An 82,721-nucleotide genomic window follows, 5' to 3' on the forward strand; every position below is an offset into this window, starting at 1 on the left:
AGAGCGCCTGATAAGGAACCGCCCGACGTTATCTTTCGTGATGCGAACTTCGAGGTGTTTTTCGTTCTGGACGAAGGCCGTCGGCTAAATGACGAATGGCGCGCCGAGCTGGAACGGCGGCGCAAGGCTTTCAGCCTCCGTGAGCTTGTACGCCGCGAACAAAAACCGCGCCGCATCAGCGCACGCCAGCTGCAGGAAAAATTGGCCCCGACCTTGATGAAAAAGGCCCGCAACTATCAGGAACGCCACCTGGATGTAGGCCAGCTGGATATGGTCGCCTACGCCGATCTCAAGCGCTCGGTGCCGGACTTCAACAGCCACTTCCCTGCCCCCAGCGAATACTTGAGACTAGGTTGGCGCTCACTCTCACTGGTCGGGCCGAACTATGCCCGCGTCCTCTTTGCCAACACCTCAGCTCCCGAGTTCCTGCGCAGTAACCTGGGCCGCACCATCCTCTTCGATATCGGCATTGGCCTATAGCCAACCGAACAGCGCACAAGTTTTCGCCTGCCGCAATGAGCCCGCGCTTTGACTAAGGACTGTTGTGACAACAAGTTCCATGCAGTTTTCCCGCCTTAGAACGCAGTATTACTGCAAATTGACTATAACTATTGCAGACCAAAGACTAACCCTGATGTCCGTAAGCGCATTGGCCTGTCCAACCAGTGGCGGCTAGAATGGCCGCATTACGGACCAAGATCAGCCCTGATCAACAGCCCTGTTGCTTAACCAGCCGAGGTAAGCATGTCCAGCCGCCTGAATCCTGAAGACCTGCAACGTGTCGAACAGTATCTCAGCGCTCCCCAGCATCAGGTACAACGTCAGCCGTTCAAAGTCTGGCGACTCTTATCAGTCATCCTGTTTGTGGTCATTGCCCTCGGTCTGCTTAGCCGGCTAATTGCATGGTTGGTTCTATGAGCAGCCATTCGCTCACACGGTACGCCCCGCTTTTGAATTTCCATTACCTTGCGAGCACATCCCATGAGCCACAAAATCGTAATCGTCGGCGGTGGCGCCGGCGGCCTGGAGTTAGCTACCCGTCTGGGTAAGACACTGGGCAAGCGCAACAAAGCCTCGATCACCTTGGTCGACGCCAACCTGACCCATATCTGGAAGCCACTGCTGCACGAAGTAGCCGCAGGCTCTTTGAACTCCAACGTCGACGAACTGAACTACGTGGCACAGGCCAAGTGGAATCACTTCGAATTCCAGCTGGGCCGCCTCTGCGGCTTGGATCGCAGCAGCAAGCGCATTCAGCTGGAAGCCACCCTGGACGAGAATGGCCTGGAGCTGATGCCTGCCCGCGAGCTGAGCTACGACACCCTGGTGATTGCGGTTGGCAGCACTACAAATGACTTCGGCACCGCCGGTGCAGCAGAGCACTGCCTGTTCCTCGATACCCGCGAGCAGGCCGAACGCTTCCATCGGCAACTGCTGAATCACTACCTGCGCGCCCACGCCGAGGAAGACGCCTCCAACGAGCGAATCAGCGTTGCTATTGTTGGTGCCGGGGCAACAGGTGTGGAGTTGGCTGCCGAGCTCAACCACGCGGCTCGCGAACTTGCCGCCTACGGCCTGAACAAGATCAGCCCGGAGAATATGCACATCACCCTGATCGAAGCAGGCCCCCGCGTGCTGCCAGCCCTGCCTGAACGGATCAGCAAACCCGTGCACAAAACCCTAGAGAAGCTTGGCGTGACAGTTCTGACCGGCGCAGCCGTCAGCCAGGTAACCGCGGATGCCTTGCACACCAAAGATGGCAAGATTATCCCTGCCAGCCTCAAGGTCTGGGCCGCGGGCATTCGTGCGCCACAGTTCCTCAACCAACTTGGCGGCCTGGAAAGCAACCGCATCAATCAGCTGCTGGTGCGCCAAACCCTGCAGACCACACAAGACGATGATATCTACGCACTAGGCGACTGCGCCGCCTGCCCAATGCCTGGCACGGATGGTCGCAACGTCCCACCGCGCGCCCAGGCCGCTCACCAACAAGCCACACTGATTGCCAAATCTTTGAAGGCACGCCTGGAAGGTAAAACCACGCTGCCGGTCTATCAGTACCGCGATTACGGATCACTGATTTCCCTGTCTACCTTCTCCGCCGTGGGTAATTTGATGGGGAATCTGGCCGGCAAACTGGGCGGCAGCGTCATGCTCGAAGGCTGGCTGGCGCGGATGTTCTATGTGTCGCTGTACCGGATGCATCAAATCGCCCTGTACGGCACCACCCGCACCCTGTTGATGATGCTTGGTGATCGCATTGGCCGCAGCACAGAACCCCGTCTGAAACTGCACTAAAGCACCGGGGCAGGTAGATAAGCTTATCCACCTGCCCTATTTCTCAGTTCAATAACGTAGCGAAAGCAGCTTTAAGCGAGACTCAATAGTTTGATAAAAATCACAGGCAATAAAAAACCCGCTCTAGGCGGGTTTTTTACTTTCAAGCAAGCTTGAAATGGTGGGTCGTGTAGGACTCGAACCTACGACCAATTGGTTAAAAGCCAACTGCTCTACCAACTGAGCTAACGACCCTAAAATGGTCGGGGTAGGGGGATTCGAACTCCCGACATCCTGCTCCCAAAGCAGGCGCGCTACCGGACTGCGCTATACCCCGAAAGAAAGTTGGCTCCGCGACCTGGACTCGAACCAGGGACCCAATGATTAACAGTCATTTGCTCTACCGACTGAGCTATCGCGGAACTTTGTAACTTTCGCCTCTCAGCAGAACCGTTTGTTTGTAACGTTTGCTGCGTTGAGGCGCGCCATTTTACGGTTATTCGAACCAGTGTCAACCCCCTAAATTGCTTTTAGAACAATTATTTGCAGAACAGGGCCGACTTTTTATCTCTGATGGGGCGAAGAGCCATCCAAGCCCCGTATTTCGGGAATTCGCACGCCATCTCCATTCCTCTTCTCACAACCCAAATCGGGAAAAAACAGGGAAGACATCATCCGAAATGGCGAAAATTTTTTCGCTGAAATGAAAATTTTTTCGTCGCACCCGCAAAAAATAGCTTGGTGTTCAATGAATTGGATATGCACGGCGACAAAAAGGCTAACCGACATACAGGGACATCGTGCTCCCCGGACTCCGCCTGTAGATATTCCAGGCTACGGGGCAACTCTATAGACAGGAAACAAAAAGCCCCAGTCAGACAATGCTGAGCCGGGGCTTGGAGGGAAACGTCCTCAGATCGTTAGGCAAAGACGATCTCGTCGCCTTCAACAGTACCTTTGACGGTAGCGCCTGGAACGAACTTACCGGCCAAGATCTGTTGCGCCAGTGGGTTCTCGATCCAGCGCTGCACAGCTCGCTTCAACGGACGCGCGCCGTATACCGGGTCGTAACCTACTGCGATCAGCTTATCCATCGCCTCATCAGTCAACTCCAGAGCCAACTCACGCTCGGCCAAGCGCTGACGCAGGCGGCTGAGCTGAATCTTCGCAATGCCAGCAATCTGATCGCGGGCCAGCGGTTCGAAGATCACCACTTCGTCGATCCGGTTGATGAACTCCGGTCGGAAGTGACTGCTGACTGCATCCATTACCGCTGCGCGTTGTGCTTCGCGGTCATCGACCAGCTCCTGGATCTGTGCTGAGCCCAAGTTAGAGGTCATCACCACCACAGTGTTCTTGAAGTCCACCGTACGGCCCTGACTATCGGTCAGACGGCCATCTTCCAGCACTTGCAGCAGCACGTTGAACACATCCGGGTGCGCCTTCTCCACTTCATCCATAAGAATGACGGAGTAAGGCTTGCGGCGCACCGCTTCAGTCAGGTAACCGCCCTCTTCATAGCCGACATATCCGGGCGGCGCACCAATCAGGCGAGCCACCGAGTGTTTCTCCATAAACTCGGACATATCAATGCGCACCAGCGCCTCTTCAGTATCAAAGAGGAACTCAGCCAACGCCTTGCACAGCTCAGTTTTACCCACGCCGGTTGGACCTAAGAAGAGGAACGAGCCGCTCGGACGATTCGGGTCAGACAGCCCTGCACGGGAACGGCGCACTGCGTTGGCTACGGCCACCACCGCTTCGTTCTGGCCGATCACACGCTGATGCAGCAAGCCTTCCATATTCAGCAGCTTTTCACGCTCGCCTTCCATCATTTTGCTGACAGGAATTCCCGTCCACTTGGAAACGACTTCGGCGATTTCCTCTTCAGTGACCTTATTGCGCAGCAGCTGGTTCTCCGGTTTGCCGTGCTGATCCACCATCTGCAAGCTACGCTCCAGATCCGGGATGATGCCGTATTGCAACTCGGCCATGCGGCTCAGGTCACCCTTACGACGGGCATTTTCCAGCTCTGTGCGGGCCTGTTCGATTTTCTGCTGAATCTGAGCGGAGCCTTGTAGCTCAGCCTTCTCAGACTTCCAGATTTCTTCCAGGTCGGCGTACTCACGCTCCAGACGCTCAATGTCTTCATTGAGTTTTTCCAGGCGCTTAATGGTCGCCTCGTCGTCCTCTTTCTTCAGCGCTTGTGCTTCCACTTTCAGCTGAATCAGACGGCGCTCCAGGCGATCCAGCTCTTCCGGCTTGGAGTCGATTTCCATGCGGATGCGGCTGGCGGCTTCGTCGATCAGGTCGATGGCTTTGTCCGGCAGCTGGCGGTCAGTGATGTAACGGTGCGACAACTTCGCCGCAGCGATAATCGCGCCATCGGTAATAGCCACTTTGTGGTGCACTTCGTAGCGTTCTTTCAGGCCACGCAGGATGGCGATGGTGTCTTCTTCGCTAGGCTCGTCCACCAGGACTTTCTGGAAGCGGCGCTCAAGGGCGGCATCTTTCTCGATGTACTGACGATATTCGTCCAGCGTGGTAGCGCCAACGCAGTGCAACTCACCACGAGCCAGCGATGGCTTGAGCATGTTGCCTGCATCCATCGCGCCCTCGCCTTTACCGGCGCCGACCATGGTGTGCAGCTCGTCGATAAACAGGATGATGCGGCCTTCCTGCTTAGACAGTTCATTGAGGACCGCCTTCAGGCGCTCTTCAAACTCACCCCGGAATTTGGCACCGGCAATCAGTGCGCCCATATCAAGGGAGAGCAGGCGCTTGTCTTTCAGGCTGTCCGGCACCTCACCATTGATAATGCGCTGGGCCAGGCCTTCGGCAATCGCAGTCTTACCCACGCCAGGCTCACCGATCAGCACGGGGTTGTTTTTGGTACGGCGCTGCAGAACCTGAATGGTACGGCGGATTTCATCGTCACGGCCGATCACCGGATCGAGCTTGCCCTCTTCGGCACGCTTGGTCAGGTCGACGGTGTACTTATCCAGCGCCTGACGGCTTTCTTCGGCGTTCGGATCGTTTACCGCTTCGCCGCCACGCAGGTTGTTAACTGCGTTTTCCAGCGCCTTGCGGCTTACACCCTGAGCCAAAAGCAGTTTGCCCAAGCGGGTGTTTTCGTCCATGGCAGCCAGCAGCACCAGCTCACTGGAGATGAATTGGTCACCTTTCTGTTGAGAAAGGCGGTCCGCTTGATTAAGCAGGCGCGCCAAGTCTTGGGACAAGTTAACGTCCCCAGACGGATTTTGCAGTTTTCCCAGCTGATCCAGCTCTTTGCTCAATGACTGGCGCAAGGCATTTACATCAAAACCGACCTGCATCAGCAGCGGTCGGATCGAACCGCCCTGTTGATCCAGCAGGGCCTGCATCAAGTGCAGAGGCTCAATGGCAGAGTGATCCATGCCCACGGCTAAAGATTGGGCATCTGAGAGGGCAAGCTGTAACTTGCTGGTTAAACGGTCAATACGCATAAAAAATCATCCCTCCGGGTGTATGCAGGCCGGCACAGTGAATCGCGCCATAAACAGAAAACCTGCTTGATACAGAGTAGATGAGGCCGTTTGTGTAGGTTTCAAGGCGGGCGTTATTGATCTGGATCAGCTACCCGCCTTTCGGCTTCAAGCCACTTAACCAGCCAGCCAGATCAGACTGGCAAAACGCCCGGTTTGCGCAGAACGTCGGTAGGAATAGAAGCGCGGGTCATTAAAGGTACACAAACCACCGCCATAAACAGCTTCAACACCGCAAGCTGCCAGGCGAATGCGGGCCAGCTGATAGATGTCTGCCATAAATTTGCCCGTATTATGGCTGGGGGCAAACGCTGCCTGCGCTTGCTCGTGCTGGGCGACAAAGGCATCCCGAACCTCTGCACCCACTTCGAAAGCCTCGGGACCAATGGCAGGGCCAAGCCAAACTAATACGTTCTCAGCCGGCACGGCTAAGGCATCCAGAGTCGCCTCGAGCACACCGCCAGCAAGCCCACGCCAGCCCGCATGGGCAGCTGCCACGCGCGTACCGGCGCGATCACAGAACAGGACTGGCAAGCAATCAGCCGTCATCACTGTGCAGGCAATACCCGCCGTAGCACTCCAACTGGCGTCGGCCTCATCCACTTGCCATGGATTGGCCTCCACCACTTGCGTACCGTGCACCTGCTGCAACCACGCGGGTTTACAACCCAGCATGCTGAGCAGACGCTCACGGTTCTTGCGCACACTGACCGGATCATCACCAACGTGATCCCCCAGATTGAGCCCTTCATAGGGGGCAACGCTAACGCCGCCACTGCGCGTAGTGACACAGCTTTTGACTCGTCCGGGGGCGGGCCATTGGGGCGTTAGCCAGTCATGCATGAGTATTTATCCGATAAAAGCTTCACGATCCTGACGCAATAACGTCAGCAACCACTCAAAGTCATCCGGCAGAGGAGACTGCCACTTCATGCGTTGACCGGTGGTTGGGTGCTCAAGTTCCAGAAATCGTGCATGCAATGCCTGACGCGGAAACTCTTTGAGGGTTTGCACCATGCTCGGGTTAGCAGCCGGAGGAATACGGAAACGCCCGGCGTAGACAGGATCGCCCACCAGCGGATAGCCGATATGGCTCATGTGCACGCGAATCTGGTGAGTACGCCCAGTTTCCAGTTTGACCCGCGCATGGGTGTGCGAGCGGAAGCGCTCCAAAACCCGGTAATGACTGACAGCAGGCTTACCGCCATCCGTTACAGCCATGCGTTGGCGCTGGGAAGAGCTACGGCCAATCGGCGCATCAATCTTCCCACCGGAGGTAATCACGCCCACCACAATGCATTCGTAGATTCGGCTGACTGTGCGCTTTTGCAGCTGATCGACCAACCGAGTCTGGGCCTCGATGGTCTTGGCAACCACCATCAGGCCGGTGGTGTCTTTGTCCAGACGATGGACAATACCTGCACGGGGCACATTAATAATGTCCGGCACATGGTGCAGCAGAGCATTAAGCAACGTGCCATCTGCATGTCCAGCTGCTGGATGAACAACGAGCCCGGCTGGTTTGTCGATCACCAGAATCTGATCATCTTCATAAACAATGTTCAGCTCGATGTCCTGCGCAACCCACTCGCCCTGTGCTTCTTGCTCAGCATTGAGAGCCAGCACAGAACCGCTGTGAACGATATCCCGCGGGCGCAGTACAGCACCGTCAACGGTCAGCAAGCCCTCTTTAATCCAGGCAGACAAGCGCGAACGAGAGTGCTCCGCAAACAGCATTGCGGCGACTTGGTCGAGACGCTGCCCACCCATTTCGGAGGGGACTTCAGCGCTCATTTGAATAATCTGCTTATTAATAGAGGACATGCTCGATAAAGGCGGGACGTGTAGCCTTTGGTTTCGGCCACAGGCTTGTGGTTAAATACGGCGTCTTTGCCCCAGATACGCTGGGGGCGCTAATCATAACAGGACGGCTCCGCTCAAGACAGCCGCCGTCACAGGGACGCAAGCCACCATGCAAGTGAAACACCTGCTGCTGATCGCAATAATCGCCCTAACCGCCGCGTGCTCTTCGAAAGAACCGGCTGTCGACGAAAACTTGAGCGAAGCTGAACTGTACCAGCAGGCTCAAACCGATCTGGACAACAACAGCTACACCAGCGCGGTATCCAAACTGAAAGCGCTGGAGTCGCGCTATCCGTTCGGCCGCTATGCAGAGCAGGCCCAGCTTGAGCTGATCTACGCCTATTACAAGAACGCAGAGCCTGAAGCAGCGCGCTCTGCTGCTGACCGTTTTATACGCTTGCACCCGCAGCACGCTAACGTGGACTACGCCTACTACCTCAAAGGCCTGGCCTCGTTCGATCAGGATCGCGGCTTGGTGGCCCGTTTCCTACCGTTGGACATGACCAAGCGCGACCCGGGCGCAGCCCGCGACTCCTATAACGAGTTTGCTCAACTGGTCAGCCGCTACCCGCACAGCCGTTACGCCCCGGACGCCAAGCAACGCATGATCTACCTGCGTAACCTGCTGGCGGCTTACGAAGTGCATGTTGCTCACTACTATCTGATGCGCAAAGCTTATGTTGCCGCCGCCAACCGCGGCCGTTACGTGGTAGAAAACTTCCAGGAAACCCCAGCTGTGGGCGACGGTCTGGCCGTCATGGTCGAGGCCTATCAGCGCCTGACACTGGACGACTTGGCTGCAACCAGCCTGGAAACCCTGAAGCTCAATTACCCTGATCACCCGAGCCTGAAAGACGGCCAGTTTGTACCGCGCGAGTCCGATACAGATGACCGCTCTTGGCTGGCTAAAGCTACTCTGGGCCTGATCGAGACTGACGCGCCACTGCCACCGGGCGAAACCCGCGCCAGCCAAGACGTAATCCGCCAGTACGAAGATGCTGAAGATCAGATCCCAGCCGAACTGAAGAACCCTGCTGAAGAAGATAAGCAGGACCGTTCCTGGTTCAGCTACCTGACCTTCGGTCTGTTTGACTAAGCGCAGGACGCCGTTTTAGTAAGGGAGGCTTTCGGCCTCCCTTTTTTATTCGCATACACCGACAACCACAGCGAATACAGTACTGTTCTGTTTTTGGCGGGTTGATAGACTGTTTGCAGTTTGCTTATTAAGAGGATCGCGACTTGTTTCGCTTGTTATTCTGGATTGCCGTTATTTTTGCTGCCTTCTGGCTGTGGCGCCGCTTCAACCGTCCTGCGGTCAGCAAAGCACAGGAAAAGCCCAGCGAGGCCAATCCACAGCCGATGGTTCGCTGTGAACAGTGCGGCATCCATGTGCCCCGACAAAATGCCCTGAGCAAAGACAGCCAGTGGTTCTGCAGTCAGGCCCATCTTGAGCAAGGCCACAGCGGCAGTGAGCAATAATCTGTCCCTGAACCAGGAGCAAAGCTGGCGCGTTCTGCGCCTTTATCATATTTACCGGGTCGGGATCGGTATGATCCTGGCTCTTCTGGTTTCCAGCAATCTGGATACCGAGCTGCTAGAAATGGCTCACCCAACGCTATTTCGCAATGGCAGCTGGTTCTATCTGATCCTCAATATTCTCATCATCGCACTGGTACAGCGTCCCAAGCAGCTGGCGCAGATTTTCACCATTGCCCTGACAGATATCCTACTGCTCACCGGCCTGTTCTATAGCGCGGGCGGAGTGCCCAGCGGTATCGGCAGCTTGCTGATCGTATCCGTTGCAATCTGCAACATCCTGCTCAGCGGCCGCATAGGCCTGCTGATTGCGGCAGTTGCCAGCATCGGCATGGTCTATCTGACCTTCTACCTCAGCCTTGAACGGCCAGCCGCAGCGGCGCACTATGTGCAGGTCGGCGCACTGGGGGCACTGTGTTTTGTCACCGCCCTCTTCGTACAGCGCCTGACACTACGACTGCAGGCGAGCGAAAGCCTGGCCGAACAGCGCGCCGCCGATGTCGCCAGCCTGGAAACTCTCAACGCTTTGATTCTGCAGCGCATGCGCACTGGGATTCTGGTTATTGACGAGAATCACCGCATCCTGCTGGCCAACCATGGCGCTGAACACCTACTTGGCAAGACCGAGTTGGAAGGCAAGCTGCTCGATACCGCCTGCACACACTTGGTCAACCGCATGAAACAGTGGCTGCTCAACCCCAGCCTGCGACCTGGGAGCATTCAGCCCTCGGGAAATGGCCATTTGATCCAGCCCAGCTTCACTCCACTGCAACGCGGGCAGAAAACCCACACCCTGATCTTTCTCGACGACGTCTCTCAGATCACCCAGCAAGCCCAGCAGCTTAAGCTGGCCTCTCTGGGACGGCTGACCGCAGGTATCGCCCATGAGATCCGCAATCCGCTCGGCGCGATTAGTCATGCGGCCCAGTTGCTGCAGGAGTCCGATGACTTGCAAGGCGCGGACCGCCGCCTGGCACAAATCATCCACGACCATACACTGCGCATGGATCTGGTGATCGAGAACGTTCTGCAGCTTTCCCGTCGCCGCCAGGCAGAGCCGCAACTGCTCGACCTGAAATACTGGCTGCATCGCTTTGCCAGCGAATACCGCAGTAATGCCGGCCCGGACCAGGAGTTGCACCTGAATGTCACTGGCGGCAGCATTCAGACCCGCATGGACCCCAACCAGCTCACCCAAGTCTTGAATAATCTGGTCGGCAACGGCATGCGCTACAGCAGTAAAAACAACAGTATTGGCCAGGTTTGGCTGGAGCTTTACCGGGATGAAGAAAGCGATCTGCCGGTACTGGAAATTCTCGATAATGGCCCAGGTATCGCCCCGGAACAGGCCTCACATCTGTTCGAGCCCTTTTTCACCACCGAAAGCAAAGGCACAGGCCTTGGCCTGTATATTTCCCGCGAACTGTGCGAGAGCAATCAGGCCCGCCTTGACTATAAACAACGCGACCGCGGCGGCAGCTGCTTCCGTATAACCTTTGCCCACCCACGCAAACTGAGCTGACCATGACCCGCCAGAGAGCCCTGATCGTTGATGACGAGCCCGATATCCGCGAACTTCTGGAAATCACTCTCGGCCGCATGAAGCTGGACACACGCAGCGCCCGCAACGTCAAAGAAGCGCGAGAGTGGCTGGCACGCGAGCCCTTCGACCTGTGCCTGACCGACATGCGCCTGCCGGACGGGACTGGACTTGAACTGGTTCAACATATTCAGCAACGCCATCCACAAGTACCTGTGGCGATGATCACCGCCTATGGCAGCCTGGATACCGCGGTGAACGCGCTTAAAGCGGGCGCTTTCGACTTTCTGACCAAGCCGGTTGACCTTGGCCGCCTGCGCGAGCTGGTCGGAGCTGCATTACGCCTGGGCAGCAGTGAAACCCAGGAAGCACCGGTGGACAGCCGTCTGCTGGGCGAGTCGCCGCCGATGAAGGCCATGCGCAAGCAAATCCTCAAGCTTGCGCGCAGCCAAGCGCCGGTCTATATCAGCGGCGAGTCCGGCAGTGGTAAGGAACTAGTCGCCCGCCTTATCCACGAACAAGGCCCACGCAGTGAACAGCCGTTTATTCCGGTGAACTGCGGCGCAATTCCCTCCGAACTGATGGAAAGCGAATTCTTCGGCTACAAGAAGGGCAGTTTTACCGGCGCAGTCGAAGACAAGATCGGCCTGTTTCAAGCAGCCAATGGCGGCACTCTCTTCCTCGACGAAGTAGCTGACTTGCCACTGGCCATGCAAGTCAAACTGCTGCGGGTGATTCAGGAGAAAGCAGTGCGCGCGGTGGGTGGCCAGCAAGAGAGTATCGTCGACGTGCGTATTCTCTGCGCAACCCATAAAGACTTAGCCGGAGAAGTCGCCGCAGGGCGCTTCCGTCAGGACTTGTACTACCGGCTGAACGTCATCGAACTGCGCGTTCCGCCTTTACGTGAGCGCCGCGAAGACATCCCGATGCTGGCCGACATCATGCTCAAGCGCCTCGCCGAAAGCAGCGACATGCCCCCCGCCAAACTGGATGCCGACGCGCTGGAGAAGCTTAAAAACTACCGCTTCCCTGGCAACGTGCGCGAGCTGGAAAACATGCTGGAACGGGCCTACACCCTCTGCGATAACGACCGCATCACCGCCGCCGACCTAAGCCTGACAGAGAGCTGCCTGCCAACCGATAACAGCCAGACCAGCCTCTCGCAGATCGACAATCTGGAAGACTATCTGGAAGACATCGAACGCAAGCTGATCATGCAAGCGCTGGAAGAAACACGCTGGAACCGGACGGCGGCGGCACAACGCCTTGGGCTTAGCTTCCGTTCGATGCGCTACCGCCTGAAAAAACTGGGCATCGACTGACGCCCAGCGCTGACCGGATTAGATACGGCCGCTCGGCGCATAAGGGGCCGGATCAATAATCGGCTCATTCCCCAACATTAGATCCACCAATAGCTGACAGGAAGCTGGGGCCAACACCAGCCCGTTGCGGAAGTGCCCACAGTTCAGCCACAACCCCTCATACCCCGGCACTGGACCAATGTAAGGAATGCCCTCAGGTGAGCCTGGACGAAGGCCAGCCCAGTGCCCAACTACTTCAGCATTGACCAGCTCGGGCAGCAGCTCCAGAGCCGATGCTTTGAGGCTATCCAGCGCCTCAGCACTTGGGGTTTTGTCAAAGCCTGCGTATTCCAGCGTACTACCCACCAAGATATGGCCATCGCGACGCGGAATGGCGTAACGCCCCTTAGCCAGAACCATGCGCGGCAGGAAGTCCTCAGCGCACTTAAACAGAATCATCTGACCTTTGACCGGTTCAACCTGCAGATTAAGCCCCAGCGTAGCCAGCAGCTCGCCGCTCCAGGCTCCGGCGGTCAGGACAACCCGATCGGCCTGCAGCTCGCCCTGCGTAGTCCGAACACCCGTGACGCGCCCCTGCTCAGTCAGAAAGCCAACGACCGGGCACTGCTCCAAAATTTGCACGTTACTCATGGATGCCAAGGCGGCGCGCAGTGATTTGACCAAGCGCGGATTGCGCACATTGGCCACCCCGGGCATATAGATTGCCCGCTCATATCCCGGCCCAAGTGGCGGAACAGCGCGATACACCTCAGCCATATCAACCTGATGCAACGCCCTGCCCTGCTGCTGAGCCCAAGCCAACGCATCAGCCTCATCATCCAAGTCCAGCCAGTACAGACCTGTCTCATAGACCTGTGGGTCGACCTGCGTACGCTCAAGCAACTCCTGCCCGAGGCGTGGATAAAAGTCCTGCGACCAATGTGCCAGTGCCGTAACCGCCGCACTGTAACGCCATGGGTACAACGGCGAAACAATCCCACCACCGGCCCAGGAGGATTCGCAGCCAACGGTTTGACGATCCACAACAGCAACGCTCTGCCCCTGGGCAGCAAGCTTGTAGGCAGTGAGTAAGCCGATGGCTCCGCCACCTACAACCAGCACATTCAACACAACAATTACTCCAAAACACGGAACGTTCAGGTCATGCTCGAAATACACTTTTCTTCGAACACGTCATGCAAAAGACAGAGTCATAACAACCGGCAAAAAGGCATAAGCCTGCTGGAAGCAGTCGTGGCGATTTGTGTAATAGGCATCATATTGGCTGCTGCCGTGCCAGCGTTGGGCTCATGGAACGCACAGCAGCGGATGAGAAGCCTGCATAGCGGCCTTCATCGTCAGATAAATCTCGCCCGCTACCACGCCATGGTTCAACAAAAACGAGTCACCTTATGCCCATTATCAGTGAGCGGCAGTTGTAAAAAAGACTGGAGTGAATCCATCAGCGTATTTATTGATACCAACGGAAACCGACATCTGGACTCAGATGAAGAACTGCTGAATACGATGTCGGTTCCGCAAAGTATAAAACTTCACTGGAGAGGTATGTCGCCTAATAATTCAATGCACTTTACCCCTCTAGGCATCACGTTGCTGAGTAACGGCACAATGAGCCTCTGTTCACTCAGACCCGACACACGAAACATGAGCCTAACTCTTAACCCTCAGGGCAGGGCAACACACTTTTCTCGCCCCGCTAACTGCCCGCCAAATTGACCATCGGCTCACAGCAGATACGACCACTCAGCAGTACGAAAGAACCAGATATCCTGATTCCACTTGTCCAACAATAAGCCCCCAGCAATGCTTAGTAGCAATCTGCCGGGACTGCGCATAAAAAATGAAGCCTAAACAATCAGGATTTACCGTAATTGAGCTGTTGATCACCTTGGCATTGATGGCCATCTTGCTGGGTATTGCCGTGCCTGCGGTTCGCGACTTTATCGTCAAGCAACGGGTCAGCTCAGCCACCAACAGCTTGATGATGAGCTTGGTGTTTGCACGTAGCGAAGCCGTGAAACTCAATCGTGACATCCGGGTTATACCGGCAACGACTGCAGCTAACGGCTGGAACAACGGCTGGTGCTTGGGCCCCGTTACTATTGGCAATAATTGCAACCATGCGGATGTTATTCGCGTCTTCAGCGCCAACAATGACGTGCAAATATCCAGCAATACCGGCAGCAGCCCGAAGATTGACTTCCGTCGCGATGGCACCGCTAACCATCCAACCGATACAGCACTGAAAATCACTGCTGATGGCCTCCCGGCAAACTCGGAGTCAGCCCGCTGCATTAGTGTCAGCTCACAAGGCCGTCCTGAAGTGCGACACATCTTGCCCGCAGCCAACTGCAATTAAACAGGACCTGAATATGTCGCTGATGCTTAACAGAGAACAGGGAGCCTCATTGATTGAGGTAATGGTTGCTCTTTTGATCTTTACAGTAGGCTTGTTGGGTCTGGCAGCCATGCAGCTGACGTCCCTGCAAAGTGTGGCTGACAGCGGCCAGCGCTCTCAATCGGTGTGGCTCCTGCAGGACTTTGTTGAGCGTATGAGAGCCAACCCGGCTGGCACACCTGCACAGTACGCAGCTGCGGCCAACTGCGCCGCCTTGCCCAACCCGATGTGTGCGGACTACTTCAACCCAAACACCAATACCAAAGTCAACGGTAGCCAGTGCAGTGCGACTCAGATGGCGGCATTCGATGTCTGGGAAGCACGCTGTAGCTATACAGGCGTGGCCAACTTCAACCCTAACGATGCACGCTTCAATAGCCGGGACTACATCACCGTACCCGCTCAAGGTGCGCTTATTGATACAACGGTTGTTGGTGGGGATCTTGTGCTGAGTATCAATTGGGCCAACCGCAGCGCCACAACGACTACCGATATAAACAATAACAGAGTGCTAAGTGCCACCAGTGATGGCAGCACCAGCGATGTAAGGATCCTGCGATGAAAAAGCCCAGCCTGGCGCCAAGTAAGCAGCGCGGTCTTTCCATAGTTGAACTGCTAGTAGCCACAGTCATCGGGCTGTTATTAATGACAGGCGTGCTTCAGGTTTTCTTTGCCTCCAAGCAGACCTACTCCAGCAATGAAGCAGCATCACGGCTACAGGAAAACGGACGCTTCGCTTTGGAGTTTATTGCTCAGAATGTGCGTATGGCCGGTTATTTAGAGGCGGCCAACTTCAAGAAAAGCCCTCCGATGGCGATTGCTGGTTCAAATTGCGGTATTAGCGGCATGTGCAGCACCCAAGGAACCGGTAGCGGCTCCGACACACTGAGTGTGGGCTTACAGCCACGCCTGATGGACGGTGTACGCCGCGACTGCCGAGGCAACCCGCTAACAGGCGCAAATGCAAACACAGAAACAATTCTGAATCACTTTGAAGTCATTACTCCTGCTGCTGACCCAGCCAAGCCCAATGAAATCCCAACAGGATCATTGACCTGTAAGTCTTGGAATCTCAGCCAATCCGCTTGGGTAAACAACGCCACCGCTTTAGCTCTGGTCGAAGGGATTGATGCATTGCAGGTGCAATACGGGATTGGTACGGGCACAACAGAGGATGGTGTCCGTCAGTATGTCTCAGCGGACCGCGTCACCAATTGGAATAACGTAGTCGCAGTACGCGTTGCAGTACTGGCCAACTCTGTAACACCTACATCTCCTCGCACACCTGTGCGCCCTTATATCTTGTTAGATGCAGCCCCCTTTATCCCTCGGGATGATGGACGTGCACGACAAGTCTTCACCACAACTATCAATTTGCGTAACACGAATTAAGGCTAGCCACTATGACTTACTCAGCGCATAAGCAGCAGGCCGGGGCGACCTTAATTGTGGCCCTAGTGTTCTTGGTGGTTCTAACCATTGCGGGCATTACAGCGATGCAGTTCTCTACCATGGAGGAACGCATGGCAAGCAACTCCCAATTCCGCAATGAAATGTTTCAGGCGAGCCAAAGCACCCTTGAGGCCAACTTTGCAGCAATCAATGCCAATGCCGCTGGCAGGGCTCTCTTACTGCAAGCTTCTAATGCCGGTAGTTTCAGTAGCGGAAGTGGGAACTACCCACAACGACTGTCTAACGATCAACTGGCGCAGCTCGGCCTCCCAACATCAGCAAGCCGTGCTGTAAATGCCCTTGAAGCTCCCATCAACCCTGGATTCAGTGTGCTGCGCAACACACATCCAGGAGGCAAGTGTGAGAGCGTCGCACTTGATGCCTCTAGCCTGGAGAAGTTTGAGTGCGTTGGGTACGAACTTCACGTACGCGAAGAGTTGGCTAACGGAGCTTACTCCGATCAGTCCTTGGGGCTGCGTTTTATGAATATCAAGTCAGGTAACTAGGGGAGTCGAACATGAACAACCTCATTAAACAGCTCCTCGTGCTGAGCACTCTGTTTCTTCCCCCTCATGTCCAAGCTCAAGAACCTATTGAGGACAATAGTTTGATCTTGGAAAAAGCCAGCGTCACCATTCGCATGATGAACAACAACCCTTATGCCGAGTTACGCCTCTGTGAGGGTTGCCCACTACGGCTGCTGCCCTTCACTCGTGACGCGCAGATCTACCTCAAAGGTCAACGCCAAACCAAGCTCGTCCTGAGCGACGGTCAAGTTCTGCTTGGGACAGTTTTTGTGCAAAGCAAGCCGGTCGACTCGATCAGCGAAATCGTAGCCCTTTGACAGGAAGTACTTGCATGAAAACTCGCTCATTTTTGATTATCGCCGCAAGTTTCTTGTACACCAGCCTTGGGCTGCAGAGTGCTCTGGGCGATGACACGGAAATCTATGTCAGCCGACAGCTCCCAGAGGATCAGCAGGTACGCCCAAACCTCCTGTTCATCATCGACAACTCAGGCTCAATGGATGCAGCAGTAGCAGGCACCACCTGCCCAACAGCCGATCGCAATATCCGTAATCGATGTGTCCGCAGCAACAATACATACCGCAAGACCCGTATGCAGGTGGTGAAAGACGTTACTAACGAGTTGATTGACGAGCTTCAGCTCAGTAACGACGTTAATATTGGCCTCATGCACTTCGACTTCAGTAGCCGTGACAATGGCGGTATGGTCGCGATCCCTGTTGGGCGAGTCGGCAACGTCGCTACCTCGTTTAAGAGTGAACTGAACAGTTTGTATGCTGGTACCAATACGCCTCTGTCTGAAACCTATTACGAGGCGGCCATGTACATGAAGGGCTTGGCCCCAAAGTTTGGTAACAACACCGTGGCGGTCTATGAAGATGGCAATAGCTATCGATCCGTCAATAAACCCAGCGTGGCTGGCTCTAAAAACGGCAGTAATTACCTAAGCCCCATCCAATACTCCTGCCAAAAGAGCAACATCATCCTATTAACTGACGGAGCCCCTACACAGGACACCTCCGCAAACAGCGACATTAAAAAACTTGTCAGTGTGTCAGGAGCAGCTAATACCTTGCACCCTGGCAGCACTTGCGGCGACAGCAACGGCGAGTGCATGCCCCACCTCGCAGAGCATCTTGCCAATCAAGATATCAGTACAAGCCAACCCGGCAAGCAAACCGTCAATACATACACAATCGGCTTTGCGACCAACCAGACTCTTTTGCAAAACACTGCCACCGCAGGCAACGGGCGCTATTTCACCACCGATAACACATCGGGCCTTGTGGATGCACTCAAGTCCATTCTGGTTGAAATCCTTGCTGAGAACACCACCTTCGCCAACCCTAGTGTTGCCGTGAGCGCCTACAACAACTTGGGCTACCGCAACGATATGTATTACGCGCTGTTCCGCCCGGCTGAGGGCGCACGCTGGGTTGGCAACGTTAAGCGGTACAAACTAATCACTGACAAAAGCAATAACGCCGTTATTGTTGATAAGAATGGATTACCTGCTGTAGATGACAGCACAGGTTTCTTTAAGGACTCCGCTTCCAGCTACTGGTCTAACCTTGACGGTAAAGACGTCGGTAAAGGTGGTGTGGGTGGGGTACTGCCGGAGGCCAACAACCGTAATATCTACACATGGACCAAAGCCGACAGAAGCCCGACCGCCTCTGCGGGTGTAACGGGCAGCGCATCGATAACAGACTCAGCTAACCTGCTGAGCACTGCCAACAGTGCACTTACAAACGCACTCATGGGCGTGGCCAGTGACACGGATAAAACAGCCGCTATCACGTGGGGACGCGGCCTGGATCCAGCGACCAATCAGCACCGCAGGCAGGTGGCTGATGTACTTCACAACGAACCTCGTCTGGTCGCCTATGCCACAGATGAAGACCTGGAGCGTTTAGAAGCGATCAACGCAGGTGGCTCACAAGTAACACCTGAACAGCTATATATGTTCTTTGGAACCAACGAAGGCTTTATCCATGCAGTTGATCCCAAAACCGGCATAGAGAAATTCGCCTTTATTCCCAAAGAACTTCTGCCGAACTTGAGTGCTTATCACAAAAACGCCAAGGGGAGCGATGCTAAGCGATACGGCATGGATGGCCAGTTCAACCTGTGGACTGAATACGGCCCTGTCAATACCAACACCAAAAGTCGCGCACTCACTAAAAGCATCCTCTATGCAGGAATGCGCCGTGGTGGCCGCAACTACTATGCGCTGGACGTTCTGAACATTAATGCACCTGCTCTTAAGTGGGTCATTAAGGGAGGTACAACCCCTGGGTATGAAAAACTGGGGCAGACTTGGTCTACGCCAAAACTAGCGAATGTGAAAGTCAACGGCACAACGACCAAAGTCCTCATCTTTACTGGTGGCTACGACCCTCAGCAGGACATCGACAGCCCGAACACCCCTCTTGCAAGAGATACCTACGGCAACAGCCTGTACATTGTTAATGCTGAGACAGGTCAGTTGATCTGGCGAGCAGGCCACAACACTGAGGCGGGAGCGAACCTCCAACTGGAAACACTCACGCATAGCATGCCTGCCGACCCTTTGGTGATCGATATCGACAGCGATGGCCTAACCGACATCATCTACGCAGTTGACAGTCGTGCGCAGATTTTCCGTTTCGATATCAATAACGCTAACTCTGGCGTGAGCAATCTGGCCACTGGGGGGCGGATCGCCAACCTCGGCGGTAGTGATGCCCTCAATAACCGCCGTTTCTTTAACTCGCCGGACGTAGCGTTAGTACGTGACCGGGGAGAAGACCCGTACCTGGCAATCTCCATCGGTTCAGGCTATCGCGCGCACCCACTTAACGAAGACACCATCGACCGTTTCTATGTACTGAAGGATAAAAACGTCTACACCAAACCTGCACAGTACACATCTATCACAGAAAACGACTTGGTCGATGCGTCCAGCGTTAACTTAACCGACGCCGAGGCAGCGCGGGTTCTTGCAGAGATTGCAACTAAGGAAGCCCAGATCACAACGCTTAACAATAACGTTAACGATGCCAGAGATAGGTTTGCTGAGTTCAAGGACAGCTCAGGCTTTACTGACAAATACAATGCGATGCTCCAAGCCAACACCAATGCCAATGATCGCCAAGCGGCCATGGATCTGATATTGGCGGAGAATCCATTTGTTACAGCACACGCTCCAGAATCCAGCCAGCAAAGCCAGCTACAGGACGGACTGCTGTCCGCCCAGACTGCCTTGGCAGCGCTAAAACAGGCAACCGATGCCGCCGTCGACGACAAGGAGACACTCACTAACCAGACTAATCAGCTGGCTTCCATCTACGAGAGCATAGTTAACCTGCAAGACAGGCTGAGTCAGAGTTATCAAAGTGTGCTGAACGCTGAGGCGGCTCTCACCGAAGCAAGAGCAACAGGGGCGGATGATGATACTCAGCGAGCACTCACTGAAGGGCTTGAAAGCGCCAGAGAGGCCTACCAGACCAGTTCTGACGCAATCTCTCGCTTGCAACTGAATGAAGGCAATGTAGATCCCTCTATCAACCTGCAAAGCTTATTGAGCAACATCAACCAGTCACTATCGAATAATGATCTGGCAGCCATGCAGGTTGCTCTCGACTCATTAACTAGCCTAAGTGGCAGCGACGGCTCTCTCAGCCGTACAGTAGATGATCTGCTGGGCCGTGACGAGGTCGCCAAAGCCGCTGTGTTGACGCAAGCAGCTGAGAACGACGCAAATAACGTCAGCGTACTGAACGGACTTGAAGCTCAGCGCCTGGCCTTTGCAGGAGAAGCCTCCGCGGCACAAGCAGAAGCGAATGCTATTGCCAATCAGCCTTACGGTGGCTCGACACTCCTGACAGCTGCACAACTGCAGGCCGCCAAGCAAATCTACGGTGAAGACATCACCCTTTTCGAGGCCTATCAGTACCTCATCGACACAGCCCAAGCCAACACGCTGGACCCATCTAATGGCCTGCCAGCATTGAGAGCAGCCATTAACAGCCTCTATGCACAGCTGACGCCAGGTAACAGTTATGTGCCGAACCATGAGCGTCTGAAGCAGAGCTCTGGTTGGTTCTTGCGCCTACCAAAAGGTGAAAAGGTTCTCTCATCCCCACTCATCTTCCGTGGCGCAGTATTCTTCAGTACATTCAGCCCCCGCGGAGAAACCGTTACCACCTGCGGTCCGGACGTCGGACGCGGTCGCAGCTATGTACTCAACCTGACAGACGCCAGCGGTATTCTGACCCAAAGCGGCACATTGATCCGCAGCTACGCACTGGTTCGTTCGGGCATCCCACCGTCGCCAGCCGTAGTTTTCCGCGACAATGCCCCGCCAGCTGTAATCGTGGGCACAGAGATTCTGGGTGATAAACCGAAGTGCACAGGCGAAAACTGCCCGACAAACCAATTGGAGTGCACGGGCCCTGTAGGCTATTGCGATAAAACCATGAAGAACGTGAATAAAACTTACTGGAGAGAAAACTAATGCGCCGTCAGCAGGGCTTTACCCTGATTGAGTTGATGATCGTTATCGTAATCATCGGAATAGTGGCTGCCATTGCGTATCCTAACTACCAGCAGTTTCTTCTCAAGTCAGGACGCTCGGATGGCCACGCAAAGCTTACGCAGGTGATGCAGGCTCAAGAGCGGTATTACTCGCAAAATCAAACCTACACAACGAACCTTGGGGCAGCTCCTAATGGATTGGCGTTCCCTGGCATCGCAGCTAACGCTGCGGTACCAAGTGATGAGGGCCGCTACAACATTACTGCACAAGCCTGTGGCGCAGGTATTGCACTCGCCCGCTGCGTTGCATTGACCGCTACGGCAGCTGGCCCCCAGACTGCTGATGCCGAATGTGGGAACCTCACCCTCAATAGCCAAGGCATCAAGGGCAGAAGCGGTACAGCAGCCCTTACAGCCTGCTGGTAAGCTGCCAGAAACTAAAAAGCCCCGGTACTGCAAATACCGGGGCTTTTTGCTTTAGGAAACCTTAGAGCTGCTTCACCCTCAACTCTTTCGGCATCGAGAAGGTAATATTCTCAGGTCGCCCTGCCAGCTCTTCGGCGTTACTGGCGCCCCAGCTTACTAGCTGCTGGATAACCCCTTGAACCAACACCTCGGGCGCGGACGCTCCTGCTGTGATACCTACGTTGGCCGCTGAGGCGAACCAACTCTGATCCATGTCTTCAGCGCCATCAATCAGATACGCCGGGGTGCCCATGCGCTCAGCCAGCTCGCGCAGGCGGTTGGAGTTAGAGCTGTTAGGGCTACCAACGACCAAGAGCACATCGCATTCAGAAGCCAGTTGCTTGACCGCATCCTGACGATTTTGTGTCGCATAGCAGATGTCGTCCTTACGCGGGCCGCCAATGGCCGGGAAGCGGGCACGCAGCGCGTCGATTACCTTGCTGGTGTCGTCCATAGACAACGTCGTTTGCGTGACGAAAGCCAGTTGCTCAGGGTTATTCACCTGCAACTCTGCTACATCTTGTTCATCTTCAACCAAGTAGATCGCGCCGCCATTGGAGGCGTCGTACTGCCCCATGGTGCCTTCCACTTCAGGGTGTCCTTCATGGCCGATCAGGATGCATTCGCGCCCTTCCCGGCTGTAGCGCACCACTTCCATATGCACCTTAGTCACCAGTGGGCAGGTTGCATCAAACACCTTCAAACCACGGCGGTCCGCTTCATCGCGCACGGCCTTGGAAACACCGTGAGCGCTGAAAATCACAATGACGTCGTCGGGCACCTGATCCAGTTCTTCGACAAACACCGCTCCGCGGGCACGCAGGTCCTCGACCACAAACTTGTTGTGCACCACTTCGTGACGCACGTAGATGGGCGGGCCAAACACTTCGAGGGCGCGGTTTACGATTTCAATCGCACGGTCAACACCGGCGCAGAAGCCACGGGGATTGGCGAGTTTGATTTGCATGGCGCGCTCTCAGGCTGGTCGCATTCGGTAGGTAATGACTCGGCAGCAGTGTTTCTGTGCTTTATCTGCCCTGTGAGTCAGGGCGAGGCTGCCGGATCGCGGCAGCCTGTTCTGTTTCAGACCGCTTTAACGTCGATGATTTCCACATCGAAGCTCAGCGCTTTACCGGCCAGCGGATGGTTGAAATCCACCACAACGGTTTCGTCAGTGAACGACTTCACCACACCCGGCAACTCAGTATTGGCAGCATCATTGAAAATCACCAGCAGGCCTTCGGAAAGGTCCATGCCTTCGAACTGATTACGCGGGATGACCTGTACGTTCTGCGGATTGCCCTGACCAAAGCCTTGCTCCGGACTGATGGCAATGCTGCGCTTATCACCGGCTTTCAGGCCAAACATAGCCTGCTCGAAACCGGGCAGCAGGTTGCCGTCCCCCACTTTAAACGTCGCGGGGTTCTTGTCGAAGGTGCTGTCCACCACATCGCCGCTCTCAAGCTTGAGGGCGAAATGCAGGGTCACTTCCCGATCCGGGCCAATGAGTAATTCAGTCATGGGGCCTTGTCTCCGGACTTCTCACTTTTGAACATATCCAGTGCGAGCAAAATCGCACCGCAGGTAATCGCCGTGTCGGCGATGTTGAATGCAGGGAAGTACCACTTGTTCTGCCAGTGAACCAGGATGAAATCCACCACATGGCCGAAAATCACCCGATCCACTAGGTTGCCCAAGGCGCCGCCCAACACCAGTGCCAGCGCAACCGCCAGCCAGGTTTCGTGGGGTTTCAGGCGCTTGAGCCAGACCACTAGCACAACGCTGACGACCACAGCGATGGCTGCGAAAAACCAGCGCTGCCAGCCTGCTGCATCGGCCAGAAAACTGAATGCGGCTCCGGTGTTGTAGGCCAGTGTCCAGCTGAAGTAATCAGGGATGATCACAATCTGCTGGTACATGGTCAGGCTGTTATCAAAGTAGAACTTTGTCGCCTGGTCGATCACAAACACCAGCAACGTCAGCCATAACCAGACCAACCGTCCATAGCCGCCAGTTTTAGGCATAGTGGCGAACCTCTCCTTCACCTTCGATGTTGTCCACACAGCGACCGCAGATTTCTGGGTGCGCCGGGTTCACGCCGACGTCTTCACGGTGGTGCCAGCAGCGGGCACACTTGGCGTGGCTGGATTTCACTACCTTGAGCTTCAGGCCGGACACTTCAGTTTCCACCGCATCAGCAGGTGCAGACGCCAGCGGTGCCAGTGTTGCAGTGGAAGTGATCAGCACAAAACGCAGTTCGTTGCCCAGTTTGTTCAGGTCTGCGATCAGCGCATCTTCAGCGAACACGGTCACTTCAGCTTGCAGGTTGCCGCCGATGGCTTTGGCTGCACGCTGGTTTTCCAGTTCTTTGTTCACGGCTGCTTTAACGGCCATGACGCGATCCCAGAAGGCGCGATCCAGTTCAGCATCAGCAGGCAGCTCGCTCAGGCCTTGATACCAGCCGTTGAGCATGACCGACTCGTTACGCTCGCCCGGCAGGTATTCCCACAGCTCGTCCGCGGTGAAGGCCAGTACCGGAGCGATCCAGCGCACCAGCGCTTCAGCGATGTGGTACAGCGCCGTCTGGCAGGAGCGACGGGCCAGGCTGTTGGCCTGAGTGGTGTACTGACGGTCTTTGATGATGTCGAGGTAGAAACCGCCCAGCTCCTGCACGCAGAAGTTATGAACTTTCTGGTAGACGTTCCAGAAACGGTAGCTCTCGTAAGCCTCTTCGAGCTCACGTTGCAGCAGCAGCGCACGGTCCACTGCCCAACGGTCCAGAGCCAGCATGTCTTCGGCCGCGACAAGGTGCTGCGCCGGGTCAAAGCCATTCAGGTTGGAGAGCAGGAAGCGCGCGGTGTTACGGATACGGCGATAGGAGTCAGCGCTGCGTTGCAGGATGACTTTGGACACCGCCATTTCACCGGAGTAGTCGGTGGACGATACCCACAAGCGCATGATGTCGGCGCCCAAGGTGTCGTTCACTTCCTGCGGTGCAACCACGTTGCCCAGGGATTTGGACATTTTGCGGCCATTTTCATCGACCACAAAACCGTGGGTCAGCAGCTCTTTGTACGGCGCATGGCCGTCGATGGCACTGCCAGTCAGCAGGGATGAGTGGAACCAACCGCGATGCTGGTCGCTACCTTCCAGGTACAGATCGGCACGCGGGCCGCTGGTGTGGCCCAGCGGATGGGAGCCACGCAGCACGTGCCAGTGGGTGGTACCGGAGTCGAACCAGACGTCCAAGGTGTCACTGATTTTGTCGTACTGAGCGGCTTCATCGCCCAGCAGCTCGGCAGCATCCAGTTTGAACCAAGCCTCGATGCCCTCCTGCTCGACACGCTTGGCCACCTCTTCCATCAGCTCAGCGGTGCGCGGGTGCAGATCACCGGTGGCTTTATCAAGGAAGAACGGGATCGGCACACCCCAGTTACGCTGACGGGAGATGCACCAGTCAGGACGACCAGCGATCATGCTGTGCAGACGCGCCTGGCCCCAGGCCGGTACGAATTTGGTCTGATCAATGGCTGCCAGCGCACGCTCACGCAGGGTTGGGCCTTCGTTCGGTTGCTTATCCATGCCCACGAACCACTGCGCAGTCGCGCGGTAGATCAGCGGCGTTTTGTGACGCCAGCAGTGCATGTAGCTGTGCTGGATCGGTGCATGCTTGAGCAGCGCGCCCACTTCTTCCAGCTTGGCGACGATGGCCGGGTTGGCCTTCCAAATGAACTGGCCGCCGAACAACGGCAGGTCGGCAACATACACACCGTTGCTCTGCACTGGATTGAGAATGTCATCGTTGCTCATGCCGTACTGTTTACAGGTACGGAAGTCATCCTCACCGTAAGCAGGAGCGGAGTGAACAACACCGGTACCAGAGCCCAGTTCAACGTACTCGGCCAGATAGACCGGCGAAAAGCGCTCATAGAACGGATGACGGAAGCGGATCAGATCCAGCGCAACCCCCTGAGTGGTGGCGATCACTTCACCTTGCAGGTCGTAGCGAGCCAAGCAGCTTTCAACCAGCTCTTCCGCCAGGACCAACAGGCGCTCGCCGGTATCAACCAGCGCGTAAGTGAATTCCGGGTGTACGTTCAGTGCCTGGTTAGCTGGAATGGTCCACGGGGTGGTGGTCCAGATCACAATGGAAGCAGGCTTCGGCAGGCTGGACAGGCCGAATGCGGCGGCCAACTTGTCGGCGTCTTCTACGGCGAAGGCAACGTCAATGGCATCGGACTTCTTGTCCTGATATTCCACCTCAGCTTCAGCCAGTGCCGAGCCGCAGTCAAAACACCAGTTGACCGGCTTCAGACCTTTGAACACGAAGCCTTTTTTGACCATTTCAGCCAGAGCGCGGATTTCTCCAGCTTCGTTGGCGAAGTTCATGGTCTTGTAGGGATTGTCCCAATCACCCAGCACACCCAGGCGAATAAAGTCAGCCTTTTGTCCTTCGATCTGCTCACCGGCGTAGGTGCGGCAGCGTTCCCGGGTCAGGTCAGACGGCTGATTTTTACCGAAAGTGGTCTCGACCTTATGCTCAATCGGCAGGCCGTGGCAGTCCCAGCCCGGCACATACGGGGCATCGTAGCCAGCCAAAGTCTTGGAGCGGGTGATGATGTCTTTAAGAATTTTGTTAACCGCGTGACCGATGTGAATACTGCCGTTGGCATAGGGTGGGCCGTCGTGCAGAACGAACTTCGGGCGGCCTTCGCCTTGCGCGCGCAGCTTCTGATACAGGCCAATATCGTTCCAACGCTGCAGAATCTGCGGCTCGCGCTGTGGCAGGCCGGCCTTCATCGGAAACTGGGTGTCGGGCAGATTTAGCGTGGCTTTGTAATCGGTCATCTCAGGCTCTTCACTTAAGCGGTTGACCCTGCCAATGGGCACGGGCGGCGGCAATGTCGGCGGCTATTGCCGTCTTTAATTCCTCAAGGGAGGCAAAACGCTGCTCATCACGCAGCTTGCGGTGGAATGCCACCGATAAACGACGACCGTATAAGTCGCCGGCAAAATCCAGTAAATGCACTTCCAGGTGGGCTTTGCCATCACCTGTAACGCTCGGTCTAACGCCGATATTGGCCACACCCGGGCAGCTCTGGCCGTCAATTTCACAACTGACCAGATACACGCCTTTGAGTGGCACACGTTTACGCTTGAGCTGCACGTTGGCAGTAGGCGCATCCAGCTGGCGCCCCAATTTCTGTCCATGCAATACGCGGCCAGCAATTTCAAAGGGGCGTCCAAGCAAGTGCTCCGCCAGGTCAAAGTCTCCGGCAGCCAACGCTTCCCGCACGCGGGTACTGCTGACTCGCTCGGCACCTAACTCAACTGTATGGGCCGCCTCTACGCTGAAGCCCTCACGCGAACCGGCCTCAGACAGAAAGGCAAAATCCCCCGCCCGATCACAGCCAAAACGAAAGTCATCGCCAACCTCAAGGTGTTGAACACCAAGACCATCGACCAGCACCTGCTGCACAAACTCGCTGGCGCTCAACTCGCGCAAACGGCGGTTGAAGGCCAAGCACAGCACGCGCTCAACACCTTCAGCAGCCAGCAGTGCAAGCTTATCGCGCAGGCGGCTCAGCCGTGCAGGCGCAGTATCAGGGGCAAAGAACTCCCGGGGCTGCGGTTCGAAAATAACCACACAACTCGGCACGCCGAGCTCTGCCGAGCGCTCACGCAAACGCGCCAAAATGGCCTGATGACCACGATGGACGCCGTCGAAATTACCTATGGTGGCGACACAACCCCGATTCTCGGGTTTCAGGTTGTGTAAGCCTCGAACCAGCTGCATAGCGCGCTTCTTGCTCATAAAGTGGTCGATTATACGCACACAGCGCGACTGACAACAGGCGGCAGTAATGCCACCTGGCAATCAGTAGGCGGCACGACGGGAAAAATCACGCAGACGGAACCCTAACAGCAGCAACATGCCGAAATAACTCAGCAGTCCCGCCACCACCAATCCAGCCAGACGCACCAAGCGCCACAGCATGGTACCGTCAGCCCAGGCGGGCATGTAATACATGCAGGCCAGTAGCACTGCAGCCATAAAGGCCACTGCCAGCAACACTTTGCCCAAGAACACAGCCCAACCGGCCTGCGGCTTAAACATGTCAGCCTGGCGCAATTTCCAATACAGCAAACCGGCATTCATACAGGCCGCAAGCCCGATGGCCAGCGCCAACCCGGCATGCGCAAGCGGGAATACGAAAACGAACAAAACGTTCATCACCTGCGTAGCGACCAACGTAAACAGGGCGATCCGTACCGGCGTCTTAATGTTCTGCTGCGCGTAGAAGCCAGGTGCCAGAATCTTCACTAAAATAATGCCGAGCAAGCCAATGGAATAGGCAATCAGCGCCTGCTGTGTCATCAGCGCATCATTGGCCGTGAACTTGCCGTACTGAAACAAGGACACCGTCAGCGGCTCAGCCAGCACAGCCAATGCCACCGCGCTGGGCAACGCCAGCAAAAAGCACAGGCGCAGCCCCCAATCGAGCAGCTTGCTGTACTCATCACGATTGGAGGCCGAGTAGGTTTTCGCCAGCGCTGGCAGCAGGATCGTGCCCAGAGCGACACCCAAAACTCCCGACGGCAGCTCCATCAGACGATCCGCGTAATACATCCAAGAGACGGACCCTGCGACCAGGAACGAAGCAAAAATGGTGTTGATGATCAGCGAAATCTGACTGACTGACACCCCAAAAATCGCCGGCCCCATCTGCTTCATGACCCGCCAAACGCCCGTATCCTTGAGACTCAGGCGTGGCAACACAAGCATGCCGATCTTCTTCAGATGTGGTAGTTGGAACAGCAACTGCATCAACCCGCCGACCAACACCGCCCAACCCAACGCCATAATCGGCGGATCAAAGTAAGGGGTCAGGAATACCGCAAAAACAATCATGCTGACATTCAGCAGAGTCGGCACAAATGCAGGAACCGTGTAGCGGTTCCAAGTGTTAAGTACTGCTCCAGCCAGCGACGACAGTGAAATTAACAAAATATAAGGAAACGTAATGCGCAGCAGATCCGTGGTCAGCGCAAAACGATCGGCCTCATCCGCAAAGCCCGGCGCAGATACCCAGACAATCCAAGGCGCAGCCAGCACGCCGATAAACGTCACCAGCGCCAAAACCAACGTCAGCAGGCCAGTGACATACGCCAGAAACGTCCGGGCGGCCTCATCCCCTTGCTGAGTTTTGTATTCCGCCAGAATCGGTACAAATGCCTGAGAAAAAGCGCCCTCAGCAAAAATCCGACGCAACAAATTGGGCAATTTAAAGGCCACAACAAAGGCATCCGACGCTACACCAGCACCGAACACACGGGCAATGATCGTGTCACGAACGAAGCCCAATACCCGTGAAAGCATGGTCATCGAACTGACAGCAGCCAGCGATTTAAGCAAATTCATGTAATAATTCGACTTCCGCAACGTGCATGCCCGCCGAATGGATACGACGGCACAAAGCAGTGGAGTGTAGCGATCCTCTACTTAGCAGACCAGCACGACAAGCATGAAACACGCTTGACAGGGCCGACTCATATCGGCATGATTCGCGGCCTTATTTGTTTGTAACCCCCCAGTTTTTTTCGAGGAGCTTGACGGTGGCCAATACACCTTCTGCCAAAAAACGCGCCAAACAGGCTGAGAAGCGTCGTAGCCATAACGCCAGCCAGCGCTCCATGGTTCGTACCTACATCAAGAACGTTGTAAAGGCTATCGAAGCCAAAGATCTTGATCAGGCCAAGACCGCTTACACCCTGGCTGTGCCGGTAATCGACCGTATGGCCGACAAAGGCATCATCCACAAGAACAAAGCAGCTCGTCATAAGAGCCGCCTGAACGGCCACATTAAGGCCCTGGGCGAAGCTGCTGCCGCTTAATCAGCGACTCAGCTAGTGTTCTTGAAAAACCGGCCTCTGGCCGGTTTTTTATTGCCCATATTTAAAGCAAATAAAAAAGCCCGAATCGCTTCGGGCTTTACTACATCTACTACCTGGACCAAGGAAGAATCGGAATAGCCGTCACCGCATTCTGTGGACTACCATCGATAACCCGATCGCTATACACCAGATAGACCAGCGTGTTGCGCTTGCGATCAAAGAAGCGAACCACCTGCATGGTTTTGAAAACCAACGAAGTACGCTCACGGAAAACCTCTTCTCCGTCTTTTAAATCACCAGAAAAACTGATCGCACCAACCTGACGACAGGCAATAGAAGCCTCAGCCCGATCCTCGGCCAACCCAAGCCCACCCTTCACACCACCCGTCTTAGCCCTAGACAGGTAGCAGGTCACACCGGAGACCTTGGGATCATCAAAGGCCTCGACAACAATTTTGTCGTTCGGCCCCACAAACTTAAAGACCGTTGAAACCTCACCGATCTCTTCTGCAGACGCCACCATAGGCAGCGCCATCAATGCAGCCAACAAACCCCTAACAATCCTCATCCACCCCACCTCAGACCAGAATCATATTGTCCCGATGAACCAACTCCGGCTCATCCACATAACCCAACAAGCCAGCAATCGCATCCGAAGACTTACCGATAATTTTCTGTGCTTCCTGCGCACTATAATTAGCCAGACCACGAGCAATTTCACGACCATCCGTAGCCACACAGACCACCATCTCACCACGGCGGAAAGCGCCCTGCACCGAACGAACACCAATCGGAAGCAGGCTCTTAGTCCCAGTCGCCAGCGCCTTAACAGCCCCCTCATCAAGCACCAGTGTTCCGCGCGTCTGCAAATGCCCCGCCAGCCACTGCTTGCGCGCAGCCAGCATGCCGCGCTCAGGCGCAAGCAGCGTACCCAGACGCTCACCCGACTTCAGACGCGCCAGCACCTGCTCAATAGCCCCACCAACAATCACTGTGTGCGCACCGGAACGAGCAGCGAGACGAGCAGCACGCAGCTTGGTCTGCATCCCGCCACGCCCAAGCGCACCACCCACACCACCAGCAACAGCATCCAGCGCAGGATCGTCAGCACGAGCCTCAAAAATCAGTTCAGCATCAGGGTTATGGCGAGGATCAGCGTTATACATGCCGTCGCGGTCGGTCAGAATGACCAGCAGATCAGCCTCAACCAGATTAGCCACCAGCGCCGCCAGGGTGTCGTTGTCACCGAAACGGATTTCATCGGTCACAACCGTGTCGTTCTCATTGATAACCGGCACCACGTCCAGATCAACCAGAGTACGCAGCGTACTACGGGCATTCAGGTACCGCTTACGGTCAGAAAGGTCATCATGCGTCAGCAAAATTTGCGCCGTGCGCAGGCCGTATTCAGCAAAGCTGGACTCCCACGCCTGAACCAGTGCCATCTGCCCGATAGCAGCAGCCGCCTGCAGCTCATGCATGGCACTCGGCCTGGCACTCCAACCCAAACGGCTCATACCAGCCGCCACAGCCCCGGAAGACACCAGAACCAACTCAACACCCTGCTCACGCAAGGCAACCATTTGCTTGACCCACACCGCCATTGCAGCACGATCAAGACCGCGCCCATCTGCCGTCAGCAGCGCACTACCGATCTTTACCACCCAGCGCTGAGCACCGGTAACCTTGTCACGCATGATCTTCAAACCCTAGCAGCGACCTGTGATTGCAAAAACGCCGCAATTAAGCGGCGTTGAAAGAATGCTTAATCCCGGACGTAAATGATTTCCGGGCCGTCGTCTTCATCTTCATCCCAGAAGTCATCGTCCTCGTCGACATCACCAACAGCTTTAACACCGGTACGACGCAGCTCACGCTTATCATCCAGCGCTTGCAGCTGAGCACGCGCCTCCGACTCAATACGCTCATCCAGCTCAGCCAGCTGCGCAGCATACTCCGGATTTTCCTGAATACGCTCTGCGCGAGCCTCAAGGAAATCCATGATGTCGTAGCAAATTTTCTCTGTACCCTGACCAGCCAGCGCGGAAACTACATAAACCGGCCCCTTCCAATCAATACGGGCAACGATTTCATCCACACGTGCTTGCAGCTCATCTTCAGGCAACTGATCAGCCTTATTCAGCACCAACCAACGCTCACGCTCGGTCAACGCCGGGCTGAAACGCCCCAACTCTTCAATGATGGTTGCAGCAGATTCAGCCGGATCCGTCAGATCTAGCGGTGCCATATCAACAAGATGCAGCAACAAACGGGTACGCGACAGGTGCTTAAGGAAGCGAATCCCCAACCCCGCCCCCTCGGATGCCCCTTCAATCAGCCCAGGAATATCCGCAACCACGAAGCTCTTGTAGCGCTCAACACTTACCACACCCAGATTCGGTACCAGCGTGGTAAACGGATAATCGGCCACTTTCGGCTTGGCCGCTGATACCGCACGAATGAAGGTGCTCTTACCGGCATTCGGCAACCCCAGCAGCCCCACATCAGCCAGCACCTTCAGCTCCAGCTTGAGGTCACGCGCCTCACCCGGCTTACCCGGCGTTGTTTGGCGCGGCGCACGGTTGGTACTGGACTTGAAGCGGGTATTACCCAGACCATGCCAACCACCCTGAGCCACCATCAGGCGCTGCCCAGGTTTAGTCAGGTCACCGATCACTTCCTGAGTAGCGGTATCAATAACCGTAGTCCCAACCGGAACCGGCAGAATCAGGTCATCGCCCTTACGACCAGTACAGTCAGTGCTACCACCCTTTTCACCATTTTGCGCATTGAAGCGACGGGTATAGCGATAGTCCACCAGTGTGTTCAGGTTCTCGTCAGCCTCGATATACACCGAACCGCCGTCACCACCATCACCACCGTTAGGGCCACCTTTTTCAATGAACTTCTCACGACGGAAGCTCATCATGCCGTTACCGCCGTCTCCGGCCTTTACGTAAATCGACACTTCATCGACAAATTTCATGGCTACGCCTCCCGCATCAACGCGGGTTATCTATAACGAAAAACACAGGCTCTTGCGAAACCGCCCTGCTCTCACAGCACCCAAGACAGTTTGGCAAGAACCCCAAGCATACAGAAACAAAAAAGCCCCGTCGCAGGACGGGGCTTTTCAAGCGGTCATGCGATTAAGCAGTAACAACGCTCACGTAACGGCGGTTGAACTCGCCCTTTACTTCAAACTTCAGCACGCCTTCGACTTTAGCGAAGAGAGTGTGATCTTTACCCATACCAACGCCGTAACCAGCGTGGAACTGAGTACCGCGCTGACGCACGATGATGTTGCCTGCTTTGATAGCCTGGCCGCCATACATCTTCACGCCAAGGCGTTTAGATTCTGAGTCGCGGCCGTTGCGGGTACTACCGCCAGCTTTTTTGTGTGCCATGAGTTCAATACTCCTATAAAGGGATCAGAGGCCGAATTAGATTAGGCCGAGATACCGGTGATTTTGATCTCGGTGTACCACTGACGGTGGCCCTGACGCTTCATGTGGTGCTTACGACGACGGAACTTGATGATAGTTACTTTGTCGTGGCGGCCTTGAGCTACAACTTCAGCTACAACCTTGGCACCTTCAACAACAGGAGCGCCGATTTTAACGTCGTCGCCGTTGCCGACCAGCAGAACACGGTCAAAAGTCACAGCTTCGCCAGTGGCCAGCTCGAGCTTTTCAACCTTGAGGAATTCGCCTTCGGTGACTTTGTATTGCTTGCCACCAGTTACAATTACTGCGTACATGGTAAATCTCCGTTAATCCTGCTCACCCAGCGCTTTATAGGAATATGTTTCGGCTGGCATGGCTGCTCGGGGCCGGATTGACACCCTTGCAATTGCGTAAGGCAGGGAAATACCCAGGGGGAAGTTCAGGGTGCGCGATTGTACGCAAGCATTGCCCACAGCGCAAGGCCCACCCCCGCTCGCCTTGACAGCACCCAGCACGGCACCTAGCATGCCGCGCATTCCAAGTGTTTCAGGTACCAGCGATGCAACAGGCTTTCTACCATGTAGTGGCGGATGATTTCAGCGCCGTCGACGGCATCATTCGCAACCAATTGGTGTCGCGAGTACCCCTCGTCGAAAAGATTGGCGACTATATCATCTCCGCCGGTGGCAAGCGCTTGCGCCCGCTGCTGGTTTTACTGGCAGGCCGCGCACTGAATTACAAGCAGGATGATCTGCAACTGCTGGCCGCGACCATCGAGTTTCTGCACACCTCCACCCTACTGCACGACGACGTTGTGGACAAATCCGACATGCGGCGCGGCCGCTCCACGGCCAACGCGCAGTGGGGCAACGCACCGAGCGTGCTGGTCGGCGACTTCCTCTACGCGCGCTCCTTCGAGATGATGGTCACTCTCGGCTCAATGCCGGTGATGCAGATCATCTCCCAGGCCACCCGTGTGATTGCAGAAGGTGAAGTACTGCAACTGTCTCGGGTTCGCGACGCCAGCACCACTGAAGAAATTTACATGGAAGTCATTCGCGGCAAGACTGCCATGCTCTTCGAAGCCTCCACTCACAGTGCTGCAGCCCTGGCAGATGCGCCCCATGAGCAACGCGAAGCGCTGCGTACGTTTGGCGACCATCTTGGCATTGCCTTCCAGCTGGTGGACGACCTGCTCGACTACCGTGGTGACGCCGCCACCTTGGGCAAGAACGTCGGCGACGATCTGGCTGAAGGTAAACCAACGCTACCTCTTATTTATGCCATGCGCGAAGGCACCGCCGAGCAGGCTGCACTGGTCCGTCAGGCGATCCAAAAAGGTGGCATTGAAGACCTGGAGCGCATCCGCGAAGCAGTTGAGGTTTCCGGCGCACTGGACTACACCGCCCAGCTCGCCCGAGATTACGCCGAACGGGCAATTGACTGTCTGGATGTACTGCCGGACAGCCCCTACAAAGACGCTTTGATCGAGCTGAGCCGCTTTTCCGTAGCCCGGACTCACTGATCAGCCCTTTACTGCCAAAGCCCGCCCTCATCGGCGGGCTTTTTATTTTCTGCTCCCCTTCTCCACCGCAGCAGATAAGCAGACCGCTGGCCAATTAAGCCTTGCTATAATCTAAATAGGAATTATTATCATCTTGTCTTTTAAAAGGGAGATGAGTCATGACCTATCTTATTGACGCCTGGCTGGACCGCCCGCACCCCTACCTGCGCATTCTTAATCGCAACACTGGAGAGGTTTGTGCACTTCTCGAGGAAGAAGCTCTGGACGAGCTACGTGATCAGGGGGATCTGGATTTGCATGAGCTCAACTCAAGCGAGCCGCTCGTGCTTAAAGAATTGGTGCGCAATCTTTTTCTGTTCTGCTACGCACGGGCGTTGCGCCCTTGAACCCACTCAATAGAAACCGACAAACCGAGCCGTCCTCACAGGTACGGCTCGGTTCAATGTCTTACAGAACGTCCAGCAGCTCGACGTCAAAGACCAGTACGCTGTGCGGCGGGATGCTGCCTACACCTTGCGCACCGTATGCCAGCTCGCTCGGCACATACAGACGCCATTTGCTGCCAGCATTCATCAGTTGCAGGGCTTCAGTCCAACCTGCAATAACGCCGGCAACCGGGAACTCAGCAGGCTGGCCACGGTTGTAGGAGCTGTCGAACACGGTGCCGTCGATCAGGGTACCGTGGTAGTGAGTACGCACGCTGTCTTCACGGGTCGGCTTGGCGCCATCTCCAGCGGTCAGCACTTCGTACTGCAGGCCGGAAGCCAGAACAGTGATGCCATCGCGCTTGGCGTTTTCTTCCAGGAACGCTACACCAGCAGCAGCTGCGGCTTTGGCTTTTTCCTGAGCTTCGGCTTGCATCAGGTCACGAATGACTTTGAAGCTGGCGTTCAGCTCTTCTTCGCTGACGCGGCTCTCTTGACCAGTGAAAGCATCAGTCAGACCAGCCAAGATGGCATCCAGGTTTACACCTGGTGGCGGGTTGTCACGCAGTTGGCCGCCCAGTTGGCGGCCAATGCCGTAGCTGACGCGGCTTTCGTCAGTGGAGAGATTCAATTCGGACATCATGCAGCTCCGCGGGGGGTTAAAAAGGTCGGCAAGACTAGCACAAACCGACCTACCACTCCCAACCGCTGACGGCACGCAGCACTACTCAATGCTTGGTCAGCTTGTCCAGATAGCCCATGGCGAAGGCAGAGGCCACAAAGGTCATGTGAATAATCACGTACCACATAAGCTTGGTGTCATCGATGTTTTGCGCGTCCATAAACACCTTCAACAGGTGAATCGACGAAATGGCCACAATCGAGGCTGCGACCTTCATCTTCAACGAGCCGGAGTCCATTTTGCCCAGCCAATTGAGCTTCTCTTTGCTCTCATCGATATCCAGCTGCGAGACGAAGTTCTCATAGCCAGAGATCATCACCATCACCAGCAAGCCGCCGACCAGTGCCATATCGATCAGAGAAAGGATGACCAGAATCAGGTCTGCTTCAAGCATCCCAAATACATTGGGCAGAACGTGGTAGAGCTCCTGAAAAAACTTCAGCGCTAATGCCAGCAAACCCAGCGATAAACCAAAATAAATCGGTGCCAGCAGCCAGCGCGAGGCGTACATCGCATTTTCAATAAAACGTTCCATAAAAACTCACTGAGGATGTGAAAGCGGCGGCGAGTATACCCAGCGCTTGTCTGCAGGCAAATTAATACCAGTGGACAAATTGACGCGGCTTTCAGTTATCCCCGCGAACTGTGGATAACCTTGTACATAGCGTCAGGATTGATTGTCTCAGCCCTGTAACAACGGGGCTTCAGGCGCACTGATCAAATACTCGCCATTAAGGTTCAGGATGCCCCTGACGATGACCTGATCCGTAATGAGCGCGGCCGCTCAAGCGTCGCAACTCAGCTTGAATGTGCAATCGCCAAATCGGCATATCCGTGCAGGTTTCGTAGCCCATAAGCTGCAGATTGCGGGCAATATCTTCAATCACCTCTTCTACCTCACAGGCCCCGTAGAACGGGCCTTGCGCCTTAATCGAAGAGGGTTGTGAAGCGGACATTCCGGCAGCGCAGATCAGCATCCAGACACCTGTTCCATCTGTCAGTGGCAATGCTGCACATTCGATGCGGGTGCCCACACCAAGGCAGTTCCGGCAGAGGGTGAGGTAACGAGACATAGGCTGTCGCTCCGCGAGGGCTTGCTTTCAGCCTACACCCGCAGGAAGCGCCTGTCGAAGCGCAGAGTTATCCACGCAAGCTGTGGATAACTCTGTGAATGCATTTAGGAAAACCAGCTCTAAAGCAGTTGGAACGGTGGTCCAGTCGAATCGCTCAATGAATGACCACTTGTACGCCCCCCCCTTGGGCGACCGACAGACTCGCTTTATTCAGCCGCTGGTTTGCGGCTACGGCTTTTCTTCTCTTTAGCCGGTGTCTCTTCCGACTTTTTAGGTTCTTCCTTTTCGTCGTCTTCCAGCCCCATCGCAGCAATGTCACGCAGCCGCTCAACCACACGGGCATTGACGCTTCCAGATGGGAACTGGCCCGCCTCATTAGGAGCACCAGCATCCTGCCCGACTAGCAGGCTTAGCGCTTCATCCACCTGGCGCACGGCATAGACATGGAACTGCCCGGCACGCACTGCCTGCAGCACCCGCTCATCCAACATCAAATTAGCGACATTGGAGTGCGGCACGATAACGCCCTGCTCGCCAGTCAGCCCGCGTGCTTCACAAAGTCGGAAGAAGCCTTCGATCTTCTCGTTCACACCACCGACTGCCTGCACCTCACCAAACTGGTTGATCGAACCAGTGATGGCGAAGCATTGCTTAAGCGGCGTGCGCGAGAGAGCTGAAATCAGCGTACATACTTCCCCCAGAGAGGCGCTGTCACCATCGACGTAGCCGTAAGACTGCTCAAGAGCGATGCTCGCAGAAATCTCCAGCGGGAACTGCTGGGCATAGCGGCTGCCAAGGTAGCCCGTGAGGATCATCACACCTTTGGAGTGAATCGGCTGGCCGAGGTTAACTTCCCGTTCAATGTCGACAATGCCGCTGCCACCCGGATAGACAGTCGCAGAGATGCGCGCCGGCACACCAAAAACTGAGTCACCGACTTCCAACACAGTCAGGCCGTTGCACTTACCCACAGCTGCGCCGTCGGTATCGATCAGGATAATGCCGGCCAGCATGTCGTCGATGATCCGCGCAGAGACGCGACCGGTCCGTGCTGCCTTGGCTTTAAGAGCGCGCTCGATATGGCCAACATCGGTGACTGTCTCGCCAGCCAGACTGCGGATAAAGTCGGCCTCGCTGACCAACTGGAACAGATCACCGATACGTGCCGAAAGACGCCCTTGGTGCTCTGCCAGGCGGGCGCTGTAAGTAGCAACCCGAGCGACGGCAGCGGAGGTCAGCGGTGCCATGCCCTCTTCAGAGGTTCGGGTTTTCAGCAACTGCGCGAACTGTTCAAGGCTGTCATCGGCCAGCGGAATGTCTTCGTCAAAGTCCACCAGAACGCGGAACATCTCCTGAAAGTCCGGATCGAGGTCCTGCAGGGTGTAATACAGCTGACGCGAGCCAATAATCACCACTTTCAGGTTCAACGGAATCATTTGCGGCGTCAGGGTCACGGTGGCGATACGCCCCAAGTCCCCCAGCGGCGACTCCATCTTCAACTTGCGCGATTGCAGAGCACGCTTGAGAGCATCCCAAACGAATGGCTCCCCCAGCAGCTTCTCTGCCTCAAGGATCAGGAAACCACCATTGGCGCGATGCAATGCGCCGGGACGCAATTGCCGGTAGCTGGTGTAAAGCGCCCCCTGATCAGTGTTGTATTCAATACGGCCAAACAGGTTGTCGTAAGTCGGGTGCGGCTCGAAGACGACCGGCGCACCGCCTTGAGCGTGATGGCCAACCACCAGGCTCGGGCAGTATTGCTCTTCGAGCATCTTGCGGGTTTGTGCATCAGCTTTTTCCAGCTCAGCAAGCTGATCCACAACGGTTTTCAGCAGATTGACCTGTACGGCCTGTAAGTAGGCGCAGACACCGGCGTTTTCCGCGTACTTTTCCGACAGCGGCGCCAGCAGCGGCTGCAGAGCAACCGTGATGGTTTCTTCGTTGAGCTGGCGCAGCTGGTTGCTGGACTCTCGCTTCCACTGCGGCAGGCTAGCCAGTTCTTCGTTCAAACGCTCTTCAAGGGCAGCGATATCACTGTGGAAGCGCTCACGATCAGCTTCCGGCAGCTGGGCAAACTCGGCTTCATCCAGCGCCTTGCCTTCCAGCATCGGAGTAAAGGCAATATTGCTGCTGTCGCGGTACAGGGCGATGCTCTTTTCCAGCGACAGCTTCTCTATAACGTCCAGCGCCTGGTCGTAACGCTTATTGAAGGCGCGATCGATAGCATTCTTCTTCTGCTGGAACGACGGGTGCTCGAATACGGCCGGGAAGGTAGCCAGAAGATTGTTGATCAGGGCATTGATGTCAGCAATGAACTCGGCTGCAGTGCCTGCCGCCAACTCAACCGCCCGAGGCTCACGGGGCTCGTCAAAATGATTGACGTAGACCCAGTCAGACGGTGTCTCAAGGCGTTTGGCTTCAGCATTGAGATAGCGCTTCACGAACGAGAATCGCCCAGTGCCGGACTCGCCCATAACAAACACGTTGTAGCCCGGACGCGGCATGGCGACGCCGAACTGTAGCGCTTCAACAGCGCGCTCTTGCCCTAACACACCACGAAATGGTTCCAGATCTTCGGTGCTGGTGAACTTGAATTGCTCAGGAGAAAAAGGACGGGTAAGCGCTTCAGGTGCCACGCGCAAATGCGCTGCGATGGAGTCTGGCATTGGAATTCCTTGGACGGGGGCCTGGGTAAATCATGGCTGCATCAGCCGTGCACCACAAGCCATCTGGACAACGTCGTGCCTTACGGCACATTTGTAACGATGAAAGTAAAACGGAGCCTTGCGGCTCCGTTTTATGACGACCCGATTACTGCGCCAGTTTCTTGTAGCGCACGCGGTGCGGCTGAGCAGCTGCATCGCCGAGGCGTTTCTTACGATCGGCTTCGTATTCGGTGTAGTTGCCTTCGAAGAACTCAATGTGCGAATCGTCTTCGTAAGCCAGGATGTGAGTCGCTACGCGGTCCAGGAACCAGCGGTCGTGCGAGATCACAATTGCAGCGCCGGGGAAGTCCAGCAGGGCTTCTTCCAGCGAACGCAGGGTTTCAACGTCAAGGTCGTTAGACGGTTCGTCGAGCAGCAGGACGTTAGCGCCCTCTTTCAGGGTCAGAGCCAGGTGCAAACGGCCACGCTCACCACCAGAAAGGTCTTTGACGAACTTTTGCTGATCGCCACCTTTAAAGTTGAAACGCCCCACATAACCACGGGACGGCACTTCATAGTTACCGATGCGGATCATGTCCAGACCATCGGAAACCGCTTCCCAGACAGTCTTGCTGCCATCAAGGTCGTCACGGCTCTGGTCTACACAAGCCAGCTGCACGGTTTCACCGATTTCTATGCTGCCCGAATCCGGCTGCTCTTTGCCCATGATCATACGGAACAAGGTCGACTTACCGGCACCGTTACCACCGATCACACCAACGATGGCACCTTTCGGGATGCTGAACGACAGGTTGTCGATCAACACACGGTCACCATAACCTTTGCTGACGTTGACGAAGTCGATGACCTTGTCACCCAGACGCGGGCCAGCCGGGATGTAAATCTCGTTGGTCTCAGCGCGTTTCTGGAATTCCTGCGACTGCATTTCTTCAAAACGCTGCAGACGAGCCTTGGATTTGGACTGGCGGGCTTTAGCGCCTTTGCGCACCCACTCCAGCTCTTCCTTCATAGCTTTTTCATGAGCCGACTGCTGCTTGGACTCCTGAGCCAGACGCTCGGATTTGGCTTCCAGCCAGCCAGAGTAGTTGCCCTCGTACGGAATACCCGCACCGCGGTCGAGTTCGAGAATCCAGCCAGCTACGTTGTCCAGGAAGTAACGGTCGTGGGTAATCGCCACAACGGTGCCCGGGAAGTTGTGCAGGAACTGCTCCAGCCAGGCGACCGAGTCGGCATCCAGGTGGTTGGTCGGTTCGTCGAGCAGCAGCATGTCCGGCGAGGACAGCAGCAGGCGGCACAGTGCAACACGGCGCTTTTCACCACCGGACAGGTGCTCGACCTTGGCATCCCATGGCGGCAGGCGCAGGGCATCGGCTGCGACTTCCAGCTGGCGCTCAAGGTTGTGGCCATCGCTGGCCTGAATGATCGCTTCCAGCTTGGCCTGTTCGGCCGCCAGTGCGTCGAAGTCGGCATCCGGCTCGGCGTAGGCTGCGTAAACCTCATCCAGGCGGGCTTGTGCCTGCTTGATGGTGTCGACCGCCTCCTCTACGACTTCGCGCACGGTTTTGCTCGGGTCAAGCTGCGGCTCCTGAGGCAGGTAGCCGACATTAATACCGGGCATAGCGCGGGCTTCGCCGTCGAACTCTGTATCAACGCCCGCCATGATGCGCAGCAGGGTCGACTTACCGGCACCGTTAAGGCCGAGCACACCGATCTTCGCACCCGGGAAGAAAGACAGGGAGATGTTCTTGAGGATTTCACGCTTCGGCGGAACAACTTTGCTCAGCCGATGCATGGTGTAAACGTATTGGGCCATGAATAACCTGGGTTCTGGAATCAAACGAAGTAAACCGCCTGCTGGCTATACAAGGCATGCCAGACGACGGCGGACCGTCAGATAATGTCAACGACAGCCTGGATTTCAGGCGCTAGTCATTAATCAAGAGGACAAAGCTACCCGAATGAGCATGACAGGGCAAACCAGCCCGAGTAAGGCACATTGATATTGCAGTGGAATTTCATCGCCTGTTCTTGCATGCTCGCGTTTTTTACATCTCGACCCAACAGTCGACTGAACAGCCCAGGACGCAGTTTTGTCTAAGGTCACTTCATCCGCCGCCCCCAGAAGCGCTCTAACGCCTGCCTCGGAAGTCCTGCGCAGCCCGATCCGCATCTTGCTGGTCATACTTGTGCTGTGCCTGATCGGCTTGGTGATCTGGTACCTGAATGATTCGCTGCGCCAGCAGGTCAACAGCCAGCGCCAGCAGAGCTTGCTGTACACCGCACAGCTGGCCGATCACCTCAGCCTGAACATGCGCCTGAAAGCCGGGGTCGCCGGTGCTCTGATGCATCACCATGCACAGCCACCAAGCAGTTCCACAGAGATGGAGGAGCTGCTGCACAATCTCAGACACGCCCTCCCGAACCTGCTCGGTGTTGCCTGGGTCAGTGCAGATGGCAGCGTGATCCACGACACCCTGAATCAGGACATGGACCCGGTGCAGCTTCAAGAGCGACTCGCCCGCAGCCACTCCGAGTCCTTTTTCTATTCATTCAGTACTCTGCCCAATGGCCACATCTGCCTGTTTTTGCGTCAGTCCCAGGCACCTGAGAGCGGCTATTGGATACTACGTTTGGACACCGACTTGCTGAGCGAATGGCTCAAGGAGCGTCAGTCCAGCTCACACGGCTGGCTGCTGGAAGATGCCGACAGTCAGCGAGTAATCGCCAGTGATCAATTTGACTTCACCGACAACAGCCTCTTGCAGCCATCAGTAACCGCACAGAACAGCGCACAAAGCAGCGGGCTGACAGTTCTGCCCGGCAGCAACTGGCAATTACACACACTGTTTAATTATGCCGCTGTCCATTCCAAACTCATGCGCGAGCAGGCTGGCAAGCTCCTACTGCTCCTGGTCTGTTCCGGATTGACCCTGGTTGCCCTGTACCGTTTGCTGCACGAACAACGCTCACTGCTGGCCCTGAACAGCGCCTCGCGGCGTTATATGCTGCAAGCGGGCAGCGTGCTGGGGGCGATTGAAGAGCGCGTGCTGGTGACCGATTTAAACGGTCAACTGCAATACCTGAATCCCCAGGCCGAAGAGATGTTTGGCCTGAGCAACCGCGATGCTTCCGGCTGGGACCTCCTAAAGCTCATGCCGCGCTTGGATCCACTGCTGCTGCATAGCAGCGGTGCGCACGGCACCAGCGACTCGGATCTGGTCGAGATCCGCCAAAATGGCAACATCCACCTGTACGACATCACTCGCAGCGACCTCACTGAACACAATAAACAGATCGGTTTTGTCTGGGTGCTGCGGGACGTTACCGAAGAACAGCGTGCCTCGCAGGTTCTGCAAGAAACCCGGCGTCGCTATCAGGATATTTTCGACGGCACCGGCACCGCCCTCTGCGTCCTAGACCTGACCGGCCTGCAGCGCTGCCTGCAGCAGCACGACATCTGCAACGATGAGCAGTTGCGCAACTGGCTGGATGCCGACCCACGGCATCACGACGAAATCAGCTGCCATCTACAGCTCACCGAAAGCAACGACGTGGCCCTCAACCTGTTCGGTGTCGACTCCAACCAGAGCGTCTGGCAGCACCTGTTCAATAATGGACTGATCCGCCCCAACGGCTTGCGCATGCAGCTGCTCCTCACGCTGATCAACGGCGGCGGCGTGATCGAAATGGAAAAGCGCATCACCACCCAGCATGGCCAGCTCCGCCACCTGTGGATACTGCTGCGCCTGCCTGAGGCGGTTGATGAGCTCAAGGCGATTACCCTGAGCATCAGCGACATCACCAACCGCAAACTCATCGAAAACTCGCTGATAGAACGTGAGCGTTTTTGGTCCGATGTGGTCAACGCAGTGCCGGACACCATTTATGTCAACGACCTCAGTGAACGTCGGGAGCTGTACAGTAACAACCATTTAGGGCCTCAACTGGGCTACAACCAGGCTGAAATTGAACAACTGGGTGAAAGTTTCTGGGAAAAAATTCTTCACCCGGATGACAGTGAGCTGTACCAGCGCACCCTCAACGCTCTCCATGTCATCGGCGACGGCGTTCTGATGCAGTACGAACTGCGCTGGCGTCACCGTGACGGCAGCTGGCGTTGGTTTGAGATTCGTGAACAAGCCCTGGCCCGCGACAGCCAAGGGCGTGTCAGCCGCATGATGGGCGTGGCAAAAGACATCACCGAAGAAATCGCCCGCCGCGAATCCCTGCAGGCCAGTGAACAGCGCTATCGCTTGCTGGCGGAAAGCATCACTGACGTAATCATCAGTACCGACGCCCTGCTCAACGTCAACTACGTCAGCCCATCAGTGGAAACGGTGCTGGGGTATGAAAGTGACTGGGTGCGCCAACATGGCCTATTTAGCCTGGCCGCCAATACCAAACAGATCATTGGCGCAGCCACCCTGCTGAAGCGTGTCAGCTCAGCACTGGGTGATCCGCTGCGGATGAATGAACTGCGCCAACAGTTCATACCTCAGGTGTTTGTCTTCGACTGCTTGCACGCCGACGGCCACACCTTACCGATAGAGCTGCGCCTGCTGCCCATGTGGGATGACAACGGACGCTTTGAAGGCCTGCTCGGCATTGCCCGCGACATCAGCCTGCAACGACGCGCCGAGAAAGACTTACGAATGGCGGCAACCGTCTTCGAACACTCCACAGCAGCGATTATGGTGACCGACCCGGTCGGCTATATCGTACAGATTAACAACGCCTTTACCCGTGTCACCGGCTATACCTCGAAGCAGATCATCGACCAGCTGCCGAACATGCTTACCGTCGATAATCCACAACAAAGCCAGCTCAAGTACATCACCAACCAGCTCCGTCAGATGGGCAGCTGGGAAGGGGAATTGCTGCTCAAACGACGCAATGACGAAACCTTCCCGGCCTGGGTTGGGATTACTGCGATCCGGGATGACGAAGGCGACCTGATCAGCTATGTCGGCTTCTTCAGTGATATCAGTGAGCGCAAGGCTAACGAGCAGCGTATTCACCGCCTGGCCTATTACGACCCGCTGACCCAACTGCCCAACCGCACTCTGTTCCAGGACCGCTTGCACACCGTTCTGCAGCAGGCTGAACGCAACCGCGAATGGGTCGCGCTGATGTTCCTTGATCTGGACCGTTTCAAACCGATCAATGACAGCCTCGGCCACGCAGCAGGTGACCGCATGCTCAAAGAGGTGGCGCAACGGCTGAGCCTCTGCGTAGACGGCCAGGATACCCTGGCACGTATGGGAGGTGACGAGTTCACCCTGCTGCTGTACTCCCAGAACCAGCGTGAAACAGCTTTGACCCGGGCCATTCATGTGGGTGAGCAGATTCTCGCGCGCCTGGCCCAACCCTTTGTCCTCGAAGGTCGTGAGTTCTTCGTCAGCGCCAGCATCGGTATCGCCCTGAGCCCGCAGGATGGCAACGAACTCAGCCAGCTGATGAAAAACGCCGACACCGCCATGTACCACGCCAAAGAGCGCGGCAAGAACAACTTCCAGTTCTACCAGGCCGAGATGAACGCCAGCGCCTTGCAGCGCATTGAGCTGGAGAGTGACCTGCGCCATGCCCTGGCCCAGGATGAATTCCAACTGGTCTACCAGCCGCAGTTCTCCAGCGATGGCAAGCGTCTGACCGGCGTTGAAGCACTACTGCGCTGGGAACACCCGCAACGCGGTAACGTCTCGCCAGCCAGCTTTATTCCGGTGCTTGAAGAGATCGGCCTGGTGGTGCAAGTCGGCGACTGGGTCCTGCAGCGCGCCTGTCGCCAACTGGCGCTCTGGCACGAGAAGGGCGTGGACGTGCCGAAGATTTCGGTCAACATCTCGCCGCGCCAGTTCAGCGAAGGCGACCTGCACCTGCGTATCGCCGAAGCACTCAGGCAAAGCGGCATTCCGGCCGGCAAGCTTGAGCTGGAAATTACCGAAAGCATCCTGATGGAAGACGTGGCCGCCGCTATGCACACCCTGACCGAGCTGAAAGAACTGGGTGTTTACATTGCCATTGATGACTTCGGCACCGGTTACTCATCGCTGAACTACCTCAAACAGTTCCCGCTGGACGTGCTGAAAATCGACCGTAGCTTTGTGGACAACGTGCCCCATGGCGAGAAGGACGCGCAAATTGCCCGGGCGATTATCGCCATGGCCCACAGTCTGGACCTGACGGTAATTGCTGAAGGTGTTGAGAATCAGGAGCAGCTCGACTTCTTGCGCACCCACAACTGCGACGAGGTTCAGGGCTTCCTGCTGGGCCGTCCGATGCCCGCCCGCCAATTCACCCCGCTATTTTCCAACCGCGCCCTGTTCATGCTGAGCTGAGCGACCAGCATGAACAGCGTTTGTCATACGGATGATCAGTCCTCATGTGCCGGATCGCCTCGGATAGGGTAGAATCCGCCCCCTCTTTCTACCGCCCAGCTGATTACCTCAGGGGATTGCCATGTTCAGCCGTGATTTAACTCTTGCCCGTTTTGACGCCGAATTGTTTGCTGCGATGGAGCAAGAAGCCCAACGCCAGGAACATCACATCGAGCTGATCGCCTCGGAAAACTACACCAGCCCGGCCGTCATGGAAGCTCAAGGCTCAGTTCTGACCAACAAGTACGCCGAAGGTTATCCGGGCAAGCGTTACTACGGTGGCTGTGAATACGTCGACATCGTTGAGCAGCTGGCCATTGACCGCGCCAAAGAACTGTTCGGTGCTGACTACGCCAACGTCCAGCCGCACTCCGGCAGCCAGGCTAACAGTGCCGTATACATGGCTCTGCTGGAAGCAGGCGACACCGTTCTGGGCATGAGCCTGGCTCACGGTGGTCACCTGACTCACGGTGCCAGCGTTAGCTTCTCCGGCAAGATCTACAACGCTGTTCAGTACGGCATCAACGACAACGGCCTGATCGACTATGACGAAGTCGAGCGCCTGGCTGTTGAGCACAAGCCGAAAATGATCATCGCTGGTTTCAGCGCCTACTCTCAGGTTCTGGACTTCCCGCGCTTCCGCGCCATCGCTGACAAAGTAGGTGCTTACCTGTTCGTCGACATGGCCCACGTTGCCGGTCTGGTTGCTGCTGGCCTGTACCCGAACCCGGTTCCGTTTGCTGACGTTGTGACCACCACCACTCACAAAACCCTGCGCGGCCCGCGCGGTGGTCTGATCCTGGCCCGTGCTAACGAAGCGCTGGAGAAGAAGCTGAACTCCGCCGTATTCCCAGGCGGCCAAGGCGGCCCGCTGGAGCACGTGATCGCGGCTAAAGCTGTGTGCTTCAAAGAAGCCCTGCAACCCGAGTTCAAGGAATACCAAGCTCAGGTCATCAAGAACGCCCAAACCATGGCCAGCGTTTTCATCGAAAACGGCTACGACGTGGTTTCCGGCGGTACTGAAAACCACCTGTTCCTGCTGTCCCTGATCAAACAGGACATCACCGGTAAAGACGCAGATGCAGCACTGGGCCGCGCCTTCATCACCGTGAACAAGAACAGCGTACCGAACGACCCACGCTCCCCATTCGTTACCTCCGGCCTGCGCATCGGTACTCCGGCTGTGACCACTCGCGGCTTTAAAGAAGAAGAGTGCCGTCAGCTGGCTGGCTGGATCTGCGAGATCCTGGCTAACCTGGGTGACGAAGCCGTAGAGGCCCGCGTACGTGAGCAAGTTAAAGCGGTCTGCGCTAAGTTCCCGGTATACGGCAACTAAGCGCTACCTGCTGACAAAAAGCCCGGCTCATGCCGGGCTTTTTGTTGATGCCAGCCACACTTTAGGCACCCGCCCGCCTAGCTTCATTGACAGCCTTCAAATTTGGAACTTTAGTCCACGTTTTTAGGAGGCCGTTATCATGTATCACGCTCTTCGCACACTAACCGTTTCAACCCTGCTGGCCACATACGCCTTGAACAGCTCGGCTGGCGGTCCCGAATCCCGCTTTGCACTCAACGCAAAATCCAAAGATCAGGAGGCACAGCTAGCCCCCGCCCCGCAGTACGCCGAACGACTCAAAGGGGCATATGACTTGTGGCAAGACGGTGAAGGTGGACCTCTATGCAAAGTACGCCTTGGCGACACCCCTACAATAGGTGGGTTGAGCCTACAGGCGGACGAAGATTGCGCGAGCAAACTTAACTTAGCGGGAGATCCATATGCATGGTTCATCAACCCCAATGGGCAGCTGATTATCATTGATGCCACGCGCCAAGCACTGTTGCGCATGAAGGTGCTTGAAGATGGCTCGTACAAAGATCCACGCGATGGCGATTACGTCAATGCCGTTTTACTGTCCCGCCCTCAATAGAGCGGAACAAAGTATTGCGCCACTACACGGCCTCGCTGAGCGATGAATCAGGCACCGAGCTGAGCAAAACCCTCGCGGATTTCGGCTTCCGGCAAGTTATCGCCAATAAACACGATCACTGATTGGCGTGTTTCACCCGCCTGCCAAGGCTCGGCGTAATCAAAGCCGTACAGCCGCAGCACCCCCTGAAACACCATGCGCCGCTCCTCTCCGGCAATCGCCAGCACGCCTTTATAGCGCAGTAATGAGTTGCCGTACTGCTCCAGTAGGTTTTCCATAAAGGCGCTGAGCTTATCGATATCCAGATCCTGATCGGCGCTGAGCACCAGTGTGCTGATGCGATCCGTGTTGTTCGCCGGGAGCAGTGGACGCAGCGTCATGACCGGGCCGAGGTCGTCATTCAGATTGAAGCCACGCACATCCAGCAGTTCGGACAGATCAATACGGCCATGCTCAACATGGCGCACCGGCGCACGTCGGTTAATACGCTGCAGACGCTGAGTCAGTGCATCAACTTGCGCTTCGTGGGCCAGATCGGTCTTGCTGATCAAAATGCGGTCGGCAAACCCCACCTGCGCCTGAGCAATCGGCTCTTGCAGATGACGCTCGGCGTTGACCGCATCCACCAGAGTGATGATGCCGTCCAGCACATAGCGCTCGCACAGTTCTTCGTCCGCGAAGAACGTTTGCGCAACAGGTGCTGGATCAGCCAGCCCGGTGCATTCGATCACCAGCCGGTCGAAGTCCAACTCGCCGCTATCGAGTTTATCCAACAGCAGGTACAGCGCTTTTTCCAGCTCGACATGGATGGAACAACAGACGCATCCGTTGGCCAACGTCATCACCTGCACTGGCTCACTGCCGAGCAACTGCGTATCAATCGGTGTGTCGCTGTATTCGTTCTCGATCACCGCCAGCTTCAGGCCATGCTCGGCTTGTAGCATGTGACGCAACAGGGTTGTTTTGCCTGCCCCAAGAAAACCACTGAGCACCGTGACCGGAATCACCTTAGACATAACCGCAACCTCATAACGAAATACGCCACGACAAGCGTGGCGTATGGATTCTTATCAGCCGGATTGTAACCGACTCAGCTGCAAGCAACTGTTTCAGCAGCAACGTACGGGGCGACCTTTACCGCCACCATAACGAGCATCCTGACGCTCACGAAAAAAGTCTTCGTAGCTCATTACAGGCTGATCCGGGTGTTTGTTTTTCATGTGTTCGACATAGGTGTCGTAATCCGGCATGCCGACCAACATACGCGCGGCTTGCCCCAGATACTTACCCATACGACTCAAATCATTGAACACCAGTATTTACCTCATGAGTGCCGGGCCCTCAGGCCCGGCGGATCAGCTATCAAGCGTTCGGCGCAGCCTGATAGGGAGTTTCCTTGTCAGTGCGCTGCGGGTTAACCCACGCGGCGCGGCCGATTTTCAGGGCATAGAACAGGATGCTGAAGACCACCACCAGGAACAGCACGCTTAGGCCAGCGTTGGTGTAAGCGTTCATGATCACATGCTGCATCTGACCAAGATCCTTGGCCGGAGCCAGAATTTGACCTGCATCCAACGCCGTTTCGTACTTCTTGGCCAAGGCCAGGAAACCAACAGCCGGGTTGGTATCGAACAGCTTGATCAGGCTCGCAACCGTGGTGCAGATCAGCAGCCACACAGCAGGTAGCAAGGTGACCCAGATGTACTGCTGGCGCTTCATTTTGATCAGCACAACAGTGCACAGCATCAGCGCGATACCGGCCAGCATCTGGTTAGAGATGCCGAACAGCGGCCACAAGGTGTTGATGCCGCCCAGCGGGTCGACTACGCCCTGATACAACAGATAGCCCCACAGCGCCACGCAACCTGCAGTTGCAATCACGTTCGCGCCCCAGGATTCGGTGCGACGCAGCGCCGGTACGAAGTTACCCAGCAGGTCCTGCAACATAAAGCGACCTGCACGGGTACCGGCATCCACAGCAGTCAGAATGAACAGCGCCTCAAACAGAATCGCAAAGTGATACCAGAACGCCATGGTGTTCTCACCCGGCAGCGCCTGGTGAAGAATCTGCGCGATACCCACCGCCAGCGTTGGCGCACCACCTGCACGGTTGAGAATCGTGTGCTCACCAATGTCCTTGGCCACCGCCTCCAGCGCATCCGGGGTGATCACAAAACCCCAGTTGCTCACTGCAGCAGCAACACTCACCACATCAGAGCCGACCACGGCGGGTGGGCTGTTCATGGCGAAATACACGCCCGGATCAATGATCGACGCAGCGACCATGGCCATGATCGCAACCATAGACTCCATCAGCATGCCGCCATAGCCGATGTAGCGGGCGTGGGTTTCATTGGCCAGTAGCTTCGGCGTGGTGCCAGAGCTGATCAGCGCGTGGAAGCCCGAAACAGCGCCACAAGCGATGGTGATAAACAGGAACGGGAACAGCGCGCCCTTCCACACCGGGCCGGTGCCGTCGGTGAATTGAGTCAGGGCAGGCATCTTCAAGTCTGGAGCCAGAATCAGGATGCCGACGGCCAGCGCCACGATGGTGCCGATCTTCAGGAAGGTCGACAGGTAGTCACGTGGGGCCAGAATCAGCCAAACCGGCAGCACTGCAGCGACAAAGCCGTAGCCCACCAACATCCAGGTGATCTGCACACCCGTGAAGGTGAACATCGGCCCCCACACAGGGTCAGCAGCAACCACGCCGCCCAGCCAGATCGAGCCCAGCAGCAACGCCACACCAATAATGGAGATTTCACCAATGCGGCCCGGGCGGATGTAGCGCATGTACACGCCCATAAACATCGCAATCGGTATGGTCGCGATGACCGTGAACATGCCCCAAGGGCTTTCGGCCAGGGCCTTCACCACAATCAGTGACAGCACCGCAAGGATGATGATCATGATCAGGAAGCAGCCGAACAGGGCAATCGTTCCTGGAATCCGGCCCATTTCCTCACGCACCATATCGCCCAGAGAGCGCGCATTACGGCGGGTGGAAATGAACAGGACCATGAAATCCTGCACGGCACCGGCCAGCACCACACCGGCAATCAGCCAGAGCGTGCCCGGCAGGTAGCCCATCTGCGCGGCCAGAACTGGTCCAACCAGCGGTCCCGCACCGGCAATTGCAGCAAAGTGGTGGCCAAACAGCACGTGTTTGTTGGTCGGTACAAAGTCCAGGCCATCGTTGTTCAACACGGCTGGAGTCGCCCGCGTCGGATCCAGTTGCATCACCTTATTGGCGATAAACAAGCTGTAGTAACGGTACGCCACCAGATAGATAGCCAGTGCAGCAACCACTATCCACAGCGCGTTGATTGTCTCGCCCCGGCTCAACGCCACTGTACCCAGAGCAAAGGCTCCCAGTAAGGCGACTGCGAACCAGGCAAGGTGACCAATCAGTCGATTCATTCAAAAACTCCTGCCGTAGGACTTAAGCCTGACAGCACTCCATAGTTGTTATCGTTCTTGCTCCCTGAGAAGCAGACCCACTCGGTTTCTGAGTTAAGTAACAGCACATTCCCGCAATAAACGCTGGCCGGCTATGCGGAAAGAGCCATTCTAAAGCCCCCGTCAGGAGCAACCCACCCCCAACTTGTCTAAAACAGGTTAGCTCGGTCAACAAAGCCTGCACCGAAATGTGAAAGTTTCCGGCGAATCTACAGAGCAGGTCTCATAGATCTGATACCACTTCCAACTCAAGACTCGTTAACAAGCGTTCCGGATAGGCTTTATGAAGCAAGCACTAGATTGCACATTGCCAGCTATTGCAATGCCTGGGAACCAACTTGAAGCGGCATATCTCTATTGCTTGCGAGTCTTCTGTTCGTGCATGAACAGCCCGCTGGAAGCCAAGCGCTAATACCACTTAGACCATCCGGCTTCACCTGTCTTCACTCCTTTGTGAGGCCACTGGCGCGCCCGGATGCTCACTCATCTGCGCAGTCGTTGGAGAACATCATGCTTCGATTAAAGGGATTTTGTCTTAGCCTGCTCTTAAGCCTTCCACTACAACCTGCTCTGGCTGCCTCAGACAACGGCCAAACGCTCGACCTTAAGCAATACAGTGACCGCGAAAAACTGCCGGACTTCACCGCAGCGGCCTGTCCGGATATGGCCCGCGGACTTACCCAGATCAAAAACAACCTCTACCGCCACACCACCGGCAATGGTCTGGCCGTGCACAGCGGTCTGGTACTGATCACCAAAGAAGGCGCTTTGGTGATCGACCCGGCTCAGTCCTGCACATCAAAATGGCTGCTGAATGAAATCAAGACCCGCTTCAACGTACCGGTTAAGTACGTGATCTACACCCATGGTCATGCTGACCACATCAGCGGTAGCCAGATCTTTCAGGATAACGGTGCTACGGTGGTCGCCAACCAGCGGGCGGTCGAACCGATTATCGGAGAGAAGCTCGACACGGCTCTGCCAAATAAAGTCTTCGATAAGGACATGAAGATCACTCTGGGCGGTGAAACCGTACTGCTGCACCATGTGGCCCCAAGTCATTCGGACAGCATGACCATGGTCCTCTTCCCGGACTACAAAGCCTTGCAGTGCACGGATGTGTGCGAAAGCAAGACGATGCCTTATAACGACCTGCTGGACTTCTACTACCCGGGCTGGATCGAAACACTGGACTGGGTAATCAAACAGGACGTCGATGTCATTGATGTGGGGCACTACACTCCGGCCACTCGTCAGGATCAACAGGCGTTGCGCACCTATCTGGTGAGTCTTCATCAACAAGTGTTGGATCTCGTGCGGGCCGGACAGTCTTGGGACCAGCTATACCGTAATGTGAAGTTCAGCCCCGAAGTCCAAGCCTGGACAGGCTTTGCCACCATGAAAATGGCTAACGTACAAGGTATGTACCGCTGGGTATCCAGCCACCGGCGCGGTGCCTGGTAAGACTTAAAGTCCATGCTCCCCCGCGCCTGCGGGGGAGTTCCGGTTCAGGCAACTTTCAGCTCCCGCCTACAGTCCCTGCATCACGCACACACTCAAGCGCTCAAACCCAACAATTTCCGTGCCTAAATATCCTTCAGGCTGGATAATCTGCACCCTTGTGCAACTGTCACAAGCCAGTTACAACTGCCTTAGCTATAGTGGCTAAAACCACCAGGAGTTTTTGCATGAGTGCATCAGGCAATGAGCGTCGGCGATTTCAGCGCATTGAATTTGACGCGCCCACCACGTTGAAGCAGGGCGAGCGGAGCTGGAATGCCGAATTGCTCGATATTTCGCTCAAGGGCTTGCTGATCAAACGCCCTGAGCACTGGAACGCAGATCCTAACGAGAACTTCACCGTACAGATTGATCTGACCGAAGATACCCACGTCGTTCTAGATGCGGTGCTCACCCGTTTCCACGGAGAAGTATTGGGGTTTGTCTGCCGGCACATTGATCTGGACTCCATCAGCCATCTACGCCGCCTGGTCGAGCTCAACCTGGGCGACGACAGTCTACTGGAGCGAGAACTGGCTGCCCTGGGTGACGCGTAAAGCGAACCGAGTGCAGCCCTGCCTGATCCGCACTGACTTTCTGAATCTCGGATGCGCTTATTCGAACAGCGCATCCAGCGCCTGGTCCAGGCGCGTCACCGCAATCACCTGTAAGCCAGGTGGCGCATCCTTAGGTGCATTGCCTTTCGGGATGATGGCCCGCTTAAAGCCATGCTTAGCGGCTTCCTTCAGACGCTCCTGACCGCTTGGCACCGGACGAATTTCGCCGGACAACCCCACTTCACCGAATACCAGCACATCGTTCGGCAATGGCCGGTTACGCAGACTGGAAATGACCGCCGCCAGCAACGCCAGATCAGATGCTGTCTCCAGCACCTTCACACCACCCACTACGTTGAGAAATACGTCCTGATCATAGGTCGGAATACCGCCGTGCCGGTGCAGTACCGCCAGCAGCATGGCCAGACGGTTTTGGTCTAAGCCCAACGTGACTCGGCGTGGGTTGGCCATATGGCTGGTATCCACCAGCGCCTGTACTTCCACCAACATCGGTCGCGTACCTTCCCAGGTGGCCATCACCACACTACCGGGCACTTCTTCCTGGGCGCGGGTGAGGAAAATCGCGGAAGGGTTGGTCACTTCCTTAAGGCCTTTGTCGGTCATGCCGAACACGCCCAACTCGTTGACCGCACCGAAGCGGTTCTTCACCGCCCGCAGCAGGCGTAGTCGTCCATCAGACTCGCCTTCGAAATACAGCACCGTATCCACCATGTGCTCCAGCACACGCGGGCCAGCCAATGCGCCCTCTTTGGTCACGTGGCCAACGAGGAAAATCGCAGTTCCGCTCTGCTTGGCAAAACGCACCAGCAGTGCCGCACTCTCGCGCACTTGGGCGACACCGCCCGGCGCTGACTGCAGTTGCTCGGTAAAGATGGTTTGGATCGAGTCGATCACCATCACCTTCGGCTTTTCCAGGCGCGCCGTGGCAATAATGCTTTCGATACAGGTTTCGGTCATGACCTTGAGTTTGTCTTCTGGCAACCCCAGACGGCGGGCGCGCATGGCGACCTGCTGCTGAGACTCCTCACCAGTGACATATAAAGCAGGAAATTGCGTGGCAATGTTGCACAGGGTTTGCAACAAAATGGTGGATTTTCCGATCCCCGGATCGCCACCAATCAGCACCACGGAACCATCCACAAGGCCGCCGCCAAGAACCCGGTCCAGCTCACCGGATGCTGTGGAAAACCTCGGCACCTCTTCAACACTGACCTCAGCCAACGTCTTGAGCTGCGCCTGATCCCCCGCCCATCCGGCCCGGCCACTTGGTGTGGCGCTATTTGCCTCGATCAGGGTTTCCACTAACGTGTTCCATGTACCGCACTCACCGCACTGCCCAGCCCATTTGGGAAAGGTAGCGCCGCACTCTGTGCAGCCGTACATGCGCTTGGCTTTGGCCATTCCGGAACTCCTTCAAAAGCAGAGCCCGGATCATACGAAATAGCTGGATATATTTACAGCACAGACTTACCCACGGCAGCCATTACCACAGCCACAGCATTGCCCGGACGCACGCTTGAGCTGCCGTGCCAGATCGTCCTTGAGCCCAACCCGCTCCTGTTTGAGTGCGGTAAGCGCGTCCTCCCCTATTAGTTCGGCTCCCGACTCAATGCGGCAGATCTGCTTATCCAACTCCTCATAAGCATCCGCCATACGGGCAAAGCGCGTGTCGTTAAGGCGCAGCTCATGCAGCGCATCACGCATCTCGGGAAAGTCTTTCACAAGTGGATGATGTTCAACGTACATGCGGGCACTCCAACCGTAGGTGTCTGTAACTTCAGAATATTCCTACGGTGCAGTGCGGGTGTTGATCAAGATCAAGCCAAGTGTCTAGCCTGCCTTATGCAGCAGTTCTTCGATCTCATCCTTGAGCGCCACCCGCTGCATTTTCAGCCCTTGCAGCACCAGCGAATCCAATGCCTCCCGCCCGCTCTCAACTTCATAGATGCGCTTATCCAGCGCGGCATACTCACCGGCCAGATGACTGAAATGCCCATCTGTAGCCAGTAAACGCTCCAGCTGGCTATTCAGTTCAGGAAACTCGCGGTGCAACGGATGATGTTCCAACGGCATGTCAGTGTCCTCCAGACGACCTGCCCTGAGCCTAGCCGATATCAAACAACGGAAGCAAAGATGCGGCATTTTGAAGCCCTGCAAAGCCCGCACTACACTTGGGCTACACCCACTCGCGAAAGGAACTGCACCAGCATGAGCATACTCAGTGAATTCAAAGCCTTCGCTGTTAAAGGCAACGTGGTTGATATGGCCGTTGGTATCATCATCGGTGCTGCCTTCGGCAAAATCGTGTCGTCTTTTGTGGGCGACGTGATCATGCCTCCAATCGGACTGCTGATTGGCGGAGTGGACTTCTCTGACCTCGCCATCACCCTCAAAGCGGCTGAGGGCGATATTCCGGCCGTGGTGCTCAGTTACGGCAAATTTATCCAGACCATTCTCGACTTCGTCATTGTCGCCTTTGCCATTTTCATGGGGATAAAGGTCATCAACCGCCTGAAGCGTGAAGAGGAAGCGGCCCCGGAAGCACCGCCAGCCCCGAGCCGAGAGGAAGAATTGCTGAGCGAAATCCGTGACCTGCTTAAAGCTCAGCAACACAAAGAGTAGCGATCAGTACAAAAAAGAAAGGCACCTTACGGTGCCTTTCTTTTTATACGCGCAGTGACGCGGTCAGACTTGCAGCGGTTTGAGCAGCAACTTGGCCACCCGGCGCTCCTTGACCTCGGTAACGATCAGACGCCAGTCGGCGTAATCGACCTCGTCGCCGTTGGCAGGCAGGCGGTCCAGCAGGCTCATGACCAGACCAGCCAGGGTCTGATAATCATCCGTCGCTCCGGCCTTGAACCCCAGCTGCTCACGCAGTGCAGTCAGGTGAATCGCGCCGTTGACCATATAACCGTCCTCGACGGTTTCGATATCCGGCTCATCCACTTCACTGGCATCCGGCAGCTCACCGGCGATGGCCTCAAGAATGTCGGTCAGGGTCAGCAAGCCTTCGAAGCCGCCGAACTCATTGACCACAAACGCCACGTGGGTCGAAGCCTGACGCATCTGCTCCAGAGCGCTCAGCACAGACACGCTGTCAGGCAGATTGACCGGCGAGCGGATCAGGCTTTCGATATCCGGCTGCTCGCCTTTAAGCAGCTCTTTGAACAGCTCTTTCTTGTGAACGTAGCCCAGCGGTTCATCCGCTGCCTCGCTGCGGGTCACAACCAGACGTGAGTGTGGCGACTCCAACAGGGCGTGATGGATGTTTTCCACCGTGTCATCCAGGTTGAAGCTGTCGACCTCCATCCGATCAGTCATGACCTTTTTAATCGACTGCTCGGCCAGGCTCAGCACACCGCTGATCATCACCCGCTCACGGCGGTCAAACAGCACGCCCTGCGACGAGCTGCCCTCAAGCATATCGGCAATTTCCTCGCCGACTTCGTCTTCCTGCACCTTGCCCCCCAGCAGGCGCATCACCGCATGGGCTGTGCGCTCACGCAAGCCAAGCTCACCCTGCAAGTTGCGCTTACGGCGCGAGCGGGCAGTCTGGTTGAACACCTCGATCAGAATCGAGAAGCCAATGGCCGCGTACAGGTAGCCTTTCGGAATATGGAAGCCCAAGCCTTCAGCCGTCAGGCTGAAGCCGATCATCATCAGGAAGCCCAGGCACAGCATAATCACGGTTGGGCGCGCGTTAACGAACGCCGTCAGCGGCTTGCTCGCTACCATCATCAGGCCCATGGAGATCACCACGGCGATCATCATCACTTCCAAGTGTTCAACCATGCCCACGGCGGTGATGACTGCGTCCAGAGAGAACACGGCATCTAGCACGATGATCTGCGCCACAACCGGCCAGAACTTCGCGTAAGTGCGGCTGCCGCTGGCCTGATGGGTCCTTCCTTCAAGCCGTTCGTGCAACTCCATCGTGGCTTTGAACAGCAGGAACACACCACCGGTCAGCATGATCAGGTCACGCCCGGAGAAGGTATGACCAAACAGCTCAATCAGCGGCTCAGTCAGCGTCACCAGCCAAGCCATGCTCGCCAGCAGGCCCAAGCGCATAATCATCGCCAGGCTCAGGCCGATCAAACGAGCACGATCACGATGCTCAGGCGGCAGCTTGTCCGCAAGTATGGCGATAAACACCAGGTTGTCGATCCCCAGAACAATTTCCAGGATGATCAACGTGAACAGCCCTAACCAGGCCGTGGGATCCATGATCCATTCCATTTAACGTGCAGTTCTCTTGCTGATAAGACGGGTACAGCCGAACGCATCGCGCAGGCCACAGGCACGCGCAAAGTCGATCAACATATAAGGAGGTCGTGCAGCGGACTGCTGCCGAGGACGCTGGCACAGAGCTGTGCCGCGTAAATTTAATGCCGCACCCGACGCAAATGGCGAGGGCGGCTTACACCTTTCAGTGTCCATATAATCCGAAAAAAACCATAACAGGCTGCAATCCTAAGGTTAGCGGCCAATAATTACAAAACATCAATTCGTTACCAGATTTCACTTTCAGACGCCGAAGCAGTGATCAGGCACGTCAAAGCCTAGTCGGAATTACCAGTAGTTTTCCACCGCGACCTGTCCTGGCCGACGAGTGAGGCTCAACTGCAAGTCCCTCTGTTTAAGCAGTGCACGAGTATCATCAATCATTTGCGGATTGCCGCAGATCATCACCCGTGAAGCCTGCGGATCAAACCTGATGCCTGCCTTTTGCTCCAGCTGACCGTTGGCGATAAATTCCGTGATGCGCCCGTGCAAACAACCCGCAACCTGCTCCCGGGTGACAGTCGGCAGATAAATGAAACGATCAGCAAACTCAGCCAGATGCTCCTGTTGCATCAGCCCTTTTATCAGTGGCTGATAGGCCAGTTCTGCAGCGCTGCGTGCACTGTAGACCAGCACCACACGCTCAAACCGCTGCCAGACCTCAAGCCCCTGCAAAATGGATAAAAACGGTGCCACCCCTGTGCCGCTGGCCAACAGCCAGAGATCACGGCCATCGGCAAAGCGATCCAGCGTCAGATAGCCCAGCGCTTGTTTTTCGATCAGCAGCGTATCACCGGCTTTTAAGCGACGCAGTTCAGTGGTGAACTCTCCGCTAGGTACCACAATCGAAAAAAACTCCAGAAACTCGTCATGGGGTGCAGAAACCATCGAGTAAGCCCGCCAAACCTGCGAACCATCAGCCTTAGTCACTCCAAGTCGGGCAAACTGTCCGGCCTGAAATCGAAAGCCCGCATCGCGGCTACAGCGCAGGGTGAACAGGCTCGGCGTCAGAGTGTTGACCTCAAGCAGGGTCTGGCGGGTGAATTTTTCACTTTCCATGGGGCGTGCTCCCTGTGATCTAAAGCCAGTGTGGCGCAAAGTCTGGCAGGCAAAAACCCGCAAGGCGCAGGGCTATTGAGACTTAAAACGCTGTTGGTTTCGGCTTTGTGCACAGTCCATGTCAAAATGCGCGGCGATCCGGCCTTTGCTTATCCAGAGTTATCCCAATGCTTTTATTTGTCAGTCCCTACGCTCAGCTTGAGCTGATCCGCCAGCCTGAGCAGCAAAACGAGCCGCTGCAGGCCTTTGATGCAGCCGATGAGTACCTGCTCAATGAGGTTCATGGACTGGGACTGACCGCCAACACACGAGTATTGGTGCTGAATGACAGTTTTGGCGCGCTGGCCGCCAGCCTTGCCGGGCATGTCGATGTCACCAGCAGCGGCGACTCTCACCTCGGCCACCTAGCATTGCAGATCAACCTACAGCGCAACCAGATTGCTGCCGACTCTGTGCGGTTTATACCGGCTAGTTCAGCATTTGAGGGCCCCTTCGACCTGGTGCTGATCCGTGTTCCCAAAACCCTGGCTTTGCTGGAAGAGCAGCTGATTCGCCTGCACAGCCAGTTGGCACCGGGCGCACAGGTGATAGCTGGCGCGATGATCAAACACCTGCCCCGCGCAGCCGGTGACCTGCTGGAAAAATACATCGGCCCAGTTCAAGCCTCACTGGCGGTAAAAAAGGCCCGCCTGCTGACGGCGGTTGTAGAAAGCAAAGCCGCGCCGGTTTCGCCTTATCCGAGCCGCTATCGTCTGGATAAGCCCGCCCTAACCTTGATCAACCACGCCAACGTGTTCTGTCGTGAAGGCCTGGATATCGGCACCCGCGCCTTTCTGCCTCATCTGCCCAAACAACTGAGCGCGCTGCGCGTGGCTGATTTGGGCTGCGGTAACGGCGTACTGGGCATCGCTTACGCCCTGAGCAACCCCGATGCACAGCTGACGCTGGTGGATGAGTCTTACATGGCGGTGCAATCCGCCCAGGAAAACTGGCAAGCCGCTCTGGGTGACCGCCCGGCTGATATCCGCGCGGGCGATGGCCTGGCCGAACAGGAGCCGGACTCCCTCGATCTAGTCCTGTGCAACCCGCCATTCCACCAGCAACAAGTGGTTGGCGACTTCCTCGCCTGGCGCATGTTCCAGCAAGCGCGCCGCGCACTGGTAACTGGCGGAGAACTGTGGATTGTGGGCAACCGCCATCTTGGCTACCACGCCAAACTCAAACGCCTGTTCCGCGGGGTTGAGCAGGTCGCCGCCACGCCCAAATTCGTCGTGCTGAAAGCCACTAAATAAGTTCATGGCCTTTGTGAAGCGAGCTGCAAGGGCCAAAATGAGCGATAACCGCACGATAATCCTGAAATCAAATTAAAACGCGTTAAAAACGGCGGTTTTGACGGATTTCGGCTATTCATCATCTGGCAGTTCAGCGAATATAGCGACCATCCGTCGCAGCCTGCCCGGCAGGTCTGTCCCGTTGTCCTCCAACCTGCTCACGACTATGACAAACACAACAGCCTCTGCGCCTGCTGCTCCGGCGAACTCCCGGGCGCGCGTGATTCTCGCCAGCCTGATTGGCACCACCATTGAGTTCTACGACTTCTACGTCTACGCCACGGCGGCGGTATTGGTGTTCCCACACCTGTTCTTCCCGCCAGGCAATGAAACCACCGCCCTGCTCGCTTCTTTTGCCATTTTTGGCGCAGCGATGATTGCCCGTCCGCTGGGCGCAGTGTTCTTTGGCCACTTGGGTGACCGCCTCGGGCGCAAAACCACATTGGTGATTGCACTGCTGACCATGGGTATTGCCACCTTCCTGATTGGCCTGTTGCCGACGTATCACACGGTTGGCTGGGTTGCGCCGCTGTTGCTGGTGTTCCTGCGCCTGGCCCAAGGCTTTGCCATTGGCGGCGAATGGTCCGGTGCGGCGCTGGTCGCCACCGAGAACGCGCCTAAAGGCAAACGCGCACTGTTCGGCACCTTCCCGCAGTTGGGCGCTCCGCTGGGCTTTATCATCGCCAACGGCTTGTTCCTGATCGTCGCGGCGCTGCTGCCATCGCTTGATCCGTCCAAACCGTCTGAGGAATTCCTCGACTGGGGCTGGCGTATTCCGTTCCTGTTCTCCGCCGTAATGGTGATTATCGGCCTGTGGATTCGCATGAATCTGGTGGAAAGCACCTCGTTCACCAAGACCCAGAATCAGGGCAAGGTGGTCAAGCTGCCACTGGCTGAAGTGACCCGCAAACACTGGCGTGAGCTGGTGTTGGGCACCTTTTATATGCTCGCCACCTACGTGCTGTTCTATCTGATGACCACCTTCAGCCTGAGCTACGGCCGTGCGCCGGTTGAAGCGGCTCCAGGCCAGCTCCCGGGATTGGGTTACAGCTATAACGAGTTCGTGCTGATGCTGATCGCCGGTGTGGTGTTCTTTGGCATCTTCACCCTGCTATCCGGTCCTTGGGCTGACCGTTTTGGCCGTCGCAAGACGCTGATTTGGGTGACACTGGGCATCATCCTGTTCGGACTGTGCTGGGTGCCGCTGCTGAGCTTCGGCTTTGTCGGCGTGATGCTGTGGCTGATCCTCGGTTTCAGCCTGATGGGCATGACCTTCGGCCCAATGGGCGCACTGCTGCCGGAGCTGTTTCCGACCAACGTGCGCTACACCGGTTCGGGCATTTCCTACAACGTGTCGTCCATTCTAGGTGCTGCGCTCGCTCCGTTTGTTGCCGTGTGGCTGTGGAGCATGGCGGATGGCAGCCCTGCTCTGGTCGGCGTGTATCTGGCCGTGATGGCCGGGCTAACCTTGCTGGCTTTGATTCTCGGTAAGGAAACCCGGGATGTGGATATCGACGCCTAAGCCGGTAGCTTGGACGTAAACGAAAACGGCAGCCTTATCAGCTGCCGTTTTTTATTGCCTAGTTAAATCTCAGCTGCTCATCCCCGCAGCCTTCATAAACAGGCGCAGCAAATAGGAAACACCCCCCAGCGCCAGCACGCTGCCGGCCCAGATCAACACCAGCCAGCCCACCCGTTTCCACATAGGGCTGGCGGGCACTTCAGCCTCAGAGCGTTTATCAGTGGTAGCCATGGTCTTCATTCACCTTGCCGCGGAACACGTAATAGCTCCATGCGGTGTACATGAGGATGAAAGGGATGATGAACAGCGCCCCAACCAGAATGAAGCCCTGACTTTGTGGCGGTGCTGCAGCAGCCCAGATGCTCACAGATGGCGGAATGATGTTCGGCCACAAGCTAATCGCCAAGCCACTGTAGCCCAGGAAGATCATCACCAATGTGAGGATAAACGGCGCGTAGTTGGCGTAACGGGACACGGCCTTAAGCAACGCCCAAGTGCATAACAGTACGAGAATCGGCACCGGCATAAACCAGTAGATATTCGGCGTACTGAACCAACGCTCGGCGATGGCCGGGTCTGCCAACGGCGTCCACAGGCTGACGATACCGGTCACGGCCAGCAGCACAAACACCAGCGGTTTGGCCATATTGTGCATTTGCTCCTGCAGGCGACCTTCGGTCTTCATAATCAGCCAGGTGCAGCCGAGCAAGGCATACGCCGCAATCAGCGCCAGGCCGCAGAACAGCGAGAACGGCGTGAGCCAATCCAGCGAGCCGCCGACAAACTTGCCATCAACCACCTCAAAGCCTTCGACATAAGCGCCCAGCGCCACCCCCTGAAAAAAGGTGGCGGCGGTGGACCCGCCAATAAAAGCTTTATCCCAAATATGCCGGCGACTGGCCTTGGCCTTAAAACGGAACTCAAAGGCAACGCCCCTGAAGATCAGCCCCAGCAGCATAAAAATCAGCGGCAGGTACAGCGCGCTGAGGACAATCGCATAGGCCATCGGGAAGGCCCCAAACAGGGCCGCACCACCGAGAATCAACCAGGTTTCGTTACCGTCCCAGACCGGTGCCACGGTGTTCATCATCACATCGCGTTCCCCGTCGTTTTTTACGAAGGGGAAGATGATGCCAATACCCAGATCGAAACCATCCATGATCACGTACATCATGACGCCGAAGGCGATGATCACCGCCCAGATCAATGAGAGATCAATGCCCATCTCATTTCCCCTCATCTAATGAATCGGTATGCCCTTCCTGCAGCCCCTCATTGGGTGCCGAAAGTGGCCGCGCCGGAGTCCGTGGCTGGCCGGGACCGCCATCTATGGTTTCCTGACCTTCATGCGCCACCGGACCTTTACGCACCAGCCGCAGCATGTAGCCGATGCCCACGCCGAATACTGCGAAGTAGACCACCACAAACAGCGCCAGGGTCAGGCTCATCTGCGCATAACTATGGCCAGACGAAGCATCAGCCGTACGCATCAGGCCGTGAATAATCCAAGGCTGGCGGCCCACTTCGGTGGTGTACCAACCGGCCAGAATTGCAATCAGGCCTGATGGCCCCATCCACACTGCCAGATGCAGGAACGGCCGGAATTCGTACAGTCGCCCGCGCCAGCGTAGGAACAAGGCCACCACACCGGCCAGGATCATCAGCATGCCCAGCGCCACCATCACCCGGAAGGTCCAGAACACGATGGTGGAATTGGGGCGATCTTCTTTGGCGAACTCTTTGAGCGCGGGCACCTGCTTATCCAGACTGTGGGTCAGGATCAGGCTGCCTAGATAGGGAATCTCCAGTTTGAAGCGGGTTTCTTCGCGCTCCATATCCGGCCAACCGAAGAGGATCAGCGGTGTGGCCTCACCCGGCGGGTTTTCCCAGTGCCCTTCGATCGCGGCGATCTTGGCGGGCTGATACTTCAGCGTGTTGAGCCCATGCATGTCACCAATAAAGGCCTGCACCGGTGCCACCAGCAGCGCCATCCACATGGCCATGGAGAACATTTTGCGTACCGCTGGCGTGTTGCGCCCGCGCAACAGATGCCAAGCCGCAGATGAGCCGACGAAGAAGGCTGTCGCCAGAAACGCCGCAGTCGCCATATGCGCCAGACGGTACGGGAACGATGGGTTAAAGATCACCGCCAGCCAGTCCACCGGCACCACCTTGCCCGCGATAATCTCGAAGCCCTGCGGTGTGTGCATCCAGCTGTTAGACGCCAGAATCCAGAATGTAGAAATCAGCGTGCCGATGGCCACCATCACGGTTGAGAAGAAATGCAGGCCCGGTCCGACCCGGTTCCAGCCAAACAGCATCACCCCCAAAAAGCCTGCTTCGAGGAAGAACGCCGTCAGCACTTCATAGGTCAGCAGCGGCCCAGTCACCGCCCCGGCAAATTCGGAGAAAGCACTCCAGTTGGTGCCGAACTGGTAAGCCATAACCAGACCAGACACCACGCCCATGCCAAAATTGACCGCGAAAATCTTGATCCAGAAGTGATAGAGATCGCGGTAGACCTCTTGACCTGTTTTCAGCCACAGCCCTTCCAGCACGGCCAGATAGCTGGCCAGACCGATGGTGATAGCAGGGAAAATGATGTGAAACGAGATGGTAAACGCAAACTGAATCCGGGCTAGATCCAATGCCTCCAAGCCGAACATAGAACTTCCTCAATCAGATTGATGTAAGGGCCGACCGCTTTGCCTTCCTGGCCCTGCTGCAGCGTTATCGTTCTTGTCACTATTTAGAGGTATGCGTTGATGCGGCTAAAAAATGCCCTCAGTCAAAACCAATTCCCGGTATTGATCTGGATCAACAATTAACTAAAGAGTAGCTTTAAGCCCGGCAATATCCTCTGTGGTGTTTTGTCACTCCGTTTTGTCCTTAGCGGCTCAACTGATCCACCTTAGCGTGGTAAATTGCGCGCCCGCCTGATACCCGATTTGCCATGAATAGCTCTGCTCCGCTGCATTTGCGTCATCACCTCCCTTTTCTCGCGTTCTGGTTCGCCCGGGTTTTCACCGCCAGCGGCTTTCAGATGCTCACTGTGGCAATCGGCTGGCAAATGTATGCCCTGACGGGCAGCGTGCTGGATCTGGGCTTGGTGGGTCTGGTCGAGTTCATGCCCAAGGTTTTATTCATCCTCCTGACGGGCCATGTGGCAGATCGCTTTGACCGACGCAAAGTTGCAGCCATTTGTCAGGCAGCGCAGGGACTGGTGGCGCTGGCACTGCTAATTGGCAGCCACACCGAAACCGTTAGCCGCGAAATGATCTTCCTGATCGCCTTCCTGCTCGGTACTGCCCGCGCATTCGAGATGCCCACAACACAAGCATTGCTGCCCAATATCGTTCCGGATCACTTGTTTGCCCGCGCTGTAGCCGCATCAGCATCGGCCATGCAGTCAGCCACTATTGTTGCTCCAGCGCTTGGTGGCCTCTTGTATGCGCTGGGCTCCGGCTGGGTCTATGGACCGGCTGCAGTGCTTTATCTGTGTGCGCTGAGCATGATGCTGAGTCTGCCAGGGCAGCAGGTGCCGGCGTATCAGAAGATGTCGGTAAAATCGCTGCTGGCGGGCTTTAGCTTTATCCGCAGCCGGCCGGACGTATTCGGAGCAGTCTCAATGGACATGATGGCCGTCCTGCTCGGCGGAGCCACAGCCCTGCTACCGGTATTTGCCAAAGACATCCTGCTGACTGGTCCGTGGGGGCTGGGTCTGTTGCGCTCAGCACCTGCTATCGGTGCTCTGCTGATGTCGATCTGGCTGGCGCGCTTTCCGGTTGAACGCAAAGTCGGGCCGATCATGTTTACCTCGGTGGCTATCTTTGGTGTGGCGACTATTGGTTTCGGACTATCGACATCATTGTGGTTCAGCCTGGCCTCACTGGTAGTTCTGGGTGCTGCCGACATGATCAGCATGGTGATCCGTGGTGCCTTTGTGCAATTGCAAACGCCGGATGAAATGCGCGGCCGTGTCAGTGCGGTCAACGGCTTGTTTATCGGAGCCTCTAATCAGCTTGGCGACTTCCGCGCCGGAGCCACCGCCTCCGTACTCGGCACAGTACCTGCGGTATTAATTGGCGGCTTTGGCGCGATTTTGGTCACAGGCTTGTGGACTCGCCTGTTCCCCACCCTAGCCAAGCGCGACCACCTGCATCCGCAGGCCGGCGAGCACTAAATTTTCTGGTGATAAAAACCTGCTGGCTGCAGGTTTTTCCACGGGCTATGCACGCCTGCAAAAATAATTAAGCTGTCCGATCGGTCATAAATTCACCCTAACCAAATGAGCTGCTATCATCCGCGCCCTTTAATAGATCGGCTGCAAAAACTACGTAAAAAGCGTAGATATGCTTTGCTAACAGCAGGCATAGTGATGGCACCGCAGTCGCCAGGGGAAATCTCCACATGCTGGAAAAACTCTTTCAACTCAAGGCCCATAACACCACCGTTCGTACCGAGCTGCTGGCAGGCCTGACTACCTTCCTGACCATGGCCTACATCCTCTTCGTTAACCCGAGCATCCTCGGCGAAACAGGTATGGATAAAGGCGCTATCTTCGTCGCCACCTGCCTGGCCGCCGCTTTTGGTTCGGCTGTTATGGGGCTGGTTGCGAACTACCCGATTGCCTTGGCACCGGGCATGGGCCTGAATGCCTTTTTCACCTACACCGTGGTGAAAGGCATGGGTTACACGTGGGAAGTGGCGCTGGGCGCGGTGTTCTTGTCTGCGTGCCTGTTCCTGCTGCTGTCGGTGTTTAAGATCCGTGAATGGATCATCAACAGCATTCCGCTGGAGCTGCGCTCGGCGATTGCTGCCGGTATCGGTCTGTTCCTCGCGCTGATAGCTCTGCAGAACTCCGGCGTTGTAGTGGATAACCCCGCCACACTGGTCAGCTTGGGCAATTTGGCCAAGCCTGAAGCACTGCTGGCGATCTTTGGTTTCTTCCTGATTGTCGGCCTTGAAGCCCGCCGCATCACCGGCGCAGTGCTGATCAGCATTCTGCTGATCACAGGTATCAGCATTGCTCTGGGTATTTCCCAGTTCGGCGGTGTGATGTCGATGCCGCCGTCACTGGCACCAACCTTCCTCAAGCTGGACATCATGGGCGCACTGGATGTCGGCTTGGTCAGCGTGGTCTTCGCCTTCCTGTTCGTTGACCTGTTCGACAACTCCGGCACTCTGATCGCTGTGGCGAAGAAAGCCGGGCTGATGCGCAAAGACGGCCACATGCCCAAAATGGGCCGCGCCCTGATCGCCGACAGCACTGCTGCCATGGGCGGCTCGCTGCTGGGTACCTCGACTACCACCAGCTACATTGAATCTGCTGCTGGTGTTTCTGCTGGTGGCCGCACCGGTCTGACTGCTTGCGTGGTTGCTGTGCTGTTCTTGCTGGCTCTGTTCTTTGCCCCGCTGGCAGGCAGCGTACCGGCCTTCGCCACTGCACCTGCACTGATGTTCGTTGCCGTGCTGATGATGGCTGGCCTGGCTGAAATCGACTGGAGTGACATCACTGTCGCAGCCCCGGTGCTGATCACCGCTCTGGCCATGCCGCTGACCTTCTCCATTGCCACCGGTATTGCTTTCGGCTTTATTGCTTGGGTTGCTGGCAAGGTTTTGGCGGGCCGCTGGCGCGAGCTGAACCCGATGCTGGTGATTCTGGCCGTGTTCTGCGTCGTCAAGCTGGGTCTGTTCTCCTGATATGATGCGCGCGCCTGCAACAAGGCCTTCTTGTGACAGGCGCATTTTCCGCAGATTGACGAGTATCCCATGAGCAGTTCCCAGTTCGATCCCAGCACCTACAGCACTCAACTCGATGAAAAGAAGCAGCGTCTGATCGAACTGCTGGCGCCTTTTGATGCGCCTGCCCCACAGGTATTCGAGTCGCCGCAGGAGCACTACCGCCTGCGCGCCGAATTCCGCCTATGGCGCGAAGGTGAAGACCGTCACTACGCAATGTTTGCTGCTGGCGACAAACATCAGCCGATTTTTATTGAAGAGTTCCCGATTGCCAGCGTCCTTATCAACGATCTGATGCCGCGCCTGAAAGCCGCCTGGCAATCAAACAAGGTGCTGGGCTTCAAACTGTTTCAGGTTGAATTTCTCACCACGCTGAGCGGCGATGCGCTGATTACCCTGTGCTATCACCGTCCGCTGGACGACGCCTGGCAGGCTGAAGCGGAAAAGCTCGCAGCAGAGCTGAAGGTGAATATCGTTGGCCGCTCCAAAGGCAAGCGCATCGTGATTGGCCGCGACTACGTGCAGGAACAACTGCAAGTCGCAGGTCGCACATTCAGCTACCGCCAGCCAGAAGGTGCATTCACCCAGCCCAACGGCGAAGTGAACCAGAAGATGCTGAGCTGGGCCTACGACGCAATGGGCGAGCGCGAAGATGACCTACTGGAGCTGTATTGCGGCAACGGCAACTTTACCCTGCCGCTGTCTACCCGCGTGCGCAAAGTACTGGCCACTGAGATCAGTAAGTCCTCGGTAAATGCCGCGCTGGCGAATCTGGACGATAACGGCATCGACAATATCACCTTGGTGCGTCTGTCCGCTGAAGAGCTGACCGAAGCGCTGAATGAAGTGCGCCCGTTCCGCCGCCTGGCTGATGTAGACCTGAAAAGCTACGACTTCGGCACCGTGTTCGTCGACCCGCCCCGCGCCGGAATGGACCCGGACACCTGCGAACTGACCCGCCGCTTCGATCGTATCCTGTACATCTCATGCAACCCTGAAACCCTGGCGGCTAACATCGCCCAACTGCATGACACACACAAGATCACGCGCTGCGCCCTGTTCGACCAATTCCCTTACACCCATCATATGGAGTCAGGGGTTCTGCTGGAGCGCCGCTAAGTGCGGCGCTTAATACGCCTTACTGACTGCGGATAAGTCCCCGCAACGCCAGATAGCTGAACACAGCCCCGGTGATCTCCAATACCAGCGCATAGAGATTGAAAGTCTGCTGTGCGCCGCCATCCAGCCACAGCCCGCCGATGCGTGCCAAGGCCAGTGAGCTGTCGATCAACACCAGCAGAATCAGGGCTGCACGCATCAATTGCGCTGAAGTCAGCGACAGACCGATAAAAGCCGCCAGACCAATTTGCATGCCGCCATAAAAGGCGCGTACATCCGTGGCGGCCGCCGTCGACATCAGCAGCATTCCACTGTAATTGACCATCTCGTGGGGTCGCACAAAGTAAGCTAAGCCCAATCCCAGCAGCACCAGCAGTTGAATGATCAGCACCAAACGGGCGAATAGCATGCTCAGCATCCTGTCAGAGTAATTGTCGGTATCAGGTCATTATTCCACGATGACACGACTCGATCGCCTCCCGAAAGCACTGTCGCGCCAATTTGTAGTCAGAGAAGCAATAACCCGCCTTCGCTATAATCGTGTGATCACATTCAGGAGCGTCTCATGCGCCAGCTCATCCTTCTTGCCAGCCTATTCAGCAGCCTGAGTTTTGCCGCCGAACCGTTGACCATCGACGTTCACCGCGACGCCAACTGTGGCTGCTGTAAAGCCTGGATCAGCCATCTGCAGGACAACGGCTTCACCGTGAATGACCATGTGGAGCCTGACATGACTGCGGTAAAAATCCGCCTCGGTGTCCCGCCGCGCCTGGCGTCCTGCCATACAGGCGTGATTGACGGACAATTCGTTGAAGGACATGTACCGGCAGCCGATATCCTCAAAATGCGCAAACAACCTGATCTGCTCGGCGCAGCGGTGCCCGGCATGCCAACAGGTTCGCCGGGTATGGAGTATGGCAATGTACGCGATGCATATCAGGTCATCGGCCTGAACAAAGACGGCAAGGAAACGCTGATCAGCGAATATCCGGGTAACTGATCTCTGACAGCCGGAGTGGCGTACTTCGGTTTCACGGACAACACTCAACAAGCTCTACAAACAGGACGACGCTATGCGCTGGGAACGTGGAAGACGCAGTGACAACGTGATTGATGAACGCGGCCGCAGCGGTGGCCGGCGCATGGGCGGCGGTAAACTGACGCTCGGTGGTGTCGCCCTCATCGTCGTATTTGGCCTTATCAGCGGTCAGGACCCACTGCAGATCCTCGGCCAGATTGCCGGCCAGGCCATGCAAGGCGGCGGCCCGACCAGCGTGCAGGACAGCGCGCCACCTGCAGCCAATGACGAGCAGTCGCAGTTCGTCCGCGCTGTGCTGGGCGACACAGAAGACACGTGGCGGGAAATCTTTCAGCAAGCCAACCAGCAATACCGCGATCCGAAGCTGATCCTGTTCCGCGACGGGGTGAACTCTGCCTGTGGCTTTGCCGACTCGGCAGTCGGGCCTTTCTACTGCCCCGGCGATCAGCGCGTCTATATCGACCTGAGTTTCTTCCGAGAACTGGAGCAGCGCTTCGGTGCTGCCGGTGATTTTGCTCAGGCCTATGTGATTGCCCACGAAGTCGGCCATCACGTGCAGACCCTGCTCGGCGTATCGGCCAAGGTTAACGCCGCCCGCCAGCGCGGCCAGAAGCTTGAAGGTGCCAACGGCCTGCTTGTACGCCAGGAACTGCAGGCTGACTGTCTCGCCGGGGTCTGGGCGCACCACGGGCAGCGTCGACATGACTGGCTGGAGGCCGGTGATTTAGAAGAGGCGCTGAACGCAGCCAACGCAATTGGTGATGACCGTCTGCAAAAGCAGGCTCGCGGTCAGGTAGTCCCGGATTCCTTCACCCACGGCACTTCAGAACAGCGCGTGCGCTGGTTCAAAACGGGCTTCGAGTCGGGTAACCCGAATCAGTGCGACACCTTTAAGGCTACCCGCCTGTAAGAACAACGCAGAAACAACAAGGCAGCCTGATGGCTGCCTTGTTGTTTGCGGGCTACTTGGCCCAGGGAGGCGTCGGCTCAGCGGTACTGTCGTCATCCGGTTTCAGCATCGCCTGGCGGCGAGCTTCCTCGGCCAGCGCTGCTTTGATCTCACGCATTACCGAGTCAATATCAGCCTTGTGTTCGGAGCTCGCAAACTCCCCAGTCAACTGTGAGTCAGGCCGCAGCTCACCAGCCTGATACAGCGCCCACATTTCCTTAGCGTATTGGGTGTATTTCAGCTCCGGAGCAAACTGACCGAAATAGTCGGCCATGTTGCCGACATCGCGCTCCAGCATTTTGAAGGCATGGTTGTTACCTGCTGCATCAACTGCCTGGGGCAGGTCGATGATGACCGGGCCATCCGGAGCCATCAGCACGTTGAACTCGGATAAGTCACCATGCACAAGCCCTGCGCAGAGCATTTTCACCACTTCCTGGATCATCATGGCGTGGAATTCGCGGGCATCTTCCGGCAACAGGTCGACATCGTTCAGGCGCGGTGCAGCATCGCCCTCACCATCATCAACCATCTCCATCAACAGCACGCCATCCAGAAAGTCGTATGGTTTGGGCACGCGTACACCGGCATCTGCCAAGCGATATAGCGCCGAAACTTCCGCGCTTTGCCAGGCGTCTTCCTGTTCCTTACGCCCGTATTTTGAACCTTTGGCCATAGCGCGGGCGTCACGGCTGTTTCGAACCTTACGGCCCTCCTGATATTCGGAGGCCTGACGAAAACTACGCTTGTTTGCCTCCTTGTAAACTTTGGCGCAGCGCAGCTCATCGCCACAACGCACCACATACACCGCTGCTTCCTTGCCACTCATCAGCGGGCGTACCACTTCATCGACCAGCCCTGCTTCGACCAGGGGCTCAATACGTTTTGGCGTCTTCATTGCGGTTAATCAGGGTTCCTTTTGAGCCAAGTGGAATAGCGCTTGTTATACGGCAATCTGAGACCATCGCACAGCCTGTCACCGGCAGAATGAGTCAGTGCGGCAGTAAATGCTTGCGCAATGCCTCAATCGCATAGCGAACCTTAGCGGGCTGCGCCTCTCTACGCGGTGTAACTAAATAAATACCGTGGGCCGGAAAATGCCATTGCTCCAGTATGTGACGCAGGCTACCGCGCTCCAGTTCGCTGCGAATTTCCTCTTCGGGTTGTATGGATATGCCCATCCCGGCCAGGGTGAAGTTACGCACGGCCAGAATGTTGTTGCAGCTCACGCGGCTCTCCAAACGGAGTTTAACCACCTGCTCATCCGGCCCGACCATTTGCAAGTGACTGGCATTGGCACCATCTGCGTTCAGACCGATCCAGTCACAAGCAAGCAAATCCCCCGGGGTAGTAAGCGACGGCCTGCGCAGCAGGTAGGCTGGCGCGGCACACAGCACCATACGTGAATCACCGATATACCGGGCAACCAGGCTGGAATCGTCCATTTGCCCAATGCGGATGGCCAGATCAACCCGCTGCTCAATCAGGTCGATCTGTTCATCATGAAACATCAGCCGCAGGGTCAGCCCCGGATGGGCCTGCAATAAAGGCACCAGGGCGTTACTGATGCGTGTACCGGAAAATCCGACCGGAGCGGCGATACGCAGCTCCCCCACCGGCGCATCGCGCAACTCGGCCAGGCGCTGCTGAGCCTCTTCAGCCAAAGCCAAGACCTGAGAACAACTCTGATAAAAAGTGGCTCCAGCCTCAGTCAGCGTCAGCTTACGGGTGGTGCGATGCAGCAAGTTAACCTGGGTGCTCTGCTCAAGCTTACGAATCTGCTGGCTGACCGCAGAAGCGGTCATGCCTAATGCTTCAGCAGCCGCCACCATCGAGCCTTTATCCACCACAGTAGCGAACACAGCCATACGCTTTAGCTGCTCCATTATTAAGCTCCACTTAATAGTTAAAGCACTTTTAGCCTATTTTTCTCCCCTTTATCCAGCTGCGATCATCTCTCCCGTCATTTCAAGGAGATACACCATGAAGATCGCACTGATCGGCGCCACCGGATTTGTTGGCGCGGCTGTTTTGCAAGAAGCTCTTAACCGTGGCCATCAGGTCACCGGACTGGTTCGCAACACCGAGAAACTGCCGGAGCATCCGGCTCTGACCGCACAGGCAAGCGATGTATTCGACACAGCCAAACTGGCCCAACAGCTGAACGGGCACGACGCCGTCGTACACGCCTTCAATCCTGGCTGGGGCCGGGAGGATATCCGCGAAAAATTCATTGATGGCACTCGCTCCATCATCGACGCAACTAAACAAGCGCAACTGCAGCGCCTGCTAATCGTCGGCGGGGCCGGTAGCCTGTATGTAGCACCTGGCATTCAACTGCTGGATACACCTGATTTCCCCGCGCAATACCGTGAAGGCGCAGAAGGTGCCCGTCAGGCACTGAATATCATTCAGGCAGAAACCAGCTTGGCTTGGAGTTTTATCTCCCCACCAGCGCTGCTAACACCTGGTGAGCGCACCGGCAAATTCCGTCTGGGCGAAAATGAGCTACTGATGAACGGCGACCAACCGGCGTCGATCACCGTAGCCGACCTTGCAGTGGCTATTGTTGATGAGCTGGAACGCCCGCATCATCTGCGTAGACGCTTCACTGCCGGTTACTGATCGCGGAGGTCAACATGCCATTTGAATCCAGCGCTTATGTCGAGACAGGCACACCGGCACGTTACATCAGCCGCCTGTGTAAGCACTTTGCCCATAAAGTGCCCGTCACATTCGATGAGCAACAGGGCCGGATCGAGTTTGAAAAAGGCCTTGGCCTGCTGCAGGCCGACGACAAAGGTCTGCGCTTAACGGTGCAGGCTGATAACCAAGATGACCTGCCCTATTTGCAGGATGTACTGGGCAGGCATTTCGAGCGGGTTGCCTGGCAGGCTGAGCTGACCCTCAACTGGCAGTAAGGTGCTCCAGGCGAAGTTTGAAAGTCAGATGTGAATTGGCAAGCGCCCGCTCACCGAAGACAATCCAACTTCGCCAAGGAGAACCGCCATGCTCACGCCCGAACAATGCTGGAAAGCCATTTGTGCCCGTGATGCTGCGCAAGACGGTCAGTTTGTATTCACCGTCAGCAGCACAGGCATTTACTGCCGCCCCAGCTGTCCGGCCCGCCGCCCTAAGCGGGAGCATGTGAACTTTTACCCAGACGCCAGTACAGCAGAAGCAGCCGGATATCGTCCTTGTAAACGCTGCTCGCCCCACGGACAAAGCCCTGCTGAACAGTTAGATGCACTGGTGCAGGCTGCCTGTGAGCTGCTCAGCCAAGAGCCGCTGACACTTGATCAGTTGGCCAGCCGAATCGGTTTCTCCGCATCCCATCTAAGCCGTGCTTTTAAAGCCCGAACCGGGCTGACGCCCCACGCGTGGGCGAAAGCTAAAGAGCGCGAACAAACGGAGAACATTGTGATGCCTGCAAACTCTGGACGCAGCCGTAAACAGGCATTGCCTGAGCAAATCCGCTATGCCATTGCCGAATGCGACCTGGGGCAGATCCTCATGGCCAGCAGTAATAAAGGCATCTGCGCGGTGCTGTTTGCCGACAGCCATCAAGCTCTTGAGCAAGAGCTGCAACAACGCTTTCCCTCGGCTCACCTTGAGCATGATGACCAAGGCCTGCAAGACTGGCTGGCAACGCTGTTAGAGCAAATATGTGAACCTCAGCGCGCAGCGCATCTACCGCTGGATATTCGCGGCACAGCATTTCAACAGCAGATATGGAACAAGCTGCGGGAAATCCCCAGCGGCCAAACCCGAACCTATGCGCAACTGGCAGCCGAAGTAGGCAGTCATCCACGCGCCGTAGCCCGCGCCTGCGCCAGTAATCCACTGGGGTTGATCGTACCTTGTCATCGGGTGATTTCCAGCACTGGGGGGCTGGCTGGTTATCGCTGGGGGCTCGCACGCAAACAGGCGCTCTTAGCTCAGGAGAAAGCGTCGGTTGCTACCCAAAAGGTAGATTTGTAAAGCGTCATCCCCAACGTATCCGGCAGATCCAACGCTTTCGCAGTATTCGATAAGGCTGCACGCAGCGCATTCGTCCAGAGCACCAAAGCCTAAACTGCGAGCATAAAAAAGGCGGCCCCAAATCTGCGGGCCGCCTGAAATCATGGTGTCGCTGACCGTGTAAAAACACGGGAGCCTCTATTGGATTACTTTTCCAGAATCGCAGTCACACCTTGGCCGCCAGCTGCACAAATGGAGATCAAACCGCGACCTTGTTCCGCCACGGAAAGTAGCTTGGCCAGGTTCGCGACGATCCGACCACCGGTCGCCGCAAACGGGTGTCCTGCCGCCAGCGAGCTGCCTTTCACGTTCAGTTTGCTGCGGTCAATAGAGCCCAGCGGCGCATTGAGGCCCAAACGAGTTTTGCAGTATTCGGCGTCTTCCCACGCTTTGAGGGTGCACAACACCTGGGCGGCAAAGGCTTCATGAATTTCGTAGTAATCGAAATCCTGCAGCGTCAGGTTGTTACGGGCCAGCAGTCGCGGCACCGCATAGACCGGGGCCATCAGCAGCCCTTCCTTGCCGCTGACAAAATCCACCGCAGCGGCTTCGCCGTCTTTCCAATACGCCAGAATCGGCAAGCCACGGGCCTTGGCCCACTCCTCCGATGCCAGCAGCACCACAGAGGCACCATCTGTCAGCGGTGTTGAGTTGGCAGGCGTCAGGGTTCCCTGGGCGCTGCGGTCAAAGCAGGGGTTGAGCGTGGCAAGTTTTTCCAGGCTGATATCTGCGCGCAGGTTCTGATCGCGGGTCAGGCCCAGATAAGGCGTCAGCAGGTCATCGTGCCAGCCTTCAGCATAAGACGCGGCTAGTTTCTGGTGGCTGGCAAAGGCTAACTGGTCCTGCTCATCACGTGGGATGCCCCAGGTTTTCGCCATCAGCTCACAATGTTCGCCCATAGACAGCCCGGTACGCGGCTCACCATTGCGCGGAATGGCCGGTGCCAGATGCTTTGGACGAATTTTCAGCAGAGTCTTGACCTTGTCTGCTGTGGTCTTGCCGCGATTGGCTTCAAGCAAAATCCGGCGCAAACCTTCATTCACCCCAATCGGCGCATCGGATGTGGTGTCCACACCGCCCGCCACACCACACTCAATCTGGCCGAGTGCGATCTTGTTAGCCACCAGCAGAGCGGCCTCCAACCCAGTTCCGCAGGCTTGCTGAATGTCGTAGGCCGGTGTTTCAGGAGCAAGACGCGTGCTGAGTACCGTTTCGCGGGTCAGGTTGAAGTCCCGTGAGTGCTTGAGCACAGCGCCGGCGACCACTTCACCGAGGCGCTCACCATGCAGGTTGAAACGCTCAACCAGGCCATCCAGTGCACTGGTGAGCATTTCCTGATTGCTCGCCGTGGCATAGACGGTATTTGAGCGGGCAAACGGAATACGGTTTCCCCCGACGATGGCAACACGGCGCAACTGGCTCATGAACAACTCCTTTGTTGAATGGTAGGTGACACAGGCTAACGCCTGATTGCAGCGTCGCATTGGCCGCCATGCCAACACTGCATGACGGCCGGTCAATTGCGTATTTCTATGGTCTGCGTAGAGTTATGGCAAATTTTAAGTACTCTCAGGTGCCATTATGTCTGACCGTTACCTCGCCTTCGCCAACTCCAACGCCGGCCGTCGACTGGTCAACGCCCTTGGTTTACCTGCTCCGCTACACCTTGAACGCTGGGTTGCCGGAAGCAGCCACCCGCTGGAAGGGGCTCTGCTTATAGGCGGCGCAGGCTCAATGGCTACGGCCGTTCTTGGCTTTGCACACAAGCTAAACAAGACCATTTTTACTGCTGCTGACAACCAGGGCGATGTACCTGGCTGGAACGGCGAGCAGGATGGCAAGCTCAAGGCGCTGGTTTTCGATGCCAGCCACTTGACCCGTTTTGAACAGCTGATCGAATTACGCAACTTCTTCCAGCCCGCCCTGAAAAACCTAAGTACCTGCCCCCGCGTAGTGGTGCTGGGACGCGCCCCGGAGAGTCTGGATGACCCGATCGCCGCCAGCGTACAGCGCTCACTGGAGGGTTTCACCCGTTCACTCGGCAAAGAAATCCGCCGAGGTGGCGCAGTGCAGCTGCTGTATGTAGCGCCAGACGCAGAAGATCAGTTGGAGGGCGCGCTGCGCTTCTTCCTCTCTGCCAAGAGTGCGTATGTATCCGGGCAGGTGCTGCGTCTGTCGGCCTGTTCGACACACGTCAGTGATTGGACACGTCCTCTGGCCGGAAAGAAGGCGCTGGTAACCGGCGCCTCCCGAGGCATCGGCGCCGCCATTGCCGAAGTGCTCGCCCGTGACGGGGCTGATGTGGTGCTGCTGGATGTACCTGCCGCCAAAGACGCACTGGACGCCCTCGCCTCACGCCTCGGCGGTCGCGGACTGGCGCTGGATATCTGTGCACAGGACGCGGCTCAGCAGCTGATTGAAGCACTGCCACAAGGCTTGGATATTGTCGTGCATAACGCCGGCATCACCCGCGACAAGACGCTGGCGAAAATGAGCGAAGACTTCTGGAACTCGGTCATTAACGTCAACCTCAATGCGCCGCAAGAGCTGACTCAGGCGCTGCTCGAAAACGGCAAGCTGCATGACAATGCCCGCGTGGTGCTGATCGCCTCCATCAGCGGTATTGCCGGGAACATGGGGCAGACCAACTATGCCGTGAGTAAAGCGGGCGTGATCGGTCTGGCCCAAGCCTGGGCACCGGCCCTGGCCGAGCGCGGCATCAGCATCAATGCGGTCGCACCGGGCTTTATCGAAACCCAGATGACCGCCGCCATCCCGCTGACCATCCGCGAAGCCGGGCGACGCATGAACTCCATGGGCCAGGGCGGCCTGCCGCTGGATGTGGCAGAGGCCGTAGCGTGGTTCGCCCAACCGGGCTCAGGAGCAGTGAGCGGGCAGACTCTGCGCGTTTGTGGACAAAGCCTGCTGGGTGCCTGACGGGCAAATCGCAGGCACAAAAAAGCCCGCCGAAGCGGGCTTAAGTACCAGATCAGACGCTGCGAGCAAAGCCACGCAGCGTCTGGTTCAGTTACACCATGATCTGGTTGTTCTGCAGTAGGGTCAGCAAGTCGGTCTGGGTGTCTGCCAAGGTTAGTATCTCGACAAACTTGGACTGATCGCCTGTACCGTCACGGTCAATACTGATCACCGTGTCGTTACCTTTCACCTCGACACTCAGGTAATCCAGAATGCCTTTGGCAGAATGGTCCAGCTTCAGGCCATCCGAGTCCTGATAGAACGACACCGGGCCGCTGTAATCCAACAGACCACTGATATCAATCAGGTCGGCATTGGCATCCGTTGCGATGTTGCCAACGTGGAAGCCGTAGACCGTGTCATGCCCATTGCCGCCAGTCCCATCAGCGTTGTCCAGCAGGCGGTACATCAAGGTGTCATTACCACCATTAGTTAGGTAGTACACATCGTTGCCACCACGGCCTTCGAACAAGTTGTTGGCTGCGTTATCAGTAAAAGTATCGGCCTGATCAGTACCAATCAGCCCCTCAATACTGATCAACTTGTCCTCACCTTGGCCTACGGCCACACCAGTGTGCAGGTTCGCGTTGATAGCATTGGTCGATTGGCTGTAATCCACCACGTCCATGCCACCGTCAGCACTCCAGCGCTGCGCGCCGTCGACGACCAGGTCCCAACCACCACCACCGCTGTAGGTGTCATTGCCTTCGGAGCCGAAGAAGGTATCGTTATAGCCGGTACCAACGATGCCTCCAGCACCGATTGTGTCGTTGCTGGCACCATCGCTCTCCGCAGTAAGCACATAAGCATCGTGCGCCTTTCCGGTGGTAAGTCCGCCCCAACTCTGGTTGACCGTACCATTGGTATAGCCACCCAGCTCTGCGACCGCGCCTACGTGGTTAGCAACGCCGTTTTCAATCCTCAGCAACTGCACCGAGTAAGTTTCACTGGCCTCCAGACCAAAGAAACTTACAAGCGCCATGCTATTGCTGGAACCTGATGCCTGCGGGTTGATCAGCTGTGTAGCGACCAACTCACCCTTGGAGTTATAGAGCTTGACGGTATTGCTGTAGAACGTGTTGATGCCGTTCTTATCCAGAATACGGATCTGCAAGCTGGTCCCGTCCGCGGCAATGTTGGTGTTTTTCACCAGCAAAGTCGGAGCAGCGTTATCCCGTGCAACTACATCACCGTCAGCTCCAGCCCGATACATCACCAGGTCCATGGAGCCGTCCCAGTCGTAGTCCAGAGCTACAGCGCCAGTAATATTGGCGAGCGGTGCATCTGTAAGCGCCTGCGCGGTTCCCGACCAAACACCATTGCCCTGGTTAAGGTACAGCGTTGGAGTACCGGCACTTCCCTGACGTGGAACCTCAATCACATCCATTTTACCGTCGTGGTTCCAGTCCACTGCCAGCGATGTACCGCCATCCATATTGTCGCCAAACCACAGCGCTTCCTGATCGGTAGCAAGCAGACCACCCGTACCATCATTCAGATAAATGCGGCTCTCATCGGAGTTCACCGCATTTTTTGCGCCACGGTTCAGGTACAGGTCAAGCCAGCCATCACCATTGAAGTCCGCCCAAGTCATGGAAATAGACAGGTTTCCATAATCGAGATACCCGTCGTTACGGAACACATCGGCGTAGTTCACATACTGACTGAATTCAGCACCATCGTTGTACATGATGGCTAGTCCACGACCGAGGTTACCAATAGCAGTAGTACCGTTGTAATTAGAGTGAGCCGTGATATCCACTGTACCGTCGTTGTTCAGGTCAACCGCACCTACCTCATGCAAGATTGCATGGTTCCAGGGCATCGCCCCACCTGGATGCCCTGCTGCACGCCCGGATGCCTGCTCATACGTCAGGTTGCCATTCTCGTTCTTGATGAAAGAGATCGAGTCAGCTTCGGAGTCAGCCAGCACAAAGTCCAGATATCCATCACCCTGACGGTCATAGGCGATTGCACCGCCCAGATGGTTTAACGTCCCTTGATACAAAGCCTTGGGCTGATAGGTACCATCCGCATTCTGCATCCAGTAAGCCGTATAGCCAGCATTGCCGTAGGAGCTGACCTGAGACATTACGTCAGCAAGGCCATCACGGTTTATATCCGCAAATACAGCGGAGTTAATGAAGCGCCCATAACCGGCTTCAATAACATTGGCTCCCGCCCCATTAGCAATCGTTGGCTGAGCCAGATAAACCGAGCTGTAGTCGGTCTGATTGTTGGCTGAATACACCCGCCCCGCGTTTGCCGTGTAAGCACCGGTCTCCGCCCTAGCACTCTGGAAAAACGACCAAGAGCCATTCTGGTTAATCGTCACAGACGCCGCATTCAGCCCATAGCCTTCTGCATCCGTTGTGCCCCCCCAGGTCTGCTCAATCAGAGTGCTCCCGGCCTGGCCAGATGTCACACCAACACTGGTGGTGGCACTCATACCCGAGCGGTTACCAGCTTCATCCCACACGACAAAAGCCAGGTTATGAGCCCCGCCAGGCAAAGTCGTATCCAAGCTCCAGCTGCCATCAGCGTTGGCCTTGGCATAACCGATAACGGTATCCAACCCTTCCTGATAGGTGCCGTTGCCATTCACATCACTCACCAGCGAGACAATTGCTCCAGCCTCCACGCGCCCGTACTTGGAACTGTCAAAGCTGAACACGGTGCTGCTGTTTACGATTTTTTCGACCTCAGGTGCAGCGGAGATTTTGTCCGGCGCATCCATGTCCACCACGACTCGGTAGCCAGCCTCATTGAAGCCAGTATCGGTGGAGACGTTCCCGGCATCGTCGATTAAGCGCAGATGGTAGGTCGTGGTCGTACTACGGCTCACCTCAGGCAACTGATAGGTCCACTGAGCAGCTCCGTGGGAAATCAGGGTTGTCCAGCTACGACCACCATCAAAGCTGATCTGTAGGTGCTCGTCCTGATTCAACAAACGGCTTAAGGTCCCCTGCAACGTGACAGTCTGATCCCGGGTAACCAAGTCATTATTCTGACTGTACACACTGTCGCTAAAGGGGCTCTGCAGACCGTGTGTCGTATCTGTAGCCAAGCTATCCGAGCTGCTAAGCCCCAGTGTGACCGGACCCGCAGTGTCTATTTCCAGCGTTCGGCTAACGCTGTCGCCGACATTCGCAACAGTGTTAATGACCCGAGCCTGCAACTGATAGATGCCATCAGGCACTTGGATATGCTGTAAATCAGCCGTCCATTTGGCGTCACTTACAGATGCGACCACCCAATTTTTGCCATCGAGACTAACTTCAACTCGCTCATCAGCTCCCAGTTCACGATCCACAGAACCATGGACCAGCAAGGTGTTGTCGTTGGTGATGAAGTCACTGTTGCTAATACCATTGTCATCACTGATCGCTTCGATGCTGATCTTCGCTTCAGGGCTGCTGGTATTCACAACAACTACTTGTTCGGCTTGATTACCGAAGTTACCGAGCCTATCCACTACCCGGGCGATATAGGTGAACCGGCCGTTATGTGAGGTCGGGTCGGACAACGACCAGGATGTATCAACCACCGAGGCAGTCATCCAGGTTTTTCCGCCATCATTCGACACCTGCACCTGTTCACCGGCACGCAACTTCTCACTCAGCGTACCGCTGACTGTCAGGCTGGTATCGCTGGTGATGAAATCACCAACAACACCGGTGTCGTCGCTGATCGAAGTGATGGCGATATCTGCCAGATCGCTGACCGCCTGCACGTTAATCGCATGCTCGTTACTGAAGCCACTGGTGTTACCCGCAGCATCTGTGGCCGTCACACTGAATACATGTATCCCAACAGGCAGGGCACTACCAGGCGTAAAGCTCCAAGCTCCGTTCTCATCGGCGTAAGTACTGCCAATTTCAATGCCCTTGTTATAGACACGGATCAAGGCTCCTGCCTCAGCGCCACTGCCTATGATTTCCGGGCAGTCATCATCAGTGTAATCACCATTACCGACAGGGCCGGTGTACCCACCTTGATCATCAATCACCTGATCAATGTGCGGTACAGACGGCGGCGTCAGATCGCTCACAGTGGTGATGGTCTCAGGCCCGGTATTACCACTGGTGTCAGTCGCTGTCAGCTGCCCTTTTTCCCCTTCTGGCAGAGGATTAGGCTGGAACTGCCAATTACCGTTCGCATCCGTAACGGTTGTCATTGTTCCGCCATCAGGCTTGACCAACGTAATAGTGCTGCCAGCCTCTGCCGAGCCCGTCAGCCCAGCCAGATTATTACTATCCACCACAGGTGCATCCGGCGCGATCAAGTCAGCCTTGCCTGTAGCCGTTTCACCACTGACGTTGCCGCTCGGGTCAGTCGCAGTGACCTTGCCTTCTTCGCCGTCAGTCAGCGGGTTCGGTTGCATCGCCCACTTGCCATTGGCGTCTGTCACAGTAGTAACGGTGCTGCCGTCCGGCTTGGTCAGGGTGATGGTGCTACCGGCTTCACCTGTACCGGTCAGACCACCCAGGTTGTTGCTCTCTACGATCGGAGCATCCGGAGCAATCACATCGGAGCCACCGGTGTTCACCGGTTTACTGATGTTGCCAGCCTCGTCGGTCACGGTGACGTTGGCGCTTTCACCATCATCCAGTGGGTTCGGCTGAATCAACCAATGACCGTTTTCATCAACGGTTGTCGTCAGTGTGCTGCCGTCCGGCAGTTTGACCACGATGGTGCCACCTGCCTCGGCACTACCGCCAAGACCGGTTTCGTTATTGGTCTCGATCACAGGTGCATCCGGCGCGATCAAGTCAGCCTTGCCTGTAGCCGTTTCACCACTGACGTTGCCGCTCGGGTCAGTCGCAGTGACCTTGCCTTCTTCGCCGTCAGTCAGCGGGTTCGGTTGCATCGCCCACTTGCCATTGGCGTCAGTCACGGTGGTAACCGTGCTGCCGTCTGGCTTGGTCAGGGTGATGGTACTACCGGCTTCACCTGTACCGGTCAGGCCGCCCAGGTTGTTGCTCTCTACGATCGGAGCATCCGGAGCAATCACATCGGAGCCACCGGTGTTCACCGGTTTACTGATGTTGCCAGCCTCGTCGGTCACGGTGACGTTGGCGCTTTCACCATCATCCAGTGGGTTCGGCTGAATCAGCCAATGACCGTTTTCATCAACGGTTGTCGTCAGTGTGCTGCCGTCCGGCAGTTTGACCACGATGGTGCCACCTGCCTCGGCACTACCGCCAAGACCGGTTTCGTTATTGGTCTCGATCACCGGTGCATCCGGCGCGATCAGGTCAGCCTTGCCGGTAGCCGTTTCACCGCTGACGTTGCCGCTCGGGTCAGTCGCAGTGACCTTGCCTTCTTCGCCGTCAGCCAGTGGGTTCGGTTGCATCGCCCACTTGCCATTGGCGTCAGTCACGGTGGTAACCGTGCTGCCGTCTGGCTTGGTCAGGGTGATGGTGCTACCGACTTCACCTGTACCGGTCAGACCACCCAGGTTGTTGCTCTCAACAATCGGAGCATCCGGTGCGCTGAGGTCGGTCGTATCAGTTTCGGTCGGCTCACTGGTGTTGCCGTTTGGATCGGTGATGGTAACGCTACCCTTCTCGCCTTCGTCCAGCGGGTTCGGCTGGATTTCCCAGTGACCGTTCTCATCAACAATGGTGGTGACTGTCGATCCATCTGGACGCTCAACCACGATGGTGCCGCCAGCTTCACCACTACCGCCAAGGCCTGACTCGT

The 82,721-nt window shown here is 56.3% G+C and carries 71 protein-coding genes and 3 tRNA genes (1 of these 74 cut by a window edge); 35 read left to right on the top strand and 39 right to left on the bottom strand.

Annotated elements, in window-relative coordinates; all coding sequences use genetic code 11:
• The 3 genes from AO726_RS05235 to AO726_RS05245 all read left to right on the top strand — a co-directional run.
• Positions 1-480: the 3' portion of a DUF1780 domain-containing protein gene (locus AO726_RS05235; RefSeq protein WP_058066976.1), read on the top strand. It extends 150 nt beyond the left edge of the window; 480 of the gene's 630 nt are visible here — the last part of the coding sequence; its start codon lies off the left edge, out of view; it ends in the stop codon at positions 478-480.
• 264 nt (positions 481-744) lie between these two features.
• On the top strand, positions 745-918 hold the full coding sequence (locus AO726_RS05240; protein ID WP_058066977.1) for a DUF3094 family protein: 174 nt from the start codon (positions 745-747) through the stop codon (positions 916-918).
• Positions 919-981: 63 nt separating this feature from the next.
• On the top strand, positions 982-2,298 hold the full coding sequence (locus AO726_RS05245; protein WP_058066978.1) for an NAD(P)/FAD-dependent oxidoreductase: 1,317 nt from the start codon (positions 982-984) through the stop codon (positions 2,296-2,298).
• Between the two features lie 158 nt (positions 2,299-2,456).
• Here the strand turns inward: AO726_RS05245 and AO726_RS05250 are convergent.
• The 6 genes from AO726_RS05250 to rluD form a co-directional block, all read right to left on the bottom strand.
• Positions 2,457-2,532 (bottom strand) — tRNA-Lys (locus AO726_RS05250).
• Between the two features lie 5 nt (positions 2,533-2,537).
• Positions 2,538-2,614: transfer RNA gene (locus AO726_RS05255), tRNA-Pro, on the bottom strand.
• 9 nt (positions 2,615-2,623) lie between these two features.
• A tRNA-Asn gene (locus tag AO726_RS05260) sits at positions 2,624-2,699 on the bottom strand.
• Between the two features lie 498 nt (positions 2,700-3,197).
• The gene (gene clpB / locus AO726_RS05265) at positions 3,198-5,762 is read right to left on the bottom strand and encodes an ATP-dependent chaperone ClpB (RefSeq protein ID WP_058066979.1); all 2,565 of its coding nucleotides are present in this window, start codon (positions 5,760-5,762) and stop codon (positions 3,198-3,200) included.
• A gap of 156 nt (positions 5,763-5,918) precedes the next feature.
• Positions 5,919-6,644, bottom strand: a complete 726-nt coding sequence (pgeF, locus tag AO726_RS05270) for a peptidoglycan editing factor PgeF (protein ID WP_058066980.1) — start codon at positions 6,642-6,644, stop codon at positions 5,919-5,921.
• Between the two features lie 6 nt (positions 6,645-6,650).
• Entirely contained in the window at positions 6,651-7,625 is a 975-nt protein-coding gene (rluD, locus tag AO726_RS05275) for a 23S rRNA pseudouridine(1911/1915/1917) synthase RluD (protein ID WP_058066981.1), read from the bottom strand.
• Positions 7,626-7,773: 148 nt separating this feature from the next.
• Here rluD and AO726_RS05280 point away from each other — a divergent pair, with 148 nt between their 5' ends.
• From AO726_RS05280 to AO726_RS05295, 4 genes are all read left to right on the top strand, one after another.
• Complete coding sequence (locus tag AO726_RS05280; RefSeq protein WP_058066982.1) at positions 7,774-8,760, top strand: outer membrane protein assembly factor BamD; 987 nt, start codon at positions 7,774-7,776, stop codon at positions 8,758-8,760.
• A 143-nt stretch (positions 8,761-8,903) separates the two neighbouring features.
• Positions 8,904-9,143: a PP0621 family protein gene (locus AO726_RS05285; RefSeq protein WP_058066983.1), complete on the top strand. Its 240-nt coding sequence runs from the start codon at positions 8,904-8,906 to the stop codon at positions 9,141-9,143.
• Positions 9,133-10,722 (top strand): sensor histidine kinase, encoded by a 1,590-nt coding sequence (locus tag AO726_RS05290; RefSeq protein WP_058066984.1) that lies wholly within the window; start codon positions 9,133-9,135, stop codon positions 10,720-10,722. The genes AO726_RS05285 and AO726_RS05290 overlap by 11 nt, the downstream gene beginning before the upstream one ends.
• 2 nt (positions 10,723-10,724) lie before the next feature.
• The gene (locus tag AO726_RS05295; RefSeq protein ID WP_058066985.1) at positions 10,725-12,062 is read left to right on the top strand and encodes a sigma-54-dependent transcriptional regulator; all 1,338 of its coding nucleotides are present in this window, start codon (positions 10,725-10,727) and stop codon (positions 12,060-12,062) included.
• 18 nt (positions 12,063-12,080) lie between these two features.
• Here the strand turns inward: AO726_RS05295 and thiO are convergent, their stop codons facing one another.
• On the bottom strand, positions 12,081-13,172 hold the full coding sequence (gene thiO, locus AO726_RS05300; protein WP_058066986.1) for a glycine oxidase ThiO: 1,092 nt from the start codon (positions 13,170-13,172) through the stop codon (positions 12,081-12,083).
• 33 nt (positions 13,173-13,205) lie between these two features.
• Between thiO and AO726_RS20885 the strand changes: the two genes are divergently transcribed.
• From AO726_RS20885 to AO726_RS05335, 8 genes are all read left to right on the top strand, one after another.
• Entirely contained in the window at positions 13,206-13,778 is a 573-nt protein-coding gene (locus AO726_RS20885) for a GspH/FimT family pseudopilin (protein ID WP_082629052.1), read from the top strand.
• A 124-nt stretch (positions 13,779-13,902) separates the two neighbouring features.
• Positions 13,903-14,421 (top strand): GspH/FimT family pseudopilin, encoded by a 519-nt coding sequence (locus tag AO726_RS05305; protein ID WP_058066987.1) that lies wholly within the window; start codon positions 13,903-13,905, stop codon positions 14,419-14,421.
• A 22-nt stretch (positions 14,422-14,443) separates the two neighbouring features.
• Positions 14,444-15,022 carry a type IV pilus modification protein PilV gene (gene pilV / locus AO726_RS05310; protein ID WP_275044089.1) on the top strand — a complete coding sequence of 193 codons (579 nt, stop codon included), beginning with the start codon at positions 14,444-14,446 and terminating at the stop codon, positions 15,020-15,022.
• A complete protein-coding gene (locus tag AO726_RS05315) occupies positions 15,019-15,852 on the top strand; it encodes a PilW family protein (RefSeq protein ID WP_058066989.1) in 834 nt (277 codons plus the stop codon). The genes pilV and AO726_RS05315 overlap by 4 nt, the downstream gene beginning before the upstream one ends.
• Positions 15,853-15,863: 11 nt before the next feature.
• Positions 15,864-16,418 carry a pilus assembly PilX family protein gene (locus tag AO726_RS05320; RefSeq protein WP_058066990.1) on the top strand — a complete coding sequence of 185 codons (555 nt, stop codon included), beginning with the start codon at positions 15,864-15,866 and terminating at the stop codon, positions 16,416-16,418.
• 11 nt (positions 16,419-16,429) lie between these two features.
• Complete coding sequence (locus AO726_RS05325; protein ID WP_058066991.1) at positions 16,430-16,756, top strand: hypothetical protein; 327 nt, start codon at positions 16,430-16,432, stop codon at positions 16,754-16,756.
• The gene (locus AO726_RS05330) at positions 16,753-20,937 is read left to right on the top strand and encodes a PilC/PilY family type IV pilus protein (RefSeq protein WP_241492052.1); all 4,185 of its coding nucleotides are present in this window, start codon (positions 16,753-16,755) and stop codon (positions 20,935-20,937) included. Before AO726_RS05325 ends, AO726_RS05330 begins: the two co-directional genes overlap by 4 nt.
• Complete coding sequence (locus AO726_RS05335; RefSeq protein ID WP_058066993.1) at positions 20,937-21,383, top strand: type IV pilin protein; 447 nt, start codon at positions 20,937-20,939, stop codon at positions 21,381-21,383. Before AO726_RS05330 ends, AO726_RS05335 begins: the two co-directional genes overlap by 1 nt.
• A gap of 61 nt (positions 21,384-21,444) precedes the next feature.
• On the opposite strand, the gene ispH is transcribed toward AO726_RS05335, so the two are convergent.
• The 6 genes from ispH to murJ form a co-directional block, all read right to left on the bottom strand.
• Positions 21,445-22,389 carry a 4-hydroxy-3-methylbut-2-enyl diphosphate reductase gene (gene ispH / locus AO726_RS05340; RefSeq protein WP_058066994.1) on the bottom strand — a complete coding sequence of 315 codons (945 nt, stop codon included), beginning with the start codon at positions 22,387-22,389 and terminating at the stop codon, positions 21,445-21,447.
• 116 nt (positions 22,390-22,505) lie between these two features.
• Positions 22,506-22,943 (bottom strand): FKBP-type peptidyl-prolyl cis-trans isomerase, encoded by a 438-nt coding sequence (locus AO726_RS05345; protein WP_058066995.1) that lies wholly within the window; start codon positions 22,941-22,943, stop codon positions 22,506-22,508.
• The gene (lspA, locus tag AO726_RS05350; RefSeq protein ID WP_058066996.1) at positions 22,940-23,446 is read right to left on the bottom strand and encodes a signal peptidase II; all 507 of its coding nucleotides are present in this window, start codon (positions 23,444-23,446) and stop codon (positions 22,940-22,942) included. Before lspA ends, AO726_RS05345 begins: the two co-directional genes overlap by 4 nt.
• Positions 23,439-26,270 (bottom strand): isoleucine--tRNA ligase, encoded by a 2,832-nt coding sequence (gene ileS / locus AO726_RS05355; protein WP_058066997.1) that lies wholly within the window; start codon positions 26,268-26,270, stop codon positions 23,439-23,441. Before ileS ends, lspA begins: the two co-directional genes overlap by 8 nt.
• Before the next feature lie 10 nt (positions 26,271-26,280).
• Entirely contained in the window at positions 26,281-27,219 is a 939-nt protein-coding gene (ribF, locus tag AO726_RS05360; RefSeq protein ID WP_058066998.1) for a bifunctional riboflavin kinase/FAD synthetase, read from the bottom strand.
• A gap of 81 nt (positions 27,220-27,300) precedes the next feature.
• A complete protein-coding gene (gene murJ, locus AO726_RS05365) occupies positions 27,301-28,845 on the bottom strand; it encodes a murein biosynthesis integral membrane protein MurJ (protein ID WP_058066999.1) in 1,545 nt (514 codons plus the stop codon).
• 194 nt (positions 28,846-29,039) lie between these two features.
• Between murJ and rpsT the strand changes: the two genes are divergently transcribed.
• On the top strand, positions 29,040-29,318 hold the full coding sequence (gene rpsT, locus AO726_RS05370) for a 30S ribosomal protein S20 (RefSeq protein WP_058067000.1): 279 nt from the start codon (positions 29,040-29,042) through the stop codon (positions 29,316-29,318).
• 109 nt (positions 29,319-29,427) lie between these two features.
• Here rpsT and AO726_RS05375 read toward each other — a convergent pair whose 3' ends face one another.
• The 5 genes from AO726_RS05375 to rplU all read right to left on the bottom strand — a co-directional run bounded on the left by AO726_RS05375 (position 29,428) and on the right by rplU (position 33,078).
• Positions 29,428-29,886, bottom strand: coding sequence for a CreA family protein (locus tag AO726_RS05375; RefSeq protein ID WP_058067104.1), 459 nt, complete (start codon positions 29,884-29,886; stop codon positions 29,428-29,430).
• 10 nt (positions 29,887-29,896) lie between these two features.
• Positions 29,897-31,015 carry a glutamate 5-kinase gene (proB, locus tag AO726_RS05380; protein WP_058067001.1) on the bottom strand — a complete coding sequence of 373 codons (1,119 nt, stop codon included), beginning with the start codon at positions 31,013-31,015 and terminating at the stop codon, positions 29,897-29,899.
• A 68-nt stretch (positions 31,016-31,083) separates the two neighbouring features.
• On the bottom strand, positions 31,084-32,304 hold the full coding sequence (gene cgtA, locus AO726_RS05385; RefSeq protein ID WP_058067002.1) for an Obg family GTPase CgtA: 1,221 nt from the start codon (positions 32,302-32,304) through the stop codon (positions 31,084-31,086).
• A gap of 163 nt (positions 32,305-32,467) precedes the next feature.
• Positions 32,468-32,725, bottom strand: coding sequence for a 50S ribosomal protein L27 (gene rpmA, locus AO726_RS05390; protein WP_058067003.1), 258 nt, complete (start codon positions 32,723-32,725; stop codon positions 32,468-32,470).
• A gap of 41 nt (positions 32,726-32,766) precedes the next feature.
• Positions 32,767-33,078 (bottom strand): 50S ribosomal protein L21, encoded by a 312-nt coding sequence (rplU, locus tag AO726_RS05395; RefSeq protein WP_058067004.1) that lies wholly within the window; start codon positions 33,076-33,078, stop codon positions 32,767-32,769.
• Between the two features lie 245 nt (positions 33,079-33,323).
• On the opposite strand from rplU, the gene AO726_RS05400 reads away from it, so the two are divergent.
• Positions 33,324-34,289: a polyprenyl synthetase family protein gene (locus AO726_RS05400; protein WP_058067005.1), complete on the top strand. Its 966-nt coding sequence runs from the start codon at positions 33,324-33,326 to the stop codon at positions 34,287-34,289.
• 158 nt (positions 34,290-34,447) lie between these two features.
• Positions 34,448-34,675, top strand: a complete 228-nt coding sequence (locus AO726_RS05405) for a PA4570 family protein (RefSeq protein ID WP_058067006.1) — start codon at positions 34,448-34,450, stop codon at positions 34,673-34,675.
• 61 nt (positions 34,676-34,736) lie between these two features.
• On the opposite strand, the gene AO726_RS05410 is transcribed toward AO726_RS05405, so the two are convergent.
• The 5 genes from AO726_RS05410 to ettA all read right to left on the bottom strand — a co-directional run bounded on the left by AO726_RS05410 (position 34,737) and on the right by ettA (position 40,948).
• Positions 34,737-35,354, bottom strand: a complete 618-nt coding sequence (locus AO726_RS05410) for an FKBP-type peptidyl-prolyl cis-trans isomerase (RefSeq protein WP_058067007.1) — start codon at positions 35,352-35,354, stop codon at positions 34,737-34,739.
• 88 nt (positions 35,355-35,442) lie between these two features.
• Positions 35,443-35,931, bottom strand: coding sequence for a TIGR00645 family protein (locus AO726_RS05415; RefSeq protein WP_058067008.1), 489 nt, complete (start codon positions 35,929-35,931; stop codon positions 35,443-35,445).
• 196 nt (positions 35,932-36,127) lie between these two features.
• Positions 36,128-36,469, bottom strand: a complete 342-nt coding sequence (locus AO726_RS05420; protein WP_058067009.1) for a PA4575 family protein — start codon at positions 36,467-36,469, stop codon at positions 36,128-36,130.
• Positions 36,470-36,675: 206 nt separating this feature from the next.
• The gene (locus AO726_RS05425) at positions 36,676-39,135 is read right to left on the bottom strand and encodes a Lon protease family protein (RefSeq protein ID WP_058067010.1); all 2,460 of its coding nucleotides are present in this window, start codon (positions 39,133-39,135) and stop codon (positions 36,676-36,678) included.
• A 145-nt stretch (positions 39,136-39,280) separates the two neighbouring features.
• Positions 39,281-40,948 (bottom strand): energy-dependent translational throttle protein EttA, encoded by a 1,668-nt coding sequence (ettA, locus tag AO726_RS05430; protein ID WP_058067011.1) that lies wholly within the window; start codon positions 40,946-40,948, stop codon positions 39,281-39,283.
• Between the two features lie 337 nt (positions 40,949-41,285).
• On the opposite strand from ettA, the gene AO726_RS05435 reads away from it, so the two are divergent.
• The 3 genes from AO726_RS05435 to AO726_RS05445 all read left to right on the top strand — a co-directional run bounded on the left by AO726_RS05435 (position 41,286) and on the right by AO726_RS05445 (position 47,437).
• Positions 41,286-45,470: an EAL domain-containing protein gene (locus tag AO726_RS05435; RefSeq protein WP_446737411.1), complete on the top strand. Its 4,185-nt coding sequence runs from the start codon at positions 41,286-41,288 to the stop codon at positions 45,468-45,470.
• A gap of 121 nt (positions 45,471-45,591) precedes the next feature.
• Positions 45,592-46,845 carry a serine hydroxymethyltransferase gene (glyA, locus tag AO726_RS05440; protein ID WP_058067012.1) on the top strand — a complete coding sequence of 418 codons (1,254 nt, stop codon included), beginning with the start codon at positions 45,592-45,594 and terminating at the stop codon, positions 46,843-46,845.
• 139 nt (positions 46,846-46,984) lie between these two features.
• A complete protein-coding gene (locus AO726_RS05445; RefSeq protein ID WP_058067013.1) occupies positions 46,985-47,437 on the top strand; it encodes an AprI/Inh family metalloprotease inhibitor in 453 nt (150 codons plus the stop codon).
• 47 nt (positions 47,438-47,484) lie between these two features.
• On the opposite strand, the gene yjiA is transcribed toward AO726_RS05445, so the two are convergent.
• The 3 genes from yjiA to AO726_RS05460 form a co-directional block, all read right to left on the bottom strand.
• Positions 47,485-48,453, bottom strand: coding sequence for a GTPase (gene yjiA, locus AO726_RS05450; RefSeq protein WP_058067014.1), 969 nt, complete (start codon positions 48,451-48,453; stop codon positions 47,485-47,487).
• A 93-nt stretch (positions 48,454-48,546) separates the two neighbouring features.
• Entirely contained in the window at positions 48,547-48,750 is a 204-nt protein-coding gene (locus tag AO726_RS05455; RefSeq protein WP_058067015.1) for a YbdD/YjiX family protein, read from the bottom strand.
• A gap of 49 nt (positions 48,751-48,799) precedes the next feature.
• Complete coding sequence (locus AO726_RS05460) at positions 48,800-50,857, bottom strand: carbon starvation CstA family protein (RefSeq protein ID WP_058067016.1); 2,058 nt, start codon at positions 50,855-50,857, stop codon at positions 48,800-48,802.
• A 549-nt stretch (positions 50,858-51,406) separates the two neighbouring features.
• Between AO726_RS05460 and AO726_RS05465 the strand changes: the two genes are divergently transcribed.
• Entirely contained in the window at positions 51,407-52,360 is a 954-nt protein-coding gene (locus AO726_RS05465; protein ID WP_058067017.1) for an MBL fold metallo-hydrolase, read from the top strand.
• 224 nt (positions 52,361-52,584) lie between these two features.
• Complete coding sequence (locus tag AO726_RS05470; RefSeq protein WP_058067018.1) at positions 52,585-52,953, top strand: PilZ domain-containing protein; 369 nt, start codon at positions 52,585-52,587, stop codon at positions 52,951-52,953.
• 57 nt (positions 52,954-53,010) lie between these two features.
• Here AO726_RS05470 and radA read toward each other — a convergent pair whose 3' ends face one another.
• The 3 genes from radA to AO726_RS05485 all read right to left on the bottom strand — a co-directional run bounded on the left by radA (position 53,011) and on the right by AO726_RS05485 (position 55,047).
• Complete coding sequence (gene radA, locus AO726_RS05475; RefSeq protein ID WP_058067019.1) at positions 53,011-54,375, bottom strand: DNA repair protein RadA; 1,365 nt, start codon at positions 54,373-54,375, stop codon at positions 53,011-53,013.
• 66 nt (positions 54,376-54,441) lie between these two features.
• The gene (locus tag AO726_RS05480) at positions 54,442-54,720 is read right to left on the bottom strand and encodes a YdcH family protein (protein ID WP_058067020.1); all 279 of its coding nucleotides are present in this window, start codon (positions 54,718-54,720) and stop codon (positions 54,442-54,444) included.
• A gap of 84 nt (positions 54,721-54,804) precedes the next feature.
• On the bottom strand, positions 54,805-55,047 hold the full coding sequence (locus AO726_RS05485; RefSeq protein ID WP_058067021.1) for a YdcH family protein: 243 nt from the start codon (positions 55,045-55,047) through the stop codon (positions 54,805-54,807).
• 135 nt (positions 55,048-55,182) lie between these two features.
• On the opposite strand from AO726_RS05485, the gene mscL reads away from it, so the two are divergent.
• Entirely contained in the window at positions 55,183-55,596 is a 414-nt protein-coding gene (gene mscL / locus AO726_RS05490; RefSeq protein WP_058067022.1) for a large-conductance mechanosensitive channel protein MscL, read from the top strand.
• Positions 55,597-55,659: 63 nt separating this feature from the next.
• On the opposite strand, the gene AO726_RS05495 is transcribed toward mscL, so the two are convergent.
• Together AO726_RS05495 and AO726_RS05500 are read right to left on the bottom strand one after the other, a co-directional pair.
• On the bottom strand, positions 55,660-57,213 hold the full coding sequence (locus AO726_RS05495; protein WP_058067023.1) for a TerC family protein: 1,554 nt from the start codon (positions 57,211-57,213) through the stop codon (positions 55,660-55,662).
• Positions 57,214-57,546: 333 nt separating this feature from the next.
• Positions 57,547-58,317: a ferredoxin--NADP reductase gene (locus AO726_RS05500; protein WP_058067024.1), complete on the bottom strand. Its 771-nt coding sequence runs from the start codon at positions 58,315-58,317 to the stop codon at positions 57,547-57,549.
• A 167-nt stretch (positions 58,318-58,484) separates the two neighbouring features.
• Here AO726_RS05500 and AO726_RS05505 point away from each other — a divergent pair, with 167 nt between their 5' ends.
• Both AO726_RS05505 and AO726_RS05510 read left to right on the top strand, forming a co-directional pair.
• Positions 58,485-59,609 carry a methyltransferase gene (locus AO726_RS05505; RefSeq protein WP_058067025.1) on the top strand — a complete coding sequence of 375 codons (1,125 nt, stop codon included), beginning with the start codon at positions 58,485-58,487 and terminating at the stop codon, positions 59,607-59,609.
• Between the two features lie 205 nt (positions 59,610-59,814).
• Entirely contained in the window at positions 59,815-61,170 is a 1,356-nt protein-coding gene (locus tag AO726_RS05510) for an MFS transporter (RefSeq protein WP_058067026.1), read from the top strand.
• Between the two features lie 69 nt (positions 61,171-61,239).
• On the opposite strand, the gene AO726_RS05515 is transcribed toward AO726_RS05510, so the two are convergent.
• Genes AO726_RS05515 through AO726_RS05525 form a run of 3 tightly spaced genes read right to left on the bottom strand, consistent with a single transcriptional unit; the run spans position 61,240 to position 63,836 of the window.
• Positions 61,240-61,353: a DUF2474 domain-containing protein gene (locus AO726_RS05515; protein ID WP_446737412.1), complete on the bottom strand. Its 114-nt coding sequence runs from the start codon at positions 61,351-61,353 to the stop codon at positions 61,240-61,242.
• Between the two features lie 34 nt (positions 61,354-61,387).
• Positions 61,388-62,395, bottom strand: coding sequence for a cytochrome d ubiquinol oxidase subunit II (gene cydB, locus AO726_RS05520; protein ID WP_058067028.1), 1,008 nt, complete (start codon positions 62,393-62,395; stop codon positions 61,388-61,390).
• Position 62,396: 1 nt separating this feature from the next.
• Complete coding sequence (locus AO726_RS05525; protein ID WP_058067029.1) at positions 62,397-63,836, bottom strand: cytochrome ubiquinol oxidase subunit I; 1,440 nt, start codon at positions 63,834-63,836, stop codon at positions 62,397-62,399.
• Positions 63,837-64,123: 287 nt separating this feature from the next.
• Here AO726_RS05525 and AO726_RS05530 point away from each other — a divergent pair, with 287 nt between their 5' ends.
• The 3 genes from AO726_RS05530 (at position 64,124) to trmA (ending at position 68,031) form a co-directional block, all read left to right on the top strand.
• Complete coding sequence (locus tag AO726_RS05530) at positions 64,124-65,353, top strand: MFS transporter (RefSeq protein ID WP_058067030.1); 1,230 nt, start codon at positions 64,124-64,126, stop codon at positions 65,351-65,353.
• A gap of 227 nt (positions 65,354-65,580) precedes the next feature.
• On the top strand, positions 65,581-66,873 hold the full coding sequence (locus tag AO726_RS05535) for an NCS2 family permease (protein WP_058067031.1): 1,293 nt from the start codon (positions 65,581-65,583) through the stop codon (positions 66,871-66,873).
• A gap of 69 nt (positions 66,874-66,942) precedes the next feature.
• Positions 66,943-68,031: a tRNA (uridine(54)-C5)-methyltransferase TrmA gene (gene trmA, locus AO726_RS05540; RefSeq protein WP_058067032.1), complete on the top strand. Its 1,089-nt coding sequence runs from the start codon at positions 66,943-66,945 to the stop codon at positions 68,029-68,031.
• Between the two features lie 19 nt (positions 68,032-68,050).
• Here the strand turns inward: trmA and AO726_RS05545 are convergent, their stop codons facing one another.
• On the bottom strand, positions 68,051-68,440 hold the full coding sequence (locus AO726_RS05545; protein ID WP_058067033.1) for a DUF4345 family protein: 390 nt from the start codon (positions 68,438-68,440) through the stop codon (positions 68,051-68,053).
• Between the two features lie 156 nt (positions 68,441-68,596).
• On the opposite strand from AO726_RS05545, the gene AO726_RS05550 reads away from it, so the two are divergent.
• Both AO726_RS05550 and ypfJ read left to right on the top strand, forming a co-directional pair.
• Entirely contained in the window at positions 68,597-69,031 is a 435-nt protein-coding gene (locus AO726_RS05550) for a DUF411 domain-containing protein (RefSeq protein ID WP_058067034.1), read from the top strand.
• Between the two features lie 73 nt (positions 69,032-69,104).
• Positions 69,105-69,980 carry a KPN_02809 family neutral zinc metallopeptidase gene (gene ypfJ, locus AO726_RS05555; RefSeq protein WP_058067035.1) on the top strand — a complete coding sequence of 292 codons (876 nt, stop codon included), beginning with the start codon at positions 69,105-69,107 and terminating at the stop codon, positions 69,978-69,980.
• Positions 69,981-70,032: 52 nt separating this feature from the next.
• On the opposite strand, the gene AO726_RS05560 is transcribed toward ypfJ, so the two are convergent.
• Both AO726_RS05560 and AO726_RS05565 read right to left on the bottom strand, forming a co-directional pair.
• A complete protein-coding gene (locus AO726_RS05560; RefSeq protein WP_058067036.1) occupies positions 70,033-70,917 on the bottom strand; it encodes a PA4780 family RIO1-like protein kinase in 885 nt (294 codons plus the stop codon).
• A gap of 94 nt (positions 70,918-71,011) precedes the next feature.
• Positions 71,012-71,905 carry a LysR family transcriptional regulator gene (locus tag AO726_RS05565; protein WP_058067037.1) on the bottom strand — a complete coding sequence of 298 codons (894 nt, stop codon included), beginning with the start codon at positions 71,903-71,905 and terminating at the stop codon, positions 71,012-71,014.
• Positions 71,906-72,002: 97 nt separating this feature from the next.
• On the opposite strand from AO726_RS05565, the gene AO726_RS05570 reads away from it, so the two are divergent.
• From AO726_RS05570 to AO726_RS05580, 3 genes are all read left to right on the top strand, one after another.
• The gene (locus AO726_RS05570; RefSeq protein ID WP_058067038.1) at positions 72,003-72,644 is read left to right on the top strand and encodes an NAD(P)-dependent oxidoreductase; all 642 of its coding nucleotides are present in this window, start codon (positions 72,003-72,005) and stop codon (positions 72,642-72,644) included.
• 14 nt (positions 72,645-72,658) lie between these two features.
• Entirely contained in the window at positions 72,659-72,940 is a 282-nt protein-coding gene (locus tag AO726_RS05575; protein WP_058067039.1) for a DUF2218 domain-containing protein, read from the top strand.
• A gap of 88 nt (positions 72,941-73,028) precedes the next feature.
• On the top strand, positions 73,029-74,000 hold the full coding sequence (locus AO726_RS05580) for a bifunctional transcriptional activator/DNA repair enzyme AdaA (protein WP_058067040.1): 972 nt from the start codon (positions 73,029-73,031) through the stop codon (positions 73,998-74,000).
• A 185-nt stretch (positions 74,001-74,185) separates the two neighbouring features.
• Here the strand turns inward: AO726_RS05580 and AO726_RS05585 are convergent, their stop codons facing one another.
• Complete coding sequence (locus AO726_RS05585) at positions 74,186-75,463, bottom strand: acetyl-CoA C-acetyltransferase (protein WP_058067041.1); 1,278 nt, start codon at positions 75,461-75,463, stop codon at positions 74,186-74,188.
• A 157-nt stretch (positions 75,464-75,620) separates the two neighbouring features.
• On the opposite strand from AO726_RS05585, the gene AO726_RS05590 reads away from it, so the two are divergent.
• The gene (locus tag AO726_RS05590) at positions 75,621-76,976 is read left to right on the top strand and encodes a 3-oxoacyl-ACP reductase (RefSeq protein WP_058067042.1); all 1,356 of its coding nucleotides are present in this window, start codon (positions 75,621-75,623) and stop codon (positions 76,974-76,976) included.
• 91 nt (positions 76,977-77,067) lie between these two features.
• Here the strand turns inward: AO726_RS05590 and AO726_RS05595 are convergent.
• On the bottom strand, positions 77,068-82,721 hold a 5,654-nt coding region (locus AO726_RS05595), incomplete at its 5' end, for an Ig-like domain-containing protein (RefSeq protein WP_058067043.1).

The sequence above is a fragment of the Pseudomonas sp. TTU2014-080ASC genome, assembly GCF_001446935.1.
In the GTDB taxonomy this organism is placed as follows: Bacteria; Pseudomonadota; Gammaproteobacteria; order Pseudomonadales; family Pseudomonadaceae; genus Aquipseudomonas.

Bases quoted from the DNA above. Each gene is read 5' to 3' on its own strand.
- AO726_RS05320 (WP_058066990.1), top strand. From the start codon at position 15,864: ATGACTTACTCAGCGCATAAGCAGCAGGCCGGGGCGACCTTAATTGTG.
- AO726_RS05415 (WP_058067008.1), bottom strand. From the start codon at position 35,931: ATGGAACGTTTTATTGAAAATGCGATGTACGCCTCGCGCTGGCTGCTG.
- rluD (WP_058066981.1), bottom strand. From the start codon at position 7,625: ATGTCCTCTATTAATAAGCAGATTATTCAAATGAGCGCTGAAGTCCCC.
- cydB (WP_058067028.1), bottom strand. From the start codon at position 62,395: ATGGGCATTGATCTCTCATTGATCTGGGCGGTGATCATCGCCTTCGGC.
- AO726_RS05485 (WP_058067021.1), bottom strand. From the start codon at position 55,047: ATGCCGTTGGAACATCATCCGTTGCACCGCGAGTTTCCTGAACTGAAT.
- AO726_RS05240 (WP_058066977.1), top strand. From the start codon at position 745: ATGTCCAGCCGCCTGAATCCTGAAGACCTGCAACGTGTCGAACAGTAT.
- cgtA (WP_058067002.1), bottom strand. From the start codon at position 32,304: ATGAAATTTGTCGATGAAGTGTCGATTTACGTAAAGGCCGGAGACGGC.
- AO726_RS05280 (WP_058066982.1), top strand. From the start codon at position 7,774: ATGCAAGTGAAACACCTGCTGCTGATCGCAATAATCGCCCTAACCGCC.
- ispH (WP_058066994.1), bottom strand. From the start codon at position 22,389: ATGCAAATCAAACTCGCCAATCCCCGTGGCTTCTGCGCCGGTGTTGAC.
- ypfJ (WP_058067035.1), top strand. From the start codon at position 69,105: ATGCGCTGGGAACGTGGAAGACGCAGTGACAACGTGATTGATGAACGC.
- AO726_RS05305 (WP_058066987.1), top strand. From the start codon at position 13,903: ATGAAGCCTAAACAATCAGGATTTACCGTAATTGAGCTGTTGATCACC.
- AO726_RS05505 (WP_058067025.1), top strand. From the start codon at position 58,485: ATGCTTTTATTTGTCAGTCCCTACGCTCAGCTTGAGCTGATCCGCCAG.
- AO726_RS05500 (WP_058067024.1), bottom strand. From the start codon at position 58,317: ATGGAAAGTGAAAAATTCACCCGCCAGACCCTGCTTGAGGTCAACACT.
- murJ (WP_058066999.1), bottom strand. From the start codon at position 28,845: ATGAATTTGCTTAAATCGCTGGCTGCTGTCAGTTCGATGACCATGCTT.
- AO726_RS05580 (WP_058067040.1), top strand. From the start codon at position 73,029: ATGCTCACGCCCGAACAATGCTGGAAAGCCATTTGTGCCCGTGATGCT.
- AO726_RS05515 (WP_446737412.1), bottom strand. From the start codon at position 61,353: ATGTGGAAACGGGTGGGCTGGCTGGTGTTGATCTGGGCCGGCAGCGTG.
- lspA (WP_058066996.1), bottom strand. From the start codon at position 23,446: ATGCCTAAAACTGGCGGCTATGGACGGTTGGTCTGGTTATGGCTGACG.
- AO726_RS05560 (WP_058067036.1), bottom strand. From the start codon at position 70,917: ATGAAGACGCCAAAACGTATTGAGCCCCTGGTCGAAGCAGGGCTGGTC.
- AO726_RS05570 (WP_058067038.1), top strand. From the start codon at position 72,003: ATGAAGATCGCACTGATCGGCGCCACCGGATTTGTTGGCGCGGCTGTT.
- pilV (WP_275044089.1), top strand. From the start codon at position 14,444: ATGCTTAACAGAGAACAGGGAGCCTCATTGATTGAGGTAATGGTTGCT.
- yjiA (WP_058067014.1), bottom strand. From the start codon at position 48,453: ATGTCTAAGGTGATTCCGGTCACGGTGCTCAGTGGTTTTCTTGGGGCA.
- AO726_RS05295 (WP_058066985.1), top strand. From the start codon at position 10,725: ATGACCCGCCAGAGAGCCCTGATCGTTGATGACGAGCCCGATATCCGC.
- AO726_RS05315 (WP_058066989.1), top strand. From the start codon at position 15,019: ATGAAAAAGCCCAGCCTGGCGCCAAGTAAGCAGCGCGGTCTTTCCATA.
- AO726_RS05405 (WP_058067006.1), top strand. From the start codon at position 34,448: ATGACCTATCTTATTGACGCCTGGCTGGACCGCCCGCACCCCTACCTG.
- AO726_RS05470 (WP_058067018.1), top strand. From the start codon at position 52,585: ATGAGTGCATCAGGCAATGAGCGTCGGCGATTTCAGCGCATTGAATTT.
- AO726_RS05425 (WP_058067010.1), bottom strand. From the start codon at position 39,135: ATGCCAGACTCCATCGCAGCGCATTTGCGCGTGGCACCTGAAGCGCTT.
- AO726_RS05550 (WP_058067034.1), top strand. From the start codon at position 68,597: ATGCGCCAGCTCATCCTTCTTGCCAGCCTATTCAGCAGCCTGAGTTTT.
- rpmA (WP_058067003.1), bottom strand. From the start codon at position 32,725: ATGGCACACAAAAAAGCTGGCGGTAGTACCCGCAACGGCCGCGACTCA.
- AO726_RS05245 (WP_058066978.1), top strand. From the start codon at position 982: ATGAGCCACAAAATCGTAATCGTCGGCGGTGGCGCCGGCGGCCTGGAG.
- AO726_RS05480 (WP_058067020.1), bottom strand. From the start codon at position 54,720: ATGTACGTTGAACATCATCCACTTGTGAAAGACTTTCCCGAGATGCGT.
- AO726_RS05420 (WP_058067009.1), bottom strand. From the start codon at position 36,469: ATGTCTCGTTACCTCACCCTCTGCCGGAACTGCCTTGGTGTGGGCACC.
- AO726_RS05530 (WP_058067030.1), top strand. From the start codon at position 64,124: ATGAATAGCTCTGCTCCGCTGCATTTGCGTCATCACCTCCCTTTTCTC.
- AO726_RS05375 (WP_058067104.1), bottom strand. From the start codon at position 29,886: ATGAGGATTGTTAGGGGTTTGTTGGCTGCATTGATGGCGCTGCCTATG.
- AO726_RS05400 (WP_058067005.1), top strand. From the start codon at position 33,324: ATGCAACAGGCTTTCTACCATGTAGTGGCGGATGATTTCAGCGCCGTC.
- AO726_RS05510 (WP_058067026.1), top strand. From the start codon at position 59,815: ATGACAAACACAACAGCCTCTGCGCCTGCTGCTCCGGCGAACTCCCGG.
- AO726_RS05445 (WP_058067013.1), top strand. From the start codon at position 46,985: ATGTATCACGCTCTTCGCACACTAACCGTTTCAACCCTGCTGGCCACA.
- AO726_RS05525 (WP_058067029.1), bottom strand. From the start codon at position 63,836: ATGTTCGGCTTGGAGGCATTGGATCTAGCCCGGATTCAGTTTGCGTTT.
- AO726_RS05575 (WP_058067039.1), top strand. From the start codon at position 72,659: ATGCCATTTGAATCCAGCGCTTATGTCGAGACAGGCACACCGGCACGT.
- AO726_RS05565 (WP_058067037.1), bottom strand. From the start codon at position 71,905: ATGGAGCAGCTAAAGCGTATGGCTGTGTTCGCTACTGTGGTGGATAAA.
- rplU (WP_058067004.1), bottom strand. From the start codon at position 33,078: ATGTACGCAGTAATTGTAACTGGTGGCAAGCAATACAAAGTCACCGAA.
- pgeF (WP_058066980.1), bottom strand. From the start codon at position 6,644: ATGCATGACTGGCTAACGCCCCAATGGCCCGCCCCCGGACGAGTCAAA.
- ribF (WP_058066998.1), bottom strand. From the start codon at position 27,219: ATGCAGCTGGTTCGAGGCTTACACAACCTGAAACCCGAGAATCGGGGT.
- radA (WP_058067019.1), bottom strand. From the start codon at position 54,375: ATGGCCAAAGCCAAGCGCATGTACGGCTGCACAGAGTGCGGCGCTACC.
- AO726_RS05335 (WP_058066993.1), top strand. From the start codon at position 20,937: ATGCGCCGTCAGCAGGGCTTTACCCTGATTGAGTTGATGATCGTTATC.
- AO726_RS20885 (WP_082629052.1), top strand. From the start codon at position 13,206: ATGCTCGAAATACACTTTTCTTCGAACACGTCATGCAAAAGACAGAGT.
- AO726_RS05590 (WP_058067042.1), top strand. From the start codon at position 75,621: ATGTCTGACCGTTACCTCGCCTTCGCCAACTCCAACGCCGGCCGTCGA.
- AO726_RS05410 (WP_058067007.1), bottom strand. From the start codon at position 35,354: ATGTCCGAATTGAATCTCTCCACTGACGAAAGCCGCGTCAGCTACGGC.
- trmA (WP_058067032.1), top strand. From the start codon at position 66,943: ATGAGCAGTTCCCAGTTCGATCCCAGCACCTACAGCACTCAACTCGAT.
- ileS (WP_058066997.1), bottom strand. From the start codon at position 26,270: ATGACCGATTACAAAGCCACGCTAAATCTGCCCGACACCCAGTTTCCG.
- mscL (WP_058067022.1), top strand. From the start codon at position 55,183: ATGAGCATACTCAGTGAATTCAAAGCCTTCGCTGTTAAAGGCAACGTG.
- AO726_RS05535 (WP_058067031.1), top strand. From the start codon at position 65,581: ATGCTGGAAAAACTCTTTCAACTCAAGGCCCATAACACCACCGTTCGT.
- ettA (WP_058067011.1), bottom strand. From the start codon at position 40,948: ATGGCCCAATACGTTTACACCATGCATCGGCTGAGCAAAGTTGTTCCG.
- AO726_RS05460 (WP_058067016.1), bottom strand. From the start codon at position 50,857: ATGAATCGACTGATTGGTCACCTTGCCTGGTTCGCAGTCGCCTTACTG.
- AO726_RS05585 (WP_058067041.1), bottom strand. From the start codon at position 75,463: ATGAGCCAGTTGCGCCGTGTTGCCATCGTCGGGGGAAACCGTATTCCG.
- proB (WP_058067001.1), bottom strand. From the start codon at position 31,015: ATGCGTGACAAGGTTACCGGTGCTCAGCGCTGGGTGGTAAAGATCGGT.
- AO726_RS05545 (WP_058067033.1), bottom strand. From the start codon at position 68,440: ATGCTATTCGCCCGTTTGGTGCTGATCATTCAACTGCTGGTGCTGCTG.
- AO726_RS05325 (WP_058066991.1), top strand. From the start codon at position 16,430: ATGAACAACCTCATTAAACAGCTCCTCGTGCTGAGCACTCTGTTTCTT.
- AO726_RS05465 (WP_058067017.1), top strand. From the start codon at position 51,407: ATGCTTCGATTAAAGGGATTTTGTCTTAGCCTGCTCTTAAGCCTTCCA.
- AO726_RS05495 (WP_058067023.1), bottom strand. From the start codon at position 57,213: ATGGAATGGATCATGGATCCCACGGCCTGGTTAGGGCTGTTCACGTTG.
- AO726_RS05345 (WP_058066995.1), bottom strand. From the start codon at position 22,943: ATGACTGAATTACTCATTGGCCCGGATCGGGAAGTGACCCTGCATTTC.
- glyA (WP_058067012.1), top strand. From the start codon at position 45,592: ATGTTCAGCCGTGATTTAACTCTTGCCCGTTTTGACGCCGAATTGTTT.
- clpB (WP_058066979.1), bottom strand. From the start codon at position 5,762: ATGCGTATTGACCGTTTAACCAGCAAGTTACAGCTTGCCCTCTCAGAT.